This is a genomic window from Microbulbifer sp. TB1203 (assembly GCF_030997045.1).
Lineage (GTDB): Bacteria > Pseudomonadota > Gammaproteobacteria > Pseudomonadales > Cellvibrionaceae > Microbulbifer.
In genome coordinates this window covers 4,092,820-4,208,162 of record NZ_CP116899.1, presented here as the reverse complement: position 1 = coordinate 4,208,162, position 115,343 = coordinate 4,092,820, and the positions used below count along the sequence as shown (strand labels likewise).

Sequence of the window (115,343 nt, the reverse complement as noted above, 5' to 3'; positions counted from 1 at the left end):
CCGGGGGAATTCCCCTCGGTGCCTTTTCCGGAGCTCCAGACCGCGGAACTGGCCAACGGTCTGAAGGTGGTGTTAGCGGAGCGCCACGCGGTCCCGGTGGTGGATCTACAGATATTGTTCGACGCCGGCTACGCCGCGGACCAGGGCAAGAAGCTGGGCACCGCCAGCTATGCCATGTCCATGCTCAAGGAGGGCGCCGGCGAGCTGGGCGCGCTGGAAATCAGCGAGCGGGAGGAACTGCTGGGCGCGCAGATCGGCGCGGGTGCGGATATCGACACCTCCAGGGTGCGCCTCAACGCACTGGCCGACAACCTGGATGAGTCCATGGCCCTGTTCGCCGACGTGGTGCTGCGCCCGCAGTTTTCCAAGGAGGAGATCGAGCGCAAGCGCGGCCGCTGGCTGGCAGGCATCCAGCAGGAGAAGACCCAGCCGGTGCAGATGGCCCTGCGCAGCCTGCCGCCGCTGCTCTACGGCGAGGACCACGCCTACGGTGTGCCCTTTACCGGCAGCGGCACCGAGGACTCCATCCAGTCCCTGACCCGCGACGACCTGGTGCAATACCACGAGACCTGGCTGCGCCCGGACAACGCCACCCTGGTGGCGGTGGGCGATATCACCATGGACGCGCTCAAGGCGCAGCTGGAAAAGCACTTCGCCGACTGGCAGAAACCCGAGACCCCGCTGCCGCGGAAGAACCTGGCGCAGATATCCCATCCGGACAGCGCCCGCGTCTACCTGATCAACAAGCCCGGCGCCGAGCAGTCGATCATTATCGGCGGCCTGCTCGCGCCCTCGGAGAAAATGCCCCGGGCCGAGGCCATGCATATGATGAACGACATCATCGGCGGCACCTTTACCGCGCGCATCAATATGAACCTGCGCGAGGAGAAGCACTGGGCTTACGGCGCCTACTCCTTCCTGACCGGTGCCGTGGGCCAGCAGCCCTACCTGGTGTACGCGCCGGTGCAGACGGACAAGACCAAGGAGTCCCTGGCGGAACTGCAGAAGGAGCTGAATGCCTATATCGCCGATCGGCCGGCGCAGCAGGACGAACTGGAGAAAATCAAAAGCAAGCGGATCAACGAACTGCCCGGCCGCTTCGAGACCATCGCCGCCGTGGCCGGCGCCGCAGCGGATATCGTCATCTACGGACGCCCGCTGGACTACATGGACGGCTACGCGCAGCGGATTCGCGACATAGACCTGGAGCGGGTGCACCAGCTGGCGGGAGAGGTGATCAAGCCCGACCGCTTTACCTGGGTGATCGTCGGCGACAAGGAAAAGATCGCTGCCGGGATAGAATCGCTGGATATCGGCCCCGTGGCTGAGCTGGACACGGATGGCAAGCAGCTCGACGAGCCGGCCGTAGCTAGCGGCCAATAAATCCTTCCTTCCCCCTGTAGGAGCGGCGGGGGCGGCCATCCGCCCGCCGCTCCTACAGGGCATTAGCAAGATACGCCGCGCAGGGGAAGGGCGATCGCTCATTCCTTTCAGATAGTACTTTTCATACTTTTGTACAAAGTCAAACAGCAGACCCTAATGGGTAGGACGAAGCTGGCGAACCCTTCCGTAGCGATAAAACACCCTCTCACCAGAATACTTTTCAGAAATAGTGATCACATCACACAACTGAAACATTCCAATTGGCGCCAATATCCTGCCTGTTATCTTTCTTTCTCCCGCCACCAGCAGTCGGCGGCACTGCATTCTCCAATCGAATGCCCAGGTGCCACCGGGAGGCAGACCATTCCAATAACTAGATACGCTGAACACTTACTGTGGAGCACTACTAATGACAAGCAAGCTACCTCTCTTTGCCGCCAGCGCCCTGGCGCTGGCCCTCTCCACCCAGGCCAACGCTGCTGACGACCGCTATATCGTCAAGTTCAAGGAGGGCAAGGGCCCCGCGATCCAGGCGCAGATGAAACAGCACGGCGGCCGTGTCGCCCTCGGGCTGGAGAAGCGCAACGCCGTTGCCGCCCACCTGCCGGAGAAGGCTCTGCAGGCACTGCAGAACAACCCGAACGTGGAGTATGTGGAAGAAGACGTCAAACGCTACCTGATGGCGCAGAGCGTGCCCTACGGAATCCCCATGGTGCAGGCGGACCAGGTGAGCGACGTCCTGGCCGGCAACCGCACCGTGTGCATCATCGACTCCGGTTACAACATCGCCCACGAAGACCTGTCCGGCAATGCCGTCACCGGCACCAACGATTCCGGCACCGGCAACTGGTACGAAGATCAGGACGGCCACGGCACCCACGTAGCCGGCACCATCGCCGCCATCAACAACAGCGTGGGCGTGGTGGGTGTGATGCCCAGTGCCAACATCAACCTGCATATCGTCAAGGTGTTCAACGCCGACGGCTGGGGCTATTCATCCTCCCTGGTGGCGGCCGCCGACACCTGTGTCAGCAACGGCGCCAACGTGATCAATATGAGCCTGGGCGGCGAGCGCGCCTCCAGAACAGAAGAGCGCGCATTTGCCGATATCTATAATACCGCCGGGGTTCTGTCCATCGCCGCCGCCGGCAACGACGGCAACACCCGCCACTCCTACCCGGCCTCCTACGACTCGGTGGTTTCCGTGGCCGCCATCGACAGCAACAAGGTTGTCGCCGACTTCTCCCAGCAGACCGACCAGGTGGAACTCTCCGGCCCCGGCGTGGAGGTGCTCTCCTCGGTGCCCATGGGCACGGGCCTTGACACCTCCCTGACCGTGGCCGGAACACCGGTGGAAGCCCTGGCCATGGAGGGCAGCCCGCTGGCCTCCGTCACCGGCGCCCTGGCCGACTGCGGCACCGCCGAATCCGCCTGCACCGCGGCCGCCGACAAAGTGTGCCTGATCCAGCGCGGCAATATCAGCTTCGTCGACAAGGTGCTCAACTGCGAGGCCGGCGGCGGCATCGCCGCGGTGATCTACAACAACGAACCGGGCATGCTCTCCGGCACCCTGGGCGAAACCGTTACCTCCATTCCCTCCGCGGGCATCTCCGATACCGACGGCGTCGCCCTGCTGAACCAGTTGGGTGCGAGCACTACCCTGAGCGTGGAAGCCAGCGACTACGCCTACTTCAACGGCACCTCCATGGCCACACCCCACGTCGTCGGCGTCGCCGCCCTGGTGTGGAGCAACTTCCCCAACTGCGCCAACGGCGAAATCCGCGCGGCCCTGGACACCTCTGCGGAAGACCTGGGCGCAGCCGGCCGCGACAACGCCTACGGCTACGGCCTGGTACAGGCCAAGGCCGCAGTGGATTACCTGACCGCCAATGGCTGTACCGGCACCAATCCCAGCGACGGCGGAAGCTGTAAGGGTAAGAACTGCAAGTAAAGCCGCTGCTATTGCGACAGACTTAGGGGGCCTGCGGGCCCCCTTTTCTGTGGTTTAATAGGCGGCTACGCAGTTTTTCTGGTCGCGAGCAATAACTATGGAACTGGAATTTATCACCGCCACCCTGTTCAACCTGGGGGTCAATTTAATCTACACCTTTCTCGCCCTGCTGATCGGCATACTCTCCCTGATCGTAATCGACAAGAAACTGCTCAAGCACGTGGATATCGAAAACGAATTGAAGAGCGGCAATATCGCAGTGGCTATTTTCGCCTCCACCATCCTGCTGTTTATTGCCATCATTATCTCTTTCGGCCTGAAGGGATAGAGACAGGCATGCGCTACTGGATACTGGCAATTGGTTTCAGTACCGCCCTGACGCTGCCGCATATACTGGTGACCTTACCCGGCGTTCCTTCGACCGAACCTGAATTCCAACTGCGGGAGTTCGGCAGCCAGCCGGCAGAGACAGAGTACTCCAAGGACTCCCAGCGCGGCGTCGTGCGGGTGCAGGGCAGCAGCCAGCCCCTGACCGAAAAGTTTATCCAGCAGTCAGTGGCCAAGCGCAGCCCCGAGCAGAGCGCCTATGTCTCCATCTGGCACTGGCAGGGCATTCGCGAAGCCACCGCATCCGCCCGCGGCCTGGACAGCGAGCACCACTTTGCCAGCAGTTATCTGGTGGGTTTTAAACCGTTCAAGACCAAACAACTCTGGGTACCGCTGTATACCCTGGCGATGAACAAAGAGTATCAATACGACCACCTGCAGTACTCCGGACTCGCCGATATCTGGCAGACCTCACGACAGGCCTATTACCAGAAACGCGGCGACTGCGAGGACCACGCGATTTTACTCGCGGACTGGCTGATCGAGCTGGGCGTGGACGCCCGCGTCGCCATGGGCACCCACAACGGAGAGGGCCACGCCTGGGTGGTCGCCATCGCCGGCAACAAGGAATATCTGCTGGAAGCCACCAGCAAACGCCGCGAGACCAGCTGGCAGGCGATGCCGCTGGCGGAATTGGCAGAGGGGTACGATGTGGAGTTTCAGTTCAACCGGCATTTCTTCTGGGCGAAGAAAGATTCCAGGCCGACCCGGAAATATCGGGGTGGTCACTGGATCAAGAAATCGCAGTTTATTCGCGGCTGATTTGGGGAATGTAGACACTCTGTTTCAAATCAAGCTCTCACTGACTCGTCATACCGGCGCAGGCCGGTATCCAGTCTAGTGGCACCTGGATTCCGGCTTGCGCCAGAATGACGAAAGCGAGTTGTAGTGGCAAACCTTGTGTTCGCCCGCAGCGGCAGGAGCGGAAGCCATATTAAATCGGCGACCCCGGCGGCATCGTTTTCAAATCCCCAGCTTCAACTTTCAGATCACCATCCATAAATGCGGCAATGCGCTGCGCCTGATAAAAGTAGTGCGCGCTGTAACCCTCCGGGTCCTCGCCGAACAGTTTCATCCCACCCATGGCGTGCTGAAACCTGGCCAGCTCCAAGTGAGCTTTGGCGCGCACCGATTCCGACGCACCCTTGTCGCCCGCCAGCATCATCAACCGGTGGATATAAGCGTGATTGACACGCTGGTGAACGGCGGCCTGCAGCCCGCTATAGGCCCCGGCGTCCAGCGCCCGCTCGGTCAACTGCTCAAGCAGCGTGCCGAAACCAGGGATTTCGCTGCTGCGCCCGTGCTGCTGCTCCATGCGCGCGGCGCGCTGCGGGTCCAGCAGTATCGCGAGTGTATGGCCCGCCGCGGCCTCGCCCAGGGCCACCGCATCGAAAGCGACGCCGGTATAAGAGGGAAAGCTCTCTGCGGTGCGCGCATAACCGTAGGACTTGGGCGGCAGCAATTGCAGAACGCGCTCCGGCAGCGCCAGGAACTCCGGTGTCAGTGTCGACAGCAGTGCCTCGATCGCCTGTTGCTGCCGTTCCGCCGGCACCAGCGTGTAGCTGTTCTGCTCGGCGCCGTTGTACAGGTAATCGTAATCGAGGCCGCCGATCAGCTTGCCCACGGCCTCCGCCTGATAGCGATGGCCGTAGTAGACGGGCACCAGGGTTTCCTCCAGGGACGAGCGGGGCGCACTGCTCGGGTTCGCCGCGGTGGAAAAGTTATCCAGCGCAAAGCGGCGCAATTCGGTCACTCGCGCGAACTCCTGCAAGGGCTCACGGCCGTTGTCCCACAGGTGGGAGACGGCGTGGGCATTGTTGATCTCGCGCGAATCCGGATCGGAAATAAAACGCAGATTTTGCGCCTGCGCCTCGGCGATGACAGCGTCCAGGTACTGCTGTTCGTCTTCTCCCCCGGCGCCGTAGCCGTAGCGGATCGCCAATTTATCCCAGTCACCAATTCCGGCGGCATAGGCATCCGCCAGGTCGAGGGAGCTCTGCTGCAAAGTCACCAGTGGCGCCGGGTAATCCATCACCGAGGCGCGCGCCTCGGTACTGGCGGCAAAGTTATGCGCAAGGCCCAGGGTATGGCCCACTTCGTGAGCGGACAGCTGGCGGATGCGCGCCAGCGCCATCGCCTTCAGCGCTTCGGTGTCGGCCTTCTCGTTCCCGTAGGGCTGCAGCAGCCCCTGCGCAATCAGGTAGTCCTGTCGCACCCGCAGCGAACCCAGGGTGACATTGCCCTTGATAATCTCACCGGTGCGCGGATCGGCAATGGAATAACCGTAGGACCAGCCCCGCGTTGAGCGGTGCACCCAGTTGATCACGTTGTAGCGCACGTCCAGCGGGTCCGCGTCTTCCGGCAGCAGCTTTACCTGAAATGCATTCTTATACCCTGCCGCCTCGAAAGCCTGGTTCCACCAGCTGGCGCCTTCGATCAGGGCGCTGCGCACCGGTTCCGGCACACCGGAATCCACGTAGTAGACGATTGGCTCCACCACTTCGTCACTGCCGGTTTTCTTTTCCAGGCGGTGGCGGTAGATAAAGCGCTGGTCCAGCGGCTGGTCGATGGCCGTCGCGTAGTCGCGGTACTCGAAGGGGAAATAGCCGCTGCGGCTGTGGAAACGGCGCGGCCGGTAGTTGTCGTCGGGCAGTTCCACCAGGGAAATATGCTGGCGCAGGGAGACCAGCGTCGGCGTCGGCACCACCTCCTGCAGGTAGTTACCCGGCTCGCTGCCGGCAAAGGTCAGCTGTGCCTCGAATTCGCTGTTCCTGGGAAAGTTTTTGGTGCGCGGCAGATAGACGGCGGATTTGGACGCATCGATGCTGAAGTTGCCCTGCTCGGTGTCCTTCAGCCGTTTGGCGATACCGTGCTGGTCGGAGAGCAGGAAGGGGGTGAAGTCCACCAGCACCCGGTCCCCCTCGCGCGCCACAGCATCAAAGCCCCACAGCACCGAGGACGCAAAGGCCTCCTCTACCGCCCGACGCTCCGCAGTGTTATCGGACCCGGCCCGGTACTTCAGGTTCAGCTGGTGCAACAGCACCTTGCTCCCCACCCGCTGGAACTTCACCAGCCGGTTGTCGCCCACCTGATTGCGATCCAGCCCCACCGGGTTGGAGCCCAGCCCCTGGGCCAGGCCGGTCAGCAGCAGGAACTCGCGGTCGAAGTCCACAATCTCCAACAGGACCCTGCCGTTATGGTCGTCCCAGTAGAAGTCGTGATATCCGGCATGCTTTTCCATGCTCGCGGTGTATTCGGTGATGGTTTTGGCTTGCGCCGCCACAGTGAGCAGCGCCAGTAATGCCACAAAGATGAGCTTGGTTATCGACATTTGCTTCCCCCACTTTATTGGATTTGCTCCTTCCGGGAGCGGATGCATGCAGATGGCACTCTAGATTACCACCTTATCCCCCGAGGAACCCCCTCTCCGAAACCTCCTGCACCGGACTTCCGACAAGTTTTACCCGTCACTGCATCCAACCCCGCCTCAGGGATCGTCTCAACGGCAATACAGATAATCTGGAGACGACTTCAATGTGGAAGCCACTGGCAATCTCGGGACTGATCGCGCTCAGCGCCTCGGCGCAGGCAGGAGGCATGAACCTCATTGTGGGAGATGACGAGCAGTGCAACGCAGAACTGAACTATGCCGTGCGCATCGGACCGGATTTTTTCGAAACCCGTGCAAACAGTGATAACAGCGAGCTCCTGGTTCACTACCAGTCTCCGGCGCAGCTGATTGTCGCGGGCGAGACAGTGGATCTCGACGACCACCAGCAGGAGCTGCTGAAGGATTACCGAAACCAGCTGCACAACAGCGGGAGGGAAATCCTGCTTCTTTCACTAGAAGCCGTGGATGTGGCCCTGAACGGCCTGTCCGTCGCTGTGACAGCCCTCGCCGGCGCCGACCACCCGGACAATATCGAACTGCAGCAGACCTCGGACGAGATATTGCGCCGCGTAGAAGAGCGGCTCAACCACGAGGGAGAGGTTTATCTCCTGGGCGACCCGGATATCGACGAATTTGTCGAGCAGGCGATCACAGACGAGTTCGAGCCCAGAATCGAGAAACTGGCCAGGGAATCCGCCGGCACCATTGCCTGGCATGCGCTAAAAGCCGCCTTTACCGGCGGCCGCAGTATCGAATACGGGGCGGAGCGGGCGGCTGAGGAGATTGAGCAGAAGGTCGAGAAGCGGGCTGAGCTGCTCGAAAAACGCGCAGGGAACTTGTGCGAACAACTCAAAAGCATCGATCAACTTGAACGCAAACTGCACCAATCCATTCCCGCGCTGGCCCCGTATGATATCGTGAAGGTCAATTAGATTAGTGATTGTAGGGTGCGCCGTGCGCACCAAGGAGCGCTGGGACTCATATCAACCCCGAATGGTGCGCACGGCGCACCCTACGCAAAAACCGGTATCGCTACAGCCCCGGGACCTACCGATCATCCCAGTCATCATTTATGGCGGAAATTACTTTGCGGGCACTTCGTATAGGTGATCAGAAGAGCTATACACCCCGGCGCAGCACACAAACCTGATCCCCATAGTAATTGTCAGAGTAGTTGCACTCAACGGAGTGCGACTGCCCAGCCACTTTTATATCTATGGATTTACTTACGATAGCTATGACAGTTTTCATTGTCCCCTCCTGTTATCTGGAACACAGGCAGAGTAGCGGGTGGTAGCTTTCAGGTTAAATGGATTTTTTCACTGCGGATGATAGTCAAGAGCTATAAGGTCTAAATTGCTAAAATAGCTATGCTGCTGGGGATCAGCTTTGGTGCCGCAAGCATTGTCGCGATACCGCATCAGCATTCCACTCCGCTCCGTCAATTCAGCTAAAAACTGTAGCTCAGGCGCAGATGCGCCACATTCTCGTCACCGTAGCGGTTGGCATCCGTCTCCAGGTTCAGGTTCTGCCCCAGATTCAAGCCCGCGCCCAGGCGGTTAGCGTGGCGCCCGCCGACGACATTGAAATATCAAATGTAAGACCCCGACCTTTGGAAGCGGGCCAGCTGTTCCGAAAACTCGAAAATCGATCGAGTCCGACCCCATCGATCCGGACCCATCGATCCGGACCCATCGATCCGGACCCATCGATCTGCGGACCCCATCGATCTGCGCAATCCCATCGATCTGCGCAATCGATCTGCGCAATCGATCTGCGCAATCGGTTGCCTCGCGGTGGTGTTGGGGCTGCTGGCGTCGATTCTTTGGGATACGCCGGCAGGGCCTTCGATTGTGTTGGCGGCGGGGATATTGTTTCTGTTGTGTCAGTTGCGGTCAGCCTGGGAGCGCTGAGTTCCCAGGAGGCGCGTAACAAACAAGCCTTTCCACCAAGGTAAAATTCATTCTCCTACCACATTCCCGGCTTCTTTTCCTTTTACTGATTCCCCTCCAAGGTGTCGATCAAAGAATTCCAGTAGTTGACTGTATAGTTTCCTGTTATTTTTTTCGCTGTAAAAACCATGGCCCTCCCTGGAGATGATTAGGGATTTTACGGACTTCTTCTCAGTCTTAAGCTGGCGCAGTAATGCCTCCGCATGTTCAATCGGCGCTCGATTATCTTCTTCGCCATGAATGATAAACACAGGCAAATTTAGCCTGTCCGTATTGTACAGGGGAGAATTTTTCCTCAAAAAGTCTCTGTCTTCGGTAAGCTCGCGCTGTAAATATGCAATCCCCCTACCTCTTTGTTGAATATCTCCCTCTCTATACATCAATTCCAGATCGTAAACACCAGCGTAACCGGCAGCACATTGATAAAGTTCAGGAAATCTAATTGGATTCATCATTGCAGAATAGCCGCCAAAACTAGCACCATAAATACAGACCCTGCTTTTATCCGCATACCCTTTCTGAACAGCCCATTTCACTGCTTCCGCTATGTCCTGCTGGACCTTTCCACCCCACTCCCGAATGCCCGCAGCATAAAACGCATTACCATAGCCAGTGGATCCCCGGAAATTAACCTGTAGAACCAAATAGCCATTCTGAGAAAGAATCTGCGCTGTTTGATCAAACGCCCAGTAGTCTCTTGCATGTGGCCCCCCGTGCGGGATAACCACCATAGGAAGGTCTTCTCTCCCTTGCGCCGGAAAAGTAAGATAAACACCTATACGCAATCCGTCACTTGTAGTAAAGAAATCAGCCTCCATGGCGTTAAGCTGGTCAGGAAAAATCTTTTCTGCGGAGGAAGCAACTATACTGACCTGCTTGCTGTCAGTATTCACCAGATAGTAATCACCAGGCAGACGATCGCCATATACCCGGAGTATTCCGTACTTACCATTTTTAGTAAAACTGGTAAACTCTATCGCAAAGCCATCAAAGGCCTTTACTAAACCTCTAAACAGAGCAGAAAATTGATCCTTTTTTTCGAAAAGCTCAAATTTTGGGTAATCTGGATTTATATGTACGCCTATTGGCCTTTTGGATAGAGGCTCTAAGATTATATCATCTATATCCGCAAATTCGTGGCCGTATATATCGACAAGCTCTCCATTAGCAATATTCAATTTAACCAACCGCTCTGCTTGCCCAAGCGGCCTGGAAACAAGATATGCATCACCTTTTTGCGAATCAAATCCAACTGGGACGGCTTGAAATAGCAAAGGATCCTCCAGCAGTTCCCAGCTCACTCCTTTTTTCTGGTAGAGGCGATATTTGGCTTCCTTATCCACCCCATTTGCGAACAATAAATTCCCTTTGCCGTCAGTAAATCCTCGCCCGCCGACTTGCGGGAGGTTTGTTATTAAATTCTTCACACCGGAATAGATATTTAACCGGTAAACGCCACCTATGCTTTCTCCGTTATTAGCCCAAGGATAAGTGGAGATTAAAATTTCATCATTATCATCAATCAACGGGTCAATTACTGTAGCATGCGCATAGCTACTTTCAGCTTTCTTAATGTGAGAGCCTGTTTGCATCTTCCCCGTCAAATGGCCAAATATATTTCTACCGTTTTTTCCATCATAGTCAATCGCATACAATGTTCCATAATCCACTGGGCTCTCTAACGAGGCAATACTGGAAAGAACTCTCAGCACCACACGCTTGTTGCTTGCCCATAAAAATTCACCCACGTGCATTTTTTTAGGCAACCGGAGAACGTGCGCGACGGAAAAATCAGGCAGCTCTCTGAAAACCAACATCCTCTGCCCGTTATTAAGCCGGCGAACCGCAATATGGGAACCATCTGGTGAAATTTTCACATCTTCAATTTCAGGACGCCGGATCAGGCTGTCTAGTGATAGTGGAGAAGCAAGGGCGGAAAGCGGAAGTAGAATTAATACTAGCGTTAAGGTTTTCATAAAAAATCGATATCTGAATTATTGGTTTCACGGGTTATGTTTCCCGAGGACCAGCTTTATTTTTAATAAGTTAGATTATGCATCGAAGCACAGCCTTAGTACATTCATCTTCCCTCCAGTCGTTGCGGTGCCAGCAGAAACTATCTCTATTGAGCAGAACGAGATCCCAGCTGACCGGATCTCCAGTGGGGCTGGCTCGCGTCTCTCCATCAAGGTTTAAACGGAGCAGATTACCCGTTTGAGCGCCAACACGGTACGTGAAGGTCTTACGAATATCCCCTGAGCCGGCTTCTCCCGCGAGCCGGTAGGCAACGTACATCTTCTTTCCATCTGGAGAGAAGGAGATGGTTTGAGGATCGCGAGAGCATTCTTCGGTTTCGGAGAATCCCCAAGTCCCTGGAAGCACCGATGCAATAGGAGCTTCGATGCTTTTGGGGGCGCTAGCGCAGCCAGATGCCAGTACTGTGCCAATGGAAATCAGTTTTTTCCAGAAGTGCATGCAATCTCCCCGTGATCTAACCCGCCCCGTTAAGGGCGCCATTGGTTTAGCGGACTAAATGCCAGTAGCAGATATATCACAACACTGAAAAATGACATTGCCAGCGCCCAATTAGAAAACCTTAGCCCAATCAGTACACCTTTTGCTTTACTCAAGGCCCCAATAAAAAAACAAGCTAAAATAAGAAGACCGCTTAGTGCCAAATAGAGCCATGCAGTTTTCATACTCAGTGTAATAGCACCCTCAGTTTCATATCCATAAAATTTATACCACTGCCAAATCGCAGAAATAACACGCTCAAAAACGAGCAATATGTTAACAATAGCGGCAGAAAGCAAAACAGATGCTACGAACTTTATCCAGCCGCCCGATATCAATGGCTTTTGAAAAATTTTATCCAAATAGTTAAAAATGGCCATTAGTTGCATCCTCCATCTTCTCTCACTGAACAAATAACGGTCTTTCGGGGGATACGAGAGCCCGTTTGGGTTCTGCTTATAGAGATTTGTCCTGTAGGGGCATCAAAATTAAGGCTAAAACCAGATGGTAAAACCTGCATAGAACCAAAGTTCGTTAATGATTCTTGCCGGCCCAAAAGCCGACCAAGAATCGACTTGTCGTCAACTTTAGTTGTACTTTTAGACGTTGATTGAAGCAGCTTTTCCACCTTTTTAAATCCATCATTGGTACAAACAGAAACACAGCCAAGAGTTCTTCCCGGACCGTGGAGCCTCAGGTGGGTTCGCCCATCAGCAGTTGCGTCATCCCCAAAATTTGAATCCTGGCCCTCCAAGCGATAAAAGCCATCACGACCAGCACGCTCAAGGATTGAGTAGTTCCCAGCTGGGATGGGATCCCCAAAAGGCTTGCCTCCAGATTCAGCCTGGACCAGAGCCCATGCGTGGGTATCCTTGTCTGCCATAAACAGCGTGTTGTTAGTGTTCGCATAAACGCTAATAACCTCTTGCCCATCTGGGTCCACGTATTTGAACGGGTTGTTGTTCACATAGGCATAGCGGTTGAAGCTGTGCAGGTCCCGGTAGCCTATCGGGTCGTTCGAGTAAAATCGTCCTATCGTCGGATCATAGTACCTGGCCTGCATGTAGTTGAGCCCCAGGTCCTTGTCGTACTTGTGCCCGGTATAGCCCACTTCGTCCTTGGGCGCTTCTATCGTCTCCCCAAACGGCTTGTAGTGCTGCCGGCTGTTCTGGCTGGCAGGCTGGATGCCGTCTTTGGCGATCAGCTTGTTCCCGAGGTAGATGTAGGCCACCGCTTGTTGTGCCGATTCCCGGTACAGCAGTTTGCCAGATTGGCTGTACAGGGTATAGGTGGTGCCTTGGCTGTCCTGGGCTTTGACCCGGCGGTTGTGGCCGTCGTAGCGGTAGCGGTTGCCTTCTGAGTCGGTGAGCTGGTTGGCGCGGTTGAAGGTGAAGCCGCGATTGCCGTTGTGGGTGACGTTGCCCCGGGTGTCGTATTGGAAGCTGTAGGCTTTGCTGCCGGTGACACCGGTGAGGCGGTTGGTTGTGGTGTTGTACTGGTAGTCGAGGCTGCTGGGATTGATTGTGCTGGTATTGCTGTAGCCGGTGATGTTGCCGAGGCCGTCGTAGTTTAGGGTGCTGCTGCCGATGGTGTTGTTGCCGGTGGTGCCAGTGAGACGGTCGAGGCCGTCGTAACTTAGGCTGGTGAGGCTGTGGCTGTAGAGTCATTTCAGTAGTCATTTCAGGACACCCATCAGGTCATTTAGGTCATTTCAGGACACCCATTAGGTCATTTCAGGACACCCATCAAACAGGTCATTTCAGGACACCCATCAAACAAAAAGCATCTTACGCCAACCCGCTTGAGAAGCATACGTTTCTCCGTAAAATACTGTCTATTCATCCAACTGTATGGATAGCCAGAAATGGGACTTCCGCGCAAAGCCCTGGTATCCCTTGATAACACCCCCTACTACCACTGCGTCTCCCGCTGCGTGCGTCGCGCCTTTCTGTGTGGGCGGGACGAGCGTACCGGGCAGTGTTTTGAGCACCGCCGCCAGTGGATCGAGGACCGATTGCTGGAACTGGCCGAGGTGTTCGCGCTGGATGTTTGTGCCTATGCGGTGATGAGCAATCACTACCATGTAGTACTGCATATCAACGAGGCACAAGCGGCTGGCTGGGAACTGCGCGAGGTGGTGGAGCGCTGGCACCAGTTGTGCAAGGGCTCTGTGCTCTCGCAGCGCTTTATCCGTGGTGAAGTCCTGGATTCCGCAGAGCTGGCCCGCCTTGCCGAAGTCGCCGATGGATGGCGGGCGCGACTGATGGATATCAGCTGGTTTATGCGCATGCTGAACGAATCCATCGCCCGCGAGGCCAACCGGGAAGATCAGTGCACCGGCCGCTTTTGGGAAGGGAGGTTCAAATCCCAAGCCCTACTGGACGAGCGGGCACTGGCCGCCTGCCTGGCCTATGTGGATTTAAATCCGATCCGCGCGAAGATGGTACAGACGCCGGAGGCATCGGACCATACTTCCATCAAGCGGCGTATCGAGGCTGCCCGGAAAGCCAGGCAGCCGCGAAACCTGTTCCCCTTTGCCGGTAACCCCCGCGAATCCATGCCTGAAGGCATTCCCCTGCCCCTGGACGGCTATCTGGAACTGGTGGACTGGAGCGGACGCATTCTGCGCGAGGGCAAGCGCGGCGCCATCGACGAAAGACTGCCACCGATTCTCGACAGACTGCAGATCGATCCTCAGCACTGGCTCTATCTCAACCGGAACTTCGAGAGCCGCTTCAAATCCCTGGTGGGCGCCGCGCATTCGATGCGCAGTGCCTGCGAGCGGCTCGGCAAGCGCTGGGCGCAGGGCATCCGCGACTGCGAGCGCTATTTCTCGCCACCCACCGCTTCCTGACCTCTTGTTTTCCTCTTAAAGAGCACTATCGCAGGCTTGCTGCGAGGTTTTTTCACATTTCCAAAACACCGTTTGGCGCCGCTATTCTCTACCTGCCGAAGAATATCGTCTGGCGACTGAATTCATTGAGCCTTGTAACCGCCTTGAAGCCATACCTGTTTCATCTTTCAATTAGTGGGTGTCCTGTTCTGTTTTTCCTGTTCTGTTTTGTAAACAAATTCAAAGGTAAATCCGCGGTAAGGGTTACACCGCCGTTAAGGTTTCGCAATCCGTACCACAAATCGCCTAAGACAGTCCCCTCTTGTGCAAAAGGATCGGTCAGCGCGCGTGCCTGCGCCAATCTCCCCTCTTGTGCAGACTCACTCATCCGCAAACAATCAAATTGGCTGTACCGGGTATAGGTGGTGCCTTGGCTGTCCAGGGCTTTGACCTGTCAGCTTTCACACTGGCTAAAGCTGTACTTCTACGCTCGGTTCAAACTCAGATAAAACATCCAAGCAGTCAGCCGAAGTTACTATGAAATAGTGTTTTATATCCCTGTCCTTATAATAGCCCAAGCTTTCTTCGTGCAGCCACTGAAGCCAACTTGAATTGGCAATCAAATATAAACTGCTATCAAATCCACCAACCTCTGAAAAAGTTTTTGTTCGAAAGCCTTCATCCATATTTCGATAGGCCACATAAGGGTCAAACAATATACGATATCTGTTTTCTTCATTGTCGAGAGTTCTAATAAATATAGATAAGCCATCATCAGAATCTACGATTCTCTCAACAATGACTTTACCTGCTAGATTAGAGACTGGAATCCAGGTTTGATATTGATCTCTATTCACCAGCATATACCTCCGATCAATCATTATATCTAACTTTTATTTTATTTTTGCCATCCTGTATCTCAACAGTCGGCCTGCCATCAGAGCTATTAGGCCGGACGTTCACTTTTTTTCCATCCGCAGTTTCTCCTGTCCGTCCCTTTCCACCTTTAGAGTCCGTAATTTCTTTAGCGCCTTCCGGAACTAATGAATCAAAGTCTCCATTTGCTTGATCAATGCCACCGGGCTTATCCCAATTCGTTGTTCGCCCCTTTGTCTTTTCGCCAGGCGAGGCTCCTTCTAACACCTTATCGACTGGGTTTTCAGAGCCATCATCTCCTGATGATTCATTGAGCATTTCATTAGCCGCAACAGCGGCGGTGCCAGCTACGGTCGCACTCGCAGTATTCATAGCTGCCTTCTTTGCGTACTGTTTAGCTCCGTAAACGATTGCTTGCCGAAGCAACAGTGCACCGCCGACGCAAAGCCCGGTACCGCACATCCCTGTTGGATCGGTGTACTTGTAGGGATTGTTGTTGACGTATAAATATCGGTTAAAACTCATTACCGGATTAGATAACGTATACCCCACCGGATCATTCGAGTAAAACCGCCCAATCGCCGGATCATAGTACCTGGCCTGCATGTAGTTGAGCCCCAGGTCCTTGTCGTACTTGTGCCCGGTGTAGCCCACTTCGTCCTTGGGCGCTTCTATCGTCTCTCCAAACGGCTTGTAGTGCTGCCGGCTGTTCTGGCTGGCGGGCTGGATGCCGTCTTTGGCGATCAGCTTGTTCCCGAGGTAGATGTAGGCCACCGCTTGTTGTGCCGATTCCCGGTAAAGCAGTTTGCCAGATCGGCTGTACAGGGTATAGGTGGTGCCCTTACTGTCCCGGGCTTTGACCCGGCGGTTGTGGCCGTCGTAGCGGTAGCTGTTGCCCTCGGAGTCGGTGAGCTGGTTGGCGCGGTTGAAGGTGAAGCCGCGGTTGCCGTTGTGGGTGACGTTGCCTCGGGTGTCGTATTGGAAGTTGTAGGCTTTGCTGCCGGTGACATCGGTGAGACGGTTGGTAGTAGTGTTGTATTGATAGTCGAGGCTGCTGGGATTGGCATTGCTGGTGTTGCTGTAGCCGGTGATGTTGCCGAGGCCGTCGTAGTTTAGGGTGCTGCTGCCGATGCCGTTGTTGCCGGTGGTGCCGGTGAGGCGGTCGAGGCCGTCGTAGCTTAGGCTGGTGAGGCTGTGGCTGTTGTTCTGGTAGTCGGTGAGCTTGGTGATATTGGCCTGGTTGTCGTACTGGTAGCCCAGGTGGACGGCGGTGGCGCTGGGGGAGTGTTCCCGGATGCTGCTCGGCAGCTGGCGGTTGTTGAGAGTGGTTTTGTGCACTATGCCATTGCCGAAAGCGAAGCTGTCCATAGTGCCGTTGGGGTAGTAGTTGACGTCGCTTGCGTAGGGCTGGCGACCGTTGTTGGCCTGGGTGGGTTCGCCGAAGCCGTTGGGGGCGTAGTCCACGCGCAGGCTGTCCGGGTAGATGAGGCTGCGGAGGTGGCCCCGGTTGTTGTAGACGTAGTCCAGGGTGAAGGAGAGGCCGTCTACGCTGAGGGCTTCGTCCTCCAGCAGATGCAGGTTGTTGTAGTTGTAACTTTGCACCACGTCGCCGGCGGTGAGGGTTTTGAGGTTGCCCTGGGGGTCGCGGGTGTAGGTTACGTCCGGGCTGGTGTCCGGGTAGTTGACCTGCCGGGCGCCGCCGAGGTTGTCGTAGCGGACGAGGATTTTCTCGGCACTGGAGGCGGTGCTGGTGCAGTCGGTAGGGGTGCCGCCGGAGACGCCTTCGGCGGTCCACTGGAGTTCGCCGAGGAGAGAGTGCTGGAAGGCGGTCTGGCCCACGTCATTGCGCACGATCTTGCACAGTTGGTGATTGCCGTCGTAGGCGCGGTATTCGGTCTGGCTGACGGTGCCCTGGCCGCTCTTGCCGGGGCCGGTCTGGGTGATGGCGGTGAGGTCGCCGAACAGGTTGACGGTGTGAGTGGTGGTGACACCCTCCGGGGAGTCGATCGCCAGGGCCGTGTCGTACGCGGGGCTGCCGTAGGCTTGGTAGGTGGTGGTGGTGGCGAAGCCGCGGGTGTTGGTGACCCGGATGCGATTGCCGGAGAGGTAGTCGATGGCTTCGCTGCCGCCGCCGGTCTGGCTGCGCTGGCGCAGACGGCCCAGGCCGTCGTAGACCGAGGTGATGCCGGCGGTTGCCGTGGCGGTGTCGGACCAGTAGGAGGCGAAGGTGGTCTTGTTTTCCGAGTTGAACGCGCGATTCTGGTAGCGACTTTCGCCGCTGGCCACGTCGGTCTTCTCGGTGAGGACCGGGCGCAGCATGTAGTCGTAGGTGGCGCTCTCGGTATAGGCGGGGGTACCACTGCAGCCGGACTTGTCGCTCAGCAAGGCGCAGCGCTGGGCGCTGCGTACCTTGAGGCCGCTGCCGTCGGTGGTCCAATGGAAGTAGGTGTCCAGCCAGCTGCCGGGCAGGTCCACGCTCTCCAGACGGCCCACGGCATCATAGGTGTAGCCCGAGATATTGCCGTTGAGGTCGGTGATACTGGTGATCCAGCCGTTGTTGTCCACCACTTGGCTTTCGGTCACGGTGGCGGTATCGCTGTAGCGCGCCGGGTAGGTGATCCGCTGGGGCCTGCCGCGCTTGAAGTTGCTCAGCTCGGAATAGCGGTACTGGGTGGATGCCGTGCCGTCGGCGCGGGTCAGCCGGGCGTTGTACTCGATACGCTTGGGATTCCCGTCCGTGTGGTAACTGGCGGTGCGCCTGACCCAGTCGCCGTAGGCCTTCTCCTCGTGGGGCAGAGATTTGTAACTGCCACCAGAGGTATGGTAGGTGGTTTCCTTGACCGTGGTATAGCCGCTGTCCGTGGCGCTGATCTGGGTTTTGGTGGGCAGGTTCAGCAGCCAGTGGGTGGTATCGTGCTGGTAGAGCTGTTTGGTGTATTTGGTTTTGCTGGAGAAATCATTGTATTCATAGATTTTCTCCGGAACTTGGTAGGTATTGAAGTTGGAGAACTTCTTGTAGTAGGAACTGTTCTCGACCTTGCTGGCCTCCAGCACTAACTTGGCAAAGTAGGCTTCGCGCAGGATATTCATGTGTCGCGAGTTGTTCTGCAGCCACTCCAGCACCAACAGGTCGCCGTAGTAATCGCCCTTCTCCCAGTTTTTTACGATTCTCGAAAGTTCCGTGCCGTCTTTATCCTTGTAGACCCGCCAAAGTTCAGCACCTTCATTCCAATCGTACATGCGGTTGAAGATGATTTCGGTAATGCCTTCCGGCCCAATGATTGTTGTTATCTGACGCTTCGCAGCATCGGAAATCGGGCCACCATCTTCATGGTAGATTGGTGCCAGCTTCTCAGAATCACTATAGCTGTAGCTCCACTCATAAAAATCTCCGTTCTTATAATAGAGCTTCTTGTTTAGCAATGCGATGCTGACAGTGCGCCCCTTGCATTGGATAACGCTGCAGCGGCGGTTTGCCGGTTGGGTACAGAAACCGGGAATACAATGCCTCCGTAGATCTTGTCCGAATCTATGCAGGAAAATATCACGGAACTCATATTCAACTTTCGCACCTTCCGGATGGGTAATCGAGAAGAAATAGGAAGCAGGTGAGGTGCCGCTATCGTAGTTGCTTGCTTCTGGAATCCTGCGATAACTGAAGGCTGGATAATCCGCATTACTTCCGCAAGGACCCTTGCAACCTTCATCGTAAATGCGATACTCCCAGGCACTCCCGTCCGGTCTGGTAACTGAAGTTAAAAGCGGTGAGAAGGTTGAAGTTGTCCGGTAATCGTATTGCCAAGATCGGCCATTCGCTGCAACTCTATCTATTCTAGTTTCAGATCCATTGTAATAGAGATTGATCGTTCGGCCGTCCGACGCAGAGATTCTGTACAGCCTGTTGTTTGCATCGTATAAATAATCAACATGGTTGCCAAACCTGTCTTCTATCTTGATTACACGGTCAGCCACGATACGAGTGGTTATGCATTTATCATCATTGTTCTGACATACCTGTGGCGTGCCGGCGCTATCGCGACTACTAAAAGTGTACTTCACGCCATTGGGCGAAAGCGCTTCAAAATCAGCGCCTACACATTTGACCACCCAGTGATCCTTGGTGTAGTAGGTGTACCCAGTCGGCAAGGTAAACGGAGGGCTTTCAACAGCACTAATCGGAATCAAGCGGCCGGAATAGCCATTCCCATCGTGAAGGGTCAAACCCTTATGATAGGTACCCCATGTGAAAGATCCTGGACCCAGCTCCGCAGGAACTGAAGGCGGCACCACCGTTTGGCAGTCCATATGGGCCACCTGGTTATATTTGCCTGTAATTCTGGGAATATTGAGTTCCCAATCCCCGAATTGGGCAAATACTTCCTTGCTTCTGCTAAGTGTTCTCGTGATCTGAACTGGAATTTCGAAGTTACCGGGAATAGAAACATCAGTAACCGAGAATGAAACATTGCCGGTAAAGTAATCAATGGATTCTCCGGCAAGATTCTGATCCAACGCCTCCAGATCCTGTTGAACCTTAATTCTTTCCTTAACTTCATGATAGAAGGAACTATCTGAAAGACTCGAAATGGCATACGCGGGTGTTATGAATAATCCCGCTAGCAGCAATACAAGAACACCTGCTACAGAATACTTAGCCAGGCTCATATTCATTAGTGAATCTCCCCTAACTCATCCGACTCCGCCACAGGAGACCCCAGCAAATCCGTATGAATATAGATAACGCTGGTGCCGGGCGACGAATCCACCACAACAGGAGAAGAGACGCCTTCTGCGCCGCAACCATTGGCATTACAGGCGACGATGCGGTATCGATATTTCCCGTTCAGGTTATCGTTCACTGACCTAGCGCTGCTTGAACCGGTGGAGACATAGCTGCCCCAGGCATTGCCGTTGAACCTCTCCCGGATCTTGTAGTAGGTGGCGCCGGTCACCGCGTCCCAGGAAATTTGGTAAGTACCATCGTCGTCAGTAGTTGGCACAACGATATTCCTGGGCGTCCCCAACACATCCACAGTAAAATTTTTGGACCTGGACGCCTGTCCGTCGAACACAGAAACGGTAACCCTGGCTGTTCCAGTGGCACCGGCCTTGGCAGTGACTTTGACGGTTCTGCTGGTGCCGGAACCGCCAAAGACAATATTGCCAACCGGAATCAACTGTGTATTGCTGGAGCTTGCCGACAAGGTCAGGGAGGTCGCCGCCGTATCGATATCGCCGACCGTGAACGGCAGGCTGGCGGAGGTTTTCGCTTCCCCGATGGTGGTATCGGCAATGGCGGAAATGGTTGGCGCGTCATTCACCGCATTGACGGTAACGGTAAATGCCTCAGTCGCTGACTTCGCACCATCGGAGACGGTCACGGTGATGGTGGCATTCCCACTCTTATTGGCCGCGGGCGTGACGTTTACCGTGCGGCTGGCGCCACTACCGCTAAAGACGATATTGCCATTGGGCACCAAGGCGGCATTGCTCGATGATCCGCTTACCGCCAGTGACCCGGCGGAGGTCTCTACATCTCCCACCGTAAAGGCGATATTACCGGTACTGGTGTCTTCATTGATTGTCTTGCTGGCGATAGACGATATGGTTGGCGTATCGTTGACTGAGTTGATCGTCACTTTGAACGTCGTGCTTCTCGATTTCCCACCGTCGGATACCGTAACCGTGATAGTGGTGCTGCCGCTCTTGTTGGCCAATGGGGTTACTTTAACCGTCCGGTTTGCGCCGCTCCCACCAAAGACGATATTGCCGTTTGGCACAAGGGCGGTATTGCTTGAAGAACCACTTAAAGAGAGCGAGCCGGCAGAGGTTTCCTCATCGCCAACTGTAAAGGGGATATTCCCTGTATTGGCATCTTCACTGATCGTCTTGTCGCCGATCGCAGATATAGTTGGTACATCATTTACAAAGTTGATAGCAAGCAGCTTGGATACAGACACAGATCCGCCAGCGCCCGAACAGGTTAACTTTACGGTAGCCGTCTGGTTGCTGCTCATAGTATTGGAAGCGTTGTAGATCTTAATTCCAGACTTGCCGCTTACTCCGGAGATTCCGGTAGCCGAACAACCAGTTGCGTTGACAGAACTCCAGGAATAGGTGGAGCTCCCACCTTCGCTGATCGTTGTGGGACTAAAGCTGGCACTTGCCGTAGGGGGCTTTTTGACAGAGACCGTCTTTGAACCTAACGTAGAATAAGAAACAGTATCGTCGCCAGTAACAGGATTAATATTGCTAATGGCCGCTGTTACTGTATATCCATAATTCTCATTACTACTTTTACTAAATGATTTGCTGGTAGAGACCGTATAATATTTTTCGGTATTTGTTCCTACAGTTTCTGCAATTTCGTAATTTATTAGCTCTCGACGCCCAGGTGTCTCGTCAATAGCATCCCAAGAAATCGTATAGGAGCCGGATGTCGATGTGCTGGGTCCGTATACATCAGCGTTGGCGATACTCCCCACAGCGAACGAACACCAGAAAACAAACTGCACAGCTATGGCTCTTGCCATGTTTCCCCACCTAAAAACTTGCACCAATGGCTATTGGAAAATATCAGTTATCTACCAAATCCAGATACTTCATCGATATATTTTTATTGAGTTCCTGAATGGCTTTTCTACCTGTACAGAGCACCTCAAAGGAGAAGCGTTTTATCACACCATCCGATAACAGCTCAATCACACGCTATTACACGCCATTACAGGAATGCGTAAATTTCCACCAATATGTTTGCAAAGCGAACAGAAACTTACCGGGAGATGAGTTTTTCACTCACATCCACCATCCGATTCGCAAACCCCCACTCATTATCAAACCAGATCAAAACTTTGACCAAGTGGCCACCAGCCACCCGCGTCTGGCTGGCATCGACAATACCGGAGCGGGAATCGTGGTTAAAATCACAGGAGGCGAGGGGTTCTTCGGTGTAGCCGAGGATTCCGGAAAACCGGTTTTCCGCGGCGGATTTGAGCAGGGCGTTGACTTCGCCCTGGGTGACGGGTTTGCGCAGTTGCGCGGAGAGGTCAATGGCGGAGACATTGACGGTGGGGACGCGCATGGCCTGGGCTTCGAATTTTCCGGCCAGGTGAGGGAGGATGCGCTCGATGCCGCGGGCGAGGCCTGTGTCCACCGGGATAATCGAGGTGACCGCGGAGCGGGTCTTTCTTAAATCCGTGTGATGGTAGGCGTCGTTTACCGGCTGGTCGTTCATCGCCGAGTGGATGGTGGTGATTACGCCGGCTTCTATGCCGAAGGCATCGTCCAGGGCGGAGATTACCGGTACGCTGCAGTTGGTGGTGCAGGAGGCGGCGGAAATAATTTTTTCATTGCCAGTGAGAATATTGTCGTTGACCCCGTAGATAATGGTGGCATCCACGTCGCGGCTGGCAGGCTGGGAGAAAAGTACTTTTTTGGCGCCGGCTTTTAAATGCAGTTCGGCTCGCTCGCGCTCGCTGAAGCTGCCGGTGCACTCGAGCACTATGTCCACCTGTTGGGCGGACCAGTCCAGGTCTTCAAGTTTTTCGCGGTGAGTTACCGCTATATGGTCGCCGTTGACGAGGAGTATGCCCTCTCCCCCAACCCCTCTCCCAGAGGGAGAGGGGAGAGTAGAGACCTCGCCGCTGAAACGGCCGTGCACGGAGTCGTATTTTGTGAGGTGGGCGATGGTGGCGCAGTCGGCCAGTTCGTTGATGGCGACGATCTGCAGGCGGTCTCGGCTGCTTCCTTCGTAGAGGGCACGGAGTACGCAGCGGCCGATTCGGCCGTAGCCGTTGATGGCGAGTCGAACAGTCATTTAACGGCCATTGGCTTTGGCATGGGGAACAGGCATCAGTGCAATCTGGATTCCGACATACGCCGGAATGACGATTTATCGTTCGTCATACCGGCGTATCACGGTATCCAGATTGCTTGTTAGGAAAAAACTATTACTTCAGCAGTTTTTCCACTGTGGCGACAACATTTTCCGCGGTAAAGCCGAAGTACTCCATCAGCTCGCCGCCGGGGGCGGATTCGCCGAAGGTCTTCATGCCGACGATGGCGCCGTCGAAACCGACGAATTTGTACCAGTAATCCCCGTGCCCGGCTTCCACTGCGACGCGGGTGCGCACCGCCGTCGGCAGTACGGATTCGCGGTAGGCTTCGTCCTGCTCCATAAAGGCTTCCGCACAGGGCATGGAGACCACGCGGATTTTGCGCCCGGAGAGTTCCTCCTTGGCGGCGATGGCCAGTTCCACTTCGGAGCCGGTGGCGATGATGATCGCTTCCGGCACGCCCTCGCAGTCCGCCAGCACATAGCCGCCGCGTTCGATCTGTTTGACCTGCGCTTCGTCGCGCCCCTGGGGCGACAGGCCCTGGCGGCTGAATATCAGTGCGCTGGGGCCGTCCTTGCGGCTCACGGCCATTTTCCAGCATACCGCGGATTCGGTGGTGTCGCAGGGGCGCCAGGTGTGCAGGTTGGGGGTTGCGCGCAGGGCGGTGAGCTGCTCCACCGGCTGGTGGGTGGGGCCGTCCTCGCCGAGGCCGATGGAGTCGTGGGTGTAGACGAAGATCACCCGCTGCTTCATCAGCGCGGCCATGCGCACGGCGTTGCGCGCGTATTCCATAAACATCAGGAAGGTGGCGCCGTAGGGCACGAATCCGCCGTGCAGGGCGATGCCGTTCATGATCGCGCTCATGCCGAATTCGCGCACGCCGTAGTAGACGTAGTTGCCGGAGGCGTCGTCGGCACTGATGCCCTTGGAACCGGACCAGATGGTGAGGTTGGAGCCGGCCAGGTCGGCGGAACCGCCGAGGAATTCCGGCAACAGCGGGCCGTAGGCGTTGAGCGTGTTCTGGCTGGCTTTGCGCGAGGCGACCTTTTCCGCGTTTTCCTGGCACTCGCGGATGTACTGGTCGGCCTTGACCGGGAAATCCGCCGGCAGCTCGCCGCTAGAGCGGCGCTCGAACTCCGCCGCCAGTTCGGGAAACTCTTCCTGGTAGTCGGCGAAAATGTCTTTCCACTCCTCTTCCTGTGCTTCTCCCTTGCCGCGCGCATCCCAGCCCGCGCGGATCTCTTCGGGGATTTCGAAGGGGGCGTACTGCCAGTTGATGGTCTCGCGCACCAGGGCGATTTCGTCGTCGCCCAAGGGCGCGCCGTGACACTCCTCGCGGCCCTGCTTGTTGGGGGAGCCGAAGCCGATCACGGTCTTGCAGCAAATAAGGGTGGGCTTGGTGGTCTCCGCGCGGGCATCTTCGATCGCGGCTTTGATTGCAGCGGAATCGTGGCCGTCCACGCCCGGGATCACGTGCCAGCCGTAGGCTTCGAAACGCTTCGGGGTATCGTCGGTAAACCAGCCCCGCACTTCGCCATCGATGGAGATGCCGTTGTCGTCGTAGAAGGCGATCAGCTTTCCCAGACCCAGGGTGCCGGCCAGGGAGCAGGCCTCGTGGGAAATGCCCTCCATCAGGCAGCCGTCACCCAGAAAGGCGTAGGTGTGATGGTCCACCAGCTCATAGCCGGGGCGGTTGAACTGCGCCGCCAGTACCTTCTCCGCCAGCGCCATGCCCACCGCGTTGGTGACGCCCTGGCCCAGCGGACCGGTGGTGGTCTCCACCCCGGGGGCGTAACCGTACTCCGGGTGGCCCGGGGTCTTGGAGTGCAGCTGGCGGAAATTCTTCAGCTCTTCCATCGGCAGGTCGTACCCGGAGAGGTGCAGCAGGGAGTAGAGCAGCATGGAGCCGTGGCCATTGGAGAGCACGAAGCGGTCGCGATCGGCCCAATGCGGGTTGGCCGGGTTGTGTTTCAGGTAGTCGTTCCACAGGACTTCGGCAATATCCGCCATGCCCATGGGCGCGCCGGGGTGGCCACTCTTGGCTTTCTGGACGGCATCCATGGACAGGGCGCGAACGGCGTTGGCCAGTTCGGTGCGGGACGGGGTGCGGGAAGACATAGGACTCAACTCTCTGGGATCGGTGTGGGGCCGGATTTGTCGCGGCGACAAAAATGAGGGCGTATTTTCCCGTAATCGTCCCGCCGGCGCAAAGGCTGTCTGGCCGATCCAGCCCGCCAATCTGTCGCAAATATACCTATATCAAAAAATTTTGATATAGGTCGCAGGCACTGCTAGACTGCTCGCCATGCCTCAATCCCAGCACTCCGACAGCGACGCAATCCCCCAACTGGCGGCCCGCCTCAAGGCGGCCGGCGACCCGCTGCGCCTGGAGATACTGCGCCTGCTGAGCCAGGACTCCTACAGCGTGCTGGAGCTGTGCCGCATTTTCGACCTGCGCCAGCCGGCGCTCAGCCACCACCTGAAGGTGCTGGCCCAGGCGGGCCTGGTCAACAACCGGCGCGAGGGCAACAACCTCTTCTACCGCCGCGCCGGCGACAGCGAAACCCTGCAGCAGCTGTTCACCGGCCTGGACCGGCTGCCGCTGTCCGCGGAGCGGGCGGAGGCGGTGGAAGCGGTGGCGCGGGAGCGGGCCGAGGCCTCGCGCCGCTTCTTCGCCGACTACGGCAACCGCTTTCGCGAGCAGCAGGAGCTGATCGCCGGCTACGAGGTCTATGGCCCGCAGGTGGCACAGCTGCTGAAACCCGGCGCCGCGGCGCTGGAGGTGGGACCCGGGGAGGGGGAGTTCCTCGCGGAACTGGCCGGGCGCTACCAGAGGGTCACCGCCCTGGACCTGTCCCCCACCATGCTGGAGCGGGCACAGCAGTTCGCCGCCGGGCGGCGGCTGGACAATATCGAATTTATCTGCGGCGACACCCGCGAGGCGGCGGAGCGGCCGCGGAGTGCGGACAGCGTCGTGGTAAATATGGTGCTGCACCACACGCCGGAGCCGGCGCAGATCTTCCGGGACCTGCAGGCGGCGCTGAAGAGCGGCGGCCAGCTGCTGGTGGCCGAACTGCAGGACCATCGGCAGGACTGGGCCCGCGAGGCCTGCGGAGACCTGTGGCTGGGCTTTGCCCCGGAACAATTACAGGGCTGGGCGGAAGACGCCGGCCTGAAGAGCGGCCGCAGTGTGTACAGCGCGCTGCGAAATGGCTTTCAGATTCAGATCAGAGAGTTTCTAAAACCGTAGGGGCGAAATTTTGCCTGCCTCTACAGCGTACTGTCGTCATTCCGGTGAAGGCCGGAATCCAGGTGCCACGAAACTGGATACCGGCCTGCGCCGGTATGACGAACATTAAAGTAATTTAAGTGGAATTTTTGAACCGCCGCGGCGGAATAAATGGAGACTGCCACATGAGTGAGTACAGACTGTTTACCTCGGAGTCCGTATCGGAAGGACACCCGGACAAGATTGCCGACCAGATTTCCGACGCATTACTGGACGCCCTGCTGGCCCGTGACAAGCAGGCGCGGGTGGCCTGCGAGACCCTGGTGAAAACCGGCATCGCGATTATCGCCGGCGAAATCTCCACCACCGCCTGGGCGGACCTGGAGGAACTGGTGCGCAAGGTGATCTGCGATATCGGCTACACCTCCTCCGACGTGGGCTTCGATGGCGAGACCTGCGGCGTGCTCAACGTGATCGGCAAGCAGTCCCTGGATATCGCCCAGGGCGTGGACCGCTCCAGACCGGAAGACCAGGGCGCCGGCGACCAGGGACTGATGTTCGGCTTCGCCACCGACGAGACCTCCACCTTTATGCCCGCCCCCATCTACTACGCGCACCGGCTGGTGGAGCGCCAGGCGGAAGCGCGCAAGTCCGGCCTGCTGCCCTGGCTGCGCCCGGACGCCAAAAGCCAGGTGACCTTCCGCTACGACGAGCAGGGCAGGCCCTGCGCCATCGACGCGGTGGTGCTCTCCACCCAGCACAATCCGGAGGTGAGCCAGGCGGACCTGCGCGAGGCGGTGATGGAGCTGATCGTGCACCACACGCTGCCCGCGGAGTGGCTGCACGCGGACACCAAGTACCATATCAATCCCACCGGCAACTTCGTGATCGGCGGGCCCGTGGGCGACTGCGGTCTCACCGGACGCAAGATCATCGTCGACACCTACGGCGGCATGGCCCGCCACGGCGGTGGCGCCTTCTCCGGCAAGGACCCCTCCAAGGTGGACCGCTCCGCGGCATATGCCGGCCGCTACGTGGCCAAGAATATCGTCGCCGCCGGACTGGCCAGCCGCTGTGAAATCCAGGTCTCCTACGCCATCGGCGTGGCCGAGCCCACCTCGGTGTCCATCAACACCTTCGGCACCGGCAGGGTGAGTGAGGACAAACTGATCGAACTGGTGCGCGAGCACTTCGACCTCCGCCCCTATGCGATTTCCAAAGCGCTGGACCTGCTGCACCCGATGTACCAATTGACCGCCGCCTACGGCCACTTCGGCCGCGAGCCCTTCACCCACACCTACAACTGGACGGACAGCGACGGCGAGGCGCGCAGCGAGACCTTTACCGCGTTTCCATGGGAAAAGACCGACAAGGCGGAGACGCTGCGCGCGCAGGCGGGGATTTAATAACGGGACTCGCACGATTGCGCTGTAGGAGCGGGCCATGCCCGCGATCAGGCTGTGTTGTTGGCATTTTGGATCGCGGGCATGGCCCGCTCCTACAGGAAAAGAAACGAATTGATTGGGTAAAAGACGATGAACCAGATGAGCACCGAATTTAAAGATTTCAAAGTGGCCGATATCACATTGGCGGACTGGGGCCGCCGCGAGATCGAAATCGCCGAGGGGGAAATGCCCGCACTGATGGCGCTGCGCGAGAAGTACCGCGCCGAGCAGCCGCTGGCCGGCGCGCGCATCATGGGATGCATCCATATGACCATCCAGACCGCGGTGCTGATCGAAACCCTGGTTGCGCTGGGCGCGGAAGTCCGCTGGTCCTCGTGCAATATTTTCTCCACCCAGGACCACGCCGCCGCGGCCATCGCCGCCAATGGTATTCCGGTGTTCGCCTGGAAAGGGGAAACCGAAGAGGAATACGAATGGTGCCTGGAGCACACTGTGGGCGCGGGCGTGGCCGGCTGGCAGCCGAACATGATTCTCGACGACGGCGGCGATCTCACCGAGCTGCTGCACCGCAAATACCCGGAAATTCTCGACCAGTGCCACGGCGTCAGCGAGGAGACCACCACCGGTGTGCACCGCCTGCAGGAAATGCTGCGCGAGGGCACGCTGAAAGTGCCGGCAATCAACGTCAACGACGCGGTCACCAAGAGCAAGAACGACAACAAATACGGCTGCCGCCACAGCCTCAACGACGCCATCAAGCGCGGCACCGACCATTTGCTGTCGGGCAAGAAGGCGCTGGTGATCGGCTACGGCGACGTGGGCAAGGGCTCCGCCGCCTCCCTACGCCAGGAGGGCATGATCGTCAAAATTTCCGAAGTGGACCCCATCTGCGCGATGCAGGCGTGCATGGACGGCTTCGAGCTGGTGTCGCCCTATAAGGACGGCATCAATACCGGAACCGCCGACAGCATCAACCGCGAGCTGCTGGCCAACACCGATCTGCTTGTGACCACCACCGGCAACACCAATGTGTGCGATGCCAATATGCTGCAGGCGCTGAAAAGCGGCGCGGTGGTGTGCAATATCGGTCACTTCGACAACGAGATAGACACCGCCTACATGCGCAAGCACTGGGATTGGCAGGAAGTGAAGCCGCAGGTGCACAAGATCGTTCGCAACAGCGAAAACAACGATCACCTGCTGCTACTCTCCGAGGGCCGCCTGGTCAACCTGGGCAACGCCACCGGCCACCCCAGCCGCATTATGGACGGCTCCTTCGCCAACCAAGTGCTGGCGCAGATCCACCTGTTCAAGGAAAAATTTGCCGAGCTGCCGGCGGACCAGAAGGTCTCCGCACTCTACGTGAAAGTGTTGCCGAAGGAACTGGACGAGGAAGTGGCACGCTATATGGTCGAAGGCTTCGGCGGCGTGATTACGCGGATGACCGAGGAGCAGGCCAAATATATTGGCGTCTCTGTGGATGGGCCCTACAAGCCGGAAAGTTACAAGTATTAATTACCCGGGTACTGGATGCCGGCCTCCGCCGGCATGACGATTCAACTGTCGTCATTCCGGCGACTCGCTAGAGCAGCGAAGCTCATGCCGGAATCCAGAAAACCTGGGGACTGAGAATTGCATTATGACCAACTCGATTCGCATCAGCTTTGAATTCTTCCCCCCCAAAACCCCCGAGGGCCGGGAGAAACTGTACAAGACCCGCGAGGCACTGCAGGAATTCCAGCCGGAATTCTTTTCCGTCACCTACGGCGCCGGCGGCACCACCCGCGAAACCACCGCGGATATCGTTACCGGCCTGCGCCGCGACGGCATCTCCATCGCCCCGCACTTGTCCTTCGGCGGCGACAACGAGGAAACGATTCTCGGACTGCTGAACCGGTATAGGGAAGCGGGCGTGGACCGTATCGTCGCCCTGCGCGGCGATATGCCCTCGGGCATGGGCGCAGTGGCGCAGATGGTGTATGCGAACGAACTCGTGGCCTTTATCCGCCGCCACACCGGCGACCAGTTCCACCTGGAAGTGGCCGCCTACCCGGAAATCCACCCGGAGTCGGAGAGCTACGACGACGATATCCGCTACCTGAAAGCCAAGTTCGATGCCGGCGCCAACAGCGCCCTTACCCAGTATTTCTACAATCCGGATGCCTATTTCTATTTTATCGATCAGTGCGAAAAGGCCGGCATAGAGGCGCCCATTTACCCGGGCATCATGCCGATCACCAATTTCGCCAACCTGGCGCGCTTCTCCCGCAACTGTGGTGCGGAAATTCCGCGCTGGCTGCGCAACCGAATGGAGAGTTTTAGCGATCCGGAGGATATCAAAAAGCTGGGACTGGAAGTGGTGACCGATCTCTGTGAAACCCTGCTGGAAGGGGGAGCTCCGGGGTTGCACTTCTATACCATGAACCAAGCGGAGCCCAACGCGAGCATCTTGAAAAACCTGGAGCTCGGATAGCAACCGAAATTCCTGTACAAAAAAGCCCGGCAATGCCGGGCTTTTTGCAACTGCGTCAAGATAAATCAAAGCCCTCCCGGCCCACAGTCATTCTGTAGGTACTCCTCAAGAGAAGACAGTACCGCATAATGGTGCTGCGGGAACCAGGGCATACTGTGCCAAAGATCCGGGATCTCCATATATTTAACTGGCTTATCGAGTTCTTCAAGCTTGCTGTAAAACTTGCGCGATTGATCCAACGGCACCCGCTGGTCCCTGTCACCATGAAAAATGAATAGTGGAATATTTGCTTTTTCAGCATTGTAATGCGGGGACAGGCCGGCAATAGTTGGATTCTGGAATTCACGATTGAACGGATTTTCAAACGTGATCTTATCAAAGGTGTCCAGTTCCGATAAGCCGGCTCCCGCGATGGCGCACTGATAGGGATTGTCTTCGCGCACTGTCGCTGCCATCGCGGCATAGCCCCCGTAGGAATAGCCGTAAATGGCTATACGGTCTTTCGTGGTGATGCCCTGCTTTACCAGCCATTGTGCGCCATCGTCCTTATCGTCCTGCATTTTCTGACCCCACTCACGGTCCCCGGCTCGCCACAATTTCTGGCCCCACCCTTCGGAACCCCGATACTGGGGCTGCAATACCGCATAGCCGCGATTTGCCAGGAACTGCGCCCACATATCCCAACCGAGATAATCTCGCGCCCAGGGGCCACCGTGGGGCATGATCACCGCAGGGTATGGCGGCTTTCCGGTAGACGGTATAGTCAGGAAGGCTGGTATTTCAAGTCCGTCGCGAGCCTTATAAGTGATGAACTGCATATCCGACATTTCATTCGGATCGATATTCGGGAAGCTGCGTCCCAGCGGCAGCAACTGGCTGCCATTGATCAGCAGGCTATATGCACCGGGCTCTCTGGGACCAGAGGAAAAGATCACTATCAAACCCAAACCCCGCGACATTGAGGTCATTCTGTGGACCTGATCTTCGGGCAGCGCGGCGTTAACCTTTTCCTGCAATTGCGCATATAGAGGGTCCGTATAGACGGTTTCGATCGCGGGACCCGCGACCCGGTAACCGATCAAATCGGACTTCCCCGCTTGCGGGTAAGGCTTTGTCATGATTCCGAAGGTTTCGAAGTTCTCACCCACAAACAGAGGCTCACCGAGCTCTCTTGTTTCCGGGTCATACTTCCTGATGACAGCCTTATCACGGCCTGTATTGTCCGAGACATAGACTGACCCGTCCGCCGCAACGGTTATGCCATCGAGCCCGACACCCTCACGTTTGGCAGCGTAGAAAGTAAAGTGCTCTTCCCATTGGCCTGACTTCTGGTTCTTCAATGAAGTGATCAGGCGGATCTCATCTCCAGATCCATCGATCTGTTGCTTGACGGCGATCCTCCCGAGGGTGTCTATCGAAAAGGAACTTCGGTCATCGCCACGGAATACGCGCTTGGTAGTCAGGCGTTTCAGATCCAGCTCAAGATACTCTTCAGCGCGCTGATTCGTAGTGATACTAATGAGGACCTTGTCGGGCTTGTCAGAGAGCAAATTGACCACCGAAGCGGACTGAATATCGTCCCGGTGCCTCATCAACTCGCGAAACTTTCCGGTTTTCGGGTTCAGGATGTAAGGAATATTCCGGAACCACTTAGTGGTCGTAGCGCCCAGGCGGTAGTCAAACTTCTGCCGACCGACAGCAAACAGCTTGTCGTCGCTAAGCCATTGCAACGCGATCAGCTTACTATCTTTTGGTCGAAAGCGTTTCGGCACCTTTGACAGTGATTGCACACCCCATATCGTAGCAAACGGCGCCTCATTGACATCGGCAAGTGTCAATGCGGCTATATGAGTACCTGCGGGATTAACTACCACCGCGTCAATCAGAGGATCGTGCACCCAGGCCTCGAGAGGAACCTCCTTGGCCGCAGCCATGACGGAGAAAAGCATGGGCACAAGCGGGATAATTAGAATTTTGTATAACTTACCAATCATTTCTATCTGCCAGTAGCTTGTTTTATCGGTTATATGGTCCCGTTGGCAAAGGAAGTATGTCAGCCAGCGCACTGACTGACATACTGCAATTTACAACTGCGGATTAGAACTCATATCCAAGCTGCACCATAAAGGTACGGCCGAACATCGGGTATCCGGAACCGGGCAGAGTATTGAAAACCCTGGTGGCAGATACGGAACCCGTACCATCAGAAACGATAGGCGGCTCATCGTCGAGCAGGTTGCGAACTGTAGCCAACAACCGCCAGTCGCCCTGTGTATAGCGGGCCGATATCGTGTGATACAGCTCGTTGTCGGTCTGTGTGATCAGGCGCTCATTGGGCTCTTCAGCGGTCGAGCCTATGTAGTCGATACGCCAGTTAAACTCCCACTCCTTGTAGTCAATACCAACGTCCATATCGCCACGCCAGTGTGGAAACCCAAACGCACCTTCATAGTTCTCCGTTTCACCGAGAATTTCAGAGTTGGATTCATCGGTATATGTGATTGTGGTATCGACGCTCAGATCGAAGCTATTGAAAGAGTGCTCATACAGCATATCGATATCGTAGCCGGAGGAATTGAACTTGCCGACATTGATGAAGGACGCATCAATGGAACTTATGAAGCCATCGTCATCGCGGGCACCGACGCGCGAACAGAATGGACTCGAGAAATCCTCTGAGCCGTAGCAGTTAAGCAGCAGGCTGGTTGCGCTCAGGCTCTGCACGGTATTGCTCAGCTCGATATCGTACCAGCTTACCGCCACGGAAAGGTCAATTTCATCAGGCTGCCAGACAAAACCGTAAGTATGGGAATCGGAGGTCTCCGCCTTCAGGTCGTCGGCACCACCGGTGATGGTCAGGATTGAGCTGTTGCCGTTCTCGCCGAAATCTTCAGAGACCACTGCCGCACAGTTCTGGTAGATGATATCACCCGGATCGAATGTGGACGTATAATTCAAACAGGGATCAGCCAGGCCGGGAGAAAAACCCGTCTCGTCACCCAAGAATATTTCAAAAAGATCCGGAGCACGGAAAGAGGTACCTTTGGTTGCCCGCAGACGGAAACTCGGCAGCACCTGCCAGTTCAAAGCGGCGCGATAGGTAGTGTCATCACCGTAAGAATCGTAATCGGTCCAACGAGTAGACACATTCAAACTGAGGTCCTCGGCGATCACGGTATTGGCGAGAAGGGGTAACTCCAGCTCACCATAAACCTCTTTGACCTTATCCGTACCCTTGGTGCGCCGGGCCGCAGAAAATCCCCAGAGGTTGTCGGCCTGGGAGTGCTCATCCGGCACATCGTCTATGGATTCCTGACGATACTCTACACCGATCACGCCCATTACCTCGCCGGCGGGCATACTGAAGAGTTCACCGGTCGCATGGCCTGCAAACTGGACAGCGTCGTAGGTGGTTTCACCCTCGGTCCACGCGGTCAGATAGTCGAGTTCCGCCTGGGTCAGCCGGCCGTTCAGCAGCGCATCTTCGGTAAAAAGATTGGCAGCCACGCAGCCGGGGTTATTGGCAAGGTCCTTACAGACCAGATTACCGTCTACATCCAGCTCAGCATTGAGAGAAGCAGTTACACGATCATCCAGAAACAGCTCTGTACCGTAAGTTCCCTTGGAATAGCCATAACCTATATAGGCATCGTAGGTCCAGGTTGCCGACAGGTCGCCTTTAAGTCCGGTAAAAAAATTGTATCGATCGAGAGCGACTTCATATTTGGGGTCGAGTAGCTCGTAACTGGGCAACACAGGTTGTACGGCAAAGCCGCCAAATGCGGCCAACGGGCCATTAGTACCAAACGGGTTTGTCGGATTGTCCGCTGGAACCAGGGGAAAGAATTGTGAGTAGCCGCTATTAGACTGTGTTTCGCGACGGTTATAGTAAAACTCGTAGTAAGCAGTCGCGCTCAGCTCGTTAATTGCAAAGTCGTAGTTGCCCAATGACGAGATATTGATCAGATCCATCTCTGTCTGTACCTGGGCAATTTTAGCGCCGCGGCTATCTATATAGAATTCTCCGGAGTTATCCAGTTCAGTCTCAGGTACCGTTGTGTAGTAGGGGATTCCGTAGGTTCCGTTGATTTCCGGATCGTAATTCGGGTTGCTTGTATCGGCACCCGGCCCCAGGGACGGATCGAAACGAGCCCATCCAAACGGAGATACAGCGAAGCCATAAATCGTTCCGAAACAAAGCTCTTTGCCAGTAGCCGGGTCGCGGTTATCGATGGTGCCATTGCCATCGTTATCGGTCAGGCGCGGTCGCGTCGTACATTCGGCATAGTCGAGATCACTTTGGACAATTTCGGTCTGCTTGTAAAAACTTGAGGCCAGGTTAACACTCCAGTTATCGCCAGTTGCACCCCAGACTCCATCCAGTGAATAGTCTTCCCCCTCACCCATTTCCGGCATGCGGTATGTAAAGTCTACACGGCCGCCATCTATGGATTCCCGGGTAATTGCGTTGACTACACCCGCAATCGCATCGGCGCCATAAATGGATGAAGCACCATCTTTCAGAATCTCGTAACGACTTACAAGTCCCGACGGTAAAGCAGTCAGATCGACAGAGTTAGTGGAGCCGCGCACACCGGAAGGTGCCCAACGCTTGCCGTTGACCAGTACCAGCGAGCGCTGACCGCCGAGACCGCGCAGGGATATGGCATGGGCGCCGGGCCCCCCGTCAGTTACGTAACCCGAAAACGAATCATCGATCTGCTGGCCGGATGCCACGGAGGAATTCTGAAGAATATCAGACGCATTTACCAGTCCGGCAAGCGCACTTTTGTCAGAAGTTATTACCGCTATTGGGGCGGTACTGCTGTACGTATCGCGCTTGATACGCGAACCGGTAACCACCACGTTCTCAAGTATTTCCTCCTGGGGCGCCGGCTCGATCTGTCCGGCATCTACAGATTGCGTTTCAAGGATTTCTCTATCATTATTTTCCTGTGCGGGCAAATATGGCGCCCCCACTGAAAGTGATCCCGCAATTGCAAGGCTCAAAAAATTCCTATTGAACTTGAGCTCCATTTAATCCTCCAAAAATTATTATTTTTTATTCGTAATTAAATTTTCCTTACAGGTCTTCTGGTCTCTCATGTCCCTGTAGGGCACTTTTTATAATAACGACATACAAGCTGTCGCTCGATACCTTGTGGCCAAATCGAGAAAAAAGAAAAAATTTATCTTTATAGGGAGGATTTGTACGCCAATTTAGGTACAGGTGTTACAGATTTTTAGTTCGCGGATGCAAATCTAATTCTGCTGAGAGGGGGAGAGACTTGGGCAATAGAGACTGGCAACGCTTGTTATGCAAGCCAATTTGTGCATTTTGTGAGCAATCCTTGCACGCATGTCCATCGAATATGGGGCTGCATACATTGTAATGCTGGTTTTTACTGACCAAGCTCTCGCAGTTGCTTGTGCAGAAAGCGCACTTCAGGCTCCTGCCGCGCAAGCTCCAGAGCCCTCCCATAGGAAGCTTTAGCATCCTCTATTTTCCCAAGCCGCCGGCACAGATCCGCCCGCGCCGCGTGGGCAAGATGGTAGTCCGCCAGTTCGCCACTCGCGAGTATTTCCTCCACCAGCTCCAGGCCCGCTTCGGGCCCGTCGCGCATGGCCACCGCCACCGCGCGGTTCAGCGCCACAACGGGCCCCGGGGCCAATCGCAGCAGCACGTCGTAGAGGCCGACGATCTCCCGCCAGTCCGTCTCACCGGCGCTGGGGGCCTCGGCATGTACCGCGGCGATCGCCGCCTGCAGCGAATAGGGTCCGAAGCGCTGGGAGCGCAGCGCGCTCTGAACCAGTGTCACGCCCTCGGCAATCAGCTCCCGATCCCACTGGCTGCGGTCCTGGTCTTCCAGCAGCACCAGCTCGCCGACGGCGTCGGTACGGGCATTGCGGCGGGATTCGTTCAACAGCATGAGTGCCAGCAGGCCCTGGACTTCCGCATCGGGCAACAGCTGGTTGAGCAGGCGGCCCAGGCGGATGGCCTCGCCGCTCAGGTCCGCGCGGGTCAGCGCTTCACCGGTGGACGCGGAGTAGCCTTCGTTAAAGACGAGGTAAATCACCCGCAGTACGCCGTCCAATCGCTCGGGGAGATCGCGCCGCCCCGGGATCTGGTAGGGAATGCCGGCGCTGCGGATCTTGTTTTTCGCGCGCACGATGCGCTGGGCCAGGGTGGCGGGGGCGCTGAGGAAGGCGCTGGCGATCTCCTCAGTGGTGAGGCCGCAGACTTCGCGCAGGGTGAGGGCTACCCGCGCGTCCATGGACAGCGCCGGGTGGCAGCAGGTGAAGATCAGCCGCAGGTGGTCGTCCTCCACCCGGTCCTCGGCCCAGTCGGCGGGATCGCCGGTATCGGACTCCAGCTTCTCCGCCATTTCCTCGGTGAGCGGGTCCTGGCGCGCTTGTCGGCGCAGCCGGTCGATGGCCTTGAAACGGCCGGTGGATACCAGCCAGGCGCGCGGATTGCCCGGCACGCCCTCTTCCGGCCACTGTTTGAGGGCCGCGGTGAAGGCTTCGTGCAGCGCCTCCTCCGCCAGTTCGAAATCTCCCAGCAGGCGGATCAGGGTGGCCAGCACCCGGCGGGATTCCGCGCGGTAGATTTCCTCAAGTTGTATCTGTATTGCTTTTTCCTGTACCACCGCCGCGCCTCTCTGCCTGATTCCGTAGGAGCGGCCCATGGCCGCGATCGATCTTTGCCACTGGCAAGGCCGATCGCGGCCATGGGCCGCTCCTACAAAAAACCGAGGCGGTTATTCAACCATCGAATGGCAGCGGACAACAGGCGCTATTGCTGCGGCTTGTCGCAATTGACCATCCACGGGGTGCCGAAGCGGTCGGTGAACATGGCGAAGCGCTGTGCCCAGAAAGTCTCCTCCATGGGCATGGTGATCTCACCGCCCTTCGACAGGGCCTTGTAGATGCGCTCCGCCTCTTCCGGCGTGTCGACACCGATGGTGATATGCATCCCCTGTGCAGGCTTGTAGCTATTCGGCGCATCGGAGGCCATAAAAACCTCCTCCCCGACTTTCAGCTGCGCGTGCATCACCTGGTCACGCGCTTCCGGGGAAATGTCCGCTTCCGGGGGCGCCTCGGCAAAGGTCATCATTGCGATGATCTCTCCGCCGAGTACTTGGGCGTAAAACTCGAAGGCCTCTTTGCAGTTGCCTTGAAAATTCAGGTAGGGGCTGAATCGCATAACTATTTTCCCTGTTAAGTGGTTTGTTGCATTCAATCCCCTCTCCCTTTGGGGAGAGGGGGTAATTATTGCGATGGCTAGACTTCCAACTGGCGCACCGGACGCACTTCCACACTACCCACCCGCGCAGCGGGTATGCCTGCGGCGATCTCCAGCGCTTCATCCAGGTTCTGTGCATCCAGCAGGTAGAAGCCGGCCAGTTGTTCCTTGGTTTCGGCAAAGGGCCCGTCGGTGATGCTGACCACACCGCCGCGCATACGCACTGTGGTGGCGCTGCTCACCGGCTCCAGGGCCTCCGCTGCCAGCATGCGGCCGCTCGTGGCCACGGATTCGGCATAGGCCTGGCACTCGGGATCCTCCGGGCTGTCCGGCATCGAGTGCAGTTTGTCCTCTTCGCTGTAAACCAGGCACAGATACTTCATGGCGATCTCCTCGTTTATTGTGCTGCCGGCAAAGCCTAGGCCGGCGGTCGATACTATACGCCGGAGAACGGCGATATCATTTTTCAAACGCAGCAATGCAAGGGCCCGCTGGACGGCCTGATTCAGGTCCCGAGCCGCAATCAGCGCCACCGCCACCAGCGGTGGCGCCAAATGTAGCGCGGTGGATTCCGGCGGGTAAACCAGCCCCAGATATTTCACGATGCCCTCGCACTCGCTGTGTTCTCACAACTAGTCGCGCAGGGGCGGGGGAAATCGACAGTCAGTTATCAGTTAATTGAACTAGGCAAAGCCCGGGCCGGCCACCACGGCGAAACTCATCGCGGCCAACAAACGCCAACCTGACATCGGGAGGCTCCTCCTATCGCTCCGCCGATACCGGCGGTTGATCGAAATTGAGAATACGGATCACCAGACGGCGGTTCTGCTTGCGCCCCTCCGGAGTGTCGTTGTCGGCGATCGGCCGGCTGTCGCCGAAACCCTCGGCCTGCACCCGGTCCCCGGCAATGCCCCTTTCCAGCAGGAAGCTGCGCACCCAGTTCGCGCGCCACTGGGATAGTTTCAGGTTTTTCTCCGCCTTGCCCTCGTTGTCGGTGTGTCCCTCGATGGCAATGCGCAGGTCCGGATAGTCACGCATGATGACCAGCAGCGCCTCGATATCCCCGAGGCTGTCCATGCGGGGGGCAAAGCCGCCGTACTCGAACTCCACATTCAGAATAAATTCACTACCCTGGTCACGCGGTTTACCGCGCAGGTAGCGCACCAGTTCATCAGCAAAGGGGGCGGCATTGCGGGCGGCCTTTTCGCCTTCGCTGTCCGCCACCGATGGAGGGTTCAGGACGTATTTCTTGTGGGGGTCGTAACAGCCGCCCAGCGCCAGGGCAGCGAGCAGCGGCAACGACAGGAAAACGGCAAAACGGGCGTTCGCCATGGGCGGGAAACCTCGGCATCTGGCGGCGGCTGGCGTTAAATCCATTGTAGACCATCGCCGGGGGCGCCGCGGTTTAAAGGAAGTTCAGCACCGCCATCACGTCGCTCACTACCCGCGCACCCGCTTTTTTCAGCTGCGTCGCGCGGCGGGGGTTGTCGCTATACGCGATCACCGGCATGCCAGCGGCCACCGCGGCCTTGACCCCGGAGATGGAGTCCTCCACCACTAGGCAGTGCTGGGGCTCCACCCCCATGGTCTGCGCCGCGTGCAGGAACAGATCCGGCCAGGGCTTGCCGCGGGACACGTCGTCGACGCTGAAAATACGCCCATCGAAGTATTCGTAGAGGCCTGTGCGATTGAGGGTCAGCTGCATTTTCTCGTGGGAACCGGAGGAGGCCACGCAGCTCTGCAGATTGACCTGCAACAGGTGATCGAGCAGGTCCTCGATGCCGGAAATCGGCTGCAGTTCGGCATGAAACGCCTCGCGGATGCGACGCTCAGTGTTGTGGAAATAGTGTTCCGGCAGCGGGCCGCCGTAGAGAGTTTCGATTTCCAGCAGGCAATCTCCCGCCGGGCGACCGCTGAACTGTTCGTCCAGCTCCTCGGCGGTCGTCTCCAGGCCGAGCTTGTTCATCTCCTCGGCGAGGATACGGCAGACAATACTTTCACTGTCCACCAGCACGCCGTCGCAATCGAAAATCACCAGTTCTGTTGCAAACATCTTTAGACTAGCTCGCAGAAAAGAGTACCAGCGCGACCAGCACACCGATGCCGCCAAAGATACGTACCAGAAGGTCATTGCCGCCCACAAGGCGCTGCAATCGATCCCTGCCGTGCGGATAGCCCGCCTGCAGCAGCCAGGCGCCCTTCAGCACCGCGATCACGCCGAGGGCCTTGAAGAGGATCTCCCAGCTACGTGTGTCCGCCAGCATCAACAATATCAGGCCGATGACCACGGCCATCCAAGCGACGAAGCGGTAGGTCGCCCCGGTGAGTTTATCCACCCACTGGCGTTGGAGTTCCGGTTTGATGAGGATGGCGAGGGATCCGACGAGAATGAAAAGAGCCAGGAACCACAGGATGAGTTTTGTCATGAGCTGCTCCGTGCGTTTGTGTTTATTGAACCTGAATCCGTGGCTTCAAGGCGGGTGCAGAGTGCAAGATATTGGCGTCACAGTGGATTTTCCGAGGGAGTGGCGTATCCGGGATTACGGCCGACTGAGGAAAATTCGCTGTGGCGTCAAGAGCTTGTGCTCTGCGCTCGTCATGAAGTCACGGATTCAGGTTGAATTAAAAATCACCCCAATGGAATTGTAGTACCGACAGCGCCGCCACCGGTGCCGTTTCGGTGCGCAGCACTCGCGGCCCCAGGCGCAACGGCAGAAATCCCCGCTGCAGCGCCGCATCGATCTCCGCCGGCGACAGGCCGCCCTCCGGCCCCACCAGCAGCAGCGCCGAATCCGGCCTGCCGCGCTGTTGCTCCAGCTGGCGCAGGTCGAGATCGGTACGGTGGTGCAGCACCAGCTTCAGGCCGCTTTCGGCCGTCTGGAGATACTGCGCCAGCTTCAGTGGTTCGGCAATAGCCGGGAGTCGGTTGCGCGCACACTGTTCGCAGGCGCTGGCGGCTATCTGGCGCCAGTGGCCGAGTTTTTTCTGCAGCCGTTCGCCGCTCAGTTTGACCTCGCAACGCTCGGTAAACAGCGGCTGTATCTGCGTCGCGCCCAGTTCGGTGGCCTTCTGCACCACCCAATCGAAGCGGTCGCCGCGGGAGATGCCGATAGCCAGGGTCAGGGCCAGCGGCGACTGGCGATCCTCGGCGGTAAAACTCCCCAGGCGCACCCGCGCTCTCTTGCCGGCATCGATCAGTTCTGCGGCGTACTCACCGCCGCTGCCGTCGAAGAGCACCAGCGGGCGGCCGGGGGTGAGGCGCAGCACCTTCACCAGGTGGCGGGAGGCGGCTTCGTCCAGTTCGATTTCGTCGCGGCCGGCCAGCGAATCGGGGGAAAAGATACGCGGGATGCGCATTTCCGGGAATTCCTTGAGGATAGATAAAAAAAGCCGACTCCGGGTCGGCATTTCATTCAGGGCTAGTTTAGGCGCTCGGGATACTGCTTAGCAACGGCCCGCAACTCTCCCCCAGCTCTCCCGCAAACGGGAGAGGGGAGTTTTAGCATCAGGCTTTTTCCATCGACACAGGCAGTTCCTTTTCCAGCCCACGGCGGCCACGCACCTTCATGCGCAGCACCTCTATCACCTTGTACAGGTTGGGCACCAGGATCAGGGTCACCGCGGTGGCGCAGAGTACGCCGAATGCGAGGCTGATCACCATGGGGATCAGGAACTGCGCCTGTATCGAGCGCTCGAACATGATTGGCACCAGGCCGATAAAGGTGGTGAGCGAAGTCAGGATGATCGGGCGGAAGCGGTCGCGAGCGGCCTGCACCACGGAGTCCATCACCGCCATGCCCTCGGCACGCAGCTGGTTGATGCGATCCATCAGCACCAGGTTGTCGTTCACCACCACACCCGCAGCGGCGAGGAAACCGAGCATGGACATGATGCTGATATCGTGGCCCATCAGCAGGTGGCCGAGGAGGGCGCCGAAGAAGCCGAAGGGCACCGCGGTGAGGATCAGCAACGGCTGCGAATAGGAGCGGAAGGCGATCGCCAGCAACGCATAGATCGTAAACAGCGACAGCACGAAGAACGCAATGATGGCACCACTGAACTCCTCCTCTTCCTGCATTTCACCGCCGGTTTTCAGCGAGAAACCCGGGAACTGCTTTTCCCATTCCGGCACGTTGTTCTCGCGCAGCTGCTGCAGGATTTCGTGGGCCGAAGCCGCGCCCGGGGTCAGCTCCGCGGTAACCCGTACCGTGCGCTCGCGGTCGTGGCGGCGGATGGTGGTGTAGCCGGGTACATAGACCGCATCGGCCACTGCACTGAACGGAATCTCACCCTCGCTGGTACGGATGCGGATGCGGTCCATCTGCTCCTCGCTGGCACGCTCCTCTTCTGGATAGCGCACCATTACCCGCACGTCCTCGCGGCCGCGGGGGATGCGCTGTACCTCTTCGCCGTAGAAGCCCTGGCGCACCTGCTTGGCTACGTCGGCGAGGCCGATGCCCATATTGGTGGCGTGGGGTTTCAGCTGGATCTCTATATCCCGGCGGGCACTGACCAGGTTGTCGCGCACATCGTAGACGCCGGCGTAGCCGTCCAGCGCCTTTTTCACCGCATCGGCGGCTTCACGCAGTTCGTCCATATCGCCGGAAGCGGTGCTCAGGTTCAGAGACATGCCGCCGTTGTCTTCGTTGATGGTGGCGGTGATGTTCATCTCCTCGACGCTGGCGGGCAACTCGCCGATATACTCGCGCCAGCGCAGCGCCAGCTGCTCGGAGGTAACGTCGCGCAGCTCGCCCTCGGTGAGCTGCAATATCACGTAGATGTTGCCGCGCCACAGGAACACCATGGTGTTCTTCACAAATGGTTCGCCGTCGTTTATCTCCAGCATCTCCGGGTCCTCCGCCAGCTTCTCGCCGGCGCGCTCGAACTGCTCCATGACCCGCTTGGACTCCTCGAAAGATTCCCCGGGGGCCATGACGGTATTCAGCTCAAGCAGGTCGGAGGGCACCTTGGGTGAGAAGGCCGAGCCGATATAGCCGCCCTTGAACACCGCGAAGGACAGCAGCAGCGACATCAGGAAGACCATCACCGTGACGCGGCTGTTGCCGAGGGATTTCTCCAGCAGCGGCATATAGTATTTTTCGCTGGCCACGGTCATGCCGCCGGCGAACTTGGCGCGCAGTTTCTGCAGCTTGAGGCCAAGGCCGGATGTAGCCTTTTTTTCCGGCTTCATATTCACCAGGTGCGCCGGCAGTATCAACAGCGACTCGATCAGCGAGAAGGACAGCGCCAGCAGCACAACCACTGGCAGCGGCAGCATCATCTGCGACGTATAGCCGGGCAGGAACAGCATGGGTACAAAGAAGACCATGGTGGACACCACGGCGAAAATCACTGGCGAGGAGACTTGCTTGACGCCCTCTTCGGCAGCCGCCAGCCCGGTCACGCCGCGATCGTGGGCCGCGTGCACCGCCTCGCCTACGATGATCGCATCATCCACCACGATCCCCAGGATCAGCAGGAAGGCGAACAGCGACAGCATGTTCAGCGTCACCCCAGTCACCGGCAGCAGCCAGAAGGCGCCCATAAAGGCGGTGGCGATGCCGATAGTGACCCAGACTGCCAGCAGCGGGCGCAGGAACAGCATCAGCAGTACGAACACCAGTACCAGGCCGCCCAGGGCGTTGCCCAGCAGCAGGTTCATGCGGCCCTCGTAGGCCTCAGAGAAATCGAACCAGATCTCGAATTCCATCCCCGGCGGCAACTGCTCGCGGGCCTCGGCCATGAACTCCTTGATGGCGTCTGCGGTGGCCACCACGTCCAGCGGCTCGCCCTGCATCACGCGCAGGTTCATGGCCGGCTTGCCGTTGAAGCGGATCACCGAGCCCTCTTCCTCGAAGCCGTCCTCTATGTCCGCCACGTCGCCCAGCAGCAGTTGAGTGCCGTCGGCGCGGCTGATCAGCGGAATACGCGCGAAATCGGCGGCGGTATAGGCCTGGCCGCGGGTCTGCACCTGGATATCGCCGCGATCGGAGCGCACCATGCCCGCGGGCAGGTCCAGGGAGGAGCGGCGCACCGCATTGGCGACATCGTCAAAGCTCAGGTTGTAGCGACGCAGGTCCAGTTCCGAGACCTCGATGGAGACCTCGTCGGCACGGTCTCCCCAGACTTCAATCTGGCGCACGCCGGGGATCAGCAGCAGCTTGTCGCGCAGGTCCAGCGCCGTGTCCTTCAGCTGCCGCGGCGATACCGGTCCGCCGATGGCGATATGCATCATCTGCGCCGACCACTCAGCGAGGGAGATCACCGGCCGCTCTATATCCGCGGGGAAGGTGTTGATGGAATCCACCTGCACCTTGATATCGTTGAGCAGACGCAGCTCGTCGTAGCCGTCCACCGCCTGGACCTGCACGGAGCTGTGGCTGCGCATGGACCGGGAGTTCACCTCCTTGATCCCCTTCACGTCGGCGATGGCCTGCTCCACCCGCAGGGTGACCTGCTGCTCCACCTCTTTAGGGCCTGCACCGGGGTAGCTGATTTCCACCCGCACTATGCCCGGGTTGATGGTCGGGAACACCTCGCGGCCGATATGGAGAATGCCGAACAGGCCGCCGATGATGATCATGATCATCAGCAGGTTGGCGGCCTTACTGTTGCGTACGAACCATCCGATGATGCCCTGCATGATCAGCCCTCGCTCACGGTGGCGGCACTTGCAGCGCCTGCGGCCGAAGAGGCGGCTTCAGCGGCCGGCTCAGCGGCCGCGTCCTCGTCGCCGAGCAACAGGCCGGCCGGCTTGTCGTTCAGTGGATTGGCGGTGATCACCATGCCCTCGCGGGAGTAGCCGAGACTGGACACGACCACCCGCTCGCCGGGGACGATATCGCCGCGCACCCAGACATCCTCGTCCACCGCCTGCAACAATTCCACTTCCCTGAAGCGCAGCTTGTTCTCCGCATCCAGCACCAGCAGGTGGTCACCTTCGTGCAGCGCCTGGCGCGGCAGCCGGGTGATATTGTCGAAAGTCTTGCCGGCGATGTCCGCCTCCACGAAGAGGCCGTTTACCAGCGGAACCTCGCCCTTATAGGGATTCTGCACCTGGGCCACCGCATAGACGAAACGGCTGTTCGGATCGATACTGGCCTCGGTGCGCACCAACTGGCCGCGCCACTCGCGCTCGCGGCCGGCGATCCGTGCGCGCAGGCGCACCGCGGGGCCATTTTCGATGGACTTACCCAGCGGCAGGTTCAGCAGGGACAACTGGTGATCGGTGAGCGGCAGGCGCACTTCGGCGATACCGGTACTGTGAATCTGCGCCAGGCGGGTGCCGGCGGTAACGTACTGGCCCAGATCCACGAAAGTCTCCACCACGCGGCCGGCAAAGGGCGCCCTGACTTTGGTCCGGGCCAAATCCAGCGCTGCCTGGTCGCGGTCCGCGCGGGCCGATGCCAGTTCCGCCTCCGCCGCCCGCAGTTGCGGCTTGCGCAGGAACAGGCTGTTGGCAGTATCGCTGCCCAGGTCGCGCCACTCGCGCTTCGCCTGCTTGGAGCGCCCCTGTTCCTGGGCCAGGGCGGAGGCTGCATTGGCCACCTGGCCCTCAGCGCGGATGAGCTGGTGTTCGTAGTCCGCCGCCTCTATCTGCACCAGCGGCTCGCCCTCAACGAAGAAGCCACCGGCGACGAAGGCATCGTTGACGCTCTGGATCACCCCGCCGACCCGGGCCACCAGCTCTATCTCGTGGCGGGCCTGCACCGAGCCCTGGCTGGGTACCAGCAGGGTCTGCCGGCCCGGCTCGGCGTAGAGCACATCGGCTACCGGCGGCACTGCTGCCTCAGTCTCCTTCTCCTCCGGCTTGGGCGCCATCAACAGAACCGCCGCCGTCAGCGCTGCTCCCGCGAGAAGGACGATAATCAGGAGTTTGTTTTTATTGGACAGAGTCACAGCCATCCCCATTGATCAAATTTTAACTAGTTGCGCATTCTACTGAAGTTCGACGACGAAAGGGGTCTTTTCGGATGCAGGCCGTCGCAGCTAAATGCGAGACTGCCGCAAACCTTTCTCACCGCGCCCAGCTCGCGCATAATGCCCCACCGAATTTGCTCTGCGGACGCCCTTCCCGGCCGTTTCCGCAGAGCCCGAAGTCTCCCTCGCAGAACGGATGTAGAAAATAAGATGTTGGATATCAACGCCCGTATCGCCGAAGAACTCAATGTGCGCTCCCAGCAGGTGGCCTGCGCCGTAGCACTGCTGGATGAAGGCGCCACCGTGCCATTTATCTCCCGTTATCGGAAGGAGGTTACCGGTGGCCTGGATGACACCCAACTGCGCACCCTGGAAGAGCGCCTGCGCTACCTGCGCGAATTGGAAGAGCGCCGCGCCACCGTGCTCAAAAGCATCGACGAGCAGGGCAAGCTGACCCCGGAGCTGCAGCAACAGATCGAGGCCGCGGACACCAAAAACCGCCTCGAAGATCTCTACCTGCCCTACAAGCCCAAGCGCCGTACCAAGGGCCAGATCGCCATCGAGGCCGGCCTGGAGCCGCTGGCGGACGCGCTGTTCGGCAACCCGAACCTGAATCCGGAAGAAGAGGCGCAGAAGTACCTCAACACCGACAATGAAGACGCCTCCCTGCAGGTGAAGGACATCAAAGCGGCGCTGGACGGGGCCAAGTTTATCCTGATGGAGCGCTTTGCCGAGGATGCGGAACTGCTGGGCAGGCTGCGGGATTTCCTCAAGCGTGACGGCCAGGTCAAATCCAAAGTGCTGGACGGCAAGGAAGAGGAAGGAGCCAAGTTCCGCGACTACTTCGACTACGCGGAAGACTGGGCCAAGGTACCCTCCCACCGCGCCCTGGCAATTTTCCGCGGCCGCAACGAGGGCATACTCGCCATCAGCGTCGGCCTGCCGGAGGAAGAAGACACGGCACCAACTGCCGGCCACCCCTGCGAAACCATGATCGCCAGACACTTCGAGATTTCCGACCAGAGCCGCCCCGCGGACAAGTGGCTGAACGAGGTGGTGCGCTGGACCTGGCGCATCAAGCTGCTGACCTCCCTGGAAACCGACCTGATGGGCGAGCTGCGCGAAAAGGCCGAGGAGGAGGCGATCAAGGTCTTTTCCCGCAACCTCAAGGACCTGCTGCTGGCCGCGCCGGCCGGCCAGAAGGCCACCATCGGCCTGGACCCGGGCCTGCGCACCGGGGTCAAGGTGGCGGTGGTGGACGCCACCGGCAAACTGCTCGACCACACCGCCATCTTTCCCACGCCGCCGCAGAACCGCACCCGGGAATCCGCCGCGGTGATCGCCGCGCTGTGCGAGAAATACAACGTGGGCCTGATCGCCATCGGCAACGGCACCGCAAGCCGTGAGACCGACAAGTTCGTCGGTGAAACCATCAAGCAGTACAAACTCGGCGCGCAGAAGGTGATGGTCAACGAGGCCGGCGCCTCGGTCTACTCCGCCTCCGAATTCGCCGCGCGGGAATTCCCCGACCTGGACGTGACCATCCGCGGCGCCATCTCCATCGCCCGCCGCCTGCAGGACCCATTGGCCGAGCTGGTGAAGATCGATCCAAAATCCATCGGTGTGGGCCAGTACCAGCACGACGTCAGCCAGACCCAACTGGCGCGCTCCCTGGACGCGGTGGTGGAGGACTGTGTAAACGGCGTCGGCGCCGAGCTGAATTCCGCCTCGGCGCCGCTGCTGGCGCGCGTGTCCGGCCTCAGCCAGTCCATCGCCAACAATATCGTCAGCTACCGCGACCAGAACGGCGCCTTCAAAAGTCGCAGCCAATTGAAAGAGGTGCCGCGCCTGGGTCCGAAAGCCTTCGAGCAGGCCGCGGGATTTCTGCGCATCAACAACGGCGACAATCCCCTGGACAAATCCGGCGTACACCCGGAGGCCTATGTGGTGGTCAAGCGCATCGCCGAGAAAAACGGCCGCGAGATCAACAGCCTGATCGGCGATTCGGCGTTTCTGCGCAAACTCAATCCGGCGGATTACACCGATGAGAAATTCGGCCTGCCCACAGTGACCGACATTATCGCGGAACTGGAAAAACCCGGCCGCGACCCGCGCCCGGAATTCCGCACCGCCAGATTCGAAGAGGGCGTGGAGCAAATCAAGGACCTGCGCCCCGGTATGATTCTCGAGGGCACCGCCACCAACGTCACCAACTTCGGGGCCTTCGTGGATATCGGCGTACACCAGGACGGCCTGGTGCATATCTCCGCGCTGTCGGAAAAATTCGTCAAGGACCCCCACGAAGTCATCAAGGCCGGCGATATCGTCAAAGTGAAGGTGATGGAAGTGGACGTGGCGCGCAAGCGCATCGGCCTGTCCATGCGCCTGTCCGACGAACCGGGCGAGCAGGGCAGTGGCGGTGTGAAAAAAGGCGATCACCGCGAGAGCCGCCAGGCCCAGCGTCACAACAACAATAACAACAACAGGAACCGCGGCCAGCAGGGCGGCGGCCGCGGCAGTATGGGGGACCTGCTGGCCGCGGCGATGAACAAAAACAAGAAATAGCTCGCGTATCCGGGCAGTCAAAAATGGCGATCCTTGTGGTCGCCATTTTTTATTTTGGCCGTGGGTTCATGATATTCAACCGGATAAATCACCTGCGCCCAATTTCGTGGTGTCTTCCGGCTCCGAGGGGTAGGATAGAGGCCTGCATTTGGTCAACCATGGGCAATCACAACAAGGATCAGACTATGAAACGCTTATTCGGCTTATTGCTCGCTTCAATGCTCAGTCTTCCGGCGCTGGCACTGGAAGTGGGCGATCCCGCCCCGGATTTTTCGCTGCAGGGCTCCAACGGAAAGACTTACTCTCTCGCGGACTTCAAGGGCAAGCAGGCGGTAGTGATCGCCTGGTTCCCGAAAGCTTTCACCCGCGGCTGCACCATCGAATGCAAGTCGCTGGCCGAAAATGGCCACCTGATCCGCCAGTACGACACCACCTATTTCATGGCGAGCACCGATAAAGTCGAGACCAACACCAAGTTCGCCGAAAAACAGGAGGCGGACTTTCCCCTGCTGAGCGACCCGGACGGCGCCGTGGCCAAGGCCTATGGTGTACTTGTCCCGGCAGTGAAGGTCGCGCGACGCGTCACTATCTACATCGGGGTGGACGGCAACATTCTCAAGATCGACGAGGATATCAAACCGGCCACCAGCGCAGAGGATATAGCCAGGACCCTGGGTGAACTCGGCGTTGAACGCAAAGGTTAAGCCGGCCGGGAAAGCACTGGGGCGATCAATTTGATCGCCCTTTTTCCTTAATGGAAAAACCGCTCATCCGCTGCACTGGTAAATCGCATCCACTCGCCGGACTCGGGGTGAGTGAGCGCGAGTTCTGTCGCGTGCAGCAATAACCGCGGCGCGGCCGCCCGTGCCTGCGGGTGGGCGTAGAAGGGATCGCCCAGGATCGGATGGCCGGTCGCCTGCAGGTGCACCCGCAGCTGGTGCGAGCGGCCGGTAACCGGCTTCAGCCTCACCAGGCTGCAGCCGCCGGACAGGGAGATTTTTTCCCAGCGGGTCAGGGAGGGCTTGCCCATTTCCTGGTCCACCTTCTGGCGCGGCCGGTTCGGCCAGTCGCAGATCAACGGCAGGTCGATTTCTCCGGCGTCGCCCTCCAGTTCGCCCCACACCTTCGCGCAATAGGTTTTCTCAACCTGCCGGTTCTGGAACCCGGCGCTGAGCTTCCGATGCACCACCGGATTGCGCGCCATCACCACCAGACCGGAAGTGTCCATATCGAGCCTGTGTACGGTCAGGGCGCCCGGGTATCGATCCTTGGCACGACTGGCGAGACTGTCGCGGTGCGCGGGGTCCCGCCCGGGCACACTGAGAAGCCCGCTGGGCTTGTCGAGCACCAGCAGCGCCTCGTCACAGTAAACCACCGAGAGAAACGGTTCGGTTGGCGGATGATACTCCCGCACTATTGCACCCCATAAACCTGAGACGTAGAGACAGGGCTGGTGATTTGACCGGTACCCCTTGCGATCGCAATAGCCAATGATAGGGGATTCGGGTGAAGAAACCCGAGTAATCGCTCCACCGAAACCGATCGCGGCCAGCGGCGGATGGCCGCCCCGCCGCTCCTACAGGGTATCCACCCGCTCTTTATAGGAGCGGCCGCTGGCCGCGACCGATCTCTCCGCAAACACCCGTCGCAGCAGTGCAGTACCCCTGCGCCAGCCGAGGATACTCTGCGCCGTCACCGCGCCCGCGAACATGGCGCCGGCCACGCCGCAACTCAGGATGTCCTGGCCTGTGAGATACAGCCCTCTGATACGGCTCTTTGGGCGCAGCCAGGACTGCTCGAAGCGCTTCGGTCCGTGCTCCAGGCCGTAGATTTCGCCCCGCGCGTAGCGGCAGAAGTAATCCGTGGACAGCGGCGTGGACAGTTCGCAGTAATCTATCTGTCCGCGCAGCTGTGGAAAGTGTTTGTACAGATGCTCCAGCAGGCGCTCACTGAACCTGTCCTTCAACGCCTGGTAGTCCTCGCCGCGCTTCCCCCAGGGTTTGTCCCTCCATTTTACAAACCACTCGTATTTCGCCGGCGCCACTATCTCGATGGTGGCGCGGCCCGGGTAGCGATGCTGGAAAGCGGGGTCTTTGGCGGAGGGGAAGGAGATATAAACGAGGGGGATATCCGCATTGGGGTCTGCGAGGAATTTCCGTACATCGCCGTCGTAATCCGTGCTGGGATACAGCCAATAATTGGTTTTCGGCAGCCTCAACTCCTCTGCGGCTTTCCGCAGGCCGATATACAGGCAGAGGTGCGCCGTGGACGGCTGTACATTTTGCAGATCGCGGCAATAACCGGCACGCTGGCTGGCACTCTCCGGCAGCAGTTTTTCGAAAGTGTTGAACACCCCGGCATTGGAGATCACCAGCGACGCCTCGATTTCCGTACCGTCCACCATACGCAGGCCGCCCACCCGGTTGCCGTCCAACAGGATGGTCTCCACTTCCGCGTAGGTGAATACCTCACCGCCCGCGGCCTGTATCTGCGGAATAATCGTCTGCGCTATCTTGCTGGCCCCACCCTCTGGATAATAGCCGCCGTACAGATAGTGCTTAACGATCAGCGCGTGAATAATAAAGCTGCCGGTCTTCGGCGTCATGCCGTTATCACCCCACTGACCGCTCAGTACCGCGATCAGCTTTTCGTTGTCGGTGAGTTCGCGCAGCACCTCATAGGTGGTTTTGTTCAGGTAGTCCGGCCAGGTAAATTTTTTCCACAGCGCCAGCAGCGGACCGCACCAGCCGGGCAGCAGCTTTGCGATGGTGAACAGACGCATGGCCCGGCCGATCTCGGACACTCTTTGCAGGTAGGCTTCGATTACAGTTCTGTCATTCGGGAAGTGTTTCAGCAGCCCGGCGATAAACTCGTCGCGCCCGGCTCGCAGATCGTACTGCTCGTCGCCGATGCAGATGCGGTCGTAGGCGTCGTCCATCGGCGCCCAGTGCAGATTGCCGGCGGACAGGAAATCGAACAGCTTGCGGGTCGCAGTCGGGTGTCCGCCCACGTCGCCGATATAGTGCACGCCCACATCCCATTCGTAGCCGTTGCGGTCGTAGGCGTGGGTAAAGCCACCGGCAGTGTAGTGCTGCTCCAGCACCAGCACCTTCCTGCCCGCCGCGCTCAGCATGGCCGCGGTGGTAAGGCCGCCAATACCGGAACCGATCACCAGTGCGTCGTAGGGGCCCTGGAGGCGGCTGGCCCGGTAGCGCCGGCCTATGCGCAGCCGGCTGGGTTGGGGGCGCTTCGCTGCGGGCTTTTCCGCCATGGCCACCTCGTCATTCTGTAGTTTTGCCGTTAATTGCCCAACCATAGCGACCCACCGTCCCATATGCAAAAAATTGCATATCCCAGCAGGAGCTTGAGTTTAGTATATGCTTTATATACGATTCATATAAACCTGTGAGACTGAGAATATGGGCATAGTGAAAATTTCCGAGGAGCTGCACGACGAAATCCGCCGGGCCAGCTCGGCCATGGCCAGGTCCATCAACGCCCAGGCGGAATTCTGGATCAGGATAGGCATGCTGGCCGAACTGAATCCGCAACTCAGCTATAACCAGCTCACCAAAAAGCTGTTGCGCGAGCAGGCACCGACCCTGGAAGAGCTGACCCGTGATTAGTGCCCCCATCAAAACCGCCACAGAACAGATGCTGATGCGCGACGCCGGCCAGCTACTGAGCCGCGTCTTCGCCATGCTCGACGAGTTTATCGGCCCGGGCGTTTCCACCATGCAGGTCAACGACAGGGTCGAGGACTATATCGTCAACGAACTGAAAGCCAGGCCCGCGAGCAAGGGGCAGTACGACTACCCCTATGCGCTGAACACCTCGGTCAACGAGGTGGTCTGCCACGGTATGCCGCAGACAACCGGGCAGCTGAAATCCGGCGACATCGTCAATGTGGACATCACCCTGGAAAAATCCGGCTATATCGCCGACTCCAGCAAGATGTATATGATCGGCAGCGTCTCACCGGCGGCGAGGCAACTGGTGCAGACCACCTACGACGCCATGTGGCGGGGTATCGAAGCTGTCAGGCCCGGCACCCGCCTCGGCGATATAGGCCATGCGATACAGCGTTGTGCGGAAGGCCGCGGCTACAGCGTGGTGCGCGAATACTGCGGCCACGGCATAGGCCGCGAGATGCACGAGAAACCCCAGGTGCTGCACTACGGCCGCCCCGGCACCGGCGCAGTGCTGCGGGAGGGGATGACCTTTACCATAGAGCCGATGATCAACCAGGGCAGCCGCAAAACCAAAGTGAAAAAGGATGGCTGGACAGTGGTTACCCGGGACAGGACATTATCCGCGCAGTGGGAGCACACGGTCCTTGTCACCGGGGATGGCTGCGAGGTGCTGACGCTCAGGAGCGAAGAGACGAACACACCAACTAATCCTGACGCAGGACTCAGTCATCGTCCCACTTGCTGACCTCCACCATCGCCGGCTTGTGGCCCTGCTCCGCGGCATGCAGGATCATGGTCCGGCCCAGTGCCGCATCGCGCTGGATACCCTCACCGTTGCGAAAAATTCTGCCGAGCTGGTAGAGGCATTCGGGAGCCTCCATACTGGCGCACATCATGTACCAGAGCGCAGCCATTTCGGGATCTGAGTGAGGCAGGCGCTGCTGCTGGTGCAGCCGCGCGAGGCCAATTTGGGAGCCGGTTTGAAAGGGGCTTTTCAGAAAGTGGCGTTCCGCCGCACCAAAATCACGACCGAGTTCCAGCAGCCCGCCCTGCAGGCTGTGCGCCGCACTCGAATTCACGGCCAGGGCGGCATCGAGAAATTCCCGCGCCATCGCCAGTTCTTCCGGGGTGCGCTCAGATGCGCTGGCAAAAGCCCGGCGCGCATAAGCTATACCTGACGTCCTGTGCCCCTGAGAGGCGAGCCTTGCCAGCTGCGGCAGCAGTTGCGTCGCCTCCACCTCCCACCATTCGCCCTGCTCGCGGCGAATCAACAGATACTGCGCATCCGGCAAGCCATCATCGGCGGCGCGGCGCAGGAACTTGCGCTCCGTCTGTGGTTCCACCGCCCATTTATCGCCACCGTAATAACTCGCGAGCCGATACCAGGCCAGACCCGGCGCCAGTCGCCGCTGCGCCGCCTCCATGAATTGTTGAAACAGCTTTTCGCTGCGCTCGACACCGAACCCTTCCCGATAGACATGGGCGAGGGCCACCATGGCATCCGCATAGCCCTGCTCGGCAGCGGAAAGCAGGAAATCGACGCAATCCCCCCGGGAAAACATCGGTAGTGTTTCTCTCAGGCAGGCTTTACCCAGGCGGAACTGCGCTATCTGGCTGCCGAGGGCGGCGGCATCCAGATAATACTGCACGGCCTCTTCCTCTTTGCCGACATTTTCGAGATACAGACCCATACCTATTTTTGCGGCTGTACTCTGCTTCGAAAGAGGTTGAAGTACGTGGCTGATATATAGTCCATCCAGACTACCGAAGGGGAAGTTGATGCCCAGAATCCGGTGTATGGCGCGCTGGTTGTGGAAATAGATAGGTCGCTGCACCCCGCTGTCCGGGTCCTCGGCCAACACAACGTAGTAGAGGGCCTGCCCTTGGCCGAGAGGTAATAAAAAGGCATCTTGGAGCTGGTAGCCCGCCAGCGCCAGAATATCTTCGGCATGATCCAGTATGCCGATTTCGTAGGCGGTGTCGGGGCTTTCGCCATTGCCGCCGCCGAGTACGCCTCGCAGAACAAACTGTACCGCACGTGCGTGCCGTTCCGCCTTGCCCGTTTCACCCAACTGTTCGTAGCAGTCCTGCGCAGCCAGGTGGGGTTCCAGTTCGAAGAAATTCTGCTGCGTCCATCGCTCCCAATCCACGGAGGTACAATCCGTTCCCTCGCCGTCGGGCAGCTCTTTCACGACCTGTTGGAATTGCTCCCGGTCCGCCACGGCGGTGTGCAGTTTGGAGCTTTCCAGATAGGCGGACCAGAATTCTTCGAAGGGCACCGAATCCATATCTTCCAAAATATGTGCCGCCATGGAGGCCAGCCGAGCGTCGGCGCCGGCGAAAGCCTCGCGGCCGGTTTCGAGGGCGTCGCCGCCAGCGGGATCGACAGGATCTAAAGCGGGCTGTTCGAGCTCCATCCCGGGGGGCGATATCACTGGCAGGTCGGTCGCCGCAGGCGCGGTGGCACAGCCGCTGACGACAGCTACAAGCGGCAGCAGGAAACGCCATATCTTCACTGCACACCTCCGTTTGTGCCATCGGATTTTTTTCCGGAAAGTAGGTCCCGCGCCAGGTCTCTGGCGCGGTTGCGGCGCTCTTCCCGGGAAACGGATGCGGGTGATAGCCACAGGACATAACTCAGATCGTTTTCTATGCGATTGATCTGCTCCAGGTATTGCGGGAAATCCGCCGCGGAAACAGATTTGCCTCGGGAACTGTAGCGGTACTGCACGGTGATTTTGTTGTTTTCCTTCTGCACTTCGCGTTCGAATTCAAACCAGGGGTTGGCAATCGTTTCCCCGCTTCCCTTTTCCGACCAACGGATGTCCGCCGCACTCTGTGCCACCACTTCCAGCGTCTGCTCTATTTGTAGGTCTCCCGGCAGGCGGAAGGGGTATTGACGCTGCAGCGAATTGGGCAAGCGCAGGGTTTCCGCCACATTGGATGCCACCAGCTTTAGCATGTTTTTTCCGCTGCTGTCGTCGCCAACCTTGCGCAGCCGGTATTTTTCTTTCAGCACCAACTCGTTGCCGTGCTCTGAGTCGATGACTTCAATCGGCTCCAGGATTTCGATAGAGGGAAAATAGCGTGAATAGTACTGCAGGAATTCCGCTCCCAGGGTTTCCCTGTCCCGGTATCCGGTATAGGAGCGCATTTGCTCCGCGCGCCATCCGCTGTAGCGGCTGGTCACTTCAAAAATCGCTGCCTTCCGGTTTTCCGCCAGAGTCACAATCTCCCTGACCACTACCCGGGCCCGGCGTTGACTCTGCACCGGCGCCTCGATGGCGGTCAGGGAATCTCTCTCTCCATCAACCACCAGTGCCCAGTTGAAATCCGGCAGAGACATTTCCTGCAGGGACCCGGCCTGACTGGTTGCAGTGGGGTCCACCCAGTAGCGCTTTCCATCCAGGGTAAAAGTGGTGATGACATGGTCGAAATTTCCCGGGGATGGCAACCGCCCGTCCAAATACAGATTATTTACGGAAGACACCAACGCCGGGTGTGCGTCTATTCCCAGCTCGCGCAGGGCGGCAACCAGCAGGACAGTTTTGTCTTTGCAGTCGCCGAAGCGGCGCTCGAAAGTTTCCATCGGCGCCGAGGGACGGTGGGAGTTGACACCGTGCTCTATGCCGAAATAGCGGATGTTGTTCTGAATCCACTGGGTAGCGGCGGCGGCCTTTTGCGCCGGACCGCCCTCCATCTCCGCCACCAGGCGGGCAAATTCCTCGGGTAGCTCGCCCGGTGTGTGGTAGAGCGCGTGGGCCCAGTCATTCACTTGGCGCCAGTCAGCATACTGGCTGTACTGGAGAACCGGGAAGGGTGAGAGCCACTCGGGAATGCCGTCTTCCTGGCGCACTGCCTCGGTGTGCCGCAGGTCGGCAAAATAGCGCACTTTATTGCCCTTGGTGCGCTGTTGGATGTCTATGCCATGGCCCTTTTTCGCATCTGCAATACGCACTTGCAGCGCCTTTTCCCGAGGGCTGAGCAAGCTGATATACAGTCGTTCGATGGACACACCCCAGGCCAGCAGCTCACGGCCGAAGAACTTATCTCCCAGCACCGGGTTGGAGCCACGCAATGTATAGCTGTACTCGACGATATCTCCGGCACGCAGGTCCTTCAACAACAGCATCGCCGTCCAGCGCTCGGCGTAGAGGCCCCGATCCAGTTCATCTTCCTGCTGGAAGAGTTTTATCTCCGCCGATTTCAGCCGGTCCCGGCGCTTGCCGTCGCGCAGCACGCTGATATCGTGGATCACCAGCTTCTCGTAGGCGGGAGCGAAGCCGAGGCTGATACTGGAAATTTGCTGCAAACCCTGCTGGTTCAGGGGCCGCATGGCAACCCGGTAGAACCGTTCCTTTTCCTCCCCGGACACATTGATCTGAGTATCCACCAGCAGATAGCGGAGACTCTCACCGCTGGAGAGGTTTTCACTCTCCGGCAGGGCCACCGGTTGCAGCCACTGGGGACGCGGGGCCAGCTCGTAGTCCGCGGCCGCAGCCGGCGAAGACAGCAGAGAAACCAGGGCCAACAAGATGAAAAATACGGGTATATGCACCGGAAAAGAGCGGGCGCGGGAAGGAGACGTCATTTACTTGCCTTTATACAGATCGCGCGGGGGGCCTCATGATAAAGCCTGACCGCCCGCGGCGCCACGCTAGGCATCCCGGTCCAGCGCACCTCTGCACCAGCCACGTGGTTCGAAGATGGATGTGCAGGGGGGCCGCACACACAGGAAGCTATCCGCACCCGGGAGGGCTCGAGATGCTGCCCCTCAGGAGCTGGAAGGCGCCGCGCCAGTAAAGGTTTTTTTCAGGTAGACGCTTTCGCCGGAGTTTCCACCCCGTTTTTGTTCCGCATTTCCCCCGTCACCGGCCAGGCCAACAGCAACCCAGGACAAACCGGCGGGAACGTTTGCCAGAAGAATTTTCCCCAGATGCTTGCGATTGCAAAACAACGCCACAATGGTGGGATGAAACCAAACCGCTACAAATAACAGTGTAAATACCTGTGCCTGGACCAGGCTCATACCGCTGAAGGCCCCGGCGACCCGCGAGATGGCGGCGCCGTGATCGGCCAGTAATTGCTGAAACAGGCGATCGCCCGCGTCCACCCGGGTTCTCCTTATTCGTTATCGCCATTACAGCATCCCGGGTGGTCAAAACAGAAAGAATGGACAGTTTCAGTAGCTGCCCATGGACAGTTGCCGGCCCGCTTGCATTAAACTGGGCGGACAGTGCTACCTACAAGTAACCGGGCAAGCCCATGGCCAAATCCACCAGTGACGACCTCAAGCTCAATAACCAGCTGTGCTTCAGCCTCTATTCCACGTCCCTGGCAATGGGCAAGCTGTACAAGCCGCTGCTGGAAAAGCTGGGACTGACCTACCCGCAATATCTGATGATGATGGTGTTGTGGGAAGAGGACGACATCACCGCCACCGAGCTGAGTTTTCGACTGATGCAGGACAAAGGCGCCCTGAGCCCGGTCATCAAGCGCCTGGAAGCCCAAGGACTGATCGACCGCCGGCGCGACCCCAAGGATGACCGGCGGGTCCAACTGCACCTCACTCAGGCGGGCAGGAAAATGCAACAGCAGGCTGAAGAGATTCCCGCGCAGATCCTCTTCGGCAGCGGCCTCGACCGCAAGGCCGCACGCCAGCTCAAGCTGCAGCTGGAAGCGGTGCGCCGCACCATCAACGAGCATCTCTAGCCAGCCCTCATTACCTCTTATAGACAAAGCCTATCTATATCATAGCCAAAAATAGTTATCGCAATAACTATTATTGCGATAACTTTCTCTCCGTGCCCAGCACAGCGACCTAAACTTCAGAACCCTTCAATGAGGACACTGTCATGCAAGTACTCTACAAAGCCGTAGCCACTGCCACCGGAGGCCGCGACGGCCAGGCCAAATCTTCCGACGGCATCCTGGACGTAAAACTCACCACCCCGAAGGAACTAGGCGGCCCCGGTGGCGAAGCCACCAACCCGGAACAGCTGTTTGCCGCGGGCTACTCCGCCTGCTTTATCGGCGCGATCAAATTTGTCGCCGGCCAGGAGAAAGTTGAGGTACCGGAAGACACCAGCGTGCGCGGCGAGGTGGGTATCGGTCCGCAGGACAAGGGCTTTGGCCTGGATATCGACCTGTTTGTCAGCCTGCCGGGCCTGGATAAGCAAACCGCGGAGAAGCTGGTGACTCGGGCCCATGAGGAGGTCTGCCCCTACTCCAACGCCACCCGCAACAACGTGGATGTGCGCCTGCACGTCTCCACCTGAACACGATCCAGGCTAACGTCGAAATATCGGAGGCTAGAATCGTGAATAAATTAGTTTTACCTAGGTTGGTTTTCCTGCTGTTTTTCGCTCCGACCCCGCGGAGCGCGCCGGGATCTACGCTTCACCGCTGCGCGCCAGCACCGCACAAATCAAGGGACTGCCGCCTGTGCTGATACAGACCGCGGAAAAAGACGTGCTGCGCGATGAGGGCGAGGCCTATGCACGCAAACTGAACGATGCCGGTGTCACCGTCACTGCGGTGCGCTACAACGGCATGATCCACGACTTCGGCCTTCTCAACCCCCTGAGCCAGGTAGCCGCCGTGCGGGATGCTCTGGACCAGGCGGGCCTTGAGCTGAAGCAACATCTCAAGTAAAACGCGCACGCGAAAAAACGGGCCCACGGGCCCGTTTTTTTCAAAAGATACTTCCGCTAGAACAGTTATTAACCCTCATCGATTGGCCGGCCGACAGAATCGGGCAATCATTTCGCAGATCCCGGTTAACCGGACCTGCCAACATCCGCGCAAACTTCCCCTGCGCCGCGGAACCACGCTTCCACCAACACATGCGGCGAAACGACGCTTGTTAACGGCGGCCGATTTTTTTACCACCGTCCCGCCGCCCAATTTTTTTTGGAACCAAAGTTCCTCCACTCCGGTTTTTTTGATGTAGCCCCATGCCCAGCAGTATCGCAAATCCATTGATCAAAGAGATTGCCATTTATCATCAGTTTTTTCGAAAACGACTCGGTCATCTGGCTATAGCGGCACTGATCGTTTCATCCGCTCCGGATATCGCCATCGCGGAAACGGCCGGTGATACGGCAAAGGATTCTTCCCTGCAAGCAATCACCCTGCGCATCGACAACGACCTGTTCGCCGGCAACGACCGCGGCTATTCCAACGGGGTTGGCCTCGGTTTCCTATCGCAGACCGTCGATAATTTTCAGGACGAGCGGCTGCCGGCGAGCTATCGCGGGTTGAACAACGGCCTCACCTGGCTGCAGCCGAAGGGATATACCGAATACAACATGGCGCTGGGCCTCGGCCACGGCATTTTCACCCCGGGGGACTGGCGCCAGGGCGGGTTGATCGAGGACGATCGCCCCTACGCTGGCGTACTGGTGGTGGGAGTAAAATATAACGGCAGAAACGACTGTGATATGCGCAGCACCAGCTTCGATATCGGTATTGTTGGCCCTTCTGCACGGGGGAAAGAGTTGCAACAGGGGGTGCATAAACTTGTGGGCTCGGAGAAATTCCGCGGTTGGGACAACCAGATCGGCGACGAAATTGTCTTCCGCCTCTCCACCCGGAAACTGCGGCGTTTCCAGTTCAAGCGACCGCCGGACACCTGGCAACAGGACCTGATCCTGCGCAGCGGCGGCAGTATCGGCAACCTGTCCACATACGCCGATATCGGCGCGGAGTGGCGCTTCGGCCCCCGGCTGCCGGACAATTTCGGCAGCGCGCCGCTACTGCCGGTCTCGGAAAACACCGTCCCCACCCGCAACCGTGCATTCATGCCCCGGCTGGAGATACACGGCTTTGTCACCCTGAGCCTGCGCGCGGTGTTCCACGACATCACCCTCGACGGCAACACCTGGAAAGACAGTCACAGCGTGCAGCGAAATCCCCTTGTCGCCGATCTGGGGGTCGGCGTGGCGGGGAGTTACGGCAAATGGAAATTCGCCTTCGCGCGCTATCTGCGCAGCCGCGAATTTGAGGAGCAGGCCGAGCTGCCACAGTTGGGTAGCCTGGCGGTGTGGCGGGATCTTTAACGCCTCTTTTTCCTGAATTTACCGGGACGCTATTCAGCCCGCGGCAACCCCGTTGGCAATCTGGAACGCAATCCGCGCCGCAGTGCGCGCTGCATGGTCCTCAATATCGAAATAGGGATTGAATTCCGCCATATCCGCCAGGCACACCTTTTTCGATTCCAGTACCGTATCCAGCAGCGGCTCGAACAGTTCCAGCGACACGCCGCGCCCGGCGGGGGCGCTGACCGCGGGCATGACGGCGGCGGGGAAAAAATCCAGACAGATGGTGAGGTAGACGAAGTCCACCCTCTCGATAAATTCCCGGATCTGTTCCCGCACTCTGTCCAGCTGCCAACTGGTGATCTCCCGGTCGCGGATCACATGTGCACCCAGTTCCCGGGCGCGGTTATACAGCGCCGGGGTATTGGCGCTGTCGGCGGCGCCGATGCATAGGTAGTTGAAGGGGCGGCCGTTGATCTCGCACTGCTCGGCGATCTGGTAGAAAGGCGTGCCTGACGACCCCCGGGGGGAGGGCACGCGCAGGTCCAGGTGTGCGTCGAAATTGATAATGCCCAGGGTCTTTTCGCGGTGATGCTCGCGCATCCAGCGGGCGATGCCCTGATAGCTGCCGAAGGCGATCTCGTGGCCGCCGCCCAGAACCAGGGGAAAGTGGCCGCCATCCAGCAGTTCCTTGATACGCGCGCCGAGCATGGACTGGGCGGATTCCAGATCCTCTCTTTCAATCTTCACATTGCCGGCATCGTACATCGGTGTGTCGAAGGTGGCGGGCAGGTTGGCCATGGCCAGGCGCAGGATGCGCGGGCCCTTGGCGGCGCCGATGCGGCCCTTGTTGCGGCGCACTCCCTCGTCGGAGGCAAAGCCCAGGATCGCCAGGCCCGGAGAACTGTCCAGTTGCAGCGGTGTGATGCGCTGGTGCCAGCGCTCGCCGGCCTTGCCGTCCTCGCTATCGGTGCGCCCGCTCCACAGGCGCATATCAGCCAGCTGTAACATCTCTGCCTCCTACTGTTCTGCCGGCGAGGAAAATCCGTGCCGGTTTCAGCGCGCCCACTTCATAGGCAAGTTGATCGGGAGTATTCATGGGCCATAGCACCATATCCGCACGCAACCCAGCGCGCAGCACGCCGCGGGAACAGCACAGGCCCAGCGCCCGGGCTGCGGCGCGGGTCACTCCGGCCAGTGCCTCGGCGGGGGTGAGCCCGAACAGGTTGCAGCCCATATTCATCATCAGCCGCAGCGAGGCGATGGGGCAGCTGCCGGGATTCAGGTCGGTGGACAGGGCCATGGGCACGCCGGCGGCGCGCAGCCTGTCCACCGGCGGCACCCGGGTTTCGCGCAGGGTGTAGAAGGCCCCGGGCAGCAGTACCGCCACCGTGCCGCTCTCGGCCATGGCGGCCACATCCATCTCGGTGATGTACTCGATATGGTCCGCGGACAGGGCGCCGGCCGCCGCGGCCATGGCGGTGGCACCGCTACGGGAGAGTTGCTCCGCGTGTACTTTGATCGGCAGATCCAGCTTCTGCGCGCAGTCGATCAGCCGCCGGCACTGGTCGACGGAAAAGGCGATGGATTCGCAGAACATATCCACCGCATCCGCCAGTTGCTCCTTGGACACCGCCGGCAGGATTTCCTCGCACACCAGATCGATATATTCGTCGGCGCGACCGTCGTATTCCGGCGGTAGCGCGTGGGCGGCCAGGCAGGTGGTGGTGATACTCACCGGGTGGTGCTGGGCCAGGCGGCGCGCTGTGCGCAGCTGTTTCAGTTCGGTATCCAGGTCCAGGCCGTAGCCGGATTTGATCTCCACGGTGGTTACGCCCTCGGCCATCAGCGCGCGCAGTCGGGGTTCGGCGGCGCGGTACAGCTGTTCGGCGCTGGCCGCGCGGGTGGCTCGTACCGTGGACAGGATGCCGCCACCTGCGCGGGCCACCTCTTCGTAGCTCTCGCCTCCCAGGCGGCGGGCGAACTCGGAGGCGCGGTGGCCGCCGTAGACCAGGTGAGTGTGGCAGTCCACCAGGCCCGGGGTCAGCCACTGACCCTCGCCGTCCACCACCTCGTCGGGAGTGGTGTCCGGCAGTTCGGTGCGCGGACCCAGCCACACGATGCGGCCGCCGGTAACCGCCACCGCGGCGTCCTCCACCGCGCCGTAGGCGCCGGGCAGGGAGGGGTCCATGGTGGCGGCGTGGACATTGGTAATCAGCAGCTCGCAGCGTTCTGTCATAGCTTTCCCGCAGGCGCGGTTTTCCTCTTGTTAACCATAGACGCTCGGTATCCTCACGAGCAGGCTCCCCAATGGTATCCCGCGCTGGCTCCCAGAGGGGAGGCTTGACACCGGCCGGTGTGGCCATCATAGTAACCACAATCTTGTATATACAACCATATACAAGCATGTGGAGCACTTTACCGAAGTCCATGAATACTGCAAGAGAGCCCTCAGCGGGGGGTAAAAGGCCCTCGGCGCAAGGAGAGCCCCGCTACGCCGCCATCAAGCGCCATATCCGCGAGCAGATTGAGTCCGGCCGCTGGGCGGTGCACTCCCAGGTGCCCTCGGAGAACCAGTTGGCCCTGGAATTCGGGGTCAGCCGTATGACCGCGCGCCGCGCCCTGAGCGAACTGACCGACGAGGGCGTGCTGATGCGCTCCCAGGGCCTGGGCACCTTCGTGGCCGAGCCGGTACCCGCGGGCTCCCTGCTGGAAGTGCGCAATATCGCCGACGAGGTCAGCGCCCGCGGCCACAGCTATAGCAGCCGCATCCTGCTGCTGCGGGAAACGGCGGCGGAGGCCAACGTGGCCCACGCCCTGGACCTGCCGCAGGGCGCGCCGGTGTTCCATTCAGTCATCGTGCACTGCGACAACGGCCTGCCGATCCAATGGGAAGAGCGATTCACCAACCCGCAACTGGCACCGGACTACCTGCAGCAGGATTTCTCCAGCACCACCCCCAACGCCTATCTTTCCCGGGTGGCCCCTCTGACCGAAGTGGACACCACAGTGGAAGCGATCGTCGCGGAGGCGGCGGTGGGCGAGGCGCTGGAGCTGGAAGCCGGCAGTGCCTGCCTGCAGGTCTGGCGGCGCACCAAGAGCAGCGCTGGCACCGTGAGCTTTGCGCGGTTGGTGCATCCGGGAAGTCGCTACCGGCTTGGCGCACAGCTCCGATTTTGAAGATACACCTGTAGGAGCGGCGGGGCGGCCATCCGCTCCTACAAGAAAGAGCCAATTATCTGACGCTTTGGGAAAAATTTTTTTGCGAGGTTAAAAATGACCACCGACAAACGCCACGACCCCAGCCGCAAAATCACCGCCCCCCGCGGCACCCGGCTCAGCGCCAAGAGCTGGCTCACCGAGGCGCCGCTGCGCATGCTGATGAACAACCTGGACCCGGAAGTGGCCGAGCGCCCGGAGGATCTGGTCGTCTATGGCGGTATCGGCCGCGCCGCGCGGGACTGGGAGTGCTTCGACAAAATCGTCGAAGTGCTCAAGCGCCTGGAGGAAGACGAAACCCTGCTGGTGCAATCCGGCAAGCCGGTAGGCGTTTTCAAAACCCACGCCGACGCGCCGAGGGTGCTGATCGCCAACTCCAACCTGGTGCCCCACTGGGCCAACTGGGAGCACTTCAACGAGCTGGATAAAAAGGGCCTGATGATGTACGGCCAGATGACCGCCGGCTCCTGGATCTATATCGGCTCCCAGGGCATTGTGCAGGGCACCTACGAGACCTTCGCCGCAGTGGCCCGCCAGCATTTCGACGGCGAGGCCAAGGGCAAATGGATTCTGACCGGCGGCCTCGGCGGCATGGGCGGCGCCCAACCGCTGGCGGCCACTATGGCCGGCTTCAGCATGCTCGCGGTGGAGTGCGACGAGACCCGCATCGACTTCCGCCTGCGCACCGGCTACCTCGATAAAAAAGCCACCAGCCTGGACGAGGCGCTGCAGATTATCGAAGACGCAAAGAGTCAAGACGAAGCGGTTTCCGTGGGCCTGCTGGGCAATTGCGCGGATATTTTCCCGGAAATCGTTGCGCGCAAACTCCTGCCCGACGCGGTGACCGACCAGACCTCCGCCCACGATCCGCTGAACGGCTATTTGCCGAAAGGCTGGACCCTGGAGCAGGCCGCGGAAATGCGCCGCAAAGATCCAGCGCTGGTGGTGAAGGAGGCCAAGAAATCCATGGCCATCCAGGTCACCGCGATGCTGGAACTGCAAGAACGCGGCGCCGCCACCCTGGACTACGGCAACAACATCCGCCAGATGGCGTTCGAGGAAGGGGTCAAAAACGCCTTCGATTTCCCCGGCTTCGTGCCCGCCTATATCCGCCCGCTGTTCTGCGAAGGCGTAGGCCCCTTCCGCTGGGCGGCGCTGTCCGGCAATCCGGAGGATATCTACAAGACAGACGCCAAGGTCAAGGAACTGATCCCGGACAACCCGCAGCTGCACAATTGGCTGGATATGGCCCGCGAACGCATCCAGTTCCAGGGCCTGCCGGCGCGCATCTGCTGGGTGGGGCTGAAAGACCGCGCGCGCCTGGCGCTGGCCTTCAATGAGATGGTGGCCAGCGGCGAACTGGAAGCGCCGGTGGTGATCGGGCGCGACCACTTGGACAGCGGCTCCGTGGCCAGTCCCAACCGCGAAACCGAATCCATGATGGACGGCTCCGATGCGGTCTCCGACTGGCCGCTCCTGAACGCGCTGCTCAACACCGCCTCCGGGGCCACCTGGGTCTCCCTCCATCACGGCGGCGGGGTGGGTATGGGCTTTAGCCAACACGCCGGCGTGGTGATCGTCTGCGACGGCACCGAGGCCGCCGCCAAACGCATCGCCCGCGTACTGTGGAACGACCCGGCCACCGGCGTGATGCGCCACGCGGATGCGGGTTACGAGATCGCGAAAAACTGCGCGGTGGAGCAGGGGCTGGACCTGCCGATGCTGAACGACTGAGCCCGGTACAAATCGGCAGGGCTGCCGATTTGAACAGCTTTAGCTGGCCGAGGGCCGAGTGCCATGGATGGCGCGAGTTAACACCCAGCCCCAGCTCGGCTCGCGGGCCGCAGGGCCCGCCACAAACAACAGAATGCAACACACAACCGGATGAGCCGGCTGCGCCGGCTCAAAGCCGAGCTGGGGCTCGGCGCTCCCGGCATTTTTGGTGAGAGAATTTATGTACCAACTGGAAATCAACCCCGGCCAACTGACCCTCGCACAACTGCGCCGCGTCGCCCGCGAACCGGTACAACTGTCGCTGAACAAAGCCGCCTACCCGGCCATCGCGGCCTCGGAAAAAACCGTGGCCCAGGTGCTCAGTGAAGGCCGCACCGTCTACGGCATCAACACCGGATTCGGTCTGCTGGCCAACACCCGTATCGAGCAGAAAGACCTGGAAACCCTGCAGCGAGCCATCGTTCTGTCCCACGCCGCCGGCACCGGCAATTTCATGGACGAGGCCACAGTGCGCCTGCTGATGGTACTGAAGATCAACTCCCTCGCGCGCGGATTTTCCGGGGTGCGCGCAGAGCTGATCGAGGCACTGATCAAGCTGGTCAACGCCGGCGTCTTCCCGGCGATTCCGGAAAAGGGTTCCGTGGGCGCCTCCGGCGACCTGGCGCCGCTGGCGCATATGAGCGTGGTGCTGCTGGGCGAGGGCGAGGTGTTTGTCGACGGCGAGCGCAAACCGGCCAAAGAAGGACTGGAAGCGGCCGGCCTGGAGCCGCTGACCCTGGCACCCAAGGAGGGCTTGGCACTGCTCAACGGCACTCAGGCCTCCGCCGCCTTCGCGCTGCTCGGCCTCTTCGCCGCCGAGGACCTGTTCGCAGGGGGCCTGGTAGCTGGTTCCCTGGCGCTGGAGGCGGCGAAAGGTTCGCGCCGCCCCTTCGACGACCGCATCCACGCGGCGCGCGGACAGCGGGCCCAGCGACAGGTGGCGGCCGCCTACCGCGAGCTGCTCGGCGGTAGCAGCGAAATCAGCGAGTCACATCGAGGCTGCGAGAAGGTGCAGGACCCCTATTCCCTGCGCTGCCAGCCCCAAGTGATGGGCGCCTGCCTGCAGCAGATCCGCTTTGCCGCGGAAGTCCTGCTGGCCGAGGCCAACGGTGTGTCCGACAACCCTTTGGTATTTACCGACGAGGAAAACCCGGAAAATTCCGACATTATTTCCGGTGGCAACTTCCACGCCGAACCGGTGGCCATGGTGGCCGACAACCTGGCCCTGGCACTGGCGGAAATCGGTGCCCTGTCCGAACGGCGCACGGCGCTGCTGATCGACACCAACCTGTCGGGCCTGCCGCCCTTCCTGGTGGACAACGGCGGGGTCAACTCCGGCTTTATGATCGCCCAGGTCACCGCAGCGGCGCTGGCCAGCGAAAACAAATCCCTGGCCCACCCGGCCAGCGTGGATTCCCTACCCACCTCCGCCAACCAGGAGGACCACGTGTCCATGGCCACTTTCGCCGGCCGTCGCCTGCGGGAGATGGCCGACAACACTTGCGGCATTCTCGCGGTGGAACTGCTGGCCGCCTGCCAGGGCCTGGATTTCCGCGCCCCGCTGAAAACCTCGGCCAAGCTGGAGGCCGCCAAAACCAAGCTGCGCGAGCGGGTCTCCTTCTATGACAGGGACCGCTATTTCGCCCCGGATATCGCCGAGGGCAAGGCGCTGCTGGCCAGTGCTATCTACCGCGATTTCGTCGACGCGGAACTGCTGCCCAGCAGTTGATCCTTGGGGCGAACCCTGTGTTCGCCCTCTCTTGCCAAAAAATAAATGAAATTCGCGCCAATGCTGCTAGGCTGAAAATTAGACGATTTACCCGCCAATCGGCGCGGAGGTCTAAATGAAGCCCCAGCCCAGCAGGCGACTGCTCACCGGAGCCGGCTGCGTCCTGGCCGCCGCCACACTGCCGGCCTGTACCGATACCGGCTACGTGGGTGGAGGCACCAGCAGGCCTCACTACGAGGTCCGCGGCCCCTACTACCACTGCCATCCCAACGGCGTCTGTCACAGTGTGCGCCACCCCAACTACTACCGGCATGGCGGCTTCGACCAGCCCATACCGCACCGTCGCTATCGTCCCTACTACTACGGACCCCTACCCCCGCGGGCGAGACCACTCTAGCCCATTCAGCGAATCCCAAGGCGAGCGACATCCCAGTGTCGCAGGGAAGCCGTAACCAACGGGTTTTCCCCACTTCGGAGTTTGCACTATGAATAGACTATTGAAGACAAGCCTGATCGCCATCACTGTCAGTACCGGCCTCGGTCTGAGTGCCTGCGTGGCCGACGGTTACTACGGCGGCAGTTCCTATTACTCCTATCCCTATGCGCGCCCCTATGTGTACCCATCCTCCGGGGCCTATTTCTTCTATTCGTCGCCGCGCTATTACCGCTACCGTTACCAACCGCGCTATCGTTTCTATCAAGGCCGGTCCTATTACCGCTACGGCCGGTCCTATTACCGCTACGGCCGCCCCTACTATCGCGGCTATCGCGGGCACCACTACTACCGGGGAGACCGCTTCTACCGGGGACATCGTCTCCACCGGGGAGACCGCATCTACCGGGGACACCGCATCCATCGGGGCCATCACGGTATCTACAGAGGGCACCACTAGGCCCCGTTGAACTCCTCCTACCTCGGTCATACAGACCCGCGCTCCCGCCGCTGTTAGCATTTTCAAAGGAATGAGCTAACAGCCGTGGGAGTTTTCTGTGGAAACAAAAGCCGCCCGTATTGATCGCCGGTTCCATCAACGGCATCGACCTGTCCATTGCCCGCGGATTCGTCCGCGGCGGCCACCCGGTGATGCTGCACGGCTATATTGCATACCTGAACAGCATTGCCGCCTGTCGCAGCTTTATACAAAATGGCGTCAAAAATCTCACCCTGACAGATGCTTCCTCTAGGCTCAGTAAAGGAGCGGAGTGAATTCGCGCCCACCCGAAAAGCTGTGAGGTATCCGCGGTGCAGAAGTTGCGTTGTATTCTGCTTGCAGCGGCCATGGCGACAGGAGTTGCCGGTTGTGCCACAACCGAGCCCAAGGGAGCCCCCGACACACTGACCGTAAACGGCCAGCAATTTCACTGTATGGAGCAGGAACTGGAGAGCAAGGTACTGGTGCGCTGCGTGCGGCCATGAGCCCCCTTTCAGACCGATCTCCGCAAGAAGCTCAGCCGGGCTTCACATTCCAGCGCTTGCGGGCCTTGTAATAGGCACTGGCATCCCGGAAGCCGAGCAGGTCGCACAACTGCACCACCGACCGGTGCCGGTGGCGGGCAAACAGCTGCCGACGCTCCTCATCCAGCAGCCGGGAGAAGCTGGTTTTCGCCTCCTTTAGCTTGCGGTACAGGGTCACCCGGCTCATACAGAGGGCCTGCGCCAGGCTGTCTATGCTGTTGTAAGCGGCCAGGTTTTCCCTCAGCAACTGGCGAACCCGTTTCTCGACGGACTGTCCTTTCCCCACGAAGTCCAGTCTCGAAATCCTCTGTTCCAATATGCCTTTAAGATGACGGTTGCGCTGTCGCAACGGCAGGGAGAGAGCTTCCTCGGGAAAAACAAACGCGTTTCTATCGCTATCGAAGCGAAGCTCGTAGGGTAACAGCAGCTGCAGCAAATCGACGTACCGTGGCTCTGGGAAACTAAATTCAGCCCAGCAAGTGGGGATCCTCTGTCCGAACAGGTGTTCAGCCCAGTGACACAGGGAAACCATCTTGTACACCACAGCACAGCGCGGGTAGGGTTTCCCTGAAGCAAAACGAAAAGCCAGTTGGATATAGTTATTCGTCCGGGTAACCTGCCAGGATTCAGATGGGTTATCCAAGTCGGTATTCGCGAGATAGGTTTCCAGTGCCTCCTCCAGGTTTTCGCAATGCTGGACCAGGCTGATGAGCAGCCCTTGAGCTTCCGGCAAAACGATAGCAGCACCCATACGAGCGCCGATATCTACTGCAAGGGGGTTGGCATCCACAAGCTGCCACAGAGTGATCATCCAGGATTCCGGATAGCGCTCTTCCATCAACTCCGAGATATCCCGCCCTTCCTCCAACTCGATAACGCGGTCCGCAAGCCTGTGGTCTATAGCCTGTATCTGTGCGAAATCGACGACCGAGTGACGTTTGAGTTCCCTGGCCAGGTAGACAACGTCAATGGCACTAACATGATGCTCCTCCATCGAAGTGGGAAAACGGGGGTGATGTTGCTGTGGCGCCTTGCAACTATTTTCCATAGGTTTGAAACAAAATTCGATTATTTTTTTCCAGGACTTTAAGGCACTTTATCCGGACGTGAAACCTTTGAGGGCGACGTCGGGACCAGGTTTTATCAAGTACATTTGCAGTCAGTTGGCAAAGGCCCGGATGAGAGCCTATGAACAATTACTAACCAAGTGAGGCAAACCACGCCAACTGCCCAACGAGCAATGGCGCCTGATCCATTTTATGGCGCCCAATTTCTCAGGATCGAATATGGGTCTTTCAGGATCATCACGGCCATTTTTTTCAGCTCAATGCAGGTATTCTACGGGGATGGGAGACTGAAGATGGTACTGTTTTAGTGCTTTGCAATTATTTTCCACAAATATGAAACCAAATTCCGCATCTGATTCCACATGGATCACAGACCCTTAAAGTAAAAAAGGATAAATGAATCAGACACACGCATGATAAACCCGGCATGCGCTCAGCCAAGCTGTGCATTCCAGCGCTTGCGGGAGATGAAATTTCTTACCGTCTCCACAAAAACTTTTGACGCGGGCTCGCGGCCGAGCAACAGATGTCCGTCGCTCTCCAGCTCCACGAATTCAGCGTTGGGAATGGAGGCGGCTATATCGCGCGCGATCTCGACCGGAATGCGCTGATCTTCCAGCGAATGAATCACCAAGGTCGGCACCGTCACTTGGGCAAGCCGGTCGCGCACGTCAATATCAGCGAATACGGATAAAAACCGGACGGCGTTCTCGGGCGAAGTCGTCAAACGCTGGAATTCATTGAACCAAGTAAGCTCGTCCGCGGTGGCGCTGGGCATAAAAGTGGATGAGAATATCTGGCGGTACGCCGGGTTGTCCTTCCCCCATCCTGTTTCGGTCAGCGTCATCACAGCCTCACGTTCCCTGGCCACTGCGTCAGTTGCGCCAATTCGCCAGCCTGCCGCATAGCTGCCGAAGAGAATAAGATGTGTCACCCGCTCAGGGTGCCTCACTGCGTATTCTATGGATACGGCGGCGCCCTGAGATATGCCAAGCAGGGCAAATTTATCCAGCCCCGTGGCAGCTACCACCGCTTCAAGGTCGGTCACAAAGGCGTCAAAAGAAATATTAGCGACGTTCCAGTCGGACAGGCCATTGCCCCGTTCATCGTAGCGAACAAAACGATGGTCAGCGGCGAGATTGCGAAACAGAGGGCTCCAGATTGGTGCCTCCCAGTCGTGCTCAATATGGGTGAGCCAGTTGGCGGCCTTGATGATGGGCGGACCCTCGCCCACAGATGCATAGGCGATGCGCACGCCGTCGTTTGCGGTGCAAAACTGGACTTTTTGCCGGGCTAGTAATTCCCGCTCTGTGGGACGCTCCTTGACACCGGCGGAGATCCGGCTGCCTTGGCTGCGCATATCTGGAGGCCACGCAATCCCAGCCTTTCGGAAACGCCTAGCCAGTTCGTGCGACAAAGTGTTCAATTCCAAAGTGTGATCAAGCAGCTCCAGCAGGGTCAACAATTGAGTGGCCGCGTGGGGACTGAACGGTTCCAGAGCCTGCCACTGGCGGGCCCAGCTCAATCGTTCCTGGGGGGCAATGTCAGAGTGAGTGGTTAAACGGGCCAGCACTTTTCCACGCAAGCGACTCATCTCCTGTCGTTCGGCGGCCAGCCATTGCTGGAAGAGCTCCTGGTCAGGCAGATCGATACCGTCCAGAAAGGTTTTTTGTAGTTGGCCTGCCATGTCGGTTAATACCGAGGAGGGCAAATCGGGGGATGTTAACTTTTCTGTCAGCGTATTGATGTCAATTTCGATATCCGGGGCATTGACGGTTACGCGTTCCCGATCTGCCAATAGCCGCTCTGTTGATGCATCGTTAATCAAGGGGCGAATCTTGCTTAATGACCAGCGCAATGCCCCGCGAGGATCATTCGGACTTTCGAAAAACACTTCACATAAACGTTCGCGTCGATGGGGCCGGGCGGTCCTCGCAAGGTAGGACAGCAACGCACGTGTCCGTTTGGAGGCTGGCAAGATTACAGACTTACCGTCGTGAAAGATGCTTAACTCCCCGAGCATCTCCAGCGAAACTCTCATTGTTTTGATCACCAAGTGCTGCTTATTTCACGGGTAGGTACTGTCGCCGGGTGTGCTGGGCGCAGAGAAGGCGGCCGCTCCGGTGCTGGCGGCGATCATACGGGCCTGTCTCATTGTCCTCTACTTCCAAGCCCCACCAAATGGCGCTGAATGCATTAATATTGTCTCTCCGTGCAGAGCTTGCTTGGGAGGTGCGGTTGGCCCGGACGGCTAGCTCCCGCGCGTCCGAAGCAACCATTCCGAAAAAGTCTTCGGCGGCGAGGGCTCCGGCGTATGCCCGCTAAGTCCGGCGGCGCGGGCCTCTGTGGGGCTGAAACCATATTCGGCGCGAAACTGGCGACTGAACAGTGCCTGGTTTGTGAAGCCGTAGCTGTAAGCGATGGTATTGATAAGCCTGTGATCCATCGGGTCCGCAATCGCCTTGCAGCAAGCCGCAAGCCGCCGTTGCCTGATGAATTTTTCGACACCGCCATGCCTCTCAAAGAGGTAGTAGAGCTGCCGGCGCGAAATCCCCAGTGCCCGGCAGATCGAATTCGCTCCCAGGTCTGGCGATGCCAAATACCGCTGAATGTATTTTCGCGCAAGGTTGAAGCGGCCTGCGGCAATCGACATGTCGGCCGCGCCAATGTCATTTGCAACAGGCTTGAGCGCCGCGGAGAGCAGAAAAGTGAGTGACTCTACTACGAGGGATATTTCGGAAACTGTCAGTGTTTTGATGTAATTTTCAAGAGTAAAAATGTATTCCTTAAGTACTTCCACCAGACTGCCTGTGACTTCCATATGATGCACAGCATCGAGCATATCGGAAATGTCCGGGAAACTATCCCTGCTGAGGAAGAGGCAGGTACTGCTGGTACCGTCGGAACGTCCGACGAATGGATAAGCGAAAGATCTGACTTGAAGGGAACCGGGCGAACTCATCAGCACCCGGTCGCCGGCACGGCTGATTTCATTTCCGCGTTTGAGAATAGTAAGACACCAATGGTCGATGCCGGAGACACGAACATGATTCTCGGTATGCCGGTATTGCATCGGATCCATGCTGTAGGATGCGAAGTGCAGGGACCCGAGATCATATCCCCTTGCGCTGGCGTAATAGCCACCTTTCACGGCTTCATCGCGATCCACATCGACCAGAGGGGCGACCAATTCCTTCCAGTATGCGAATTGATGGCTCCGCTCCCGCGTAAGCGTGGTGAAACGGTCAGCACGGATGCGACTGCTGCTATCGACAGTTGCCCGGCCGGTTATTCCCAAGATGTGATTGCCCCGATAAGTGGTGCATAATGGGCAGATGTCTGCCTTTTTATTGGCGATTCAGCCATTCAATATAGTTCGAGCGCTTCGGCACCGATCCGACCGCTTCACGTGCTTCGCTGGGACGGCCACCGAACTGGGCGCGGAACTGCCGGCTGAAACCCGCCACGTCTTTGAAACCGTACCTTTCAGCAATCTGGCTGATGGTGCAACGCATTTCGGAATCCTGGAGTTCACGGAGGCAGGCACTGAGCCGTCTTGAACGTATATACCGCTCGACGCCTCCCAGATTTTCAAAAATCTTGTACACCTGTCGGCGAGACACGCACAGCACGGCGCGAACGCTTTCCACCGTCAGGTCAGGCCGCCCGAGATTGCACTCGATGAATTTTCTCGCGACCTCAAGCTGAGTCGCCAGGATAGGGGTTTGCGCAGCGGCTATCGATTCCGGCGACCGCGCAACGCTGGCCCGGATCATGGCCCGGGTGGTTTCGGCGGCAATCAGAGATTCCGCTGGCGTCATGGTTGAGAGCCTGGCCCCTAGTGCCATCAGATAGTGCCCGAGCAGCGGATGCAGGCGTTTGGATTTTTCGCTGACGGAAATGCGGTCGAGTATTCCTTCCAATCCCGTCAAGGTTTTCCTGGGCAGGAAAAAATACAGGGATTCGTGGGCGGAGAGGTGTGCGCTGAATGGCTCCCCCGTATTTCGCAGCTCCAGGTGACTTCCCTGGAAGCGTACGGTATTCCCGTCCACATTGGCGTCTACATGGCCTTTTGTTCTTACGGCCACTACCCAATCATCCATATCATAAGATTTGACATCCTGCGGGGATCTATAAAAGGAAAACCCATCGGATCTGGATGAGACTGCACGGATGTCACCCAGGTTGAAGCCTTTGGTGTCAACGAAGAATTTTTCCGAAATTCCCTTTCCATCCGAGCGTTCAATATGTCCGGGAAGCTCATCCCGATATCTATCGAACTGCTCGTTTAAGGGGATCTGCGATGTTTCAAAGCTGTATGACGGTTTGATAAAACCGGATTTAATGCCGGAGGCTTCGTTCGTGTCGGGGGGCGGTCTGCCACTTTGATCATTCATATTTGGTAAAAGTACCACGCAAATGCCACAGTTATTCAAACGCTCGCTCAGAAAGTTGGAAACTAATCTTCGCGCGCTCTTTTTTTACCCCCGGCAACCCGAGAAGAAGTCCTATCTTGGGGCTATGGCTTACGGAGCCTGCGATATGCAGGTAATTTTACCTGCGGGTACACATTAAATGAATATCACCATGAATGAAATCAGCTTTGTAGAGTACGTCTGGATAGATGACCGAGACCAACACAACAAATCCGGTCAAAATCGCGAATTGTCGACATGCCAAACCTGCCGCTTGTGACCAACTCGTCTTCATAAAGCTTTGATGGTTCCTCGACGGCCAGGCAGACGGCCAGGATTCCGATTGCAACCTCATCCCCCGTGCGGGTCTACTGCGACCCATTTCGCGGCGAAAGTGACTGTGGCTATATCGTGCTGTGTGAGATCGGTGATGCGGATGGCTAGGGCCCCCATCGAACCAGCGCGCGAATGCGCATCCATACGGCACAAGCGCGAGGTCGTGCACAAGCAGCTGGACACCCCAAAACCGGTCCGGAAAAAGCCGCTTGATGCGGTTTCCAGAAGTTTAAGCAAGGCCTTCTCCGCGCGCCTCGGATGAGACGCCACCCAATTTCCATCAATTCTCACGACTGCTCCGGGGAAATATCATGCCCATTCAAACGGTGGTTCACACGCTTGCCGGCTATCCTGTCGTCCATAACCAGGCTGGAGATTCAGGAGAAACCGGCTATGTTGATGGGAAAACAATTTGGCACCACCTGCTGGAAAATTAACTCTACGAAAGTTCAAGCAAGCGGCAGACTGAATACGGTACGCTTTTTGTAACTTGAAATTATTTTCCCTGCATTTGAAACTAAATTCCACGCATATTTTTCCGGTTCGGATTTAGTATGACAACAGACCCACCAGAAAAATAACAGGGTCGGGTTCGGATTATGTATGAACCTGGCCGCATAAAGGGGGGGATATGAGTGACATTTCAGTATTGTTTGTAGTTGTGTTTTCTCCGCTGTTATCGCTGGCCGTATGGTCGGGAATATCCAGACCGGCCCTTCCTCTCTTAGATACGCCTCCGGGTTGCCATAAATACTCCAAGCACATACCCGCCACTGATAAGACGTGGAGAAAGGTCTTCTTTCTTTCTGCGTGGAGAAAGCAATGACAGCTCCAAGACGCGCCGCTGGTTTTACGCTCGTAGAGCTGATGTGTGTGATAGCCATCCTGGCTATCGTCATCGCCATAGGTGTTCCGTCCTTCAGTACCATGATTAAGGACAACCGGGCGGTGACAGCCATCAACGACCTCAATGCAACCCTGCAATACGCCCGCGCCGAGGCTGTGCGCCGCGGCGGAAGAGTCGGAGTCGGTGCTATCGACAGTGATGTGAACAACGGCCTGCGGGTCTGGGCCGACGACGGCAACGGCAACTTCGAGGACGATGAAGAGGTATTGAGAGTATTCACCATCGACTCGGGGAATATCACCCTGGCTGCCGCCGTTGGTGGCGCCGACAACCAGGATATCGGTTTCACCTTCAATGCCCGCGGCCTCGTCTCGGGGCTGACCGATATGACGACTTTTGCGTTGTGCGACGATCGCACAGGCAATTACGGCCGCCGGCTCACCCTGCTCACCTCCGGCGTAGTGCGCTTGACTACCAATATCGCCTGTACCGGCAGCCAGGAGAAATGAAATGCTTAGGCAACGCGGCGCTACCCTGATCGAAGTGCTGGTCTCCGTGCTGGTGCTGGCGGTGGGCCTGCTCGGGCTCGCGGCCACCCAAATGATGAGTATGAAGAACGGCAACAGTGCCCAGCAGCGCTATATGGCCACCCTGGTGGCCCACGATATGGCCGAGCGTATGCGGGCCAACCTCGAAGGCGTGGAGACAGGCAGCTACGACGGCGCAGTGGATGGCTCGGAAGCGGGGAGCAGCGACTGCAGCGGGGGCTGTTCTGCCGCGGAACTCGCCGCCATGGACAAGCGCGAGTGGGGCCAGCTGATCAAAACGAATCTGCCCTCGGGCAGCGGCGAAGTCTCCCGCAAGAGCGGCGAGGTTACAGTGACGGTCAAATGGAAGGAGCAGCACACCGGGGAAAACTACGGCGGCGCCGCCGGCGCTCCGGAAGATGCCGAGTTTGAAATGACAGTGGAGCTCTGATCATGCGAATGAATTCCCGGCAGCGCGGCCTCTCCCTGATCGAATTGATGATCGGCATACTGCTCAGCTCCCTGCTGCTTCTCGGGGTGTTGCAAGTCTTCGACAGCAACCGTGACACCATGCGCATGCAGATGGCCTATTCCCGGGCGCAGGAGAGCGGCCGCTTTGCCATAGATTTTCTGACCAGGGAAATCCGCATGGCGGATTACTGGGGCTGCGCGCCGGACAAGGACAGCATCCAGAACCATCTCGATGAGAGCGATAGCGATTACAAAGCCGCTGTCCACGGCGAGTTTGGAGCAAATGGTGTCCGCGGAAAGAACAACGTAGCCAGCGGAACCGAAGGCGGAAAGTCCGTACGGGCAAACACGGACACACTGACCTTGAGTGGTGCGGAAAACGCCTGCGGCGGCACCGGCAGGATGGTCACCGGCGAAGCTTTGCATGTATCTCCCGCTTGCGATATTCAGCCGGGGCAGATAGTGCTGATCTCCAACTGTAAAGCCGGCGAACTGATGACCATTACCAATGTGCAGGCGAGCCAGGCAACCGGCGAGTCGGGCAAGAGAACTCTCGTACATGCAGGTGGACGGGATGGTCGCGATGACAAAGATGAGGGCTGGATCAAAAACCTGAACCCTTCCCCTGCCTTGCAAGAGGACTACGGCACGGATTCGACAATACTGCGACCCTATTCCCGCACCTTCTTTATTGCCGACAGCGAAGTTACCAACACCCCCTCCCTCTTTATGAGCGAGGACGGCCGCCCGGCCCAGGAACTGATACCGGGTATCGAGGATATGCAGGTGCGCTACGGCCGGGACAGCACCGGCAACGGCGTGGTGGACACCTGGCAGGATGCCAGCAACAGCGCCGAGCAGATGGAGGGGGTGGCGGTAATTCGAGTACAGCTGCTGGTGGCCAGCGACGGCAGTGTCGGTGTTTCCAAGCAGGAAATCGACGGCACGGAATACACCGATGGTCGACTGAGAAAGCTCTACACAGCCACGGCAAAAATACGTAACCGGGGGATATGATGGTAATGAATCGACAGCGGGGCGCGGTACTGATTGTCAGCCTGATCATCCTGCTGGTGCTGACCATGATGGGCATCTCCGGAGCCCGCGCCGTACTGCTGGGCGAGCGCATGACCGCCGCCGCCCGCGACGCCAGGATAGCGCTGGAAGTTGCGGAGTCCATGGTGCGCCAAGCGGAAAAGCATATCGACGGCCTCGATAATACCTCCACCTTCGGCAACACCGGTTGGTGCCGAACCCAGGGGGAGGGCCCCGCGGATATTTTTGCGGAAAGCACCTGGAGCGACACCTACGCCCCCAAGCGGGACTCGACGCTCGAGGGCCCGGACGGTCTTCTGAAAGGGCGCGTCTTTATAGAAATGTTCGGCCGCGCCTCGGACGATTCCAATACCACGGATGTGGACCTCAGTGGGGACAAGCCGGCAGTTGATTTTGAGGATACCGAAGTGTTCAGGATAGTCGCCCGCGGCGAGGGGCCGGGCGGCACCAAGCGTATCCTGGTGACTCTCTACGGCAAGTCCATGTAGGGGAAGAAAAGAATGCTTATTAAAATGCAATCCGCCCGTAAATTAATATCGCCCGTACCGCTGCGCTCTCTTATCGTGGCTTTTTTCCTGGGCCTGGCCACTGCCGCTTCGGCGGCACCGGGGGATATCTCCGATGTGCCCCTCTATACTCTCGGTGGGGCCGAGCCGAATATTATGTTGATGTTTGACTCATCCGGTTCCATGAATCATATAGCGATTCCGGAGGAATATGACGAGGATGCAACCTACGGATACGCCAATTGGTGCAATAATCCTGAGGATACTGATGGACGTGTTCATGTCCGTGTTGATAAGACTACTGGAGAAGTTTGGTATAACAGGGATCGTCAAATAGATCAGAATGGAAGTCTAGTATGGAAGCAATGGAAGATTAGGCGGAATTGGTGGGATTCAAACTGTTTTGACAATAACAAAACCTACGATGCCTATCTGTGGGCCGGCGGTGATACGGCCTGTTCCGGAGAATGGTATTATGATAATCGGCAAAGGCGGTGGCGATGGCGGTGCAACAATAGTGATAGTTATTACTCCTCCGAAACCGGTCCAGGTGCGGCTAATATTCGCTACAGTGGCCATTTCCTGAATTGGTACTTTTCCCGACGTGGATGGGAGTGGTGGCAGCCAGATGTTTTTAAGGAAGGCAATGAAGTTCTTCGCAGTAAAGAAGGCACCCAGCGCCGCGTCGACGCGATGAAAAGCGCCACAGCTACCCTGATCTCAGACCTGGAAGACGTTCGCGTCGGCCTTATGCAATTCGGCGGAGATGATGGCGGCGACGGCGCCAAAATGCTGAGCGGACTGACCAGTGTTACAGATGACACAAGAGCGGGATTGCTGGGCACCGTTGACGAGCTAAATGCCAACGGCTGGACCCCTTTGGGCGAAAGCTTTGAGGATGTGGGGCGTTATTTTATTACCGGCTATGAAACCCAGGAGTTGACTTTCGAAAAAGAAAACGACGAGGACGTCGTGATAACGGAAAAAAAACAGGGGAAGAATATTTTCCAGAGCGAGCCGCAATGGGGGAATGTTTCCAAGCCCGGAACCGGTACTAACAGCGCCATTCAGTATTATTGCCAGAAGAACTTTATGGTGGCGCTGACCGATGGTGTTCCGCTCCAGGACGAGGACGTCTCCGATGATCTGGCCAATTACGATTACGCCTGCAAGGGCGAAAAGGGCTGTACTACCGGTGATAACGCATCCATGGATGATGTGATCAAGGCGCTTTACGATATGGACCTGCGCCCGGACCTGACGAAGCCCGACGGCACCCCGGTAAAGAACAATATCATCAGTTATGTGATCGGCTTCGCCGATGAACAGGTGTCTGACAGCGATTTGATGGCCAATGCTGCCGATTTGGGTAGTGGCGGCCTGGAGGATGTCTACTCTGCGAGCAACGCCGAAACCTTGTCTATCACTTTCAATCGCATTATCAACAAAGTACGGGCAATTGACGGCAGTTCCAGCTCCATCGCTTTCAATAGCGCCTCCCTGCAAGCCGGGTCTGCGCTCTACGCGGCCAGTTTCGACAGCAGCGACTGGAGCGGTGACCTCTCCGCCTTTAACCTCGGCACCGATGGCACTCTAACGGACTCCTGGAGCGCCAGCGAAAAGCTGGACGCCAGACCCCCGGGCAACCGGGTAATGATCACCTCCAAGGACGGCGCAGGTGTGGCCTTCACCCCCGCGCTGATAGACGGCGGCGACCTCGAGCGCGACCTGGAAATCAATACCTCCAGCGGTGAATCTATTGTCGATAACCTGGCTGCCGACCGAGTGGCCTACCTGCGCGGCGACCGCAGCAAGGAGGGCACAGAGAGCACGGAGTTCCGCCGGCGCGGCGGGCGCCTGGGCGATATCGTCAACTCCACGCCGGTTTATGTGGGCGTCCCCAATGCCGACTGGGGCGGGAAAGACTTCCCCGAGGCGGGAAGCTATGCCACTTTCCAGAGAAGCCAACGCGATCGAATACCGGTGGTCTACGTGGGTGCAAATGACGGCTTCCTGCACGGTTTCAACGCCGGCAGCGGCAATAGCGCCGGCGAAGAGGTAATAGCCTATACGCCGGAGGCGCTGCTCAGCACCCAGCAGAGTAGCGGCCTGCACGCCCTCAGCTCCCAGCTCTACAGCCACAGGTATTATGTGGACGGCACACCCTCGGTGACCGACGCCTATATCGGCAACAGCTGGAAAACCGTGCTGGTGGGCAACCTCGGGGGCGGCGGCAAGGGCTACTTTGCCCTGGATGTAACCAATCCAGGCAGCTTCCGCGAGAATAATGCGGATTCCATTTTTATGTGGGAATTTACCGATTCCGACAACAGCAATCTCGGCTTCAGCTTCAGCCGCGCCCAGATAGGCCGCATGGCCAATGGCAAGTGGGCGGCGGTATTCGGCAACGGCTATAACAGCGACACGGGGGACGCCGGCCTGTTTATCCGTTACCTGGATGGTTCCGGCGGCGTTTATCTCTCCACGAGCACCGCCGATGCCGATGACAAGAATGGCCTGTCTACCCCGGCGATTGTCGATGCCAATACGGACGGCACCATTGATCGGGTCTATGCCGGTGACCTGAAGGGAAATATGTGGGCCTTCGACGTTTCCGATACTTCTGCGGATAGTTGGGGGGTTGCTTACGGGGAGACCACCACCGATGACGGCGGTGTCAGTACTACCACGCCGCAGCCCCTGCTCAGTGTCGGCGAGCCGATTACCGGCGGCCCCCGGGTTGCGAGGAATACCGACTATATCGATGGCAGTTCCCCCAACCTGCTGGTCACTTTCGGTACCGGCCAGTACCTTGCCGAGACGGATACGGCCGACAATACGCCGGGTGGCTTCTATGTGGTATCGGACAACGGCACCGCCGGGTTGGGCAAGGGCAGCCTGGCGGCCCGCACTATCGGCACCCGGACAGTCGACCAAGTATCCGACACCGGTGTGGCGGATGGAACCAGCCGGGATTACCGCACCTTGAGCGGCGCGGAGCTCGACTGGAGCCAGAAATCCGGTTGGTATATCCAGTTGCTGCGCGGCAATACTCCCGCCGGTGTAGATGGCGGAGAGCGGGTGATCACCACTCCGGACCTGCTGCGCAACACCCTCTTCTTCAACACCATGATCCCCACCGGACAGGTATGCTCCGCCGGCGGCCACGGCTGGTTGATGTCAGTGGATGTGCACACCGGCCTGGCGCCGGATGACCGGGGGATCTTCGATGCCAACGGCGATGGCATGATCAACATGGCGGACCAGGGCCTGGTGGGAAGTCCGGTAACCGGTGGATCGCCGAACAGGTCGGGCTTTATTGGTGGCGGCAATGGTCCCAAACAGCTAACCCCCGATTCATCTGGAAACCTTGGCATGAGAGGAATTGATCCGGGCAGTGGCGAACGCGAGGGCCGCCTGTCCTGGGAAGAGGTCACCCCTCTGTAAGTTGGATGATTGAGTGAAAAATATGAAAATGCAGCGCGGATTTACCCTGATCGAACTGATGATCGTAGTGGCGATAGTGGGGATACTCGCCGGTATCGCCTGGCCCTCTTACCAGGAACATGTGCGCACCACTCGCAGGGCGGATGCCCAGGGGGCGCTGATGGGGCTGGCGCAGGCGATGGAGCGGCACTATACCGAGAATGGCACCTATAAGAAGGCGGCAGCAGGTGACAAGGACACCGGCGCTCCCGGAATTTTCCCAACCCAGGCCCCGCTGGATGGCGGCGCCAAGTTTTATAACCTGCGTATTACTGACGCAGATAAGACTTCCTATACTTTGCAGGCCAAACCCATCGGCGCCCAGAAAGAAAATGGCACCTTGGAATTGAACTCTGCGGGTGAAAAAAAGTGGGATCGCGATAATAGTGAGAAGTTTGATGCTTCGGAAACGTGTTGGAAGAAAACCTGCAGTTGATCAGGAACAGGAGAGATTTCCGCCACTGCGTTTTTACGCAATGCTGCCACTGTCTCTGTCGAAATAGCGGCGGCTCCGGTACCGGTATCCCTGAATTCCGGCCTGCGACGGAGCGACGAAAGCGCTCGTTATTCCACCTCGACGATGCGCAATGTATCGGTACTGCCACCAATATCCTGGTGATAGCCGCGGGACACCAGGACGAAGTCACCAGGCTTCAGCAGTTTGTGCCGCTTCAGGTCCGCGATCGCCAGCTGGTCGCGCTCCGCGCCGTCCAGTCCCTCCATTTCCATATGCACCGGGTCTACGCCGCGGTAGAGCGCTACCCGGTTGCAGGTGGAGAGGTGCCGGCAGAAGGCGTAGATGGGGATATCCGAGCGCACTCGCGACATCAACCGCGCGGTGTTGCCGGTCTCCGTCTGGCAAATGATCGCCCTGATATCCCGGCAGTGGTTGGCGATGGTCATCGCGGCCATGGCGATGCAGGCATCGCCGGCGGGGTAGTTTTCCTGCATCACCCGCGGCGGACGCCGCCGGGTGCGATGTTTTTCCGCCCCGATGATCACCTCCGCCATGTGCTTGACGGTCTCCACCGGGTAGTCGCCGGCAGCAGTTTCCGCCGATAGCATCACCGCATCGCTGCCGTCCAGTACCGCGTTGGCCACGTCGCACACTTCGGCGCGGGTGGGCACCGGGCTGGAAATCATCGACTCCATCATCTGGGTGGCTGTGATCACCACCCGGTTGAGGTGGCGCGAGCGCTTGATCAGGTGTTTCTGCACCCCCATCAGCTCCGCATCGCCGATCTCCACCGCCAGGTCCCCCCGGGCCACCATGATCACGTCGCTGGCCAGGATCAACTGGTCCAGGTGTTCCTCGTCCGCCACCGCTTCCGCGCGCTCGATCTTGGCAACGATGTGCGCCTCGCCGCCGGCGTCGCGCAGCAGTTTGCGCGCTTTTTCCACATCGGCGGCGTCGCGGGGGAAGGACACCGCGAGGTAGTCGAGTTTCAACTCCGCGGCGGTCTCGATATCCCTGCGGTCCTTGGCGGTCAGCGCCGGTGCGGTGAGGCCGCCGCCCATCTTGTTGATACCCTTGTTGTTGGACAGCCAGCCGCCCACCACCACGCGGGTGTGCAGTGTGCGGCCCTTGATCTCCCGCACTTTGAGGCGCACGCGGCCGTCGTCCAACAGCAGGATGTCTCCCCGGGTGCAATCGTCCGCCAGTTTCCCATAGTCCACCGACACTCCCAGGGAATTGCCGCCGTCGGCGGGCCAGTCCGGGGCCAGGGTGAAGTCGCTGCCCTCCTCCAGTTGCGCACGGCCCTCACTGAACCGGCCCACGCGGATCTTGGGCCCCTGCAGATCCCCCAGTATCGCCACATAGCGTCCCTGCCGGCCCGCCTCGGTGCGCACCTGTTCGGCGCGGCGGCGGTGGTCGGCAGCAACGCCGTGGGAGAAGTTCAGGCGCACCATATCCACGCCGGATTTGATCAGCCGGGCGAGGATACCTCCCTTGTCGGTGGCTGGGCCCAGGGTGGCGACAATTTTGGTTCGTCTCAGCATGGGATCTAGTGGCCGGTGTTTAGTGGTCAGTGAAATAAGAATAGCTTGTCACCAATCCCCTCTCCGCGCATGAGCGAGCAGCTAGGCTTTTTTGAGAGGCAGTCAGGGAGCGAGACACAGATGAGCAGGGCTGTACAGTTGTGGCTGGCGGGGGTGATTGTGGTTGCGGTCGGCTGTGCCGGTATGGGCACCACCGGCCCCAAGATCACCCAATCCGCCGGCGATCCCAACTCGGTTTGCGGCAATAAATGGGAACTGAAGCGACTGCGGGTCAACGGCGAGGCCATCGTCATCGAGGACAACGAGCGCTTTACCTTCCTGTGCAACCGGGACGGCAATGTGGTGGGAAAGAGCGGCATCAATACCTACCGCGGCGCCCTGCAGGTGACCGACACCGGCCTGCTGCTGTGGGACTCCGCCAGTTTCGCCTCCACCAAGAAGGCCGGGCCGGAGCCACTGATGCGGCAGGAAAACGCCTATCTTCGCGCCCTGGCCGGCACCCGCCAGGCGTTCACCAAATCCGGCGGCGAGCGCCTGATACTCCGCGATCCCCCCGGCGACATCTATATCGAATATATCAAGGTGGGACCCTGAACGGCTCCACAGACGGCGGTCTGTTTTTAGTGTTAAATGTCACAAAAACAACGAGACCCGCACCATGGTACCAGCCCGCAGACCACTGATTCCCCTCGCCGCCGTCGCACTACTCGTCCTGGGCGGCTGCGGGCAATTGGGTGAGACAGATCTGGCGGAGAGAACCGCGGAAGACAGTTCCATCTGCGAGCATCAGTGGCTGCTGGAGAGCCTCTCGGTGGAGGGGCGCGAACACCGTTCGCACCTGCTGTGGCGGAAGCTCTGGCGGGAGCGCCCCTACTTCATCTGCGACAAACTGGGCTATGTGCGCGGCAGCGCCGGCTCCAATCCCTATCTCGGCCGCTTTTCCCTCTCCGACGGTGGCGAGCTCTCCTGGTCGCAACCGCCGACCATTTCCCGCATGAGCGATATCCGCGAGAGCAGCGAACTGGAAAAGGATTATCTCAAGGCCCTGCCGCGGACCGACAGCGCACAGGTGGAGGGGGATTCACTGATCCTGCGCAGCGACAGCGGCGAAACCCGGCTGGAGTTCCGGCGCGTGGGAAGCATCGAGTAATCAATTCGGCGAATTAAAAAAGGGCGGCCACTTGGCCGCCACAGCGATGACAATCAAGAAGATTGAGAGAAGAACAACGAAAGCCTCAAACTTTGTGAGACGAGACAAGCGTTTCGTTGTGATTGCATCCTACCGCTGCGGTGTGACAAATGGATGACAGTGGCGGTTCGGTGCAGGAGCGGCCGCTGGCCGCGATCAGTCTGTGCCGGCAACTACTCGCCCTCGGGACTCGGGGCTCAGGACTCAGGAAAAGATACCGGAACTTGATGAGAAGGCCCTGATACCGGAAGCCGTTCGAGAGACGTTTGCCGATGAGGCTGTTGAACGAACGGCTGCCGGTAGCAGGGCCGCCCAGGTCCCGGCTTAGTGCCACAGGGGTGGGTAGTTACCTATGTAGAATAGTTAAATCGATCGCGGCCATGGGCCGCTCCTACTTGCGGCGCTGGTGTTTTTCCAGGTTATCCTGCCTTTTGCGCTCGCTCTTGCGCAGCAAAATATAAGTGGCCCCCAGGCCACCGTGCTGCTTCTGCGCGCTGTGGAAGGCGAGCACCTCGTGCAGCTGCGGCAGCCAGCAGTTGACGCAGCTCTTCAGCAGCGCCGGCTGCGCGCGCCCCTCTCCCTTGCCGTGGGTAATCAGCGCGCAGCGCACATCCGCCTCCACGCAATCGCGCACAAATTCGAACACCGCCCGGCGCGCCATTTCCACCGTGTGCCGGTGCAGGTCGAGCCGCGCATCCACCCGGTATTTGCCCAGGCGCAGATTGCGATAAACGCCGTTCTGCACGCCGTCGCGCTTGAATTCCAGCGGGTCCCAGGGGTCCACCGGCTCCGCGAACTCGCCGGCGAGAGGGTTCAGTTCCGCCGCGGTTTCGCGGGTGGCCGCCTCGCGGCGCATATGGCGGTTCAACTCCGCTGCGCTGTCTTTTTTCAGCGCCACTCTCTTTTCGCGGCGCTCCCGCGGCAGTGGGCGCACGTCCCCCAGTTCGCCCAGGGCGTCCTGAAACAGATCGCTATCACTGGTCATTTCATTCCCCCCGCTTTCGCTATGGATCGAGAAACAGGTCCACGGCCAGTTCGCCGGCTTTGGCCGGGTTGTGGGCGTAGTCGGTAAAGTCGCTCACCCCGCGCTCACCCAGCAGTTCCTCGTCGATCAGCTGGCAGCCGTTGAGCGCCCCGTTTTCCGTGAGCAGGATTTCATAGGCGGCGTCCGCCATGATCGCCGGTTTGCGGCTCTGTTCGAACATCTCGCGGTTGCCCACCGCGAACTCGATCGCCGCGGTGGCCACCAGGGTGCGCGGCCACAGAGTGGCGACGCTGATCCCGGCCTCGCGCAGTTCCTCCGCCAAACCCATGCTCAGGATGGTCATGCCGAACTTTGACAGCGCATAGGGCGCACAAGGTCCCAGCCATTCGGGCTTCAGGTTGAGGGGGGGCGAGAGGCTGAGAATATGCCCATTGGGCGACTGCTTGAGATAGGGCGCAGCCAGGTGTGCGGTGAGGTAGACAGCGCGGCTGTTGACATTCTGCATCAGGTCGTAGCGCTTGGGCGGGGTGGATTCCACATTGGTGAGACTGATGGCACCGGCGTTGTTCACCACCGCGTCGATACCGCCGAACGTTTCCGCGGCCCGCGCCATGGCGTCCGCCACCTGCTTTTCCTCGCGCACATCCACCTGCAGCGGCAGCGCCGTACCACCGGCCGCCTCCACCTCGGCCGCCACCGAGTGGATGGTGCCGGGCAGCTTGGGATGCGGCTCGGCAGACTTGGCGGCGATCACAATGTTGGCGCCATCGGCGGCGCACTTGAGCGCGATGGCGCGGCCGATACCGCGACTGGCACCGGTGATAAATACTGTTCTGCCTTTGAGGGCACCGGTGTTTTCGGTCAGGGTGACAAATTCTTCACTCACGATCGGCCTCCGGGGCAATGACTGCCGGGCTGTAGATTTCCTTGAAGACTTCCGGCATCCGCCTGGGTCTGCCGCTGGACAGCTCGATGCACACCATCTGCCACTGGGCACGCAGTATCAGCGCCCGGTCACCGGCGCGGAATACCTGGAAGCGGCGGGCCATGTTCAAGCGCCCGTCGACTTTGGTGAGCCAGGTACCGAACAGCAGTTCGTCGCCCTCTCTCGCCGCCAGTATATAGTCGTACTCCGCGTGGCGGATGGCCATGCCCCGGTCGAGCTCCTGGTAACCCGAGACATCCAGCCCCAGCGCCGCGCTGTGGGCCCAGCCGGCGCGCTCGCACCAGCGCACATACTCGGCGTTGTTGGCGTGGTGCAGGCCGTCCACATGTTCCGGCTGCACCGTGACTTTCCAGACGAAGGGCTGCGGTAAATCCCACTGCATTCAGAAGCTCTTGCCGTCCACCTGCTGGATCGACAGCTTGCCGGGCTCCACACCCTCCAGGCAGCGCACATTCACCGCCGCCATCGGCTCCCCGTCCGGCATACTGCCAAAACCAAAGGGCGCGCAACCACAGTCGGGGCAAAAATGGTGTTTTATCGCGTGCTTGTTGAAGGTGTAGGTGGCCAGGTCGTCCTCTCCGGTGGCGAGGCGGAGCTGCTCCCGGGGACGGAACCACAGCAGGTAACCCTTTCTGCTGCAGTGGGAACAGTTGCATTCCATTACCTGGTCGATATCCCCTTCCACTTCGAAGGCGATGCGCCCGCAGTGACAGCTTCCCTGATGAGCCATGGCAATTCTCCACTTGTGAATATGCCCCGAGCCTATGCCAAGTCGCACTGCGCCACAAGGCAGAGCCGGGAAACGCCGGACACAAAAAAGGCCCCGAATGGGGCCTTTCTGCGCTCAGCGGGCAGGGATCAGGCGTCGGCCTGTTCCTCTTTCGCGCCTTCCGCCTGCTGCTGCGCCTGGGCCAGGGCCGCGGCGAACAGGGCGTCGAAGTTGATCGGCGGCAGCATCAGGGCCGGGAAGGAACCCTTGGTCACCACGTTGTCCACCACTTCGCGGGCGTAGGGGAAGAGAATCTGCGGGCAGGCGGTGTTCAGCGCCTGGGCCAGCTGCTGGCCCTCCAGGCCCTTGATGGCGAACAGACCGGCCTGCTTCACTTCCACCAGGAAGGCGGTCTCGTCTTCCAGCTTGATGGTGATGGTCAGGGTCAGGGAGACTTCGTACAGATCCTCGTCGATCTTGTCGGTCTTGGTGTTCAGCTCCTGGTTGACCTGGGGCTTCCACTGCTTCTTGAAGATCTCCGCGCCCATGGGGGTCTCGAAGGAGAGATCTTTGAGATAGATGCGCTGCATCGCGAACTGTACTTTTGAAGCCTCTGCGTTTGCCGCTGCGCCGTTCTGTTCTTCAGCCATGTTACTGCCTGTGCATTATATTGAGTTGATTTCTGCCTTCCGTGAGAAAGACTCCCTGTAAAGTCCTTCAAATGGGGCCCATGAACACCTTTTCAAGGCCTGAATACCATCTCAGGCGGCCAACAGCTTGTCGAGCTGGCCGCTCCGCTCCAGCGCCACCAGTTGGTCGCAACCGCCCACGTGGCGCTCACCGATCCAGATTTGCGGCACCGTGCGACTACCCGCCCTGGCGGCCATCTGCGCGCGCAGTTCGGGGTCGCCGTCCACCGGTATCTCGCGATATTCGACGCCCTTGCTGTCCAGCAGGTGCTTGGCGTGGATACAGTAGGGACAGAAGCGGGTGGTATAAATTACTACTTGGGCCATGACTGCACCGTTACTGGCGACCATATCAACCCTTCACCAGCGGCAGGTTCTGGTTGGACCACTCGACCATCCCCCCCTGCAGCCGCCGCACCTGGAACCCATCGCGCTTGAGCAGACGGCCCACGGCGCCGGCGTGCTGGCCCATCTTATCCGCCACGATCAGCGGCTTGTCCTTTACCTTGGCCAGCTCCGCAATCCGCTCCGCCACCTGGCCGTGGGGGATATGCAGGGCGTCGACGATGTGCCCGGCGCTGTACTCGCTCTTGTCGCGGATATCCAGCACCCGCGCCCCTTCGCTGTTGATCAGCCGCGTCACCTCGTGCACCGAGGCGGGCGTGCCGGCTTTATAGCGCTCGCTGAGCGCAAAGGCGTAGAGCAAAACCACCAGAAGGCTGACCAGCAGCCACTGCTCGCTCATAAAAACGAAAAAATCCACCGCTCCCCCAAGAGATTAGCCTTGTTATTGCCTTGTCGGCAGGGGCGGGAGTATACACGATTGTGGCGAAATCTTAACCAGTGATTTCGCCATCCCGCCACCGGGACACCTGACCTGGAGGGCGCAAACAGGTTAAAATCCGCCGTTGGCTCCAACCTGAATCCGTGCCTTCAGGGCGGAAGTCACAGATTCAGGTTCAACTCACATCGGTATAGGAATTTTCCGCTATGGCATCTGCGCAGTCCCCGCACCATACCTCTCCGCGCCCCCTCGTCCTGCTGATTCTGGACGGCTTCGGCCACAGCGACAATCCCGAGCACAACGCCATCCACGCGGCCAAAACACCGGTGTGGGACGACCTCTGGGCCAACCGCCCGAAGACCCTGATCCAGACCTCCGGCATGGCTGTGGGCCTGCCGGAGGGGCAGATGGGCAATTCGGAAGTGGGGCATATGACCCTGGGCGCCGGCCGCGTGGTGTACCAGAACTTCACCCGCATCAACAAGGCGATCGAGGACGGCGACTTCTTCCGCAACCCCGCCTACACCCGCGCGGTGGACAGGGCCGTGGCCAACAACGGCGCGGTGCATATCATGGGCCTGCTGTCCGAAGGCGGGGTGCACAGCCACGAGGACCATATCATCGCCATGGCCACCCTGGCCGCCCAGCGCGGCGCGCAGAAGATCTACCTGCACGCCTTCCTGGACGGCCGCGACACCCCCCCGCGCAGTGCCGAATCCTCACTGGCGCGCCTGCAACAGGTATGCGACTCCCTGGGCACCGCGCGCATCGCCAGCCTCGCCGGCCGCTACTACGCCATGGACCGGGACCAGCGCTGGGACAGGACCCGCGCCGTGTACGATCTGATCACCCAGGGCAAGGCCGGGCACCGGGTCGACGATGCCCTGGCGGGCCTGAACGCCGCCTATGAGCGCGGCGAGAACGACGAGTTCGTGGCCCCCACCCTGGTGGGCGAACCGGCGCCGATCGCCGACGGCGATGCGCTCATTTATATGAACTTCCGCCCGGACCGCGCGCGCCAGTTGACCCGCGCCTTTACCGAAAGTGACTTCGACGGCTTCGAACGCGAGGCTGCGCCCAAGCTGGCGGACTTCGTGATGACCACCGAATACGCCGCCGATATCCAGGCCAGCTGTGCCTTCCCGCCGGAGGAGATGACCAACTCCCTCGGCGAATACCTCGCCGGACTGGGCAAGACCCAGCTGCGCATCGCCGAGACCGAAAAGTACGCCCACGTCACCTTCTTCTTCAGCGGCGGCCGCGAAACCCCCTATTCCGGCGAGACCCGCGAGCTGATCAAATCCCCGAACGTGGCTACCTACGACCTGCAGCCGGAGATGAACGCGCCGGAGGTAACCGACAAACTGGTGAAGGCCATCGGCAGCGGCGACTTCGACACCATTATCTGCAACTATGCCAACGGCGACATGGTCGGGCACACCGGGGTGTTCGAGGCGGCGGTGAAGGCGGTGGAAGCCCTGGACGCCTGCGTCAGCCGCGTGGTGGACGCCGCGCTGTCCGCCGGCGGCGAAGTGCTGATCACCGCGGACCACGGTAACGTGGAAGAGATGTACGATCCCGAATCCGGCCAGGTGAGCACCCAGCACTCCACCCTGCCGGTGCCCTTCGTCTACGTCGGCGAGCGCAAACTCCACCTGCGCGACGGCGGCAGCCTGGCGGACGTGGCTCCCACCATGCTGGAGCTGATGGGCCTGCCGCAACCGGAGGAGATGACTGGCGAAAGCCTGGTGCAATTCGAGCAATGAAAATATTGACCGCTGTTCTCGCCGCGTTGCTGGTCCTGCCCGCCTGGGCGGAGGAGGACCAGCAGGCGCGCCTGCGGGAAATCAAGCAGCGCATCGAATCGCTGCAACAGGAACTCAACCAGGTGCGGAGCCAGCGCGACCAGCTGCTCAAGGACCTGGAGGAGAATGAAAAGGATATCTCCGAGCTGCACAGGCGTGTCGACCAGATCAAAAACGATATGCGCAGCCGCACCGACAAGCTGCGGGAGCTGAAACAGGAGCAACAGCAACTGGAGGAATCGCGGCGAAGTATGCAGCGGCGGGTCGAGCAGGAGATCGCCGCCGCTTACCGACTGGGAAGACAGGAGCAGATCAAGCTGCTCCTCAACCAACAAGATCCGCAACACATCGCCCGCCAGCTCCGCTACCACGAATACTTCCTCCAAGAACGCAGCCGCGTTATCGACGACTACCTCGACACCCTCGCTGGCCTGGAAGCCGTCAGCGGCAACATCCGCCGCGAGCGCGACACCCTGGACGCCGAGCGCCGCCAGTTGCAAGAGCGGGAGAACCAGTTGCAGGTCGCGCGCCGCGCGCGCCAGTCCACCCTGGACAAACTGGCCGCGCGCCTCGCCGACAAGAGCGGCGAATTGCAGCAGCTGCAGGGCGACCGCTCGCGCCTGCAGAGGCTGGTGGACGAAGTGGGCCGGGCCATCGCCTCGCTGGTGAGCCCGCAGGACCAGCAGCCCTTCGCCAAACACCGCGGGCGCATGCAGTGGCCGGCGAAGGGCCGCCGCGCCAACGCCTACGGCCAGCGCCGCGCCAACGGCATCACCTGGACCGGGGTCACCATCCGCGCCCCCGAGGGCGAACCGGTGCGCGCCATCCACCGCGGCCGGGTGGTATTCTCCGACTATCTGCGCGGCCAGGGCATGTTGCTGATCCTCGATCACGGCGACGGCTATATGAGCCTCTACGGCCACAACCAATCGCTCACCCGCAGCCTTGGGGAATGGGTGGAGCGCGGCGATACCATCGCCCGGGTCGGCGACAGCGGCGGCCTCAGCCAGAGCGGCCTCTACTTCGAGATCCGCCACCGGGGCAAGCCGCAGGACCCCACGATATGGTGCCGCTCCTGAATATCCGCCCCTACCAAACAGGCGCCGGAAAGGCAGTCCGCTTTTCACATGGTGAAAATGTCCGCCAACTTGAAAACTCTGCCAGCCGCCGCGGTCTACACTTTCGCAAAGAAGCGAAGATATAAGGCAGAGGTTTCCACAGTATGTTCACTCCCAAAGCGCTGACCACTTTCATCGGCGCAGCCGCCCTAACCGCACTGCCGCTGATGGGTCTCAGCGAAGGGGAAACTCCGGCGATAACCGTCCCCGATGCCGAGATGCGCCTGCCGCTGGAAGATCTGCGCAACTTCGCCAAAGTGTTCGAACAGATCCGCCAGGGGTATATCGAGGAAGTCGATGACAGCACCCTGCTGGAGTACGCCATCAAGGGCATGCTGCAGGGGTTGGACCCCCACTCCTCCTACCTGGACCGGGAATCCTTCGACGACCTGCAGGCCAACACCACCGGCGAATTCGCCGGCCTGGGGATCGAAGTGGGCATCCAGGACGAACACATCACCGTGGTCACCCCCATGGACGACACCCCCGCCGCCCGCGCCGGGCTCAAGGCCGGCGACGTGATCCTGCGCCTGTCCGGCAAATCCATGAAGGGCGTCAGCCTGGATGAAGCGGTGGAGCGCATGCGCGGGCCCAAGGGCAGCAGTGTAACCATGACCATCGCGCGCAAGGGCTACAAGGAGCCTTTCCAGGTCACCATCAAGCGGGACACCGTGCGCGTGCGCAGTGTGCGCAGCGAGCTGTTGGAGAAAGGCTACGGTTACCTGCGCATCAGCCAGTTCCAGCTGGATACCGGCGGCGACATGGCGCGGGAGATCAAAAAGCTGCAGAAAAAGGGCGAGTTGAAAGGGCTGGTGATCGACCTGCGCAACAACCCCGGCGGTGTGCTGCAGTCTTCAGTGGAAGTGGCGGACGCCTTCCTGGATGAAGGCCTGGTGGTCTACACCGAGGGCCGCAACGAATCCGCCAACCTGAAGTACTCCGCCGAACCCGGCGACCTCACCGACGGCGCGCCGCTGGTGGTGCTGATCAACGAGGGCTCCGCCTCCGCCGCAGAAATCGTCGCCGGCGCCCTGCAGGACCACCGCCGCGCGGTGGTGATGGGCACCGGCAGCTTCGGCAAGGGCTCGGTGCAGACGGTGATCCCCATCAACAACGAACGCGCCATCAAACTGACCACCGCGCTCTATTTCACCCCCAAGGGCCGCTCCATCCAGGCCCAGGGCATCACCCCGGATATCGTGGTGGAGCGGGTAAAAGTCACCCGCGTCAAACCCGGCTCGCGCACCACCGAGGCGGACCTGGCCGGCCACCTGGGCAACGGCAATGGCGGCGAGGAGCGCAATGCCGAGGACCGCAAGCGGGAGAAGGAGAGCCGCGAGGACTGGCTCGACCGGGACAACCAGATTTTCGAAGCGCTCAATGTGTTGAAGGGCCTGAATCTCTACGCCCAGCGAGACAGGGAAGCTCCCGCGCGCTTCGCCCGCGCGGATTAACCCCTGTTCATCCGGAGGGGCGAACCTTGCGTGCGCCCTGAACAGCAGCACCCGCAGGAACCGGCCATGCAGCAGTACCGCACCGGCGAGAAAGGCACAACCATCCCTCCGCGCTCCGCGCGCTATTACAAACTGGAAAACGACTGGTACTTCCAGGTCCGCGGCGGCGCCAGCTTCGGTCCCTACCGCTGCTGCGACGAAGCCAGGGGCGCCGTCCGACAGCTCTTTCACCTCGAAGACAATGTAGTGCGGCCGTTTGGCAGTCTGAGCACCAAACCCCGGCGCAATGGGCAGACCCGCTGACCTTGTAGGGCCTACAAACGCACTGTCGTCGTTCCGGCGCAGGCCGGAACCCAGTGCCACTAAACTGGATTAGATGGCGCTCCTGCGCCATGCCCTGCGGGCCACGCGCTTTGCGCGTGCTCGCTTCGACATCCATGTCTCCGCAGTCCGACCTGCGTCGGTATGACGATTCCGTGAACGGTTGACTTGAAGCAGAGTATTTACAGACGCATCTCGATACCGGCCTGCTGCATAAACTCCTTGGCCTCGGCAACGGTGTATTCGCCGAAGTGAAAAATACTCGCCGCCAGCACCGCGTCGGCACCGCCTTGCAATACCCCGTCCACCAAGTGCTGCAGATTGCCCACGCCGCCGGAGGCGATCACAGGCACCGGCACCGCATCCGCCACCGCGCGGGTCAGGGCCAGGTCGAAGCCATTCTTGGTACCGTCGCGGTCCATGCTGGTGAGCAGGATTTCCCCGGCGCCCAGGTCGGCCATTTGTCTCGCCCACTGCACTGCATCGATGCCGGTGGGCTTGCGCCCGCCGTGGGTGAAGATTTCCCATCGCCCCTCACCCACCTGCTTGGCATCGATGGCGACGACGATGCACTGGCTGCCGAAGCGCTCGGCGGCCTCGCGCACGAATTCGGGATTTTTCACCGCGGCGGAGTTGATCGCGGTCTTGTCCGCACCGGCGTTGAGCAGGTTGCGGATATCTTCGAGAGTGCGCACGCCACCGCCAACGGTCAGCGGAATAAACACTTCCGAGGCCATTTTCTCCACCGTATGCAGGGTGGTGTCCCGCTCCTCATGGGTGGCGGTGATATCCAGGAAGGTGATTTCGTCCGCACCCGCCTCGTTGTAGCGGCGGGCGATTTCCACCGGGTCGCCGGCATCGCGGATATCGACGAAATTCACCCCCTTGACCACCCGGCCGGCGTCCACGTCCAGGCAGGGAATGATGCGTTTGGCGAGACTCATTTTATTTTTCCCAGTCGTCGCAGAGCTGCTGCGCGGCGCGCAGGTCCAGCTTGTCTTCGTAAATCGCGCGGCCGGAAATCGCTCCATAGATTTCTCCGGCCTCCAATAACTTCTGGATATCCTCGATACTGCTGACGCCGCCGGAGGCGATAATGGGAATCTGCACCGCGCGGGCCATTTCCAGGGTGGCCGGGATATTCACTCCCTGCATCATGCCGTCGCGGGCGATGTCCGTGTATACGATGGCACTCACACCGCAGTCGGCAAAGCGTTTGGCCAGTTCGGTGGCCTGAACGTCCGACACCTCGGCCCAGCCCTCGGTGGCCACCAGGCCGTCTTTGGCATCCAGGCCGACGATAATATGCCCCTCGAATTCCCGGCAGGCCTCTTTTACCAGCTGCGGATTCTTAACCGCGGCGGTGCCGATAATCGCCCAGGTGACACCCGCATCCAGATATTTTTCAACGGTATCCAGATCGCGGATACCACCGCCGATCTGCACCGGCAGTTGGGGAAACTGTTTCGCGATAGCGGTGACCGCCTCGCCGTTGACCGGGTTCCCGGCGAAGGCGCCGTTCAGGTCCACCAGGTGCAGGCGCCGCGCGCCCTCGTCGACCCAGTGCTGCGCGGTGGCCAGGGGATCGTCGGAAAATACCGTGGCGTCGTCCATCTCACCCTGGCGCAGGCGGACGCACTGGCCGTCTTTTAAATCAATTGCGGGGATTACAATCATATTCAGTCTTCAGCGGTAGATAGAATTCTGTAGGAGCGGCCCATGGCCGCGATCGGTGGTTGTAAGTATCTGATAGCCCGATCGCGGCCATGGGCGGATGGCCGCCCCGCCGCTCCTACAAGGTAATACTCAAACTTTGCCGTTCCAGGCGACAAAATTTTTCAGCAGCTGCAGGCCGGCATCGGCGCTTTTCTCCGGGTGAAACTGGGTGGCGAAAATATTTTCCCTCGCCACCGCGGCGGCGAGGGAGACGCCGTACTCGGCCTGCCCGGCAATATCCTCGTTGCCCCCGGCGGGCACATAGTAGCTGTGCACGAAATAGAAGCGGCTGCCGTTTTCGATATTGTGCCACAGGGGGTGATCGCGCTTCTGCTCTACCCGGTTCCAGCCCATATGCGGCACTTTCAAACGCTCATTGTTCTCGCGCAGCTCCCTGCCGAAAAATTTCACCGGCTGCGGGAAAATATCCAGGCAGTCCACGCCGTTGTTCTCCTCACTGCGGCGCATCATGATCTGCATGCCGACGCAGATGCCCAGCACCGGCAGGCCAGATTCGACGGCGATGCGCAACAGCGGCGCGAAGCCGGGGCGGACAAAGCCCTCCATACAGTCGCGGATCGCGCCCACACCCGGCACCAGCAGGCGGTCGGCCCCCTCGGCCTGTTGCGGTTCGGTGGCCAGCACCACCTGCTCGTCCGGGGCGACTTTCTGCAGCGCACTGGCCACCGAGTGCAGGTTGCCCATGCCGTAGTCGAGTACTGCGATTTTCTGCATGGTTTACCTCCAAGGTCCGCCTAAACTTCCCCTCTCCCGCTTGCGGGAGAGGGTGGCCCGAAGGGCCGGGAGAGGGGCGCGCGCAGCGCGCATACTGAGCTTTTGCGCCTGCACCAGCCTGCCCTCTCCCCCGGCCCCTCTCCCATAAATGGGAGAGGGGAGCAAAGCCGCCATTACAGCACTCCCTTGGTGGAGGGCATGGTGCCGGCCATGCGCGGGTCCGGGGTCAGCGCCATGCGCAGGGCGCGGCCGAAGGCCTTGAACACCGTCTCAACCTGGTGGTGGGCGTTGTGGCCACGCAGGCAGTCGATATGCAGCGAGACCAGGGCGTGGTTGACGAAGCCCTGGAAGAATTCATAGAAGAGTTCGGTATCGAACTGGCCGATGCGCTTCTGGGTAAACGGCACGTTCATCACCAGCCCCGGGCGGCCGGAAAAATCCACCACCACCCGCGAGAGCGCCTCGTCCAGGGGCACGTAGCTGTGGCCGTAGCGGGTGATGCCCTTCTTGTCCCCCAGTGCCTCGGTGATCGCTTTGCCCAGGGTGATGCCGATGTCCTCCACCGTGTGGTGGTCGTCGATATGCACATCGCCCTTGCAGGTGATATCCAGGTCGATCATGCCGTGGCGGGCGATCTGGTCCAGCATATGCTCCAGGAAGGGCACGCCGGTATCGAAACGGCCGTGGCCGTCCCCGTCCAGATTGACGCTGACTTTGATTTTGGTCTCCAGAGTGTCGCGGCTGACGCTGGCACTGCGCATGGTCTTTCTCTGTTTGCGGCGGAAGCCGCGAATTATAAGACGAAAGACCCGGCCTGTGGCCCGGTAGTGACAGATGAAACTTGATTCCCGGCCACCGACATCTATCATAGGCGCCATGGTTAAGTACCCCCGCCATCAATCCCGCTTTTGGGCCAGCCTGTTGCTGCTGCTTGCACTGCTCGCAGCACAGCCGTTGTGGGCGGAGCATATCCACCTGAACGACGGCCAGGTGGAGCTGTGCGACCTGTGCTTCAACCATATGCCCGCCGCCCACGGCAGCGCCCTGCAGCTCTCGCAGCCGGTGCCGGCGGTGCTCTACACCACTCAGGGCGCGCCGGCCCCCCGCGACTGCCAGCCGGAACGCCAGAGCGCCCGCGCGCCGCCCGTCTCCCTGTCACACCTCTAAAAACCACAACACCAATAGTTTTCGAATTCCGGTGGCGGCTTTCGCCCGCCGCCCTGTGTGACAGGTATAAAAACCGATGAACAAGACCAGCAAACTGGCCCTGGCGATTGCCGGCGCCCTGACCGTACCCACTGTTTACGCCGCCGAAACCCTGGAAGAGATCAATGTCACCGTCTCCCCGCTGGACAAGCCCGCGGACGCAGTGGCCGCGCCGGTGTCAGTACTGTCCGGCGACGAACTGCGCAGCGCCGCCTCCGCCACCCTGGGGCAGACGCTGCAGAACGAATTGGGCGTGGCCAACGCCTCCTTCGGCAGCGGCGTGGGCCTGCCGGTGATCCGCGGCCAGAGCGCCAACCGGGTCAAGGTACTGAACGACAACCTGGACGTGGGCGACGCCTCCAACACCAGCTCCGACCACGCCGCCACGGTGGAGTCGCTGCTGGCCGAGCGAATCGAAATCCTGCGCGGCCCCGCGGCACTGCGCTACGGCAGCGGCGCCATCGGCGGGGTGGTGAACGTGATCGACGGGCGCATTCCCACGGCGATTCCCGAGGAACTTGAGGGCGCCCTGGAAATGCGCCACAACACCGGCAACAGCCAGGATGCCGGCGTCTTCCGCCTGTCCGGCGGCGCCGGCCAGGTGGCCTGGTACCTGGACGGTGTCTATCGCGACAGCGACAACACCGAAATCCCCGGCCTCGCGATCATCCACCACGAGGAAGAGGAGCACGCGGAGGAAGAGGGGGAAGAGCACGAAGAGGAGTTCAACACCGACGGCTTCGTGGCCAACAGCAACGCCCGCGCCCACAGCTACAGCGGCGGTGCCTCCTGGATCACCGACAGCGGCTACCTGGGCTTCTCCATCAATCGCCTGGAGAACAACTACGGTATCCCCCTGGGTGCCCACGCGCACCACGAAGAAGAGGGGGCAGAAGAGGAACACGAGGAGCACGGCGAAGAACCGGAAATCGTGCGCATCGACCAGGAGCAAACCCGCTACGACCTCAAGGGCGAACACCGCTTCGGCGGCGAGTACTGGGACAAGCTGCTGTTCCGCCTGGGCTACAACGACTATGAGCACGTGGAACTGGAAGGGGGCGAGCCGGGCACTCGCTTTACCAACGAGGCCTGGGAGAGCCGCATCGAAGTGACCCACGACGGCGGCGGCGAGTGGCGGGGCGCCTACGGCCTGCAGCTGTCGGACAAGGACTTCGCGGCCATCGGCGAGGAGGCCTTCATACAGCCCTCCAACACCCAGAGCACCGGCGCCTTTGTAATGAAAGAGCGCACCTGGGGTGACTGGCACCTGGACCTGGGCGGCCGCCTGGAACGGGTCAGCGTGGATCCGCAAAACGGCTCGGGCGAAGACTACAATCTGGTCGGCGCCAGCGCCGCGCTGCAGTACTTTCTCGCCGAACACCAGCACCTCAGCCTGGGCCTGACCAGCGCCGAGCGCGCACCGGTGGCCGAGGAACTGTTCGCCGACGGCGCCCACGTGGCCGAGGCACGCTATCTGATCGGCAACGCCGATCTGGACAAGGAGAACTCCGCCAACCTGGAACTGGGCTACCACCACCACAACCAGGAGGCCAGCGGCTGGCACGCCGTGCGAATCGAGGCGAGCATCTTCTACAACCGGGTGGGCGACTATATCTACGCCCGCAACACCGGCCTGGAGGACGCGGAGAGCGAATTCCCCGTATATACCTACGGCAACCGCGACGCCACCTTCTACGGCGCCGAGGCCTCGGTGAAGGTCCCGCTGCACCAGTTCCTCCACCTGACCCTGTTCGGCGACACGGTGCGCGCCCGATTCGACGATAGCATCGACGGAGAGAGCCGCGACGTTCCGCGCATGCCGCCGCTGCGCGTCGGCCTGGCCCTGGGCGGCGACTACAATCAGTGGAGCTGGGAATGGCGCACCACCCGGGCCGACGAGCAGGACAGGCCTGGCGCCTTCGAGGAGCCCACCGACAGCTACACGCGCATGGACCTCACCGCCCGCTACAATCTCGAGTTGGGCGACACCGACGCGGTGCTCTTTGTCAGCGGCCGCAACCTGCTGGACGAGGAGATCCGCAACTCCACCTCCCTGCTGCGGGACTACGCCCCGGAGATGGGCCGGAGCGTTGAAGCGGGCGTGAGGTTTATTTTCTAGCCCGCAACTGCTTCAATTGGGGCCATGCCCCCGATCAACACTGTTTTGTAGGAGCGGCCCATGGCCGCGATCGATCTGGGATTACGCTGCCATCGATCGCGGCCATGGGCCGCTCCTACATATAAAGACAAGGAACCCCCGCACCATGGCCTGGATCACACGCGGTCTGATCTTTCTGCTCGTCCTCATCCTGCTTCTCGCCGGCGCCGTCACCTGGCTGCTGGTCGGCATGGACGTCAACCAGTACAAGCCCCAGCTGGAACAACTGGCCGCCAAACAGGGGGTGGCGCTGAAGCTGGATGGTGATATCGGCTGGCAGCTCTGGCCGAATATCGCCCTCAAGCTCGAGGGCGTACAACTGGCGCCCCTGCCTCTGCCGGAGCAGCCGCTGGTGCGCGCGGACGCCATTTCCATCGGCGTGGCGCTAATGCCGCTGCTGAAGAAGCGCATCGAGGCCCGGGAAGTGGTCCTGATGGCTCCGCAGATCGACCTGAGCGTGGACGAGAAGGGGCAGGGCAACTGGGAACTGATCACCGAGGCGATAGAGGCCAAACAGAAACAACAGGCGGAGCAGCCTCCAAAACTGGACGTCCCCGCAGACGGGGACAGGGAAGGCCTGCACTTCGCCCTGGAAAAACTGCGTATCGAAGACGGCCGCGTCCGCTATCGCGACGCCCGCAGTGAGAGCGAATACATCGTGGAAAAACTGCGCGTGAGCGCCGACAACCTGGTACCCGGCGGCGAGCCCGGGCAAGTACAGGCGAGCGCGGAAGTGGGCGGCAACGCACTCGAGCAGCCGGTGGAGCTGAAGCTCAACAGCTCCCTGGCCCTGGACAAGGGCCTGAACGGCCTGCGCCTGCAACCCCTGACCATCGAAGCGGAGAGCGGCGAGGCCGCGGCGCAGATCAACCTGCGCGGCTTCCTGCGTCGCAGCGCCGCCGACCAGCCCTGGCAGATCCAGCTGAACCTCAGCGCGGAAGCCGAACCCCTGCGCCCCTGGCTGACGCTCACCGGCACCGAACTGGCGACCCAGAGCGGCGCGGTACTGAAAAGGTTCAGCCTGGAAACCAACATCCAGGGCACCGACAAAAAACTCGACCTGACCCCGCTGCAGCTGCAACTGGACGATACCGTCTTCGCCGGCAGCGCCCAGTTTCGCAACGACAATATCCCCGGCCTGGACCTGACCCTGCGCGGCGGCAAGCTGGTGCTGGACGACTACCTGCCACCGCCGTCCCCCGCCGAGGAGGAAGAGCAGGCCGCACCCGCGGCAACCACCGAACCCACCCCGCTGCCGCTCACCGCCATGCGCGGCTTCACCGCCAAGCTGAATTTGTCTTTGGAACAGCTGAACGCAGTGGACCTGCAGGTAGACCGGCCACAACTGCAACTCACCGTGGACAACGGCCTCTACCGGCTGCAAAAACTCTCCGCCGGCCTCTACGGTGGCCAATTGAACAGCAGCGGCCAGTTCAACGCCCGCGGCCAGTCCGCCCAGGCGGATTTGAGTGGCGGACTCACCGGAGTGGAAATCTTCGAGGTGCAGAAGGCCCTGTTCCCCAACGAGCGGGTGCAACTGTCCGGCAAGGCCGATATCAACTGGACCGCGCAGACCTCCGGCAAAGACACCGAACAGTTGCAGAAACAGCTTCGCGCCGCGGTGCAGCTTTCCAGCGAACAACTGGCGATCACTCCCTTCAACCTGGAAAAGGGCATGTGCCAGCTGGTGAGCTACGCGGAAAAGACCCCGCTGCCGGAGCGGGAGTGGCCCGCCCGCACCCGCCTGCAAGACCTGCGCGCCAATATCGTTGTAGAGGGGGACAAGGTTCGTGTGCAGGAAATACTCGCCGGGGTGGAAAATATCGCCCTCACCGGCGACGGCGAAGTGGACCTGGAACAGCAGGAATTCGACTTCGCCCTGGGCCTGTCCCTGACGGGCAATAAAACCTCCGCCGACGGCTGCACCGTGCAAAACGAGCGCTGGCGCAACCGCCCGCTGCCCCTGCGCTGCAAAGACAGCTTCGACGACGCCGGTGCCGGCAGCTGCAAACCCGACAGCCGCCGCCTGGACGACCTGCTCCGCGAGGAACTCAGATACAAGGCCGAAAAGAAATACGGCGAAAAAGTGGAGGAAAAAGTCGAAGAACTCAAAGACAGACTCAAGGGCCTGTTCAACCGCTAACGCCGGGAGCGCCGAGCCCCAGCTCGGCAAGCGGCCGTAAGGCCGCCACACCACCAAACCAGCAGCAACCCCATGACCCCAAACCAATTCCAACAAGCCGTCCTAACCTGGTTCGACCACCACGGCCGCAAAGACCTCCCCTGGCAGCAGAACATCACCCCCTACCGGGTCTGGGTATCGGAAATCATGCTGCAACAAACCCAGGTCAGCGCAGTAATCCCCTACTTCCAGCGCTTTATGGCCAGCTTCCCCACCCTGGCGGATCTCGCCGGGGCACCGCTGGACCAGGTACTCGCTCACTGGAGTGGCCTCGGCTACTACGCCCGCGCGCGCAACCTGCACAAGTGTGCCAAGGCGGTAATGGAAAAACACGGCGGCGAATTCCCACCGGATATAGACGCCCTGACGGAACTGCCCGGCATCGGCCGCTCCACCGCCGGCGCCATCGCCAGCATCAGTATGGGCCTGCGCGCGCCGATCCTCGACGGCAACGTCAAACGGGTGCTGGCCCGCCTGCACGCAGTGGACGGCTGGCCCGGGCAGAGCGCCGTGGCCAACCGGCTGTGGCAACTGGCAGAGCGCTACACGCCACAGGAGCGCTGCAACCACTACACCCAGGCGATGATGGATCTGGGCGCCACCCTGTGCACCCGCAGCAAACCCCGCTGCGGCGACTGCCCGCTGGTGAGTGCCTGCACCGCCAGTGCCCAGGGCAACCCCCGGGACTATCCGGGTAAAAAGCCCCGCGCGGAAAAGCCAGTGCGCGAGTCGACCATGCTGCTGATCGAACACGGGGAACAGATTTACCTGGAACAGCGCCCGCCCAGCGGCATCTGGGGCGGCCTCTGGTGCCCGCCGCAGGCGGAGAAGCCGGGGCAATGGCTGGCGGAACGCGGATGGCGCACTGCGGAAACACAAACACTGCCGCCGCTGCGCCACACCTTCACCCACTTCCACCTGGACATCACCCCGGTGTGGGTCCGATTGGAGAAAATGCCCGCGCAGGTGGCAGAGGCGGGCGGCGGCTGGTATAAACTGCGCCAACTCAACCGCCCCCGGGCGGCGCAACAACTGGGCCTGCCGGCCCCGATCCTCAAGCTGGCAAAACAACTGCTGGCCCTGCAGGCCCCATTGCTCGCCAATTCGCCGGCCCCTTCCCTGTAGGAGCGGGCCATGCCCGCGATCAGGGGTGGTTGAATCCACAGGCCGATCGCGGGCACGGCCCGCTCCTACAGGGTGCAAAGACCCGAACCAAAAACGGAGAACCCCATGCCAAGAACCGTATTCTGCCGCAAATACCAACAGGAAATGGAAGGCCTGGACGCGCCTCCCTTCCCCGGCCCCAAGGGCCAGGACGTCTTCGAGAACATCTCCAAAAAGGCCTGGAAGGAGTGGCTCGCCCACCAGACCTTGCTGATCAACGAAAAGCGCCTGAACATGATGGAACCCTCCAGCCGCGCCTACCTGGCGGAGCAGATGGCCAAGTTTCTCAGCGGCGAGCACTACGACGAGGCCGAAGGTTACGTGCCTCCGGAAGAGGGCGGCAAGAGCGGGTAAGGAAGCGCTCACTTCCAAGAAAACTATTTAGCAATCAAGGGCTTGACTCGGCCCCGGGGAGCGGGTTTAATACGCGCCTCGCGACACCGGGGCAGCCCGGAAACAGCGCAAGGCCCAGATAGCTCAGTCGGTAGAGCAGGGGATTGAAAATCCCCGTGTCGGTGGTTCGATTCCGCCTCTGGGCACCATCTCCAAACCCGCGTCAGCACTAGCTTTCGCGGGTTTTTTATGCCGATTTTCCCGACCGCGTTTTGACTGCACTGTCTACAAATTGACTACAGCTTAACCCCCCCCTCAAACACTACCAGCGTGCAACTTTAGGAAGGACTAGACAATGTTAGGCATCCGTTATGACGGGCGCTCTGTCCCTCCAGGTTGACGCCAGCTCCAATCATGAATAACTTTAAGCCGTGAGTAGCGGCAGTCGGCAACCCTTTGAGGTAGCTCTCATGACACCAGCCTCCGCTGGGTTCCACCAAAGCGTGGTCATAACCAAGACGTCCGACATTGAATTGAAAGCCCCGGCCTTCCGGGGTTTTTACTTTCACATCTCCATTTATGGAAGATGAACTTATCACGATATAAAAATAAGGTTACAGGATGACCAAAACTGTAGTTAACCTAATAGGCTTTGACCTAACCTTTTCCAATGGGATATCAATCGATGATTTTTTTCATTGGATGGTTTCCGCAGAAAATAAACCAATTACTGCCAACGGGTACACCAACTATATTTTTACGGATATTGTAGAAAAATTTATTGTTGGGTTAATAATTTGCTACAAGGGCGACAAAAAACTTTTAGCTACGCGCAAAGAAAAAAACTCTCTAGAAATCGATAAAATTGAATTGAAATCCAATCAGGAAAGCACCCAAGCATCGATATTTTGCTTGGACCCTACTTCCAAGTGCGGAATGTTTTATTCATACCATGGCGGAGTTTCAAAAGTAAATATAGCCAATGTATTCCAAAGAATACACAACAGCATCAAAGAATCAAAAATAAAAGAAAAAACTCGAGAGCTAAGCAGGCTTGCAAAAGCCACCAAAAGAAACAAAGAGAAGGCCAGGGAAATATATTCTGGGAACTTCAATTTTAACATAAAGGTAAGAAACCTTGATATCGATAAACTACTCGATGAATTTTCGGAATACAAAGAATTAGAAATAACTCTGAGCCCAGCCGTTGAGCCAGCTCCTGCTTTCCGCCCATTAAAAGCTATGACCAGTTCATTCAGGACTCTCATCAGACTCGACGGATCAAGTAATAACTCAAGAAAAAGAGACGCCATAAAAAATTTGTGGAATAACCACAAACAAGGCGACACAATTAAGGCTTTAAGAATTGCAGGGAAAGCCATGCATGGTGTTGCACACGATGCAAAGATTGGAGAGAACCTAGAGCATTATGACCAATTATTTCTTGATGACTTTATAGATATTCTTCCAGACAAGAAGTGGGAGGACTATAAAGACTCCGAGGCTGTTAAACGAGCGATAAGGAAAATTAGAAGCAACCCTTTAATCGTCCCTCCCCCCAAGGCAGTTTCAACTTGGAAGAAACTGATAAATAAAAAAGATGTAGATGTAAAAAAGGGGAGCATTAAAGAGCCGCAAACTGAAGAGGCCTAGCGATGTCAATCGTTGAATACCACGTAGCCTTTAGAACTGCACTTTTTCTATCTAGCCTTACGCTTGGAACATTTTTGTTTACAATGAAAACCTTTATTATTCAGACAATAAAAAAGGAAATATACGACCACGAGAGACATAAAGCATTGGCAAGGAATGTTGCCAGTGATTCGGGCAACAACCCAATGTACTACAGAGGGCTAAGAAATTTATCCCGCCTTATTTTTTGGTCAATAGCCATCGCTCTTCTAAATGCCTTTTTCCAGATATCCATTGGGTATATTGAGCATCCGGCCGCATCTATATTTTGCTTGTTAACATCCGCCGCTTCTTGGGCGCTACTTGCATTCGTGTTATATGAGGTAGGTGGAAACATGACCTCTATGATTGATTACGCGGAAGAAGACGCACAAGAGGAAGAAGTGGAAGACCCCGAATCTATTAGATAAAGCTATGGCTATATGCCAACTCCGAAGAGAGGGCTTCTTTGCGGCACATCAGAAAGATGGTCCGGCGCAAAATGCGCATAGCGCATGGTCATAGTTAAACTCGAATGCCCCAAAATTTTCTGTAGTGTCAAAATATCTCCGCCATTCATCAGGTAGTGGCTCGCGAAGGTATGCCGGCACACATGGGTCAATTGCCCTGGCGGCAACTCGATGCCGGCTCTCTCGATAGCCTTTCTGAAAGCTCCGGTACATGGCGAAAATAGTTTGCCGCTCCTCCCCGAAACATAATCATCTATCACCTGGTCACGGTAGGGCACCGACCGAACCTTTCCACTCTTGGTCTTGCTGAAAGTGATTTTCCCATCCCGGAACTGCTGGCCGGTGAGCCTTTCAGCCTCGCCCCATCTCGCGCCGGTCGCCAGGCAGATTCTTGTGACGATCAGCGCGGAATCATTTCGGCTAACTTCTAGCTCCTGGAGCAAAACAGCGATCTCTTCTTTAGTTAGCCAAGAGAGCTCAGTTTCATCAAATTTTACCGGTTTGAGCTTTTTAAACGGGTTATCCCCTTTCCACTCTCCAGCTCGATCCAGCTCGTTGAAGACTGCCTTCAGATAGGCCAGCTCGTGATTCACCGTATTTGCTGAAACCCCATCAACATCCATTCTCAACGCTCTATAATGAGAAAAGTCCTTCGGGGTGACTTCAATGCCAAGCGGGTCTTGAAGCCTCGCGGATACCTGCAATAATTTGCTTTTCCTCCTGAATCCGTCCTTTAATGTATGTCCATGCAGATCAAACCACTTTTCGACAAGCTCGCTTAATTTACGCTTATCCGCCTCCGAAGGATTCCAATCCTTACCGGCAGCTGCTTTCGCCAGAACATATTTCTCAAACCGCTGTGCCTCAGCTTTGGTATCGAACCATTTTCTGACTCTCCGACCCTTGCGTCCCCACGGCCAAAGATCAACCTTCCACTTTTCCCCATCTTTCCTGACAGCCATAAAACCTATACATCCTCCCTGGTGAATTTTGGCTCATAACTTGTTTCTCCGACCTTCCATGCAGCTAGATTCATATGGACCTTCATTAACCAGTCAGCCTTCGCCAAATCAGGAACAACCAAGCTTCTATCTTCAATTTCCCAGTTTGTATATAGCGCAGCCATACTGCTTTCAGTTACCAGAACCCAGCCGCTTGTCTTTATTAAATCTGATCGCCCTTGCCGGATTAAGAAATCAGCGAGCTCTCTTAAAGCTAACTTTCCTCTCTTATCAGAGAAGAAATTCATTCTGGTACTTATTAGTATTGACTGTTTGGTATAGCTTCGTTGGGGTTGCTTGGTTACTAAAAGCGCATACAAGTCATTCTTTTCTTCGCTACTCTGCAAAAAAATCAACTGATCGAACCATTCAGGCCGAGTCATTACGTTCCCATAATTTATTTCGTTGTCTTCAAGCACCTCAAAAACTCTGAATGTTCCCTCAGATTCAGCTCTCCAGTTTGGACTTATATGACGGGGCGCATGTGTTTTACTGGTCATTAGCCAGAAAGAATATTGCGGCCATTTAAGCGCAATTTTTTCGAGTACGTCTCCCCTCGGTACGTTGCCTTTATTTTCTATGGCTTCGATTGTTCGCGCCGGCACCCCTGTCAGACTCGCAAATTCAGCCCGACTCAGACACTCAGCCTCTCTAATCAGGCGGATCTTCTCAAAAAGTCTTGACATGCCAAACTCTCCTATTTACAGTCGCCTCTACTGCTTTTACAGTATATACAACACCTAAAGCCGTAGGATAGCACATAGTGGCTCATAGTGGAGAAACAGGAAATGAGCGATACGGAAAAGGTTGGCCTGATGCTGCCCACCGGCCCCTACATGACCAGAGAACGGTTTTCCCAGGTAACTGGACTCCCGGAAGGGATTGTTCGCGGGATGATTGAGAAGGGGCACTTGCCTAGCACGAAAATCGGTAAGCACAGGCTTGTCAACACTGCGCTACTGACGAAAGAGGCCCTGGAACAAGCCTACGAGCTATAGGAAGGGCCTTATCAGCGCCAACTGATAAGGCCCGGTTGAAAGGGTGCGCCAACACCCTCCCAGTTTGTCCCCGGTTAAGGAACCTGCGTATGCTAGCGCATCAGACTACCGTGTCAAAAAGTTTCACGCGTGAAACTTTTTCCTCCGCCGAGACGGTGACTTCATCCACCGTCGTTCAATCGTTGCTGCCCCCTCGCCCCATCGACCCCGCCATGATGCGGATTGGCGATCTGCACCTGTGTGCCGATGATGCCACGCTTCGGGCCTACGCCGTATCCCGCGCCGCTCAATGCCGCAGTCTCGCGCAGCAGGTTTCCGATAGCGCAGCCGCTCTCTCAGCCTGTGCGGCCGTAGCCCATCAGCACGGGATAGAGCCTCCTACCTGCGGTGACACGGATGCCGATACTGATGATCTGGCCCCTGTAGTGGCACGCCTTGGCTGTGAACGCTGGTGGCGCCGCCGCCTCCGCGTTGCTCAGGCTCATCGCCTGGAGTCGGTCTGGTCAGCCTGCGGTGTTGTGAGGTCGGACCGCGACGAGTACATCAGTGCCGGCGGCCTCCGTCTCCAGAAATTCCACCGCGAGCGCCAACAGCGGCTGATGGAGCGCCTGGTGGCGATATCAGAAAGCGGCGATGTGGTACCGCTGGCCGAAATTGCTGAGCGCACTGTGGCCAACCCCCGTATCAGACGAATTGAGATGATGACGCGGGTGTCGGGCCTGGAGCGTTGGGCCATCGCACAGGGTATGGTCGTCGATTTTTATACAGTAACGGCGCCATCAGCTTTTCATCGCTGGACGACCACGCGCAGCGGAATAAAAAGGATCAACGGTCGTTTCGATCCGTCGACTACCCCGCGTGACGCGCAGGCTTGGCTGCGTCGCCGTTTTGCCAGAGTTGGTGCCGCCCTGCATCGCCGGGGCATTCAGGTTTTTGGCATGCGCGTTTGTGAACCGCATGGCTCCGGCACTCCGCATTGGCATTTGCTGTTGTGGTGCCGTCCAGAGCACCGATCTACTGTCAGAGCAATTTACCGACACTACTACCTTCAGGATGACGACGGCTCGCAGACTCGTGAGCCTGGGGCTAAGAAGCATCGTGTAAAAATCAAACCTGTTCATACCACTCCCGATCCCGACACAGGCCGTCCGCGTTCAGCGGTAGGGTATTTAGCCAAGTACGTGGGAAAGAATGTTGATGGCACATCGCTGCCAGAATCAGAGTCGCATAGTGTCGAACGTGTACGCGCCTGGGCGTCTACTTGGCGGTTTCGTCAGTTTCAGATGATCGGAGTTCGAAATTCTTCCGTTTGGCGAGAATTCCGTCGCCTTAAAGAATGTTCCGATGACCTTATGGAATCGGCACGGCATTGTGCGTCGGCCGGAGATTATGAAAATTTTCTAGCAATTGTTCTTGCATATGATGATGGAAAATTTCGGGAGAAGATAAAGATTTTGAGAAATGAAAGCCGAACTACTGTATATGGAGACCGTGCGCCAGGTCGTGTCGTCGGTGTCGTGGCGGACAACGGATCAAAAGCCATATCCCGTACACGCGAATGGAAAATTATGACCATAGATGATGCAGCAGAATTTCTGTATGAAATTATTTCCAGAGGCGGCGACGCAGAATTTTCCTCTACTAACACAGGCATTGAACAACCCCCTGATCCAATCCCGGCGCCGGTTCTAATTCCAGATCATCTGTTGTCAACCGCTGGAGCTGGTCACCAGTTCGACATGATCGCCAAAGCAATTCGTGCTCAGGCCGGCGTAGCCGGCCCTTGGACCAGTGATAAATAACTATACGCAGATTGGATTTTGTTATGGAACTGTCTGAATTTTGGTTTTACGTTGTTGAAGCACTTCTGTTTCTAGCCGGGTTCTATATTGGTTCGTTTGGCAGGCCTTCCTACTCTCTATTGGGATTTTTTCTTTTTCCTTCAAATTATAGGAATACTTCATCCATGGATAATTTAGTAGATAACGAAAAGGTCAAGTCTGTTAATCCCTTTTATAGTGGAAACGAGTACACGCCGACATACGTCGTGCCTGGATCGATCGTTTCTGTTGAGATTGAAAGTCGCGAAATGGAAGTAGCTATTATCAAAGCGTATGACTATGGAGTTGACTCTCTGAATAACGAAGGAAAGCGACAAATACAAAGATTTTTGGATGACGCTTTACTGCGTATGAAGGGAAAGCTGTAGAAACTAAAACTTTATCGAGGAAAACATCATGTTGAAAGTCAGTATTATTGAAGGTCACAACCAGCCACAAAGCCGCACCACAAAGACCGGTGTCCGCTATTACCAGAATGCCTATGCCCATTTTGGAGGCGCCTTTCCTCAAGAGATCGAGGTACCTCTACGTAGTGTGGCAGATGCATTTCCTGTCGGTGATTATGAGTTGGATATTCGCAACTTTCGCGTGGGCCGGTTCAAGAATCTCGAACTCAATCCGTTTGAGCTGACTCTCATGCCCCTGGATAAGGGGCAGAAGACTTCAGCCTCATCGGCATCTAAGGCCGCTTAGGTAGGTAAAACCCATGAGCTATTTGGCTGTATGTGCCGGCGAGATATCCAATTCAAATGGCTCTCCACAGTGTTCGACGGGATGGGAGTTTGCATCTTATTCCATCCCTTTCGATCCATCGCAGCTAGAACCAGCAATGCTAGGTGCGATGTTCGCGGCGGGCTTCGGTAGTCTCTCGGTTTGTATGGTAGTTACTTTCGCCGCTCGCCAATTATACCTTGCAGTTAAAACACTTTAGTTTTGGAGTTTATTATGGATCAAGTAACTATTGACGCGATTACCGGCGCTGTTGACTGGTCACTTATAATTGCCGCCATCGGCACTATTGCGATTGCAATGGTAGGCCTTTTGCTGGCTCGTAAGGGTGCGGGAATTCTCCTTTCCGCTATCCGCAAAGGTTCTTGAAAACATCGGGCGGGTTATCCCGCCCATTTTTTTGGTTTTAATTATGTTGCACTTATGGTACTGGACTTTTTATGTTATGGGTTTCGTTTCTGCGGTGGTTATCTGGGGTATTCTTCTTAAGTCTGATTAGCCTGCCCGCAATTTCACAGTCCTATTGGGCGAAGTATGGAGACTTCAATACTGATCTCTACGCTTCTGCTGACGCCGCTTGCTTGGCCTTAGGCTCAATGATCTATCCTGATCATTATGCACGACAGATAACGGGGGCAACTGGCATACCTGATGCAGGCCATGACTCAACTTGCTCTACCGACGTTTCTTGGTCCACTCCCGGACAACTTTATTTTTCCACAGAGGAATGTGATACCTGGAATCCAGATACATTTCAGTGTGACGCTCCTATTGAAACCTGTGAAGATGGCTTGCCTGTAAATGCTGGCGCTGATCTAGGATATGTAGACTGTGATCGGCCACCGCTGAAGAGCTGCCCCAATGGCGATATAATCCTTGCTGTTTCAATTTGCCCCCTGGACTGTTTTGACTATCAAACCTGTCTTGATTTTGCTCGTGAAAATTACTCTTGCGGCAGTGCGGAAACAGAGGCGTTTACTTACTTCAGCCCTTCCGACTATGAATATTCCTGTACGTCCATTGCTGACACCTCCCCTGACCATCCAGATAACGACGGCAACGCCGACGGTAATGAAGCCAATGACCCGAATTCCGATCCGGTTACACCAGTAGCCGATTTAGATCCAGAGTCCCTTGCAACAGCCATTGACAATAAATTGCAAGATGATTTTTCAAATGTTGAGAGAGCGATTCGCGAGAATGGCATTAAATCCGAAGAATTTTCTAATCGGGTTTCTCAGGATCTTTCTGGTATTCAATCAGAGATATCTGGTGTTCGAAACAGTGTCGACCAGGTTAATTCTACGCTGACAGGTGGATTATCCGAGATATCTGAAAAACTCTCAAACTCAAATGGTACTGGTGAGTGTGATCCAGAATCCTCTACCTATCTTGATTGTATTTCATCCGGGAGTCTTCCCGAACATACTGCCACAGAGCATGGTGATCTAGAGAGCGCAGTGGCTGGCTATTATGGCCGCCTGGAACAGATTCCCCTTGTTCAAATGTTCAGTTCCTTAGGTGAGGCATTTTCAGGAATTCCCGATAATCCTTCTTGCCCGGCGCCTACCTTTGAAATCTTCGACACCCATTTTACGATGGACTTTCACTGTAGTTTATACGAACAGGTTGCAGGCCTGCTTAGCACTCTGTTTATGATTTTTTGGACTATTGTAGGAATAAGACATTTTGCGAGTGCATGATTATGAGCGGAATTTTTGAATGGATTAAAGATGAATTGGGGGCGTTCTTTCAGTGGTGCTGGGAGAAAATCCTTAATGCTTTTGCATATCTTTTGGAACTTATTCCTGTGCCGGATTTTGCCAACAATTTAGGCTCTCTGGTCTCTCAGGTTCCAGAGTCTGTCTGGTTTTTTGCTCAAGTATCTGAGCTCAAATACGGTGCGACTGTTATTTCTCTTGCGATAGCGGGTCGCTTCATCATTCGTCGTTTGCCGGTGGTTGGTTGATATGGCTATTACCGCATTTGTTGGTTTACAAGGATCTGGGAAATCATACTCTGCTGTGAGCGAGGTTATACTCCCAGCCCTTCATGACGGACGGAAGGTCTTTACCAATATACCACTTGTTCCGGACAAATTGCCGCCTGGCACGCAGGAGTTGGCACAACAATTTGAGATGCAAGAAGTACTTGATAACCCGGATTGGTTTGATGATGTTTTCGAGCCCGGATCTATTATATTGCTCGATGAACTATGGCGCTTATGGCCTTCCGGACTTAAGGCCAACAATGCTTTAGATCAACATAAAGAATTCTTATCCATGCACCGTCATAAAGTCGGCAGCAATGGAAAATCTTCCGAGATATATTTCTTAACACAAGATTTATCTCAAATAGCAAACTTTGCCAGGGTCCTTGTAGATAAGACCTATCGGACTACTAAACTAGATTTAGTCGGCAAGTCTAATAGATACCGAGTCGACATTTTTCAAGGACCTATTACTGGGCCAAACCCGCCATTATCCAAGCGTTTGAGAGAGATATACGGAGCATATAAACCGGAAATTTATCAGTGTTATAAATCACACACCGAGTCTCAGACTGGTGAAGCGGGTGACGAATCAAGGACTGACACTAGATTCAATGTTCTCAAAGGATGGGGAGTTAAAACTTCTGTTATTGCTCTTATTGCTTCCATCATTATTGTTCCTGTTGCCGGCTCCTACATATTTGGGAAAATGTTTGGGAGAGAAGTCCATAACTCTCAAGTTTCTAGCCCACCACGCATTTCTAGCAGTCCCGAAAAACTGCAGACAGAGTCTACCCCCCAAAGGAAGGTACCAAAATATCATGGCTTGTTAGATAAGGCAGATATCTACATTTCCTTCAATAACGGTGTATTTCCTAACACCGATTTTCGTTTCAGTGTTCATAGAGGGTTAGATCAGTTTTCTATTAAACCTGCTTCCTTGATTAGTCTCGGGTATCGAGTAACTGCAATTAATAAATGCCTGGTAAGAATTGTTGGATCTGATTTTAACGGATATATCTCTTGCAGATCTGAAGACGTGAATGATTCATTGATTAACATCAAGCCCCTTACCGGTGGTTGAGTCCGAGCGTAGCGAAGACTCCACCACCGGTAAGGGGCTTGATGCCTTTCAATTTCTTCAACTCCACCGACCATTAAAAGGTTTCACGTGTGAAACTTTATCCTGCACCTCTGATATGTATGTATTGTATGTATCGTACTTACATACAATACATACATGCCATAGCCAAATTTTGTATGTAGTATGTTGTAGGCTACATACAACATATTACATACTGGTGCTTCTTCGGTTTGATTATGGAGTTTTCAATTGAGCAAGGTCATTTGGCACCCTATTACCGAATCACCAAGAGAAGGCCATACTTGCGTTGTTGAACTCAACGAGTTCGGCGTTCGTAAAATTGATACTGGTGACGTTTATGTCATAGCCGATTACCACTATTGTGATGGCACCTATCTTTGGATGACGCGGCAGGGTTATATTCCTTCCAAGTGGATTGGTAGGTGGTTTCCGATAACCTATGAGGACTAATCTACTTGCTGGCCCTGAAAAAGTTTCACGCGTGAAACCTTTTGATGTAGAATCTTTCATGCAACGACTAGCCAAGGGGTCCTTCATGTTGGCTAGACGCATCTAACAGCTCGGTGTTATTACCACCTCTGACACCATGGCAATCGATGCGTCGCCATGGCGCCTCACCAACGACCATGGCACCTGGGCCGCCTCATTCGGGGCGGCCTTATTCTTTGCCCCCCTTTGGCGTTAACTGCCGCGAAGCGTCCTTCTAGACAAAGACAGGGATCTAGGGCTTTTGCTACTGAGTGTGTGTAGGGATGGCGCAGTTAGCGTCAGGCGGTCTTCCGGCCCGTGTGGCCACCCGTCTATGAGCGGTTATAAAGCGAACCCAGTTGAAGAGGCCGCACTTTGTGGGCGGCCTTTTTATTTCATGGCTTCTAACTCTTTGATCAGTTCCGGGTGTTTACCAATCAGTTTAACCAGCGCAGCCTGGGGCCCTTTAACGCCTTCCCGTTCCCAGCGCTGGTAGGTGCGCGGATTTGCCCGAAGGGCACGGGCAAAAACCGGCTGTGACATGCGCAGCTTATTGCGTACCCGAACAACTTCCGCCGGCTTAGCTTCCACCGGCGGTAATGCCTCTATGGTGAAGGTCCGCAGTGTAGCCTTCCCCTCCCGTTCCAGGCGCAAGGATTCCATGCCTTCGACCAGTTCAGCAAATATGTCTCGCTTGGCCATAATTAGTTCCTCCTCGCCTTTAGCTCGGCTTTCAGCATCGTTTTCAGTACAGCTTTCTGTTCCGGTGTCAGGTCGGCAGCTTCGCCCTTGCTGTACACCACAAACAGCCAGAACAGTTGCTCCCGCTTGTACCAGTAGTAAATGACCCGCAGGCCTCCTCGGGTCCCCTTGCCGCGCCCCTTGTGGCGGAATCGCAGCTTCCTGAGCCCGCCAGTACCCTCAATTTCGTCCCCCGCCTCGGGATTTCGCATCAGGGTATTCTGCAACGCCCGGTACTCCTCATCATCGAGGTAGTCGGCCCTGTGGCGCTGAAACGGGGGCATTTCTACGAAGGTGGCATCCATGGCGGAAGTATGCGCATTATGCGTATACCTGTCAACTGGCGTGGCCTCCTCCTGGTCAACTGCCGCGAAGCGTCAGCGTAGACCTTGTGTCGGAGCTCCAGCGCGTCGCGCTGGCGGGGGTATTGGGGGGCGGAGCCCCCTGATGTCCACACTGCCAAGCTTGTAGGGCACCCAGATCGTAGCCTCGAGCGGTGGCCGTGGCACTGTCTACATTCTGACTACATAGCAGTGGCGTAAAGCGGGACTAAGTGGTGGAAAGAATCTATAACTTATTGATTTATAAGACATTGTGGGATACTGTGGACGAATGAGGCTCCTTGAGATGGATTGAAAATCCCCGTGTCGGTGGTTCGATTCCGCCTCTGGGCACCATTTTCAAACCCGCGTCAGCGTATGCTTTCGCGGGTTTTTTTAATGCCCTCGCAAAGACACTAATTTCCCGCCAAGTGTCAACGCAAAATACCCAGCCCTGAAATTGGCAACCGCCGCAGATCCACAGGGCTCCGGTTCAAATCGTTGATTTAATATCGCAATTATCTCGTCTTAATCAGCCTGGCATTGAAGACCATCGCACACAAAGTTCTGAAAGCTGATCTTTCAAGCAGGGGAGTGGAAATTCCCGCGTCGGTGGTTCACATTTTTTAAGCGGTAATTTTCTATAGGTACCCCACAGCCCGTTCCTGTCGGCAATTTGCGACATTGTCCCGGACTACCTTGTTCGAGAATAGAGATACCCCTAGGGGATTGAATGTTTATAGCTTTGTGAACAGGTTCCTGATCTGACCGACAAGTCATTGACTTTTAAAGGGTTTTGACGATAAATAGCTGCCGCACAGCCCATTTCGAAGAACTGCAACGTCGCGTCTCAGCGGTATGATTCCGCCTCTGGGCACCATTTCCTGAAGAGCCTCGGTTATCGTCGGGGCTTTTTTATTTATGCTGGGATCAGCCAGAAGGAATAGAAAAAATGAAGAAAGCGATTCTATGCTCGGCCATTGTCCTTACCTCGGCAGCCGACGCATCGGTGCTGGAACCCAAATGGTATGCAAAAGCCGGCTATGGAATGGTTGATCCGGATGCGGTTGTGGTCGAAGAATTCGTCGCCGGTGCGATCGAAGAAGAGCTGGGTACCGACGCAGAAGTCTCTCTTGAGGTCCCAAGGGGGCAAACTGTCAGCCTGGGCTACCGGCTGAATCACTATATCGCCTTCGAAGCAGGCTACAGCAACTTCGGCAAAAGCAAAGACAAACACGAATACATCATGGAAGCGAATGGCTCCGAATCGAAAACCTACCGCACGGAGGTCTCCGGCTCCACCGGAACCCTGGCCGCGGTGCTGAGCACCGACTCCAGCAAGCCGTATTCCGGCGGCATTCGGCTCGGCTACCACAAGTGGAAAACGAAAGCCCAGGTGGATTATATCCACGTGATCTCGGGAACCATCGCAGACGATTCCGCACAGCTGCTGTCCACGAACGAAGACGGGCAGGATGCTTTTTACGGAGCCTTTATCAACTGGCGGATCGACCAGTGGACCTACTCCCTGGAGCACACCCTGTACCCCACCGACAATGCGGATATCACCATGTCCACGCTCTCCCTGAGCATGGATTTCTAATCCCGCTCCGCGGCCGCCGGCAGCGGCGGCCACACCCGTCTGTCAGCGTTCCAGACTCTTTTCATATCCGCGAGGAGAGCAACGTAGATGCCGTGGCAGAACTCCGAGGCCGCGTCTTGAACGAATCGTTAGGCCACGAATCGGGTAACTGCGCCAATCAGCGCTGCGGCCAAAAGAACGAATGTAGGGATAACTGTCAGAAGGAAGCCGAGGCCGCGTTGTGCAGGGTCCGAAATATACAACTGCCGATAAAGAAATCGGCCAACCAGATAGACCACCCCGATGCTGGCTATTATCGCGTTCGGCCAATATAGGCCGGCAATGAGCAAGG

At 58.3% G+C, this 115,343-nt stretch carries 104 protein-coding genes, 1 tRNA gene and 1 pseudogene (2 of these 106 only partly in view); 57 read left to right on the top strand and 49 right to left on the bottom strand.

Annotated features, from left to right (window positions below; translation table 11 throughout):
* The 4 genes from PP263_RS18075 to PP263_RS18060 all read left to right on the top strand — a co-directional run.
* Positions 1–1,383: the 3' end of a pitrilysin family protein gene (locus PP263_RS18075; protein WP_308365264.1), read on the top strand. 1,449 nt of this gene lie to the left of the window's left edge; only the last 1,383 of its 2,832 coding nucleotides appear in the window; its start codon lies off the left edge, out of view; the stop codon is at positions 1,381–1,383.
* 409 nt (positions 1,384–1,792) lie between these two features.
* The gene (locus tag PP263_RS18070; protein ID WP_308365262.1) at positions 1,793–3,334 is read left to right on the top strand and encodes a S8 family serine peptidase; all 1,542 of its coding nucleotides are present in this window, start codon (positions 1,793–1,795) and stop codon (positions 3,332–3,334) included.
* 97 nt (positions 3,335–3,431) lie between these two features.
* Positions 3,432–3,662, top strand: coding sequence for a DUF350 domain-containing protein (locus PP263_RS18065; RefSeq protein WP_183463432.1), 231 nt, complete (start codon positions 3,432–3,434; stop codon positions 3,660–3,662).
* 8 nt (positions 3,663–3,670) lie between these two features.
* Positions 3,671–4,483 (top strand): transglutaminase-like domain-containing protein, encoded by an 813-nt coding sequence (locus PP263_RS18060; protein ID WP_308365260.1) that lies wholly within the window; start codon positions 3,671–3,673, stop codon positions 4,481–4,483.
* A 172-nt stretch (positions 4,484–4,655) separates the two neighbouring features.
* Here PP263_RS18060 and PP263_RS18055 read toward each other — a convergent pair whose 3' ends face one another.
* Positions 4,656–7,052 (bottom strand): zinc-dependent metalloprotease, encoded by a 2,397-nt coding sequence (locus PP263_RS18055; protein ID WP_308365258.1) that lies wholly within the window; start codon positions 7,050–7,052, stop codon positions 4,656–4,658.
* Between the two features lie 203 nt (positions 7,053–7,255).
* Here PP263_RS18055 and PP263_RS18050 point away from each other — a divergent pair, with 203 nt between their 5' ends.
* Together PP263_RS18050 and PP263_RS18045 are read left to right on the top strand one after the other, a co-directional pair.
* A complete protein-coding gene (locus PP263_RS18050) occupies positions 7,256–8,044 on the top strand; it encodes a DUF2884 family protein (protein ID WP_308365256.1) in 789 nt (262 codons plus the stop codon).
* Positions 8,045–8,758: 714 nt separating this feature from the next.
* Entirely contained in the window at positions 8,759–9,025 is a 267-nt protein-coding gene (locus PP263_RS18045) for a metal ABC transporter permease (RefSeq protein WP_308368631.1), read from the top strand.
* Positions 9,026–9,072: 47 nt separating this feature from the next.
* Here the strand turns inward: PP263_RS18045 and PP263_RS18040 are convergent, their stop codons facing one another.
* The 4 genes from PP263_RS18040 to PP263_RS18025 form a co-directional block, all read right to left on the bottom strand.
* The gene (locus PP263_RS18040) at positions 9,073–11,040 is read right to left on the bottom strand and encodes a prolyl oligopeptidase family serine peptidase (protein ID WP_308365254.1); all 1,968 of its coding nucleotides are present in this window, start codon (positions 11,038–11,040) and stop codon (positions 9,073–9,075) included.
* A 70-nt stretch (positions 11,041–11,110) separates the two neighbouring features.
* Positions 11,111–11,539, bottom strand: coding sequence for a hypothetical protein (locus PP263_RS18035; RefSeq protein WP_308365253.1), 429 nt, complete (start codon positions 11,537–11,539; stop codon positions 11,111–11,113).
* 29 nt (positions 11,540–11,568) lie between these two features.
* A complete protein-coding gene (locus PP263_RS18030) occupies positions 11,569–11,958 on the bottom strand; it encodes a hypothetical protein (protein WP_308365252.1) in 390 nt (129 codons plus the stop codon).
* Entirely contained in the window at positions 11,958–12,809 is an 852-nt protein-coding gene (locus PP263_RS18025; protein ID WP_308365251.1) for an RHS repeat-associated core domain-containing protein, read from the bottom strand. The genes PP263_RS18030 and PP263_RS18025 overlap by 1 nt, the downstream gene beginning before the upstream one ends.
* A 633-nt stretch (positions 12,810–13,442) precedes the next feature.
* On the opposite strand from PP263_RS18025, the gene PP263_RS18020 reads away from it, so the two are divergent.
* Positions 13,443–14,432: a transposase gene (locus tag PP263_RS18020; RefSeq protein WP_308365249.1), complete on the top strand. Its 990-nt coding sequence runs from the start codon at positions 13,443–13,445 to the stop codon at positions 14,430–14,432.
* A gap of 449 nt (positions 14,433–14,881) precedes the next feature.
* Here PP263_RS18020 and PP263_RS18015 read toward each other — a convergent pair whose 3' ends face one another.
* From PP263_RS18015 to tkt, 5 genes are all read right to left on the bottom strand, one after another.
* Positions 14,882–15,268, bottom strand: coding sequence for a hypothetical protein (locus PP263_RS18015; protein WP_308365248.1), 387 nt, complete (start codon positions 15,266–15,268; stop codon positions 14,882–14,884).
* Positions 15,269–15,284: 16 nt separating this feature from the next.
* Positions 15,285–18,527: an RHS repeat-associated core domain-containing protein gene (locus PP263_RS18010; protein WP_308365247.1), complete on the bottom strand. Its 3,243-nt coding sequence runs from the start codon at positions 18,525–18,527 to the stop codon at positions 15,285–15,287.
* A gap of 1,430 nt (positions 18,528–19,957) precedes the next feature.
* Positions 19,958–21,820 carry an Ig-like domain-containing protein gene (locus PP263_RS18005; protein WP_308365245.1) on the bottom strand — a complete coding sequence of 621 codons (1,863 nt, stop codon included), beginning with the start codon at positions 21,818–21,820 and terminating at the stop codon, positions 19,958–19,960.
* 239 nt (positions 21,821–22,059) lie between these two features.
* Positions 22,060–23,103 (bottom strand): type I glyceraldehyde-3-phosphate dehydrogenase, encoded by a 1,044-nt coding sequence (gene gap, locus PP263_RS18000; protein WP_308365244.1) that lies wholly within the window; start codon positions 23,101–23,103, stop codon positions 22,060–22,062.
* Positions 23,104–23,236: 133 nt separating this feature from the next.
* Positions 23,237–25,240 (bottom strand): transketolase, encoded by a 2,004-nt coding sequence (gene tkt, locus PP263_RS17995; protein ID WP_308365243.1) that lies wholly within the window; start codon positions 25,238–25,240, stop codon positions 23,237–23,239.
* Between the two features lie 187 nt (positions 25,241–25,427).
* On the opposite strand from tkt, the gene PP263_RS17990 reads away from it, so the two are divergent.
* The 4 genes from PP263_RS17990 (at position 25,428) to metF (ending at position 30,230) form a co-directional block, all read left to right on the top strand.
* A complete protein-coding gene (locus tag PP263_RS17990; protein WP_308365241.1) occupies positions 25,428–26,372 on the top strand; it encodes a metalloregulator ArsR/SmtB family transcription factor in 945 nt (314 codons plus the stop codon).
* Between the two features lie 164 nt (positions 26,373–26,536).
* Positions 26,537–27,757, top strand: a complete 1,221-nt coding sequence (gene metK / locus PP263_RS17985) for a methionine adenosyltransferase (RefSeq protein ID WP_308365240.1) — start codon at positions 26,537–26,539, stop codon at positions 27,755–27,757.
* A 129-nt stretch (positions 27,758–27,886) separates the two neighbouring features.
* Positions 27,887–29,272 (top strand): adenosylhomocysteinase, encoded by a 1,386-nt coding sequence (gene ahcY, locus PP263_RS17980; RefSeq protein ID WP_308365239.1) that lies wholly within the window; start codon positions 27,887–27,889, stop codon positions 29,270–29,272.
* A 124-nt stretch (positions 29,273–29,396) separates the two neighbouring features.
* On the top strand, positions 29,397–30,230 hold the full coding sequence (gene metF, locus PP263_RS17975; RefSeq protein WP_308365238.1) for a methylenetetrahydrofolate reductase [NAD(P)H]: 834 nt from the start codon (positions 29,397–29,399) through the stop codon (positions 30,228–30,230).
* Positions 30,231–30,295: 65 nt separating this feature from the next.
* Here metF and PP263_RS17970 read toward each other — a convergent pair whose 3' ends face one another.
* From PP263_RS17970 to PP263_RS17920, 11 genes are all read right to left on the bottom strand, one after another.
* Complete coding sequence (locus tag PP263_RS17970; RefSeq protein ID WP_308365237.1) at positions 30,296–32,224, bottom strand: prolyl oligopeptidase family serine peptidase; 1,929 nt, start codon at positions 32,222–32,224, stop codon at positions 30,296–30,298.
* Positions 32,225–32,327: 103 nt separating this feature from the next.
* Entirely contained in the window at positions 32,328–35,267 is a 2,940-nt protein-coding gene (locus tag PP263_RS17965) for a TonB-dependent receptor domain-containing protein (protein WP_308365235.1), read from the bottom strand.
* Between the two features lie 365 nt (positions 35,268–35,632).
* Positions 35,633–36,880 carry an RNA polymerase sigma factor gene (locus PP263_RS17960; protein WP_308365234.1) on the bottom strand — a complete coding sequence of 416 codons (1,248 nt, stop codon included), beginning with the start codon at positions 36,878–36,880 and terminating at the stop codon, positions 35,633–35,635.
* 146 nt (positions 36,881–37,026) lie between these two features.
* Complete coding sequence (locus PP263_RS17955; protein WP_308365231.1) at positions 37,027–37,437, bottom strand: VOC family protein; 411 nt, start codon at positions 37,435–37,437, stop codon at positions 37,027–37,029.
* 77 nt (positions 37,438–37,514) lie between these two features.
* A complete protein-coding gene (locus PP263_RS17950) occupies positions 37,515–38,078 on the bottom strand; it encodes a YciI family protein (protein WP_308365229.1) in 564 nt (187 codons plus the stop codon).
* Between the two features lie 160 nt (positions 38,079–38,238).
* The gene (locus PP263_RS17945; protein WP_308365228.1) at positions 38,239–38,808 is read right to left on the bottom strand and encodes an OmpA family protein; all 570 of its coding nucleotides are present in this window, start codon (positions 38,806–38,808) and stop codon (positions 38,239–38,241) included.
* A 73-nt stretch (positions 38,809–38,881) separates the two neighbouring features.
* Positions 38,882–39,529: an HAD family hydrolase gene (locus PP263_RS17940; RefSeq protein WP_308365225.1), complete on the bottom strand. Its 648-nt coding sequence runs from the start codon at positions 39,527–39,529 to the stop codon at positions 38,882–38,884.
* Positions 39,530–39,536: 7 nt separating this feature from the next.
* A complete protein-coding gene (locus tag PP263_RS17935; protein WP_308365223.1) occupies positions 39,537–39,902 on the bottom strand; it encodes a hypothetical protein in 366 nt (121 codons plus the stop codon).
* 196 nt (positions 39,903–40,098) lie between these two features.
* Positions 40,099–40,833, bottom strand: a complete 735-nt coding sequence (locus PP263_RS17930; protein WP_308365222.1) for a 16S rRNA (uracil(1498)-N(3))-methyltransferase — start codon at positions 40,831–40,833, stop codon at positions 40,099–40,101.
* A 148-nt stretch (positions 40,834–40,981) separates the two neighbouring features.
* A complete protein-coding gene (locus PP263_RS17925) occupies positions 40,982–44,119 on the bottom strand; it encodes an efflux RND transporter permease subunit (protein ID WP_308365219.1) in 3,138 nt (1,045 codons plus the stop codon).
* A 2-nt stretch (positions 44,120–44,121) separates the two neighbouring features.
* Positions 44,122–45,375, bottom strand: coding sequence for an efflux RND transporter periplasmic adaptor subunit (locus tag PP263_RS17920; RefSeq protein ID WP_308365217.1), 1,254 nt, complete (start codon positions 45,373–45,375; stop codon positions 44,122–44,124).
* Between the two features lie 231 nt (positions 45,376–45,606).
* On the opposite strand from PP263_RS17920, the gene PP263_RS17915 reads away from it, so the two are divergent.
* Together PP263_RS17915 and PP263_RS17910 are read left to right on the top strand one after the other, a co-directional pair.
* Positions 45,607–47,961 carry a Tex family protein gene (locus tag PP263_RS17915; RefSeq protein ID WP_308365215.1) on the top strand — a complete coding sequence of 785 codons (2,355 nt, stop codon included), beginning with the start codon at positions 45,607–45,609 and terminating at the stop codon, positions 47,959–47,961.
* Positions 47,962–48,146: 185 nt separating this feature from the next.
* Positions 48,147–48,665: a peroxiredoxin gene (locus PP263_RS17910; RefSeq protein WP_308365214.1), complete on the top strand. Its 519-nt coding sequence runs from the start codon at positions 48,147–48,149 to the stop codon at positions 48,663–48,665.
* A gap of 47 nt (positions 48,666–48,712) precedes the next feature.
* Here the strand turns inward: PP263_RS17910 and PP263_RS17905 are convergent, their stop codons facing one another.
* Positions 48,713–49,375, bottom strand: coding sequence for a pseudouridine synthase (locus PP263_RS17905; RefSeq protein WP_308365212.1), 663 nt, complete (start codon positions 49,373–49,375; stop codon positions 48,713–48,715).
* A 162-nt stretch (positions 49,376–49,537) separates the two neighbouring features.
* Positions 49,538–51,277, bottom strand: coding sequence for an FAD-dependent oxidoreductase (locus tag PP263_RS17900; RefSeq protein ID WP_308365211.1), 1,740 nt, complete (start codon positions 51,275–51,277; stop codon positions 49,538–49,540).
* 103 nt (positions 51,278–51,380) lie between these two features.
* On the opposite strand from PP263_RS17900, the gene PP263_RS17895 reads away from it, so the two are divergent.
* Together PP263_RS17895 and map are read left to right on the top strand one after the other, a co-directional pair.
* The gene (locus PP263_RS17895; RefSeq protein WP_308365210.1) at positions 51,381–51,587 is read left to right on the top strand and encodes a ParD-like family protein; all 207 of its coding nucleotides are present in this window, start codon (positions 51,381–51,383) and stop codon (positions 51,585–51,587) included.
* Positions 51,583–52,398, top strand: coding sequence for a type I methionyl aminopeptidase (gene map, locus PP263_RS17890; RefSeq protein WP_374693725.1), 816 nt, complete (start codon positions 51,583–51,585; stop codon positions 52,396–52,398). Before PP263_RS17895 ends, map begins: the two co-directional genes overlap by 5 nt.
* Here the strand turns inward: map and PP263_RS17885 are convergent.
* The 3 genes from PP263_RS17885 to PP263_RS17875 all read right to left on the bottom strand — a co-directional run bounded on the left by PP263_RS17885 (position 52,376) and on the right by PP263_RS17875 (position 56,766).
* Positions 52,376–54,169 carry a tetratricopeptide repeat protein gene (locus PP263_RS17885; protein ID WP_308365208.1) on the bottom strand — a complete coding sequence of 598 codons (1,794 nt, stop codon included), beginning with the start codon at positions 54,167–54,169 and terminating at the stop codon, positions 52,376–52,378. The two genes, map and PP263_RS17885, sit on opposite strands and share 23 nt — an antisense overlap.
* Positions 54,166–56,244 (bottom strand): DUF3857 domain-containing protein, encoded by a 2,079-nt coding sequence (locus PP263_RS17880; protein ID WP_308365206.1) that lies wholly within the window; start codon positions 56,242–56,244, stop codon positions 54,166–54,168. Before PP263_RS17880 ends, PP263_RS17885 begins: the two co-directional genes overlap by 4 nt.
* A gap of 183 nt (positions 56,245–56,427) precedes the next feature.
* On the bottom strand, positions 56,428–56,766 hold the full coding sequence (locus PP263_RS17875; RefSeq protein ID WP_308365204.1) for a hypothetical protein: 339 nt from the start codon (positions 56,764–56,766) through the stop codon (positions 56,428–56,430).
* Between the two features lie 152 nt (positions 56,767–56,918).
* Here PP263_RS17875 and PP263_RS17870 point away from each other — a divergent pair, with 152 nt between their 5' ends.
* The 4 genes and pseudogenes from PP263_RS17870 (at position 56,919) to PP263_RS17855 (ending at position 59,713) form a co-directional block, all read left to right on the top strand.
* A complete protein-coding gene (locus PP263_RS17870) occupies positions 56,919–57,365 on the top strand; it encodes a MarR family transcriptional regulator (RefSeq protein WP_308365202.1) in 447 nt (148 codons plus the stop codon).
* A 143-nt stretch (positions 57,366–57,508) separates the two neighbouring features.
* Positions 57,509–57,931: an organic hydroperoxide resistance protein gene (locus PP263_RS17865; protein WP_308365200.1), complete on the top strand. Its 423-nt coding sequence runs from the start codon at positions 57,509–57,511 to the stop codon at positions 57,929–57,931.
* Between the two features lie 106 nt (positions 57,932–58,037).
* Positions 58,038–58,307, top strand: a pseudogene (locus tag PP263_RS17860) (alpha/beta hydrolase fold domain-containing protein); the annotation flags it as partial.
* Between the two features lie 302 nt (positions 58,308–58,609).
* Complete coding sequence (locus PP263_RS17855; protein ID WP_308365199.1) at positions 58,610–59,713, top strand: lipid A deacylase LpxR family protein; 1,104 nt, start codon at positions 58,610–58,612, stop codon at positions 59,711–59,713.
* 33 nt (positions 59,714–59,746) lie between these two features.
* On the opposite strand, the gene hutG is transcribed toward PP263_RS17855, so the two are convergent.
* Both hutG and hutI read right to left on the bottom strand, forming a co-directional pair.
* The gene (hutG, locus tag PP263_RS17850; protein ID WP_308365197.1) at positions 59,747–60,703 is read right to left on the bottom strand and encodes a formimidoylglutamase; all 957 of its coding nucleotides are present in this window, start codon (positions 60,701–60,703) and stop codon (positions 59,747–59,749) included.
* The gene (gene hutI / locus PP263_RS17845) at positions 60,687–61,931 is read right to left on the bottom strand and encodes an imidazolonepropionase (RefSeq protein ID WP_308365196.1); all 1,245 of its coding nucleotides are present in this window, start codon (positions 61,929–61,931) and stop codon (positions 60,687–60,689) included. Before hutI ends, hutG begins: the two co-directional genes overlap by 17 nt.
* A gap of 191 nt (positions 61,932–62,122) precedes the next feature.
* On the opposite strand from hutI, the gene hutC reads away from it, so the two are divergent.
* The 7 genes from hutC (at position 62,123) to PP263_RS17810 (ending at position 67,830) form a co-directional block, all read left to right on the top strand.
* Complete coding sequence (hutC, locus tag PP263_RS17840; RefSeq protein WP_308365194.1) at positions 62,123–62,872, top strand: histidine utilization repressor; 750 nt, start codon at positions 62,123–62,125, stop codon at positions 62,870–62,872.
* 96 nt (positions 62,873–62,968) lie between these two features.
* Positions 62,969–64,645: a urocanate hydratase gene (hutU, locus tag PP263_RS17835; protein ID WP_308365191.1), complete on the top strand. Its 1,677-nt coding sequence runs from the start codon at positions 62,969–62,971 to the stop codon at positions 64,643–64,645.
* 220 nt (positions 64,646–64,865) lie between these two features.
* Positions 64,866–66,413 carry a histidine ammonia-lyase gene (gene hutH, locus PP263_RS17830; RefSeq protein ID WP_308365189.1) on the top strand — a complete coding sequence of 516 codons (1,548 nt, stop codon included), beginning with the start codon at positions 64,866–64,868 and terminating at the stop codon, positions 66,411–66,413.
* A 115-nt stretch (positions 66,414–66,528) separates the two neighbouring features.
* Positions 66,529–66,810, top strand: a complete 282-nt coding sequence (locus PP263_RS17825; RefSeq protein WP_308365187.1) for a hypothetical protein — start codon at positions 66,529–66,531, stop codon at positions 66,808–66,810.
* A gap of 88 nt (positions 66,811–66,898) precedes the next feature.
* Positions 66,899–67,306, top strand: coding sequence for a hypothetical protein (locus PP263_RS17820; RefSeq protein ID WP_308365185.1), 408 nt, complete (start codon positions 66,899–66,901; stop codon positions 67,304–67,306).
* Positions 67,307–67,425: 119 nt separating this feature from the next.
* Positions 67,426–67,620, top strand: coding sequence for a hypothetical protein (locus PP263_RS17815; protein ID WP_308365184.1), 195 nt, complete (start codon positions 67,426–67,428; stop codon positions 67,618–67,620).
* 72 nt (positions 67,621–67,692) lie between these two features.
* Positions 67,693–67,830 (top strand): hypothetical protein, encoded by a 138-nt coding sequence (locus tag PP263_RS17810; RefSeq protein ID WP_183458199.1) that lies wholly within the window; start codon positions 67,693–67,695, stop codon positions 67,828–67,830.
* 31 nt (positions 67,831–67,861) lie between these two features.
* Here the strand turns inward: PP263_RS17810 and PP263_RS17805 are convergent, their stop codons facing one another.
* The 4 genes from PP263_RS17805 to PP263_RS17790 all read right to left on the bottom strand — a co-directional run bounded on the left by PP263_RS17805 (position 67,862) and on the right by PP263_RS17790 (position 73,333).
* Entirely contained in the window at positions 67,862–68,917 is a 1,056-nt protein-coding gene (locus PP263_RS17805; RefSeq protein ID WP_308365183.1) for an AraC family transcriptional regulator ligand-binding domain-containing protein, read from the bottom strand.
* A 452-nt stretch (positions 68,918–69,369) separates the two neighbouring features.
* Positions 69,370–70,989 (bottom strand): alpha/beta fold hydrolase, encoded by a 1,620-nt coding sequence (locus tag PP263_RS17800; protein ID WP_308365180.1) that lies wholly within the window; start codon positions 70,987–70,989, stop codon positions 69,370–69,372.
* Between the two features lie 198 nt (positions 70,990–71,187).
* Positions 71,188–72,126, bottom strand: a complete 939-nt coding sequence (locus tag PP263_RS17795; RefSeq protein WP_308365179.1) for a helix-turn-helix domain-containing protein — start codon at positions 72,124–72,126, stop codon at positions 71,188–71,190.
* A 157-nt stretch (positions 72,127–72,283) separates the two neighbouring features.
* Positions 72,284–73,333 (bottom strand): helix-turn-helix domain-containing protein, encoded by a 1,050-nt coding sequence (locus tag PP263_RS17790; RefSeq protein ID WP_308365178.1) that lies wholly within the window; start codon positions 73,331–73,333, stop codon positions 72,284–72,286.
* Between the two features lie 665 nt (positions 73,334–73,998).
* Between PP263_RS17790 and PP263_RS17785 the strand changes: the two genes are divergently transcribed.
* The 7 genes from PP263_RS17785 to PP263_RS17755 all read left to right on the top strand — a co-directional run bounded on the left by PP263_RS17785 (position 73,999) and on the right by PP263_RS17755 (position 81,016).
* Positions 73,999–74,124, top strand: a complete 126-nt coding sequence (locus PP263_RS17785; RefSeq protein ID WP_308365176.1) for a hypothetical protein — start codon at positions 73,999–74,001, stop codon at positions 74,122–74,124.
* Positions 74,125–74,509: 385 nt separating this feature from the next.
* Positions 74,510–75,043, top strand: a complete 534-nt coding sequence (locus tag PP263_RS17780; protein WP_308365174.1) for a GspH/FimT family pseudopilin — start codon at positions 74,510–74,512, stop codon at positions 75,041–75,043.
* A 1-nt stretch (position 75,044) separates the two neighbouring features.
* Entirely contained in the window at positions 75,045–75,512 is a 468-nt protein-coding gene (pilV, locus tag PP263_RS17775; RefSeq protein WP_308365173.1) for a type IV pilus modification protein PilV, read from the top strand.
* A 2-nt stretch (positions 75,513–75,514) separates the two neighbouring features.
* Positions 75,515–76,549, top strand: coding sequence for a PilW family protein (locus tag PP263_RS17770; protein ID WP_308365172.1), 1,035 nt, complete (start codon positions 75,515–75,517; stop codon positions 76,547–76,549).
* 5 nt (positions 76,550–76,554) lie between these two features.
* On the top strand, positions 76,555–77,076 hold the full coding sequence (locus PP263_RS17765) for a PilX N-terminal domain-containing pilus assembly protein (RefSeq protein ID WP_308365171.1): 522 nt from the start codon (positions 76,555–76,557) through the stop codon (positions 77,074–77,076).
* A gap of 711 nt (positions 77,077–77,787) precedes the next feature.
* Positions 77,788–80,541, top strand: a complete 2,754-nt coding sequence (locus PP263_RS17760) for a PilC/PilY family type IV pilus protein (protein WP_308365170.1) — start codon at positions 77,788–77,790, stop codon at positions 80,539–80,541.
* 22 nt (positions 80,542–80,563) lie between these two features.
* Positions 80,564–81,016 carry a type IV pilin protein gene (locus PP263_RS17755; RefSeq protein ID WP_308368630.1) on the top strand — a complete coding sequence of 151 codons (453 nt, stop codon included), beginning with the start codon at positions 80,564–80,566 and terminating at the stop codon, positions 81,014–81,016.
* A 128-nt stretch (positions 81,017–81,144) separates the two neighbouring features.
* Here the strand turns inward: PP263_RS17755 and pyk are convergent, their stop codons facing one another.
* Positions 81,145–82,581, bottom strand: coding sequence for a pyruvate kinase (gene pyk, locus PP263_RS17750; protein WP_308365168.1), 1,437 nt, complete (start codon positions 82,579–82,581; stop codon positions 81,145–81,147).
* A gap of 120 nt (positions 82,582–82,701) precedes the next feature.
* Here pyk and PP263_RS17745 point away from each other — a divergent pair, with 120 nt between their 5' ends.
* Positions 82,702–83,175, top strand: a complete 474-nt coding sequence (locus tag PP263_RS17745) for an META domain-containing protein (RefSeq protein WP_308365167.1) — start codon at positions 82,702–82,704, stop codon at positions 83,173–83,175.
* A gap of 64 nt (positions 83,176–83,239) precedes the next feature.
* Complete coding sequence (locus tag PP263_RS17740) at positions 83,240–83,731, top strand: META domain-containing protein (protein ID WP_308365166.1); 492 nt, start codon at positions 83,240–83,242, stop codon at positions 83,729–83,731.
* A gap of 430 nt (positions 83,732–84,161) precedes the next feature.
* Here PP263_RS17740 and smrA read toward each other — a convergent pair whose 3' ends face one another.
* From smrA to PP263_RS17705, 7 genes are all read right to left on the bottom strand, one after another.
* Complete coding sequence (smrA, locus tag PP263_RS17735) at positions 84,162–84,755, bottom strand: DNA endonuclease SmrA (RefSeq protein ID WP_308365164.1); 594 nt, start codon at positions 84,753–84,755, stop codon at positions 84,162–84,164.
* A 19-nt stretch (positions 84,756–84,774) separates the two neighbouring features.
* Positions 84,775–85,641 carry an NAD(P)-dependent oxidoreductase gene (locus PP263_RS17730; protein ID WP_308365162.1) on the bottom strand — a complete coding sequence of 289 codons (867 nt, stop codon included), beginning with the start codon at positions 85,639–85,641 and terminating at the stop codon, positions 84,775–84,777.
* Positions 85,634–86,083 (bottom strand): thioesterase family protein, encoded by a 450-nt coding sequence (locus tag PP263_RS17725; RefSeq protein WP_308365161.1) that lies wholly within the window; start codon positions 86,081–86,083, stop codon positions 85,634–85,636. The genes PP263_RS17730 and PP263_RS17725 overlap by 8 nt, the downstream gene beginning before the upstream one ends.
* Positions 86,084–86,431 carry a GFA family protein gene (locus tag PP263_RS17720; protein ID WP_308365160.1) on the bottom strand — a complete coding sequence of 116 codons (348 nt, stop codon included), beginning with the start codon at positions 86,429–86,431 and terminating at the stop codon, positions 86,084–86,086.
* Between the two features lie 128 nt (positions 86,432–86,559).
* Entirely contained in the window at positions 86,560–87,060 is a 501-nt protein-coding gene (secB, locus tag PP263_RS17715; RefSeq protein WP_308365158.1) for a protein-export chaperone SecB, read from the bottom strand.
* Between the two features lie 111 nt (positions 87,061–87,171).
* Positions 87,172–87,426, bottom strand: a complete 255-nt coding sequence (gene grxC / locus PP263_RS17710) for a glutaredoxin 3 (protein WP_308365157.1) — start codon at positions 87,424–87,426, stop codon at positions 87,172–87,174.
* Between the two features lie 25 nt (positions 87,427–87,451).
* Positions 87,452–87,862, bottom strand: a complete 411-nt coding sequence (locus PP263_RS17705) for a rhodanese-like domain-containing protein (protein ID WP_308365156.1) — start codon at positions 87,860–87,862, stop codon at positions 87,452–87,454.
* A 227-nt stretch (positions 87,863–88,089) separates the two neighbouring features.
* Between PP263_RS17705 and gpmI the strand changes: the two genes are divergently transcribed.
* From gpmI to PP263_RS17685, 4 genes are all read left to right on the top strand, one after another.
* A complete protein-coding gene (gpmI, locus tag PP263_RS17700) occupies positions 88,090–89,649 on the top strand; it encodes a 2,3-bisphosphoglycerate-independent phosphoglycerate mutase (protein WP_308365155.1) in 1,560 nt (519 codons plus the stop codon).
* Positions 89,646–90,767 (top strand): peptidoglycan DD-metalloendopeptidase family protein, encoded by a 1,122-nt coding sequence (locus PP263_RS17695; protein WP_308365153.1) that lies wholly within the window; start codon positions 89,646–89,648, stop codon positions 90,765–90,767. Before gpmI ends, PP263_RS17695 begins: the two co-directional genes overlap by 4 nt.
* A 143-nt stretch (positions 90,768–90,910) precedes the next feature.
* A complete protein-coding gene (locus tag PP263_RS17690; protein ID WP_308365151.1) occupies positions 90,911–92,260 on the top strand; it encodes a S41 family peptidase in 1,350 nt (449 codons plus the stop codon).
* A gap of 66 nt (positions 92,261–92,326) precedes the next feature.
* Positions 92,327–92,563 (top strand): hypothetical protein, encoded by a 237-nt coding sequence (locus tag PP263_RS17685; RefSeq protein WP_308365150.1) that lies wholly within the window; start codon positions 92,327–92,329, stop codon positions 92,561–92,563.
* Between the two features lie 200 nt (positions 92,564–92,763).
* On the opposite strand, the gene hisF is transcribed toward PP263_RS17685, so the two are convergent.
* From hisF to hisB, 4 genes are all read right to left on the bottom strand, one after another.
* Positions 92,764–93,525, bottom strand: coding sequence for an imidazole glycerol phosphate synthase subunit HisF (gene hisF, locus PP263_RS17680; RefSeq protein ID WP_308365149.1), 762 nt, complete (start codon positions 93,523–93,525; stop codon positions 92,764–92,766).
* A gap of 1 nt (position 93,526) precedes the next feature.
* Positions 93,527–94,258 carry a 1-(5-phosphoribosyl)-5-[(5-phosphoribosylamino)methylideneamino]imidazole-4-carboxamide isomerase gene (gene hisA, locus PP263_RS17675; RefSeq protein WP_308365148.1) on the bottom strand — a complete coding sequence of 244 codons (732 nt, stop codon included), beginning with the start codon at positions 94,256–94,258 and terminating at the stop codon, positions 93,527–93,529.
* Positions 94,259–94,387: 129 nt separating this feature from the next.
* Positions 94,388–95,032 carry an imidazole glycerol phosphate synthase subunit HisH gene (gene hisH, locus PP263_RS17670; protein ID WP_308365147.1) on the bottom strand — a complete coding sequence of 215 codons (645 nt, stop codon included), beginning with the start codon at positions 95,030–95,032 and terminating at the stop codon, positions 94,388–94,390.
* A gap of 173 nt (positions 95,033–95,205) precedes the next feature.
* Positions 95,206–95,793, bottom strand: a complete 588-nt coding sequence (gene hisB, locus PP263_RS17665) for an imidazoleglycerol-phosphate dehydratase HisB (protein ID WP_308365146.1) — start codon at positions 95,791–95,793, stop codon at positions 95,206–95,208.
* 115 nt (positions 95,794–95,908) lie between these two features.
* On the opposite strand from hisB, the gene PP263_RS17660 reads away from it, so the two are divergent.
* The 8 genes from PP263_RS17660 to PP263_RS17625 all read left to right on the top strand — a co-directional run bounded on the left by PP263_RS17660 (position 95,909) and on the right by PP263_RS17625 (position 104,177).
* The gene (locus tag PP263_RS17660; protein WP_308365145.1) at positions 95,909–96,199 is read left to right on the top strand and encodes a hypothetical protein; all 291 of its coding nucleotides are present in this window, start codon (positions 95,909–95,911) and stop codon (positions 96,197–96,199) included.
* 76 nt (positions 96,200–96,275) lie between these two features.
* Complete coding sequence (locus PP263_RS17655) at positions 96,276–98,357, top strand: TonB-dependent receptor domain-containing protein (RefSeq protein WP_308365143.1); 2,082 nt, start codon at positions 96,276–96,278, stop codon at positions 98,355–98,357.
* 145 nt (positions 98,358–98,502) lie between these two features.
* Positions 98,503–100,539 carry an AsmA family protein gene (locus tag PP263_RS17650; RefSeq protein WP_308365142.1) on the top strand — a complete coding sequence of 679 codons (2,037 nt, stop codon included), beginning with the start codon at positions 98,503–98,505 and terminating at the stop codon, positions 100,537–100,539.
* A gap of 72 nt (positions 100,540–100,611) precedes the next feature.
* Positions 100,612–101,703 (top strand): A/G-specific adenine glycosylase, encoded by a 1,092-nt coding sequence (gene mutY, locus PP263_RS17645; protein ID WP_308365141.1) that lies wholly within the window; start codon positions 100,612–100,614, stop codon positions 101,701–101,703.
* 105 nt (positions 101,704–101,808) lie between these two features.
* On the top strand, positions 101,809–102,096 hold the full coding sequence (locus PP263_RS17640) for an oxidative damage protection protein (protein ID WP_308365140.1): 288 nt from the start codon (positions 101,809–101,811) through the stop codon (positions 102,094–102,096).
* A gap of 112 nt (positions 102,097–102,208) precedes the next feature.
* A tRNA-Phe gene (locus tag PP263_RS17635) sits at positions 102,209–102,284 on the top strand.
* A gap of 412 nt (positions 102,285–102,696) precedes the next feature.
* On the top strand, positions 102,697–103,728 hold the full coding sequence (locus tag PP263_RS17630) for a hypothetical protein (protein WP_308365139.1): 1,032 nt from the start codon (positions 102,697–102,699) through the stop codon (positions 103,726–103,728).
* A 2-nt stretch (positions 103,729–103,730) separates the two neighbouring features.
* A complete protein-coding gene (locus tag PP263_RS17625) occupies positions 103,731–104,177 on the top strand; it encodes a hypothetical protein (protein ID WP_266044581.1) in 447 nt (148 codons plus the stop codon).
* Positions 104,178–104,185: 8 nt separating this feature from the next.
* Here PP263_RS17625 and PP263_RS17620 read toward each other — a convergent pair whose 3' ends face one another.
* Entirely contained in the window at positions 104,186–105,178 is a 993-nt protein-coding gene (locus PP263_RS17620) for a tyrosine-type recombinase/integrase (RefSeq protein ID WP_308365136.1), read from the bottom strand.
* A 5-nt stretch (positions 105,179–105,183) separates the two neighbouring features.
* On the bottom strand, positions 105,184–105,903 hold the full coding sequence (locus tag PP263_RS17615) for a helix-turn-helix transcriptional regulator (protein ID WP_308365135.1): 720 nt from the start codon (positions 105,901–105,903) through the stop codon (positions 105,184–105,186).
* Positions 105,904–106,005: 102 nt separating this feature from the next.
* Here PP263_RS17615 and PP263_RS17610 point away from each other — a divergent pair, with 102 nt between their 5' ends.
* The 9 genes from PP263_RS17610 to PP263_RS17570 all read left to right on the top strand — a co-directional run bounded on the left by PP263_RS17610 (position 106,006) and on the right by PP263_RS17570 (position 112,330).
* Positions 106,006–106,215 carry a hypothetical protein gene (locus tag PP263_RS17610; RefSeq protein ID WP_308365134.1) on the top strand — a complete coding sequence of 70 codons (210 nt, stop codon included), beginning with the start codon at positions 106,006–106,008 and terminating at the stop codon, positions 106,213–106,215.
* An 89-nt stretch (positions 106,216–106,304) separates the two neighbouring features.
* Positions 106,305–108,017, top strand: a complete 1,713-nt coding sequence (locus tag PP263_RS17605) for a replication endonuclease (protein ID WP_308365132.1) — start codon at positions 106,305–106,307, stop codon at positions 108,015–108,017.
* Between the two features lie 23 nt (positions 108,018–108,040).
* The gene (locus PP263_RS17600) at positions 108,041–108,424 is read left to right on the top strand and encodes a hypothetical protein (protein ID WP_308365131.1); all 384 of its coding nucleotides are present in this window, start codon (positions 108,041–108,043) and stop codon (positions 108,422–108,424) included.
* Positions 108,425–108,452: 28 nt separating this feature from the next.
* Positions 108,453–108,749 (top strand): single-stranded DNA-binding protein, encoded by a 297-nt coding sequence (locus tag PP263_RS17595; protein ID WP_308365130.1) that lies wholly within the window; start codon positions 108,453–108,455, stop codon positions 108,747–108,749.
* 252 nt (positions 108,750–109,001) lie between these two features.
* A complete protein-coding gene (locus tag PP263_RS17590; protein ID WP_308365129.1) occupies positions 109,002–109,154 on the top strand; it encodes a hypothetical protein in 153 nt (50 codons plus the stop codon).
* A 71-nt stretch (positions 109,155–109,225) separates the two neighbouring features.
* The gene (locus PP263_RS17585) at positions 109,226–110,488 is read left to right on the top strand and encodes a hypothetical protein (protein ID WP_308365128.1); all 1,263 of its coding nucleotides are present in this window, start codon (positions 109,226–109,228) and stop codon (positions 110,486–110,488) included.
* A gap of 2 nt (positions 110,489–110,490) precedes the next feature.
* On the top strand, positions 110,491–110,754 hold the full coding sequence (locus tag PP263_RS17580; protein WP_308365126.1) for a hypothetical protein: 264 nt from the start codon (positions 110,491–110,493) through the stop codon (positions 110,752–110,754).
* Position 110,755: 1 nt separating this feature from the next.
* Positions 110,756–111,859: a zonular occludens toxin domain-containing protein gene (locus PP263_RS17575; RefSeq protein ID WP_308365124.1), complete on the top strand. Its 1,104-nt coding sequence runs from the start codon at positions 110,756–110,758 to the stop codon at positions 111,857–111,859.
* Positions 111,860–112,108: 249 nt separating this feature from the next.
* Complete coding sequence (locus PP263_RS17570) at positions 112,109–112,330, top strand: hypothetical protein (RefSeq protein ID WP_308365122.1); 222 nt, start codon at positions 112,109–112,111, stop codon at positions 112,328–112,330.
* 408 nt (positions 112,331–112,738) lie between these two features.
* On the opposite strand, the gene PP263_RS17565 is transcribed toward PP263_RS17570, so the two are convergent.
* Together PP263_RS17565 and PP263_RS17560 are read right to left on the bottom strand one after the other, a co-directional pair.
* Complete coding sequence (locus PP263_RS17565; protein ID WP_308365121.1) at positions 112,739–113,050, bottom strand: hypothetical protein; 312 nt, start codon at positions 113,048–113,050, stop codon at positions 112,739–112,741.
* 2 nt (positions 113,051–113,052) lie between these two features.
* Complete coding sequence (locus tag PP263_RS17560; protein WP_308365119.1) at positions 113,053–113,394, bottom strand: addiction module toxin RelE; 342 nt, start codon at positions 113,392–113,394, stop codon at positions 113,053–113,055.
* A gap of 967 nt (positions 113,395–114,361) precedes the next feature.
* Between PP263_RS17560 and PP263_RS17555 the strand changes: the two genes are divergently transcribed.
* Entirely contained in the window at positions 114,362–115,012 is a 651-nt protein-coding gene (locus PP263_RS17555; protein ID WP_308365118.1) for an outer membrane beta-barrel protein, read from the top strand.
* A 128-nt stretch (positions 115,013–115,140) separates the two neighbouring features.
* On the opposite strand, the gene PP263_RS17550 is transcribed toward PP263_RS17555, so the two are convergent.
* A protein-coding gene (locus PP263_RS17550; RefSeq protein WP_308365116.1) for an MAPEG family protein crosses the window boundary here: on the bottom strand, positions 115,141–115,343 show its 3' portion. 184 nt of this gene lie beyond the right edge of the window; the window shows 203 of its 387 coding nt (coding positions 185–387); its start codon lies off the right edge, out of view; its stop codon occupies positions 115,141–115,143.

Coding starts and splice junctions, on each gene's coding strand:
- PP263_RS18070 (WP_308365262.1), top strand. CDS start 1,793: ATGACAAGCAAGCTACCTCTCTTTGCCGCCAGCGCCCTGGCGCTGGCC.
- PP263_RS18065 (WP_183463432.1), top strand. CDS start 3,432: ATGGAACTGGAATTTATCACCGCCACCCTGTTCAACCTGGGGGTCAAT.
- PP263_RS18060 (WP_308365260.1), top strand. CDS start 3,671: ATGCGCTACTGGATACTGGCAATTGGTTTCAGTACCGCCCTGACGCTG.
- PP263_RS18055 (WP_308365258.1), bottom strand. CDS start 7,052: ATGTCGATAACCAAGCTCATCTTTGTGGCATTACTGGCGCTGCTCACT.
- PP263_RS18050 (WP_308365256.1), top strand. CDS start 7,256: ATGTGGAAGCCACTGGCAATCTCGGGACTGATCGCGCTCAGCGCCTCG.
- PP263_RS18040 (WP_308365254.1), bottom strand. CDS start 11,040: ATGAAAACCTTAACGCTAGTATTAATTCTACTTCCGCTTTCCGCCCTT.
- PP263_RS18035 (WP_308365253.1), bottom strand. CDS start 11,539: ATGCACTTCTGGAAAAAACTGATTTCCATTGGCACAGTACTGGCATCT.
- PP263_RS18030 (WP_308365252.1), bottom strand. CDS start 11,958: ATGGCCATTTTTAACTATTTGGATAAAATTTTTCAAAAGCCATTGATA.
- PP263_RS18020 (WP_308365249.1), top strand. CDS start 13,443: ATGGGACTTCCGCGCAAAGCCCTGGTATCCCTTGATAACACCCCCTAC.
- PP263_RS18010 (WP_308365247.1), bottom strand. CDS start 18,527: ATGTACGATTGGAATGAAGGTGCTGAACTTTGGCGGGTCTACAAGGAT.
- PP263_RS18005 (WP_308365245.1), bottom strand. CDS start 21,820: ATGGCAAGAGCCATAGCTGTGCAGTTTGTTTTCTGGTGTTCGTTCGCT.
- gap (WP_308365244.1), bottom strand. CDS start 23,103: ATGACTGTTCGACTCGCCATCAACGGCTACGGCCGAATCGGCCGCTGC.
- tkt (WP_308365243.1), bottom strand. CDS start 25,240: ATGTCTTCCCGCACCCCGTCCCGCACCGAACTGGCCAACGCCGTTCGC.
- PP263_RS17990 (WP_308365241.1), top strand. CDS start 25,428: ATGCCTCAATCCCAGCACTCCGACAGCGACGCAATCCCCCAACTGGCG.
- metK (WP_308365240.1), top strand. CDS start 26,537: ATGAGTGAGTACAGACTGTTTACCTCGGAGTCCGTATCGGAAGGACAC.
- ahcY (WP_308365239.1), top strand. CDS start 27,887: ATGAACCAGATGAGCACCGAATTTAAAGATTTCAAAGTGGCCGATATC.
- metF (WP_308365238.1), top strand. CDS start 29,397: ATGACCAACTCGATTCGCATCAGCTTTGAATTCTTCCCCCCCAAAACC.
- PP263_RS17970 (WP_308365237.1), bottom strand. CDS start 32,224: ATGATTGGTAAGTTATACAAAATTCTAATTATCCCGCTTGTGCCCATG.
- PP263_RS17965 (WP_308365235.1), bottom strand. CDS start 35,267: ATGGAGCTCAAGTTCAATAGGAATTTTTTGAGCCTTGCAATTGCGGGA.
- PP263_RS17955 (WP_308365231.1), bottom strand. CDS start 37,437: ATGCGATTCAGCCCCTACCTGAATTTTCAAGGCAACTGCAAAGAGGCC.
- PP263_RS17945 (WP_308365228.1), bottom strand. CDS start 38,808: ATGGCGAACGCCCGTTTTGCCGTTTTCCTGTCGTTGCCGCTGCTCGCT.
- PP263_RS17940 (WP_308365225.1), bottom strand. CDS start 39,529: ATGTTTGCAACAGAACTGGTGATTTTCGATTGCGACGGCGTGCTGGTG.
- PP263_RS17935 (WP_308365223.1), bottom strand. CDS start 39,902: ATGACAAAACTCATCCTGTGGTTCCTGGCTCTTTTCATTCTCGTCGGA.
- PP263_RS17930 (WP_308365222.1), bottom strand. CDS start 40,833: ATGCGCATCCCGCGTATCTTTTCCCCCGATTCGCTGGCCGGCCGCGAC.
- PP263_RS17925 (WP_308365219.1), bottom strand. CDS start 44,119: ATGCAGGGCATCATCGGATGGTTCGTACGCAACAGTAAGGCCGCCAAC.
- PP263_RS17915 (WP_308365215.1), top strand. CDS start 45,607: ATGTTGGATATCAACGCCCGTATCGCCGAAGAACTCAATGTGCGCTCC.
- PP263_RS17910 (WP_308365214.1), top strand. CDS start 48,147: ATGAAACGCTTATTCGGCTTATTGCTCGCTTCAATGCTCAGTCTTCCG.
- PP263_RS17900 (WP_308365211.1), bottom strand. CDS start 51,277: ATGGTTGGGCAATTAACGGCAAAACTACAGAATGACGAGGTGGCCATG.
- PP263_RS17895 (WP_308365210.1), top strand. CDS start 51,381: ATGGGCATAGTGAAAATTTCCGAGGAGCTGCACGACGAAATCCGCCGG.
- PP263_RS17880 (WP_308365206.1), bottom strand. CDS start 56,244: ATGACGTCTCCTTCCCGCGCCCGCTCTTTTCCGGTGCATATACCCGTA.
- PP263_RS17870 (WP_308365202.1), top strand. CDS start 56,919: ATGGCCAAATCCACCAGTGACGACCTCAAGCTCAATAACCAGCTGTGC.
- PP263_RS17865 (WP_308365200.1), top strand. CDS start 57,509: ATGCAAGTACTCTACAAAGCCGTAGCCACTGCCACCGGAGGCCGCGAC.
- PP263_RS17855 (WP_308365199.1), top strand. CDS start 58,610: ATGCCCAGCAGTATCGCAAATCCATTGATCAAAGAGATTGCCATTTAT.
- hutG (WP_308365197.1), bottom strand. CDS start 60,703: ATGTTACAGCTGGCTGATATGCGCCTGTGGAGCGGGCGCACCGATAGC.
- hutI (WP_308365196.1), bottom strand. CDS start 61,931: ATGACAGAACGCTGCGAGCTGCTGATTACCAATGTCCACGCCGCCACC.
- hutC (WP_308365194.1), top strand. CDS start 62,123: ATGAATACTGCAAGAGAGCCCTCAGCGGGGGGTAAAAGGCCCTCGGCG.
- hutU (WP_308365191.1), top strand. CDS start 62,969: ATGACCACCGACAAACGCCACGACCCCAGCCGCAAAATCACCGCCCCC.
- hutH (WP_308365189.1), top strand. CDS start 64,866: ATGTACCAACTGGAAATCAACCCCGGCCAACTGACCCTCGCACAACTG.
- PP263_RS17825 (WP_308365187.1), top strand. CDS start 66,529: ATGAAGCCCCAGCCCAGCAGGCGACTGCTCACCGGAGCCGGCTGCGTC.
- PP263_RS17820 (WP_308365185.1), top strand. CDS start 66,899: ATGAATAGACTATTGAAGACAAGCCTGATCGCCATCACTGTCAGTACC.
- PP263_RS17810 (WP_183458199.1), top strand. CDS start 67,693: ATGGCGACAGGAGTTGCCGGTTGTGCCACAACCGAGCCCAAGGGAGCC.
- PP263_RS17805 (WP_308365183.1), bottom strand. CDS start 68,917: ATGGAAAATAGTTGCAAGGCGCCACAGCAACATCACCCCCGTTTTCCC.
- PP263_RS17790 (WP_308365178.1), bottom strand. CDS start 73,333: ATGAATGATCAAAGTGGCAGACCGCCCCCCGACACGAACGAAGCCTCC.
- PP263_RS17785 (WP_308365176.1), top strand. CDS start 73,999: ATGCCCATTCAAACGGTGGTTCACACGCTTGCCGGCTATCCTGTCGTC.
- PP263_RS17780 (WP_308365174.1), top strand. CDS start 74,510: ATGACAGCTCCAAGACGCGCCGCTGGTTTTACGCTCGTAGAGCTGATG.
- pilV (WP_308365173.1), top strand. CDS start 75,045: ATGCTTAGGCAACGCGGCGCTACCCTGATCGAAGTGCTGGTCTCCGTG.
- PP263_RS17770 (WP_308365172.1), top strand. CDS start 75,515: ATGCGAATGAATTCCCGGCAGCGCGGCCTCTCCCTGATCGAATTGATG.
- PP263_RS17765 (WP_308365171.1), top strand. CDS start 76,555: ATGAATCGACAGCGGGGCGCGGTACTGATTGTCAGCCTGATCATCCTG.
- PP263_RS17760 (WP_308365170.1), top strand. CDS start 77,788: ATGAAAAGCGCCACAGCTACCCTGATCTCAGACCTGGAAGACGTTCGC.
- PP263_RS17755 (WP_308368630.1), top strand. CDS start 80,564: ATGAAAATGCAGCGCGGATTTACCCTGATCGAACTGATGATCGTAGTG.
- pyk (WP_308365168.1), bottom strand. CDS start 82,581: ATGCTGAGACGAACCAAAATTGTCGCCACCCTGGGCCCAGCCACCGAC.
- PP263_RS17745 (WP_308365167.1), top strand. CDS start 82,702: ATGAGCAGGGCTGTACAGTTGTGGCTGGCGGGGGTGATTGTGGTTGCG.
- PP263_RS17740 (WP_308365166.1), top strand. CDS start 83,240: ATGGTACCAGCCCGCAGACCACTGATTCCCCTCGCCGCCGTCGCACTA.
- smrA (WP_308365164.1), bottom strand. CDS start 84,755: ATGACCAGTGATAGCGATCTGTTTCAGGACGCCCTGGGCGAACTGGGG.
- PP263_RS17725 (WP_308365161.1), bottom strand. CDS start 86,083: ATGCAGTGGGATTTACCGCAGCCCTTCGTCTGGAAAGTCACGGTGCAG.
- PP263_RS17720 (WP_308365160.1), bottom strand. CDS start 86,431: ATGGCTCATCAGGGAAGCTGTCACTGCGGGCGCATCGCCTTCGAAGTG.
- secB (WP_308365158.1), bottom strand. CDS start 87,060: ATGGCTGAAGAACAGAACGGCGCAGCGGCAAACGCAGAGGCTTCAAAA.
- grxC (WP_308365157.1), bottom strand. CDS start 87,426: ATGGCCCAAGTAGTAATTTATACCACCCGCTTCTGTCCCTACTGTATC.
- gpmI (WP_308365155.1), top strand. CDS start 88,090: ATGGCATCTGCGCAGTCCCCGCACCATACCTCTCCGCGCCCCCTCGTC.
- PP263_RS17695 (WP_308365153.1), top strand. CDS start 89,646: ATGAAAATATTGACCGCTGTTCTCGCCGCGTTGCTGGTCCTGCCCGCC.
- PP263_RS17690 (WP_308365151.1), top strand. CDS start 90,911: ATGTTCACTCCCAAAGCGCTGACCACTTTCATCGGCGCAGCCGCCCTA.
- PP263_RS17685 (WP_308365150.1), top strand. CDS start 92,327: ATGCAGCAGTACCGCACCGGCGAGAAAGGCACAACCATCCCTCCGCGC.
- hisF (WP_308365149.1), bottom strand. CDS start 93,525: ATGAGTCTCGCCAAACGCATCATTCCCTGCCTGGACGTGGACGCCGGC.
- hisA (WP_308365148.1), bottom strand. CDS start 94,258: ATGATTGTAATCCCCGCAATTGATTTAAAAGACGGCCAGTGCGTCCGC.
- hisH (WP_308365147.1), bottom strand. CDS start 95,032: ATGCAGAAAATCGCAGTACTCGACTACGGCATGGGCAACCTGCACTCG.
- hisB (WP_308365146.1), bottom strand. CDS start 95,793: ATGCGCAGTGCCAGCGTCAGCCGCGACACTCTGGAGACCAAAATCAAA.
- PP263_RS17660 (WP_308365145.1), top strand. CDS start 95,909: ATGGTTAAGTACCCCCGCCATCAATCCCGCTTTTGGGCCAGCCTGTTG.
- PP263_RS17655 (WP_308365143.1), top strand. CDS start 96,276: ATGAACAAGACCAGCAAACTGGCCCTGGCGATTGCCGGCGCCCTGACC.
- PP263_RS17650 (WP_308365142.1), top strand. CDS start 98,503: ATGGCCTGGATCACACGCGGTCTGATCTTTCTGCTCGTCCTCATCCTG.
- mutY (WP_308365141.1), top strand. CDS start 100,612: ATGACCCCAAACCAATTCCAACAAGCCGTCCTAACCTGGTTCGACCAC.
- PP263_RS17640 (WP_308365140.1), top strand. CDS start 101,809: ATGCCAAGAACCGTATTCTGCCGCAAATACCAACAGGAAATGGAAGGC.
- PP263_RS17630 (WP_308365139.1), top strand. CDS start 102,697: ATGACCAAAACTGTAGTTAACCTAATAGGCTTTGACCTAACCTTTTCC.
- PP263_RS17625 (WP_266044581.1), top strand. CDS start 103,731: ATGTCAATCGTTGAATACCACGTAGCCTTTAGAACTGCACTTTTTCTA.
- PP263_RS17620 (WP_308365136.1), bottom strand. CDS start 105,178: ATGGCTGTCAGGAAAGATGGGGAAAAGTGGAAGGTTGATCTTTGGCCG.
- PP263_RS17615 (WP_308365135.1), bottom strand. CDS start 105,903: ATGTCAAGACTTTTTGAGAAGATCCGCCTGATTAGAGAGGCTGAGTGT.
- PP263_RS17610 (WP_308365134.1), top strand. CDS start 106,006: ATGAGCGATACGGAAAAGGTTGGCCTGATGCTGCCCACCGGCCCCTAC.
- PP263_RS17605 (WP_308365132.1), top strand. CDS start 106,305: ATGCTAGCGCATCAGACTACCGTGTCAAAAAGTTTCACGCGTGAAACT.
- PP263_RS17600 (WP_308365131.1), top strand. CDS start 108,041: ATGGAACTGTCTGAATTTTGGTTTTACGTTGTTGAAGCACTTCTGTTT.
- PP263_RS17595 (WP_308365130.1), top strand. CDS start 108,453: ATGTTGAAAGTCAGTATTATTGAAGGTCACAACCAGCCACAAAGCCGC.
- PP263_RS17590 (WP_308365129.1), top strand. CDS start 109,002: ATGGATCAAGTAACTATTGACGCGATTACCGGCGCTGTTGACTGGTCA.
- PP263_RS17585 (WP_308365128.1), top strand. CDS start 109,226: ATGTTATGGGTTTCGTTTCTGCGGTGGTTATCTGGGGTATTCTTCTTA.
- PP263_RS17580 (WP_308365126.1), top strand. CDS start 110,491: ATGAGCGGAATTTTTGAATGGATTAAAGATGAATTGGGGGCGTTCTTT.
- PP263_RS17575 (WP_308365124.1), top strand. CDS start 110,756: ATGGCTATTACCGCATTTGTTGGTTTACAAGGATCTGGGAAATCATAC.
- PP263_RS17565 (WP_308365121.1), bottom strand. CDS start 113,050: ATGGCCAAGCGAGACATATTTGCTGAACTGGTCGAAGGCATGGAATCC.
- PP263_RS17560 (WP_308365119.1), bottom strand. CDS start 113,394: ATGGATGCCACCTTCGTAGAAATGCCCCCGTTTCAGCGCCACAGGGCC.
- PP263_RS17555 (WP_308365118.1), top strand. CDS start 114,362: ATGAAGAAAGCGATTCTATGCTCGGCCATTGTCCTTACCTCGGCAGCC.